Raw genomic sequence first — 115,343 nt, 5'->3', positions numbered from 1 at the left:
AAACGAAATAACTCTTCACGAACAGACTAACTATCCTTTTGAGGAAACGATCCGGTTTACGGTAAATACTCCGAAAGCAATAAGTTTCCCCTTCTATCTGAGAATTCCTTCATGGACAGAGGGTGCGACTATCTTTGTTAACGGCAAAAAGGTAGCGGCCAACCCCGAAGCCGGACAATATGCCTGCATCCATCGCGAATGGAAAGACAATGACCAAGTGGAAATTCAGCTGCCGATGCAACTTTCGATGCGTACATGGCAAGTGAACAAAAACAGTGTAAGCGTAGACTACGGTCCGTTGACAATGTCACTGAAAATTGACGAAGATTATGTGAAAAAGGACAGCCGCGCTACGGCTATCGGTGACTCTAAATGGCAGGAAGGCGCCGACGCCAGCCAATGGCCGACATACGAGATCTATGCAAAAACTCCTTGGAACTACGCATTGGTACTCGGCAAGGACAAACCTTTGAAAGACTTTAAAGTAGTACGCAAAGAATGGCCGGCAGATAACTTCCCGTTCACCGTAGCAAGTACACCGATTGAAGTAAAAGCCATCGGACGGAAAGTTCCTTCATGGATCATCGACCAATACGATTTGTGCAGCGAACTCCCTGAAATGGATGCACCGAAAGGAGAGAAAGAGGAAATTACACTGATACCGATGGGAGCAGCCAGGCTGCGTGTTTCCGCTTTCCCGAACACCAAAGAATAAAACTTTCTGTACCCAAACATTAATAGAAAAACACTCATGAAGAAAAAGAATACGTTTACATATCTGCTTATCGGACTGGGCCTCTGCTTCTCTTCTTTAGGAAGCGGGCTCCGGGCCGATACCCCCGAAAATTATACCAACAACCGCTATCCGTTGGTGCGCAAACCTTTTATGGAACTGCCATTGGGCAGTATCAAAGCTAAAGGATGGCTGCAGGAAATGCTGGTCAGGCAGAAAAACGGGGCTACCGGACAAATGGATAAACTGTATCCGTTAGTGATGGGCGAACGCAATGGTTGGCTCGGCGGCGACGGTGACCAATGGGAAAGAGGACCGTATTGGATTGACGGATTACTCCCACTGGCATACCTTCTGGACGACGCACAGCTGAAGGCCAAAGTACAACCCTGGATAGAATGGGCTTTAAATAGCCAGCGGGAAGACGGATTCTTTGGCCCGGCCAAAGACTATCCGGGAGAAGCCGGCATACAACGGGACAACTCACACGACTGGTGGCCACGCATGGTAATGTTAAAGATACTTCAACAATATTATTCCGCCACCAATGACCAGCGGGTTATCCGGTTCATGACCAACTATTTCCGCTACCAACTGAAAACTTTACCGGAAAAACCACTGGGCAACTGGACCTTTTGGGCAGAATTCCGTGCTTGTGATAATCTTCAGGCTGTGTATTGGCTTTATAATATCACCGGAGATTCGTTCCTCCTTGATCTTGGCAAACTGATCCATAAACAGAGTTTTAGTTTTGTAGACATGGTGAACCGGGGTGACCTGAGACGCATCAACACAATTCATTGCGTCAACCTGGCGCAAGGCATCAAAGAACCTGTCATCTATTATCAACAAGAACCGGACAAGGCATATCTCGATGCAGTGAAACGTGCTTTCAGTGATATTCGCCAGTTTCACGGTCAGCCCCAGGGAATGTATGGCGGTGACGAAGCTTTGCATGGCAATAATCCAACTCAGGGTTCCGAACTTTGTTCGGCAGTGGAACTGATGTATTCGCTGGAGAAAATGGTAGAGATCACAGGTGATATCGATTTCGCCGACCATCTGGAACGGATTGCATTCAATGCACTGCCTACCCAAATTTCTGACGATTTCATGACGAAACAATATTTCCAGCAAGCTAATCAGGTAATGGTGACACGCCACCGCCGCAATTTCGATCAGGATCATGGAGGAACGGACAACTGTTTCGGACTATTGACAGGATATCCTTGTTGCGCATCGAACATGCACCAAGGATGGCCCAAATTCACGCAGAGCCTTTGGTATGCCACACCGGATGGCGGACTGGCTGTTACAGCATATGCCCCATCGGAGGTGACGGCCAAGGTAGCAGAAGGCTGCATGGTGACTTTCTGTGAAGACACTTACTATCCGATGGATGATAAAATCAGTTTCACACTCCAATCTATGGACAAGAAACGGAAAGAAGTCAACTTTGCCCTTCAGTTACGCATCCCCAAATGGTGCAAACAAGCCGATATATCAGTCAACGGCCAGCTTCTTCAGCATGTGGAAGGTGGACGGATGGCTGTTGTAGACCGTATCTGGAGAAAAGGAGACCGCGTGGAACTACACCTGCCGATGGAAGTCACTGCCGATACCTGGTATGAAAATTCGGTAGCCATTGAACGTGGCCCATTGGTATTTGCCCTGAAGATGGAAGAGAAATGGGAAAAGAAAAAGTTTGAGGAACCTTGGTACGGCCCGTATTATTATGCAGTGACTCCAACAGAACCATGGAATTACGGTCTGGTGGACTTCAACCGCAGCAAAGCGAATGAACATGCCCGGGTAACGATTCATCCGGAAAAGCAATCTTCCATATTCCCCTGGAATAAAGAAAATGCTCCGATAGAGATACGGATGAAGGCAAGACTAATACCGTCATGGAAACTTTACAACGAAATGGCAGGGCCTCAACCCTATTCTTTCTGTAGTGGAGGTGAGGGACCGGAAACGGAGATCACATTGATTCCTTACGGATGCACTACCTTAAGAATAACGGAATTTCCGGTAGTAGGAGCTTCCCATTGATTTCCGCAACAAACAGTGATAACAAAAACAACTTAATATTCACACATAAGCCCTCTTTCCTCTTCTCCCTGTAGGGAGGGATAGGGGGGAAAGAGGCTTCAAACACACAATTACAATGAAAAAACTTTTAGCAGCAGCAATGCTATTCATGCTGAACAGTTGGTCTTGTTTCAGCGCAGATACTCCGCGAGCGGAGTATCCCCGTCCACAGTTCGAAAGAGAACAGTGGATCAACCTGAACGGTACCTGGACATTTGATTTTGATTTTGGAAAGTCGGGAAAAGACCGCCGCTTGCAATCGGCAGAGAAATTTGATAAAAACATTACGGTACCTTTCTGTCCGGAAAGCAAACTCTCGGGAGTGGGCTATACCGATTTCATCGAACAGATGTGGTACCAGCGCAACATCACCATTCCATCGGACTGGAACGGAAAGAAAATCTTCCTGAACTTCGGTGCCGTAGATTATTGCGCAGAGATTTTTATCGACGGTAAGTTCGTACAGCGTCACTTCGGCGGTTCATCTTCGTTCGCTGTAGACCTGACCCGTTATGTTACACCCGGAAAGACTCATAACCTGGTAGTATTTGTGCAGGACGACCTCCGCTCCGGACTCCAGACCGGAGGAAAACAATGTGGTAACTACTATTCGGGAGGTTGCTCATATACCCGTACTACCGGTATCTGGCAAACCGTATGGATGGAGGCCGTTTCAGCCAATGGACTGAAATCGGTATTCGTCCGTCCGGATATCGACCAGAAGCAGCTGGTCATCGAACCGGAGTTTTACAATGAATCAGCCAACACATTGGAAGTCACTCTAAAAGACGGAAACAAAACCGTGGCCAAAAAGAGCGTAAACTGCGCCAATAGTTCAGTGGTGGTTCTGCCGGTTAAGAACATGAAGCTGTGGTCGCCGGAATCTCCGTTCCTGTACGACCTCGTTTATCAGGTAAAGGATACCAAAGGCAACGTAGTGGATGAAGTAAAATCGTACGCCGGTATGCGTAAAGTACACACAGCCAACGGACGTTTTTACCTGAATAACCAGCCTTATTTCCAGCGTCTGGTACTCGATCAGGGATTCTATCCGGAAGGTATCTGGACAGCTCCAAGTGACGAAGCTTTGAAGAACGATATCGTACTGGGTAAAGAAGCCGGTTTCAACGGAGCACGCCTCCACCAGAAAGTCTTCGAAGAGAGATATTATTACTGGGCCGACAAGTTAGGCTACATCACTTGGGGAGAATCGGCAAGCTGGATGCTGGATGTAAACAAGGAACTGGCTGCCCGTAACTTCCTGGGCGAATGGAGTGAAGTCGTAGTCCGTGACCGGAATCACCCTTCGCTGGTGACCTGGACTCCTTTTAACGAAACCTGGGGTGGCGGTCCGGATGCTTATGTCCGCCTGATCCGCGACGTATACAACATCACGAAAGCCATCGACCCGACCCGTCCGGTAAATGATGCCAGTGGTGACAATCACGTGATAACAGATATCTGGAGTGTACACAACTACGAACAGGATCGTGTCAAACTGACGGAGCAGTTAAAGATGGAAGAGGGCAAAGAGCCTTATCGTAATGCACGCGACAAAGACTTTCTGGCTGTTTACGAAGGACAACCTTACATGGTTGACGAGTTCGGAGGTATCCCCTGGATGGCAGAGAAAGACCGGAAAAACTCATGGGGATACGGAGGCATGCCGGAAAATGCAGAAGCATTCTACAAACGTCTGGAAGGTCAGATCGATGCCTTTATCGACTCACCGCACGTGACGGGATTCTGCTATACACAGCTGACCGACGTGGAACAGGAGAAGAACGGTATCTACTATTACGACCGTACTCCCAAACTGGATATGAAACGGATCAAAGCTATCTTCGAGAAAATAAAGTAAAGAAGGGAGCCTCGCACCCGGGGATGTACCAAAACTCACCACAGAGGATACAGGGTAACACAGAGTGATTTCTAAGTCACGAATGGTTAACATGAATAACCTGTGTAACCTGTGGTGAAAAGGTCCTTGCACCCCGGGAAGCTCTCGACTGCAATCTACAATTTTACTGTTTATGCGAATCAGTAGTTGAGTTATTGTCAAGTCGCACAACCCGCTCACCGGATTAACGCCTATGAACACCGTGCCACCTGCCCGACCACCGATCGCCATTATTTGAATATAAGTATGAGAAAATCATTCATTGCCCTCACCTTCTTGCTGGTTCCTGCCTGTTTGTCGGCACAGTTGGGAGGTAAAGTCTACCTTCAAAGAGCCGATTCACTCCTCCAACGGGTACTGTCTCTCTATGAGGTAAAAAAGTATGGATTGCTGATGGAAACTTATCCACGAAATCCGAATCAACAAATTACGTATACAGCCAACACCGGCTCAGAGGTTACCCAACAAGAAGTATCCTTCTTGTGGCCTTATTCGGCAATGGTGTCAGGCTGTGTATCGCTCTATAAAACATCCGGCGACAAAAAGTACAAGAAACTGATGGACAAACAAATCAAGCCCGGACTCGACTTGTACTGGGATACTACCCGCCAACCGGAGTGTTATCAGTCTTATCCCGCCTTTGCCGGCCAGAACGACCGTTACTACGACGACAATGATTGGGTAGCGATTGACTTCTGCGACTATTACGCAGCCACAAAGAATAAGGAATACCTGAAGAAGGCCATTGCCTTGCACGCTTACATCTATTCCGGATGGTCGGACGACCTGGGAGGCGGTATCTACTGGTGCGAACAGAAAAAGGAATCAAAGAATACTTGTTCGAATGCTCCTGCAACAGTTCTCTGCATGAAGCTCTACAAGCTGACCAAAGAGAAAAAATACCTCGACCAAGCCAAGGCAACTTACCAGTGGACACGTGATAACCTCCGTGACCCGTCTGATTTTGTCTACTGGGACAATAAAAATCTGCAAGGAAAAATCGGTTATGCCAAATATACGTACAACAGCGGACAGATGATCCAAGCAGGCGTATTGCTCTATCAGGCTACCGGCGACGAACAGTACCTGAAAGACGCACAGCAGACGGCCAAAGGTGCCTGCCGGCATTTCCTGAAACCGCAGCCTACGGTAAAAGGGGAAATGAAGTTCTTTCCGTCAAGTCCGTGGTTTAACGTCATCCTCTTCCGTGGCTTGAAAGCTCTTTACGAGGTTGATAAAAATGATACATACGTGAAAGCCATGATAGACAATGCGGACTATGCCTGGCAGTATACCCGTGACGAAAACGGACTGCTGAACAATGACTGGTCGGGCAACCGTAAAGACAAGTTCAAAAGCTTGTTGGAAAACTCCTGCATGATTGAGTTGTATTCGGAAATCAGCGAGCTCTGACGCCATCGGCCTACCACAGAGTTCCACAAAGTTTTAATCTCTTGTTTAACTAAGAAATAGATTCCCTGTGGGACTCTGTGCCCTCCGCGTGGTTGACCGATTCACGTTAAAATAGCCTAAACTTGCCCCTCTCCGCCTTCAGCCCCCTCAAAAGGTATCTATATTTGTAACGTTGTTGTAAACCCCAAGCCTATGAAACTCATACATATCCCGTTGCTCTTGCTGGCACTCATCTGCTGTCCGGCTTGTCAAAACAAAAAAGCTCCCGTATCCAAGGAGGTCCCTTCCGGAGCCACCTATACCAACCCCCTACTGCCCGTGGGAGCAGAACCATGGGCTGTTTTTCATGAAGGCAAGTATTACTATACACAAGGAGCCGAGAATAAAATCATCCTTTGGGAAACGAATGATATCACCGATCTGGAGCATGCAACCCGGAAAGAGGTGTGGATACCGAAGGAGGTATCCAGCTCGTATCACCTTTGGGGACCGGAAATACACCGGATTGACGGAAAATGGTACGTATACTTCGCCGCGGACGACGGCAATATGGACAATCACCACATCTATGTGATCGAAAATGTCTCAGCCAACCCGCTGGAGGGTGAGTTCGTGATGAAAGGGCGGATCAAAACGGACAAAGACGATAACTGGGCAATCCATGCCAGTACGTTTGAGCACCGGGGTGAACGCTACCTCATCTGGTGCGGATGGCCCAAACGACGGATCGAGACCGAAACCCAATGCATTTACATAGCCAAGATGGAGAATCCATGGACACTCTCGTCGGATAGGGTGATGATTTCGGAACCGGAGTATGAATGGGAACGTCAATGGATTTCGCCCGACGGCAGTAAAACTGCCTATCCGATCCACGTCAACGAAGCCCCACAGTTCTTTGAGTCGAAAAACAAGGACAAAGTGCTGATATACTACTGTGCAAGTGGAAGTTGGACCCCTTATTACTGCATCGGACTGCTGACTGCCGATGCCGGCAGCGACCTGACAGACGCAGCATCGTGGAAGAAGCTGGACACGCCTGTCTTTGAACAACAACCCGAAGACAGTGTCTTCGGACCGGGCAGCCCTTCTTTCGTACCTTCGCCGGACGGAAAGGAGTGGTATATGCTTTATCATGCCCGAAGAATCCCGAATGACGCTCCGGGCGCAACAGACTCACGCAGTCCACGCCTGCAAAAAATAAGCTGGGATGCCGATGGAATGCCTCTCCTGGGAAAACCTCGCAAAGAAGGGATTAGTGAGAAGTGAAAAACACCTCTCCGCGCGATATTTAATTTATAAAAATTAAGAATCATCCCGACTTCTATCTATAAAAGCGGAACAGGGGGTACCGCTACTCCCCGCTCCGCTCCGATCACTCTTTCTCTCTCCAAAACGCCCCAAAGCAACCTTTCTGAAGGATTCGGATTTACGCATAGACAGAAATAAATCTGCGTATATGCGGAAACTTGCCTGCGCATATACGTAAATCCCCCCTTCTCCGGGAGGTCTCCGAAAGGCCGGACCAAGCCATCTTTCAGCAAATATTTTCGTAAAATATTATTCATCGCAGAAGATGATCAATGATAATCCTTGGGCAACACTCCAAACTGAATCTTAAAGCATTTGGCAAAATAAGACGAAGAACTGAAACCAATCTGCTCACACACGTCAGTAATGCGTACCCCGTTTTTCAATAATTCGGCAGCCTTGTTCAGGCGGATCGTCTTCAGATAGTCATTGGGCGGCATGCCGGCCAGTGCCTTTATCTTGCGATAGAAGTTGGAACGGCTCATATTGAGGGACTCCGCCAATGTGTCGACAGAGAAATGCTCATCAGAGAGCTGCGCCTCAACAGCTGCCCGCACTTTAGCCATCAGTTCGCAATCTTTCTGCGAAACGGAATATTCTACGAGACTGACGGGCGAAGCTCCACTGTTGCCGGACAATTCGGTCATCATTTTATGGAACGACTGGCGCAACTTCAGCAGGTTTTCAATCTGTTTGTGCAACTGGCGGATGGAGAACGGCTTTTCGATATACACGTCCGCTCCATACTCAAAACCTTCAACCTTAGCTTCCAACGTAGTTTTTGCCGTCAGCAGGATGACAGGAATATGGGAGTATTCAATATCTGTCTTGACTTTAGCCGTCAACTCCAAACCATTCATCTCAGGCATCATCACGTCGCTGACAATCACGTCTACCGTTTCATTGGCAAGCACTTCAAGCGCCTGCCGGCCGTTCTGGGCTTTCAGGACTTTAAACCAGGTGCTCAGTGACTCCCGCGTCAGATTCAACAGATCTACGTTATCTTCTACCAGCAGGATGGTAAACTTACTGCCCGGCGCCTCGGCAACCGATTCTTCGGCAACCGGATTCTGACTTTCCGGTATCAGCACTTCGGGCTCTTCAGAAGCCACCTCCTCACCCCAAGGCAAAGTGAGCACGAAAGAAGAACCGCCATACACGCTGTCCTCAAGACTTAACGTACCATGATGTGCTTCGGCCAACGACTTGGAGAAGGCCAGTCCGATGCCTGTACCCACCGCACCCGACTTACCGTCCTTCACCTGGTAGAAGGCCTCAAACACTTTCTGCTTCTCTCCATCCGGAATACCCGGACCGTCATCGCTCACCGAAACCCGGAAACCTTCACCGGAAGATGCCAATTTAATGTCGATACGGCTCTGGGCATATTTCACCGCATTACCTATCAGGTTGACAATAATCTTACAGACCTTTTCGCGATCCACCGAGGCAAAGATCTCACCTTCCGGGAGATCAAGCATCACCGAGATGCCTTTCAGTTCGGCAGGGCTTGTAAACTGCCCATAAACATCGCTTACCAGCTGATTGATATCGCACTTTTTCAGATTCAACTGTACTCCGCCGTTCTCCATCTTCTGAAAATCAAGCAGTTGATTGGTGACTCCCAAAAGGTAATTGACATTCCGGTCGATCACCGACAGGTACTTGGCATCCCGTCCTTCCCGTTTATCTTCCAGCAACCTTTCAAGAGGAAGACGGATCAGACTCAACGGGGTGCGGATTTCGTGCACCAGATTGATGAAGAAACTAATTTTTGATTTGTAGACTTCCTTCTCCTTCGCAGTCTGATACTCTTCCATCCGGTGTTTGTACTTCTTCTTCACATGCCGGTTCCATCGCCAGCCTGCATAATAGGCAAGTCCGATAAGAAGAAGCGTATAGATGCAGTATGCCCATGTAGTCAGCCACCATGGAGGCGTGATTACAATCAGGAGAGAGGTAGTCTGGTCATTCCACTTATGATCATTATTCGAGCCTCTTACTTCAAACACATATTTGCCAGGAGGCAAATTGGTATAAGAAGCCGTATTCAGTTCTGAATTGACCACCCACTCTTTGTCCACCCCTTTCAAGCGGTAGGAATAACGGTTCTTCAACGGATCTTCGTAACTCAAGGCAACGAAGCTAACTGAGAAAGTATTATATTCGTAAGGCAACGTAATGGTCTTGGCACGATAAAGAGGCTCTTCCAGATGAAGAATATCCTGTACCACCCGTTCATCTGTCGTATAGGGCAGACGTATTTCGGTGATATATACAGAAGGGATGTACTGGTTATCCATGAACTGGTCGGGAACAAAAGAATTGAACCCACTGATTCCGCCGAAATAGAGCTTGCCGCTTGCCGTCTTCAAAGATGACTGGGCAGTGAACTGGTTACCTTGCAGACCGTCATTGACCGTGAACTGGCGGAAATGCTGCTTGGTGATCGGGTTAATCGTTATCAGTCCCGCATTGCTTGATATCCAGAAATCGCCCGTCTTATCCTGCTCGATGGAGTAGATGACCCGATTGGGCAATATGGTATTGTCCGGATCAAAGTCAACGAATGTCTCCGTCTTCGGATCAAATGAACAAAGTCCTCCACCGTTCGTACCAACCCACATGGTACCTTTCAGGTCCTCAAACAGTGTAATCACGGAATTGTTGGTAATGGTAGTCGAATCATTCCTTTCGTGCTGGAAATGTTTCCAGTGTCCGTTCCGTGTGTTAAAGCGGAACACTCCACTGTTGGATGTGCCAATCCACAAATTGTCATACATGTCCTCCAGAATATCGACCACAGATACCATCGATCCTACCGTAGTGATGGTTGAAAAGTTATCTTCCTGAGGATTGTAACGGCACAGGCCCCAACTGGTCCCGACAAAAATATCTCCGCTGCGATCTTTGTAGACAGCCAGAACATCGTCACTGCAAATCGTGTTCGGGGTGTCCTGCAGATGATTGTACGACTTCACATGCCCGGTCCGGAGGTCGAGTACCTTCAACCCTTCGGCATAAGTGCCTATCCACAGACGGTCACCATCCAGCAACAAAGAGCGTATGTCATATTTCTTGTCTGCTTTCCCACCGATCGGATAAGCGGTCAACTGATGAGTGGACACGTCGAAGAAACATAAACCGTCGCGGGTACCCACCCAGATATTTCCTGCGGCATTCTCACAGAAAGGACCTACCACTTTCCCGGCAGTTACCCCCCCATCCCGGTAGACAGGAGGATAATAGTCGAATCTTTTGGTAGGTTTAGCCAGATAATTCACTCCTCCGAGATTGGTCAGTACCCAGATTCCACCTTCCGCATCACGCATCATCGCATTGATCGACTGGTCACTCAGGCTTCTGGGATCTGACGGGTTATCGATCCGCGAAAAAGTTTTATCACGCAAGTCAAAAAGGTAAAGCCCGTTGTCAGTGCCTACCAGAAGTTCTGTTTCCGAATAACTCAGCAGGCAGCGGATAACACCGAAATTCAGATGGGAGGCATTATAACTGTCCAGCTTTCCGGTGCGCTCGTTCAGGCAATACAGCAGATTGCTTCCGGCTCCGAACCAAATATCGCTGCGAATATCGAGCAAACAGTTAATGCGATAATTATCGGGATTATTCCCCGCGGATAAAAGAGGATAAGACTGTAGAAATTTGCCGCTCTCATCGAAGCAAAGCAAGCCCTCCTGTAAGGAAGAAGCATAAATGTGGCGGGAGTTACTTTCACAGACATCCCATACAAAAGAAGTCTGAAGGCTGTTTTGTGTCAGCACATCGGTCTTGGGATCATAGACAAACAATCCCTGCCCCAGAGTGGCAATCCAGATCAATCCGCTCTCGGTCTTTATGATTTTCTTAATCTCACTGCTGATAAAGACTCCATAGCGGGTTTTCTTGTCGAAATAGCTGAAACGGTCATGTTCCCGGTCATAAATATAAAGTCCCCAGTTGGTTCCCACCCATATATTCTGATTCTCTTCCTCAAAAAGCGCCTGCACAAAGTTATTCTCCAACGAGAACTTATCATTCAAGATATTCCTGTAAACCTTGTTGCCCCGCCCGTTATAACAATTTAAACCGTCGCTCGTGCCCAGCCAAATAAAGCCATAGCTGTCTTGCATGGCACACCAGACTGTGTTATGTGATAATCCGTCTTCTACCTGATACTTCTTAAAAGAGAAATAGGAGAATGCCTGCAACGGTGTTATCCCAAAAGCAAATAAAGTAATTAGTAGAGTGATGATTCGCATGTGTTGTATTCATTTAAGATTAAAAAAAACGACTTGTTGTTATGTATGTGCCTATTTGCCCAATGAAAGCGTCACCGGTTCAACCACGGTTCGGGGTTCAACTTATCCCTCTCTCTGCGCAGTTGGAAATGAAGGACAGTCCGCCCATTGTCACTGCCATCTGAGAAAATCGGACCGATAGCCTGCTTGGTGGTTACCGTATCACCGGATTTCACAGAAGCAGACGAGAGGTTACAATATACCGAAATGTAATCCCCGTGACGTATCAGTACATTAAAAAGCCCGTTCAACTGGAACACGGCTGCTACTTTACCATCGAAGATAGCACGTGCCTGTGCACCCGGCTTGCCTTGTATATCAATTCCTTTATTATCGAGTTTCACATTACGCAATCCTTCCACGGCATATTGTCCGTAATGGCTGGTAATGATGTAAGGACCTGTGATAGGCATCGGCAGTTTGCCCCGGTTGCTCACGAAATTACCCGAAAGTTCCCGGTCGGCCTTACTCATAGTGAAACGTTCCAGAGGCGCCGCCTTTTTCTTTGCCGGAGCAGTGCCGCTTCCCGTTGAGGAGGTCTTGTCCTCTTTGGCAGCCGCTTTCCGGCGGGCAGCTGCTTCCCGGCGAGCTTCTTCTTCGGCACGCTTGCGGGCACGCTCTATCTCTTCTGCAATCAGCTTGTCGATTTTTGCATTCAGCTGGTTAGCCTCACGCCGTTTTTTATTAATTTCGTTTTGCAGCCCCTTCTGTTTCTTCTGAAGGCTGGCCACCATCTCACGTTTCTCTTTCTCCTGTGCTTCCAGTTTAGCCTTTTCGCCCTCCCGTTCACGCAACAAGTTTTCTTTAGCGGCTTTCACCTGCTGAAGTTCTTTCTTCTTACGGTTCACCTGTTCCTGTTTCTTCAAGATCTCTTCTCCCTGCAGACGTTGATAAGTGGCATATTCTCTCACATAACGGAGGCGCCGGTAAGTCTGTCCAAGGCTTTTCGCAGAAAAAATAAACATCAGTTTCTCTTCAACCGATTTATTTTTATACAAGTACTGTACGGATGACTCATATTTCTTCTTTTTATCTTTCAGGTCACGCTGAAGCCCTCTGAGCTGACGCTCCAATCCGGAGATTTCTCTACCGACAGCCTCTACGTCATTGTTCATGGCAATGATATAGCGCTTTCTCTCCTCTATCTGCCCGGTAAGGGCGGCAAGCCCGTTCAACTGACTGCCTACATCTTTCTTCGTATTCTTCAGCAATGACTCAGTCTCCGCAATCTGTTGTTGCAAGGCACCACGCTTACTCTCCAGCTCCTTAATCAGTTTATTGGACTGAGCTGAAACAACAGTTGTCAAACAAAGACAGCTTACCAGAATCAAAAGAAAGCGGTTCATAGTTTCATCAGCATTTTTAGCAAGTCTTCTAATGCCACCTGAGTATACCTGGATGATACCTCGGTGGGGATTAATTCAAATTCGGCGGTCGAAAAATCAGACAGTCTCACTTTGGCTTTCTCCAAAGAAGGAATCCCCAGTTCACGTCCTGTAAGCTCTTTCTTCTCTCCCGGAAGGGAAGCTTTGAACAAAAGTTTCTCTAACCGGTCGAAATCGGCATTCTCAGGCAATAACTCTTTCAGTTCATCACGGGTTGCCCGTACATAACGTTTATTCATACGGTCTATCAGCAATACTTCATCCGGAGTGACCTCCATGCGCATTACTTCCGAACGGAACACCGGCATCAGGACAGACAGCTGAATCCGTTCGCCACTTTTCATTTTCATACTGCCACTTACAGTAATACTGCCGTTTTTGTTAGGCACTGTCAGCTGCAGCTTAGACGAAAGGTAAGCCGGTTCCACCGGTGCGGTCTTGACAACCTTCGATGTTTTACAACCCGCAAGCAGCATTACCAAAAGTAGTAAAGGCAGCAGGTATGACTGTCTGATAACAGATTTCTTAAACATACATCCTTTCATTCCGCAATGTATTTCTTCTTTTCTATTTTCTGTTTAAGTGTTTTCGATTCAGTACCCAGTTCGAGTGCTTTCTTCCAATATTTCAAGGCACCTTCTACGTCACCGGTCATAAAATAGATATCCCCGCAATGTTCAAACACCACGCTGCTCTCTTCTTCCGGTTTGGTATTCTTGATGGCATCGTCAATATAGATACGGGCCTCAGCATAGTTTCCTTTCTCAAAAAGAATCCAGGCATAAGTATCCAGATAGGTCGCATTACTCGGTTCGGCTTTTACGGTTTTATAACTCATCTCCTCCGCCTTATCGAGATCCCTGCGCTCTACCGATAAATAATAAGCATAATTATTTAGTGCACCGATATTGGACGGATTGTATACCAAAGCCGAATCATATGCTGCATACGCCTCCTTCATCAACTTTTTGGTATGATATACATCACCCGTAATTGTATAGAAATCGGAGACCATTTGCTTGTCACTCTCCGGAGTGACATGTTCCAGTGCTTTCAGGCTGACTTCCAGTACATCGTCCCAACGTTCGGCCTGATTATATGCAATAGCCAGATAAAAATAAAACTCCAAGGCATCCGGAGTTGCTTCAATCCCCGGCTCACAGATCTTAATCACCTGTTCATAATCATTCTTTCGGATGGCGGAACCTAATAAAGTCATGCGTGCAGCTTTATTGGTAGGATCTATCTGTACTACTTGCTCCAATACCGGAATAGACTGTGCCTCCATCCCTTTGGATAGTAGATACTGTGCATAAAGCATCGGAATTTGCGCGTCGTCCATATCCATTTGCATCATCCGGTCAAACAGTCCGATAACCTGTGTACTGTCTTTTCCCTCCTGTTCGCTCTGGACGATAAACTGCCTCATCACATTCACCTTTGTATCCGAAGGAACTTTCCGGTTCAGTAGCAAAGTATCCATCTGTTGTTCAAACAGTTCTTTCTGTCCGGTCTGCTCGTAATACGAAGCCAATGAAAACAATGCCATCGGATTGTCCGGTTCTGCGGCAAGTACTTTCTTATAAGTATCATAAGCTTCCTGCTTCTTGCCATTCTGCATATAGACATCGCCCAGAATCACCTGATAGCGGTAGTCCATCGGATACTCATTGACCAGGCTCTCTATTTCTTCAAAAGCCTTTTTGTCATCCTTCATTTGCAGATAGATACGAAACTTCTCCATTGTAATCTGCTCATTCTTCCCCATTTTTTCCTCTATACGGTTTAGGGTAGAAATAACTTTGCCATAGTCTTCCTTCTGATTATATAAATCGAGCAGGTTGAACAACGGATCTTGTTTAGCGGGAAAACGTGTCGCCATCTTTTCGAGTATTCCGATCGCTTTTTCTTTCTGATCCTGCTGTTGGTACAGACTGGCCAATGCCTGACTATACCAATAATTATCAGGAGCATAAGCAACTGCTTTCTCCAATGCTTCCTGCCCCTGCGCCACTTGTTTAAGAAAAAGATAATACTGGGAAATCTCGTATAGAGCTGCCGAACCGGTTGGATTAATAGCCAAACAATGTTGTAACAGGTCGAAGGCGGCCGTATACTCCTTTTTCACTTTCAGACGTGATGCTTCAAGAAAGAAATAGTCATATTTACGTTGCTGCTCCGGAGCGAGTTTTATCTCCTGAACGGTAGCTTGCCCTGACGGTTTCTCCACCTTACGGGATGAACCACAGGAGGCAAACAGAAGCAACAGCACTCCGAAAAGCAATTTATCTATCTTCATTTTACTACAATTATTGATTCAATCGAACTTCTATCCTCTTCCGGTATGCCCGAAGCCACCTGCACCCCGTTCCGTTTCGTCCAAGATCTCTACTTCTTGCCACATCGCCTGCTCATGACGTGCAATCACCATCTGTGCAATACGTTCCCCATCTTCAATGACAAACGTCTCAGCCGAAAGATTCACCAGGATAATACAAATCTCCCCACGATAATCGGCATCAATTGTTCCGGGAGAATTCAAGACAGTAATCCCTTTCTTCAAAGCCAGTCCGCTCCGAGGACGAATTTGCGCTTCAAATCCCTGTGGAAGAGCGATAAACAGTCCTGTAGGAACCAGACACCGTTGCATCGGCTCTAAAGAAATCGGTTCGGAAATATTAGCGCGGATGTCCATTCCTGCAGAAAGTTCGGTTGCATATGCCGGAAGCGGATGCTTCGATTTATTGATTACTTGTACGTTCATATTCAGTATGTTTACTATTTAACGGGCGAAAATACGCAATTTGAGCCTAAAATTCATACTTTTGCAGTTAAATAATGTGCAAATACCCAATTGTAAAGATCATGATGGACTGGAAAAGATTGATTTCAGCTAAACGTTTCGGCATGGAAGAGTTTCACGAGGAGCGTCAGGAAAACCGTTCGGAATTTCAGCGGGACTACGACCGCCTTGTTTTCTCTGCCCCTTTCAGAAGGTTACAGAACAAAACACAGGTTTTTCCGCTCCCGGGCAGTATATTTGTTCACAACCGATTGACGCATAGCCTTGAAGTATCTTGCGTGGGACGCTCTTTGGGCAATGATGTATCAAAAGCGATCCTCACACGGCAACCCCAATTACAAGACTCTTTTCTGCCGGAGATAGGCTCTATTGTTTCTGCCGCCTGCCTGGCACACGATTTGGGTAACCCTCCCTTTGGACACTCCGGCGAAAAAGCGATTTCCACTTTCTTCTCGGAAGGTAAAGGAACACGGCTGCAAGATCAGCTTTCACCGATGGAATGGGATGATTTGACACATTTTGAAGGAAATGCCAACGCTTTCCGCTTATTGACACACCAGTTTGAAGGACGCCGGAAAGGGGGATTCGTACTAACTTATTCTACCCTGGCTTCTATTGTCAAATATCCTTTTTCATCGAGCCTTGCAGGAAACAAGTCCAAGTTCGGTTTTTTCACGACCGAAGAAGAAGGATTCCGCCGCATCGCAACGGAACTGGGACTTATCCAGATTAGTGATCAGCCATTAAAATACGTACGCCATCCATTAGTTTACCTCGTAGAAGCAGCCGATGACATCTGTTACCAAATGATGGATATCGAGGATGCCCACAAGTTGAAAATCCTGACTACGGAAGAGACTAAGGAGCTGCTTCTGGCTTATTTCACAGAGGAACGCCAATCACGTATTCGTAAAACATTCAACATTGTCAACGACACAAACGAACAGATAGCCTACCTCCGTTCTTCTGTCATTGGCCTGCTGATCAAGGAATGTACCCGGGCATTCTTAGATAACGAAACCGAAATCCTTTCCGGCACATTTGAAGGACCTCTTATCAAGCACATCTCGGAGCGTCCGGAAAAAGCATACAAACATTGCTCGGAAGTATCGTTTAAGAAGATTTACCGTTCACGGGACGTACTGGACATTGAGTTAGCAGGTTTCCGGGTCATCAACACGCTCCTTGAATTAATGATAGATGCTGTCACTTCGCCGGAGAAAGCCTATTCACAGCTGCTTATTAACCGCGTATCAGGGCAATATAATATAAAAGCGCCTGCACTCTACGAAAGAGTACAGGCGGTGCTTGATTATATTTCGGGCATGACCGATGTCTTTGCCCTGGATCTTTATCGTAAAATTAACGGGAACAGTCTTCCTGCGGTGTAACCACTTTCGGAGTGAAAACTTTATTTACACCGGAAGTTATCTGGCAGTCTTCCGGATCGTTCTTAACAAACGATTCGATGTGACGCATGCGCTTTTCTTCAAGAATTTCGTCTACAGCAATCAGGATACCGGTTTCCTCCACATCTCCAAATCCATAATTAATAGCCGTGCCAAACATACGCATAGTCGGGCTCAGACTCATATAAGCATTTACCAGAGGGGGGATATTAAAGCCAAGCTTACGGATCTCACCGTTCAGTATCCGATAATCATCTTTAAATGAATCTTTGCAGAAGATTCTCGCCAGTTCCGCCTCTTCTGTTTCCATCTCAAGCGGTTTCATCGGGGTAATGAGTCCGTCTTTATCCCCAAAATGTTTCTTCAGGAAATACAGAATCATGTCTCTCCCCTGACGGTGATAACTGGGATACATGGTTACTTTACCAAAGAAATATTTCACATTCGGCATAACTACTGTCAATGCTCCCAATCCGTCCCACAAATTATCCAAGGCAAATAATCCCTTGCTTCCGGCACGGGTTGACTGATATTCCAACGTAACGAACGAACGTCCAAGTTCAATAGTCGTAGGCAGGAACTCCTTCACAAATTTATCCGAGAAATTAAACATGTGTGAAGTAGCGAGAACCGGCGCACCATGCTCGTCAAAACGTACGTCTGTCCCCAGAATGTACCGATAACCTCCCAGAATTTCTTCTGCTTCAGGATTCCAGACAATCAATTGTTTATACGGATTCTCCATGGTGTCATACTCATCGATATCCATCGATAATCCCGTACCGCCTCCTGCTGCCCGAAAAGCAATCTCACGCAAACGCCCGATCTCCCGCATAATATTGGGAGAATCCTGATAAGTAATAATGTATATCTGGTTATTACTCTTATTGGTCATACGTAGCCGCTTGTCTTCAGTCAACTCAGCTTTAATCAGCTCCTTGCTTACCGGTTCAATAACTTCTTCCATATACTTTGTTAGTAGTTGTTCCTTAATCTGTTACAGTTTATACACGATATCTTTCACATACTGTGCCCACTCTGCCGGAGTTTTCGATTTATCGAAAGTCTGCCATGGAATGGGTTTACCGAAAGTGACAGTAAATGTTTTATGACGATTTTTCAGCATCTCGTCTGCCAAATAAAGCATAGCAATATTGAATTTGATCCCCAGTGTCTTGCAGACATTAGCCAAATTATAAAAGAAATCAGAATTACGACCCTCAAAATGGACAGGAACCACATCACGCTGGAACTGGACACTTTTTACGATAAATGTTTTCTTCCAGTCAGGGTCCCGGATCACTCCATTCCGACGCCGGGAACAGAGTCCCGCAGGAAACATAATGAGTTGGTCATCCGACTTGAATCCGGCTTCTACCATCTTCGGAAAATCTTTGGCCTGCTTGCCCGTTTTATTAATAGGAATACACAAGGGTGCCAATCCGCGAAGATTCATCAACAAATCATTTACCAGATACTTCACCTTCCCGTCAAAACGGCGTCCCAAAATATACCCGAGAGAAACTCCGTCCTGTCCTCCCAACGGATGATTGGACACAAACGTATATAAACCATCTTTCGGAATATTTTCCAGTCCTTTCACATCCAGCTTTGCATCCAGAAACTCAAGACAAGCCTCCAGAAAATCCACTCCCACTTTATCTTTTGAGTCGCGCAGAAAAACGTTTAGTTCCTCCTGATGAACGATTCTCTTCAGATAGGAGACGACAAACTTTGGTATGTACTTGGAGTGCTTCGGAGCTTTCGTCTGAAGTATCTTATCAATATCTATTAAAAATAAAGAGTCGTCAGCCATTCTTTTTAGATGAAATGATTGCGCAAAATTAACTGTTCTTTTTTATTAATCGCAATAAATCGGTAGAAAATACAGATTTTGTCCTATCAAAAAAAGAAAAAGAAGGCGATTTATGAGAAAATGGAGAAGAAAAAAGAGAAGAAAGAGTGCTAATAATCAAGCGATAAAGAACAATACACAAAAGAGGGCCATGCCCGAAGACGGGAGTTTAAACTTCCCATCCGTCGGTATGGCCCTGTCCATATTCAGGTTCAGGTATTCCACTTAATCATGGTGATGCTCACTCTCTACACCGCCTGTCGTACTTAATACGATATTACGTGCTACGTAAGTTTCATTACCAGACCGGTCCAAACAGTATACCATCAGATGATAATTTCCCGGAGTGGCATCTGCCGGTATCTTAATGTCATGGTTATGTACACGCGCCTGTTTTTGGCCTGCCTTATCCGTATATGTTCTCTCAAAAGCAAAAGGTTTGGTTGTTCCTCCTTCTGAAGCCCTGGTATGCGAATGGCCGTCAAAATTATTATGAATATTAATCTTATAGGAAGCAATTGCTTCGTTATCAGCTATATCCATCTCAAAATGCACTCCGTTAGCATCTCCGATCTTCAACACTGCACCTTCTTCAGGTTCCAACAGATTAATAACGGGCTTTACCGTATCGCCTTCGTCATCTTTTGAACAGGACACAAACAAGAAAGAAAAAGCCATCAGGCCGATTATTGATAAATAAATTCTGGTTTTCATTTTAATAAACTTTTAAATGGTACTTTAATTAAAATCTGAAAGTTACGTCCCGGTTCCGGGATTTCAACTTTCCGGTAAAAACTAAGGTGATTAAGATATCCGGTATCGGATAAATTCCGACCCGATAAAGTAATTTCTGCTAATACACCTCCCATTCGGAGATTGGCGGATATCCCGGCATTCAGTAACTGTGCTCCGGGAGTAGGATCCTCATTCCGTGCTACCCGGTGTTGTGCGGCAATGTGCTGCACCTCACCATAAATACTGAAGTTTTTATACCTCCACGTCAGCGTATTGCGAAGGGAAGCCGGAGGGGAAAAACTCAGGGGAATATGTTCGTCACAATTATAAGTATAGACATATTCTCCACTGACACGATAGTTGAAATGACGTAAAAAGTCAATTCCCACTGTCGCCTCACCACCCGCAAACAACGCTTCCGCACCGGTATAACGGTAAATCTGTCCGGCATGGGGCAACACCGACCATTCTCCGGTAGGCCGAAGAAAGATGTAATTGCTGAACCAACTGATAAATGGCGAAAAATTGACCGATAACGGACCATTCTCATAGGTATACGAGACATCCAGTTGCCAACCACGCTCGGACGAAAGAGCCGCATCTCCCTGTTCATGACGGAAAGTGCCGTGATGAACACCGTTCGATGCCAGTTCATTGGCCCCCGGCAAGCGGAAACTATGCCCGATATTCACTTGAAGCATGTGTCCTCCGGAAGGGGTCCACACCACTCCCAGCGAACCGGAATAATCACCAAAATGGCGATGGACAGCATAGCTACGCCACTCATATTTCCGGATAAAATCATCATCATATCCCTGCTCCCGCAGATAAATCGCAAGATAAGGATCAGTATAAGCAGATGCATCTATCTTTCCGTAATCATAGCGAAAGCCCCCACTGACTGACAAAGCAGGACCCGGACGGTAAGTTGTCATCCAGAAAGCCCCTGTGGTGAATCTCCGGTAAGCAGGCAAAAGGAATGAATATCCGGAAATAGTATTCCTCTGATACTGTATATCCCAACCTGCTATATGTTGCCACGAAGCAGCTCCAAACAACTTCAACTTAACAGCCGAACTATAAGTATTCAATATAAAAGCCAACTCTTTGTCAGGATCCTTCTCCGGAACAGGCTGAGTATCATAATGGGTATGAAACCGGCTCCATTCCTCACGATGATTCTTCTGATAGCCGATATCCCATATCAATGCCGATCGATCCCACAAGAAGCTCTGCTGGGCAGATACCTTCAGATGGTTCACCTGACTGTAAGGTAGTTCTATATTGCGGCTGCTCCCGTCATCCTGCAAACGCGATATATCAGGAATACCGTGTGCTCCGGGAAAGAAACCGGTTTTCTGAAAAACATTACTTACTGAATAGGAAGACTTGTATCGTCCATACCTGAAACCGGCTGTCCAACTGACATCTCGCTCAAAACCTGCCGTATTTTTCAGTTTCCGGTGATAGACAGGCATCCGTTGGGTAAGATACACAATGGTATCTGCCGGAATACGATAATCGCCAAAATGCTGCTCCGAATATCTCGCCCAGGTATACCAGGCGTCTTTCTTTATTCCAAGCATCAGCGAGCCTCCCAACGTTCCGTTTACAGATTTTCCCAGCAAGTCCGCTTCACCAAACAACTGGTTACTGGTGGGTAATGGTAATGGAGCCAATTCAATAGCACCTCCCATAGCATCACTGCCATAGAGCAGTGAAGCAGGTCCTTTACGAATAGTCACCTGTCCTGCATTGAATGCATCCAGTTCCAGCCCATGATCGGCTCCCCACTGTTGTCCCTCTTGCTTGATTCCATTCTCTACAACCGAAATCCGGTTGAATCCCATTCCCCGGATCATCGGCTTAGAAAAGCCCGAACCGACATCCATCGAATGTATTCCCGGAATCGTTCCAAGAGTCTGTATCAAGTTGCCAGTGAAGTGTTCACGCAAAAACTCCTTTCCTACCACCTCCATATGCCATGTCGAATTCTTATTCTTCAGATGTCGGTAACTCTCCGTCACCACCACTTCGGATAAGGACACAGCTTTCAGTGAATCGGGCTCCTGGGCATGCAAGGTAGAGGTTAAACACAATCCACCCAGCATACCCGAAATAAATCCGATACGCATATTTAATCGTTTTAGTTAGATAAAACTGATAAACGGGCAAACAACAGATATCTGCCCGAGAAATTATACGATATGACGAAAATTGGAAGGAGGTCCGCGAAGATAATGCGGATAAAAAGCAGTAGCAAGCTTCTTATCCTGAAAAGTTCCGGTCTCCCATCTTATATAGAAAGGTATATAAGTCAAAAGAGCAGGAGACGTCTCGATGAATGGAGAAAGCATGAATTGGCAAATGGGACAGGTGTCACATGCGTGATGTGTTTTCCCGGGCTGCGTATTTGTGCAGGTTGCCGATGTTTCATCGCAATGATTATGAAAAACCTTCACGACGGACAAGGGCATGAATGTCATCAGCAACATCCATGCAAGCCAAATCCTATGTATAGTATTTCTCCTCATGCCCATTCATATTTAAACCGACGCAAAGATAGAAAACCTCTTGTCTCAAAAACACCCAAAAACTATCAAAATACACCTAAAAACTATCATTTGACAGTTTTCGCCCTGTTTTAAGCCTAAATTTCCCCCATCACAATTAAAAAAATGCCGTAAACTTGCATCATCGAAAAACAACGAATATTCACAATTTAAAAAGCAACGTTATGAAAAGTTTAAGCTTCAGAAAAGATTTAATTGGAGTTCAGGAAGAACTACTTCGCTTTGCATACAAACTAACAACCGACCGTGAAGAAGCAAACGATTTGTTGCAGGAAACCTCTCTTAAAGCGTTAGATAACGAAGATAAATATACTCCCGACACTAACTTTAAAGGATGGATGTACACTATCATGCGCAACATCTTCATTAACAACTACCGTAAAGTGGTACGCGATCAGACTTTTGTAGATCAGACCGATAACCTCTATCACCTGAGCCTTCCGCAAGAGTCCGGATTCGACAGCACCGAAAGCCGTTATGACTTGAAAGAAATGCACCGCATTGTCAATTCATTACCCAAAGAATATAAAGTACCTTTCTCCATGCATGTTTCCGGATTCAAATACCGAGAAATAGCCGAGAAACTGGACCTGCCGCTCGGAACAGTAAAAAGCCGCATCTTTTTCACTCGCCAGCGTCTACAGGAAGAACTGAAAGACTTTAGACAATAGGCCACATACATTGTCGATTTCAATAAATCATTTTAGTGCAGATTTTTAGTTGTGTATCAAGGAGCAGGAAGAGAGATTCTCTTTTCCTGCTCCTTTTCTTTCGCACCATTTGAAACATAAAACAAAGAAACGTCCCATATTTCCTTGCTAATATTCTCACTTTAGCATATCTTTGCTTAAAATTTATGATTAAAAACATCCGGATGTATTAATATAGAACATCCGGATGTTATTCTATAAAAGACCCGGATGTTTTATCCATAAACATCCGGATGTTTTTAATCATTAGATATAGATGTTATAGATTAACACAATAAGAGAAAGACAGAGAAAGTATACACATAAAAAAAACGAAGTACTAATGTCCATCAACTACGCAGTCACTAAGAAAGTAGACAAAAGTAAAGGTGTCGTCAAAGAACGTTATTATGCCACAACACGAGCTTTACAGAAAAAGCCTGTAAACAGTGTACAGATTGCTAATCAGCTCGCAGAAAGAAGTTCTCTTCAAAACGGAGACGTACTCTCTGCACTTACTCAACTATCGGACATTATTGCCGCCCACTTGAAGGAAGGCCGCACCGTTTCTATCGATGGATTGGGCAATTTTTATCCCAGCATCACCAGTGAAGCGGTGGATAAACCGGAAGAATGTACCGCCAACAAAGTATGGGTATCCCGCATTTGCTTCAAAGCCGCCCCGACTTTCCTGAACAACGTGAGGAAAACCGATTTTGTCAGTCTGCAACTAAAATACGGACGGAAGCCCACAAAGCCACAAAACGGCTCCGGGAAGGATACAACCGACTCTATCCCCCACCAGCAAAGCATCTCCGAACATAATTCATTATCAGACGAATAAGCAATTAACAATCGGTTGAAAACTTCTCCGAAAGTTTTTGGTGGAAAATTGTGGGGAATTGTGGGGAAATACCTACTTTTACGGTCGCTTATTATAATAAGGTGAAATGATACGTTTTTTAGGCAATATTGAAGCTAAGGCGGACGCGAAAGGAAGAGTTTTTATCCCCGCCCAATTCAGACGGCAGCTACAAGCCGGTTCTGAAGACAAGCTCATCATGCGCAAAGACGTATTTCAAGACTGCTTGGTACTCTATCCGGAAGAAGTCTGGAATGAAGAGCTGAATGAACTCCGGCAACGACTAAATAAATGGAACGCTAACCACCAACTTATCTTCCGCCAATTCGTCAGTGATGTAGAAATTATCACGATAGACGGAAACGGGCGGATATTAATACCCAAACGCTATCTGCAAATAGCCGGCATACAAAGCGACGTGCGCTTTATCGGTGTAGACAGCAAGATAGAAATATGGGCTAAGGAACGTACGGAAATGCCCTTTATGCCCCCCGATGCATTTGGTGCAGCCCTGGAGGAAATTATGAAAGAAGAACGGTGAACAACGAACAAAGAGGTAAAATGAAAGAAGAAGAAACAACATATCATGTACCGGTACTGCTGAAGGAAAGCGTAGATGCCATGAACATTACCCCGGACGGGACGTATGTAGACGTTACCTTCGGCGGGGGAGGACATTCCCGCGAAATACTTTCGCGTCTTGGAAACGGCGGACGCCTGTTGGGTTTCGATCAGGACGAGGATGCCGAACGTAACATTGTAAACGACCCGCACTTCACTTTTGTACGGAGCAATTTCCGTTATTTGCATAATTTTCTGCGCTACCACGATATTGAAGGAGTAGATTCCATATTGGCTGATCTGGGAGTATCTTCACATCACTTCGATGACAGTGAACGGGGATTCTCTTTCCGCTTTGACGGAAAACTGGATATGCGCATGAATAAGCGTGCAGGCATCACAGCGGCCGATGTGGTAAATACATACGAAGAAGAACGCCTGGCAGATATTTTTTACCTATATGGTGAACTGAAAAACAGCCGCAAACTGGCTTCCGTCATAGTCAAAGCACGCAGCGGACAGAAAATAGAAACGATCGGTGAATTTCTTGAAGTAGTGAAACCGCTTTTCGGACGCGAACGCGAAAAGAAAGAATTGGCAAAGGTATTTCAGGCACTCCGCATTGAAGTAAACCAGGAAATGGAAGCACTGAAGGAAATGCTGATGGCAGCAACAGAAGCATTGAAGCCAGGAGGACGGCTGGTGGTAATCACCTATCACTCTTTGGAAGATCGCATGGTGAAAAACATCATGAAAACCGGTAATGTAGAAGGTAAAACAACGCAGGACTTTTTCGGCAACCTGCAAACTCCCTTCCGCCTGGTAAACAACAAAGTAATTGTGCCCGATGAAGAAGAGATAGCACGCAATCCGCGTTCACGCAGTGCCAAACTGAGAATAGCCGAAAAGAAGTAAGAGAACAGAGTGAAATAAGAGAAGTGAAATGGAAGATAAAGAAGCAAAAAAGAAGAAAAGCAATTCCCTGAAAAGTATTCTGGGAGGTGATATTCTGGCAACGGATTTTTTTCGCCGCCAGACTAAATTGCTGGTACTGATTATGGTGCTTGTCATTTTCTACATTCATAATCGTTACGCAAGCCAGCAACAGCAAATCGAAATAGACAAGTTGAAAAAAGAGCTGATTGACATCAAATACGATGCACTGACCCGAAGTTCGGAACTGATGGAAAAAAGCCGCCAGTCACGAATAGAGGACTATATATCCACCAAAGAAAGTGATTTGCAGACATCGACCAATCCACCTTATTTAATCAGAACGAAATAAAAGATGGCTGTAAACAAGAAAAATATAATGACCCGTTACTTCTTCGTCATCCTGCTGATGGGATTGATTGGAGTAGCCATTGTTGTCAAAGCAGGCATCACGATGTTTGCCGAACGTCAATATTGGCAGGATGTGGCCGACCGTTTCGTCAAAGAGAATGTAACGGTAAAGCCCAACCGCGGAAACATCATCTCTTCCGACGGCAAACTAATGGCCAGTTCGCTGCCGGAATATCGCATTTATATGGATTTCAAAGCCGGTGGAGTAAAGAAGGACACCATGCTGATGAATCATCTGGACGAAATATGTGCAGGACTCCATAAGATATTCCCTGATAAAAGTGCTTCGGAATTTAAAGCGCACCTTAAAAAAGGACGGAAACAGGGAAGTCGCAACTATCTGATTTATCCAAAACGTATTTCATACATCCAATATAAAGAAGCCAAACGCCTGCCGGTATTCAACCTGAATAAATACAAAGGCGGTTTCCACGAGTTAGCTTATAACCAAAGAAAAAAACCTTTTGGTTCACTTGCAGCCCGCACACTGGGGGACTTATATGCTGACACCGCCCAAGGTGCCAAGAATGGCATAGAGTTAGCTTTTGACTCCATACTGAAGGGGCATGACGGGATTACCCACCGGCAAAAAGTGATGAATAAATACCTGAATATTGTAGATATTCCTCCGGTAGATGGTTGTGACCTTCTTTCTACGATTGATGTAGGCATGCAGGATATTTGTGAAAAGGCCCTGACCGATAAACTGAAAGAGCTGAATGCCAAAGTAGGAGTAGCCGTATTGATGGAAGTAGCGACCGGAGAGGTTAAAGCCATCGTAAACATGATGAAAGCCGGAGACGGCAACTATTATGAAATGAGAAACAATGCCATCAGTGATATGCTCGAGCCGGGTTCTACCTTTAAGACAGCTTCTATCATGGTGGCACTTGAAGACGGTAAAATCACACCGGAAGATGTAATAGACACAGGCAATGGTGTCAAGATGATGTACGGTCGTCCCATGAAAGATTGGAATTGGCGCAAAGGCGGATATGGTCCATTGACAGTTACACAAATACTGGAAGTATCTTCAAATGTGGGTACATCCAGCATTATTGATAAATATTATGGTAGTAACCCGCAAAAGTTTGTCGACGGACTGAAACGAATGAGTATCGATCAGCCTCTCCAATTGCAAATAGCCGGAGAAGGTAAGCCTAATATCAAAGGTCCGAAAGAGCGTTACTTTGCAAAAACTACTCTGCCGTGGATGAGCATCGGCTATGAGACCCAGGTACCACCGATGAATATCCTTACTTTCTACAATGCCATTGCCAATAACGGTGTTATGGTGCGTCCCAAATTTGTGAAAGCAGCCATAAAAAATGGTGAAATAGTGAAAGAATATCCGACAGAAATTATCAATCCGAGAATCTGTTCGGAACGGACCCTGAAACAAATACAGGAGATTCTTTATAAGGTTGTGCATGAAGGTCTGGCAGCCCCGGCAGGCTCCAAACAATTTGCCGTTTCGGGTAAGACGGGTACGGCGCAGATCTCACAAGGTGCTGCCGGATATACATCGGGAGGAGTGAACTATCTGGTCAGTTTCTGCGGATACTTTCCCTCAGAAGCTCCAAAGTATAGCTGTATCGTTTCCATACAAAAGCCAAATCCTCCTGCCTCCGGAGGCTTGATGGCCGGTAGCGTTTTCAGCAAAATTGCCGAAAGAGTGTATGCCAAAGACCTACGTTTGGACATTCGGAACGCAATCGATACCAATACGGTAGTGATTCCCGATGTTAAAGCAGGCGAAATGACAGAGGCCAGACAAGTATTGGAAGGATTGAATATTCAGACTCAGGCAGAGTTTAAAACTAAAAAGAATAAAGAAGTTTGGGGACATGCACAGGCAGCTCCCAAAGCAGTGATCCTGCAGGGAAAGGAACAATTACGGAACTTTGTACCCAGCGTTATCGGCATGGGAGCCAAAGATGCTGTTTACCTGCTGGAAAGCAAAGGATTGAAAGTGGCTCTGTCGGGAGTTGGCAAAGTGAGAAGCCAATCGTTGCCCCAGGGTACTACAATAAAGAAAGGACAAACCATCAGTATCCATCTGAATTGATTATTATAGATTAAGGTATGAAATTAAAAGAGATTCTAACATCTATCCATCCGGTAAAAATAACCGGAAATCAGGATATCGAAATAACCGGAGTTGACATCGACTCCAGACAGGTAGGGTCCGGCCATTTGTTTATGGCCATGCGCGGTACACAAACCGACGGACATGCCTATATCCCGGCAGCAATTGAGAAAGGGGCCATAGCCATTCTCTGCGAAGAGTTACCTGCAGAACTAAACGAAGAAATTACCTACATTCAGGTAACCGATAGTGAAGATGCTGTTGGTAAAGTAGCTACGGCTTTCTATGGAGACCCGACTTCGAAAATGGAACTGGTGGGTGTCACCGGTACAAATGGAAAGACGACGATTGCCACCTTATTATATAATACATTCCGGTATTTCGGTTACAAAGTGGGGCTTATCTCTACGGTATGCAATTATATAGACGATGAAGCCATCCCTACCGAACACACTACTCCTGACCCGATTACGCTGAACCGTCTTTTGGGACGTATGGCAGACGAAGGCTGCAAATATGCTTTCATGGAAGTAAGTTCGCACTCCATCGCGCAAAAAAGAATCAGCGGACTGAAGTTCGCCGGCGGCATCTTTACGAACCTGACACGCGATCATCTGGACTACCATAAAACAGTAGAGAATTATCTGAAAGCAAAAAAGAAATTCTTCGATGAACTGCCTAAAAGTTCTTTCAGCCTCACCAATCTGGACGACAAAAACGGACTCGTGATGACGCAGAATACGAAGTCGAAAGTATACACGTATTCTCTCCGCAGCCTGAGTGACTTCAAAGGGAAAGTACTGGAGTCACATTTTGAGGGAATGCTTCTTGACTTCAACAACCATGAGCTCGCAGTACAGTTTATAGGAAGATTCAATGCTTCGAATTTATTGGCCGTATTCGGCGCCGCCGTTTTACTGGGTAAGAAGGAAGAGGAGGTATTGGTTGCACTTAGTACGTTGCATCCTGTTGCCGGACGTTTCGATGCCATACGCTCTCCGCAAGGATATACAGCGATCGTAGACTATGCACACACACCGGATGCTTTGGTCAACGTCTTGAACGCCATACATGGAGTGCTTGAAGGAAAGGGCAAAGTGATTACTGTAGTCGGTGCCGGTGGCAACCGGGATAAAGGCAAACGTCCCATCATGGCAAAAGAAGCAGCCAAGGGAAGCGACCGGGTTATCATCACCTCAGACAATCCACGATTCGAAGAGCCACAGGACATCATCAACGACATGTTGGCCGGACTGGACAACGAAGACAAGAAAAAAACACTGAGCATTGCAGACCGTAAGGAAGCTATACGCACAGCTTGCATGCTTGCTGAAAAAGGAGATGTGATTCTGGTTGCCGGAAAAGGACACGAGAATTATCAGGAAATCAAAGGAGTGAAACATCACTTTGATGATAAAGAGGTTTTAAAAGAGATTTTTTCATTGACTATTTAACGGACAATGATTGAAGTAATTCCGATGCCAAATGCCTGATTCCTTCAATCGTAACCCATAAATCGTCTCATTGTAAATAAAGTTATGTTATACTACTTGTTTGAATGGCTACATAAACTCAACTTTCCGGGTGCCGGAATGTTTGGGTACACCTCGTTCCGGGCATTGATGGCTGTCATCCTGGCGCTACTCATTTCCAGTATATGGGGAGACAAATTCATCAATCTGCTGAAACGGAAACAAATCACCGAAACGCAGCGTGACGCTAAGATCGATCCGTTTGGAGTTAATAAAGTAGGCGTACCCAGTATGGGAGGTGTGATCATTATTGTAGCAATTCTGATTCCCTGTTTATTACTGGGAAAACTGCATAACATCTATATGATATTGATGTTGATAACTACTGTATGGCTGGGATCTTTGGGGTTTGCGGACGACTATATCAAGATATTCAAGAAAGATAAAGAAGGCCTCCATGGCAAATTTAAAATCATCGGACAAGTAGGACTCGGGCTGATTGTCGGACTGACTCTATATCTGAGCCCTAATGTAGTAATCCGCGAGAATATAGAGATTCAGAAATCAGAAAACGAAATCGAAGTGATACATGGCACCCACGACCTGAAATCAACCCAGACCACGATTCCATTTTTCAAAAGCAACAACCTGGACTATGCAGACCTTGTGGGCTTCATGGGAGAACATGCCCAAACGGCCGGATGGATTTTGTTTGTCATTATCACTATCTTCGTTGTAACAGCCGTATCCAACGGCGCCAATCTGAATGATGGTATGGATGGTATGGCAGCAGGCAATTCAGCCATCATCGGACTGACACTGGGTATACTGGCCTATGTATCGAGCCATATTGAATTCGCCGGTTACCTGAATATCATGTATATTCCGGGAAGTGAAGAATTGGTAATTTTTATATGTGCCTTTATCGGCGCATTAATCGGTTTCTTATGGTACAATGCTTATCCGGCACAGGTATTCATGGGTGATACAGGCAGCCTGACCATTGGAGGAATCATCGCAGTATTTGCTATTATTATCCACAAAGAATTGCTGATTCCGATTCTCTGTGGTATATTCCTGGTTGAGAACCTGTCAGTACTCCTGCAACGCTTCTATTATAAAGCAGGCAAAAGAAAGGGGGTAAAACAACGTCTTTTCAAACGGGCACCGATACATGACCATTTCCGTACTTCGATGAGCCTGGTGGAACCGGGATGCAGTGTGAAATTCACAAAACCGGATCAACTGTTTCACGAATCCAAGATTACAGTCCGCTTCTGGATTGTAACCATCGTGTTGGCAGCCATTACGATTATAACACTAAAGATAAGATAACCCAAAGTGACAGGTAACAGGCTACAAGCTACAAGTGCCTGCTGCCGATCACTGAGTATGAACCTCAAACTTGTAGCATAGAGACAAAGGATTTACCGACCGTACACAAAACTCCGGTTGATAAACCATAACTAAAAATCATGAAAAGAATTGTAGTATTAGGAGCCGGTGAAAGCGGTGCGGGAGCAGCCGTTCTGGCAAAAGTAAAAGGATTCGATACTTTCGTATCGGATATGTCTGCCATCAAGGATAAGTATAAAACTCTCCTTGACAGCCATGGCATTGCCTGGGAGGAAGGCCGGCACACAGAAGAACGGATTCTGAATGCAGATGAAGTGGTGAAGAGCCCCGGAATTCCTAATGACGCCCCCCTAATTCTGAAATTGAAAGAGCAGGGTACGCCCATTATCTCTGAAATAGAATTTGCCGGCAGATACACTGATGCAAAGATGATCTGTATCACCGGTTCGAACGGAAAAACAACTACGACCTCACTTATCTATCACATCTTTAAAAGTGCCGGATTAAATGTGGGACTTGCCGGCAACATTGGTAAGAGCCTGGCATTACAAGTAGCGGAAGAGGAGCATGACTATTATGTAATTGAACTGAGTTCATTCCAGCTGGATAATATGTATAAGTTCCGTGCGGATATTGCCGTGCTGATGAATATCACACCAGACCATCTGGACCGATACGATCACTGCATGCAGAACTATATCAACGCAAAATTCCGTATTACACAGAACCAGACATCAGAAGACGCTTTTATCTTCTGGAATGATGACCCTATCATCAAACGTGAACTGGATAAACACGGCATCTGTGCCCATCTGTATCCATTCTCGGCAATTAAAGAAGAAGGGTCTATCGCTTATGTAGAAGACCATGAAGTAGTGATTACCGCACCAATTGCCTTCAACATGGAGCAGGAACAATTGGCTTTGACGGGACAACATAACCTTTATAACTCTTTAGCTGCCGGGATTTCTGCAAATCTGGCCGGCATTACCAAAGAGAATATACGAAGGGCGCTCAGCGATTTTCAAGGGGTAGAGCACCGTTTGGAAAAAGTAGCACGTGTACGGGGGATTGATTTTATCAACGACTCCAAAGCAACCAACGTCAACTCTTGCTGGTACGCTCTGCAAAGTATGACCACCAAAACAGTGTTGATCCTCGGGGGTAAAGATAAAGGGAATGATTATACGGAAATAGAGGAGCTGGTTCGGGAAAAATGCTCGGCATTGGTTTACCTTGGATTGCACAACGAAAAACTCCATGAGTTCTTCGATCGCCTGGGACTTCCCGTAGCAGAAGTACAAACCGGTATGAAGGATGCTGTAGAAGCAGCCTACAAACTGGCAAAAAAAGGTGAAACGGTATTGTTAAGCCCGTGCTGTGCTTCATTCGACCTTTTTAAGAGTTATGAGGACCGTGGTGACCAATTTAAGAAGTATGTAAGAGAATTATGAAATAAGAGTCTCTGAGCTTTAAAAAGGCAGGACTCCTAAGAGCTAAAAACTAAAAGCCGTGGATTTATTAAAGAACATATTCAAAGGTGATAAGGTAATCTGGATCATTTTCCTTTGCCTCTGCCTCATCTCTATTATAGAGGTGTTTAGTGCTGCCAGTACACTGACTTATAAAAGTGGTGATCACTGGGGACCCATCACACAGCATTCCATCATCCTGATGATCGGCGCAATCGTGGTGGTTTTGATGCACAACATCCCTTATAAATGGTTTCAGGTGTTCCCGGTCTTCCTGTACCCCATTTCGGTAGTGCTGTTAGCTTTCGTCACATTGATGGGAGTCATCACAGGCGACCGTGTAAATGGGGCTGCCCGCTGGATGAGTTTTATGGGATTACAGTTTCAACCTTCGGAACTGGCCAAGATGGCAGTAATCATTGCGGTTTCCTTTATTCTTTCCAAAAAACAGGATGATGAAGGAGCCAATCCAAAAGCCTTTAAATATATAATGATACTGACCGGACTGGTGTGCATGCTCATTGCTCCGGAAAATCTTTCGACAGCTATGCTGCTGTTCGGGGTCGTAGTATTGATGATGTTCATCGGGCGTGTCGCCTTCAAAAAGTTAGCTATGTTATTAGGCGGACTGGCACTGGCTGGGTGTCTGGGAGTAATCTTTCTGCTGGCCATACCTAAAGACACCGACATTCCGTTCCTCCACCGCTTTGATACCTGGAAAAGCCGTATCACCAACTTCACTGAGAAAGAGGAAGTACCGGCTGCAAAGTTCGATATTGACAAAGATGCCCAGATAGCCCATGCACGTATAGCCATTGCTACCAGTAACGTGATAGGTAAAGCTCCGGGAAACTCGATTCAACGCGATTTCCTAAGTCAGGCATTCTCCGATTTCATTTTTGCCATTATCATTGAAGAGTTGGGGCTGGTAGGAGGAGCCTTTGTGGTTATTCTCTACATCTGGCTGTTGGTTCGAACAGGCCGAATCGCCCAGAAATGTGAACGTACATTTCCGGCATTCCTTGTCATGGGAATCGCCTTGATGCTGGTATCACAAGCCATATTGAACATGATGGTAGCTGTCGGTTTGTTTCCTGTCACAGGACAGCCCTTACCACTAATCAGTAAAGGAGGTACAAGTACCCTGATCAACTGCGCCTATATCGGAATGATATTGAGTGTCAGCCGTTATACCGCTTATCTGGAAGAGAAAAAAGATAATCCCGCTCCCCTCCTTACCGGAGAAGAAGGGAGTGAAACCGTTGCAAGCGAAGCCCAAACAGCAGCTGAGCCTACAGCGGAAGTCTTAAACAGTGATGCTAAATTTGAAGAGTGATATGAATAAGGAAAATAATAAAGAGGGACGGAATGACACTTTAAGGATCATCATCAGTGGCGGTGGTACCGGAGGACATATTTTTCCGGCTGTATCCATTGCAAACGCCATAAAAGAATTACGTCCCGATGCACAAATCCTGTTTGTAGGAGCCGAAGGAAGAATGGAGATGCAACGAGTACCGGATGCAGGCTATCAGATCATCGGATTACCCGTAGCAGGATTCGATCGCAAACATTTGTGGAAAAATGTTGCCGTATTACTGAAATTGGCACGCAGCCAATGGAAAGCGCGCAGCATTATCCGTCAGTTCCGTCCACAGGTAGCAGTAGGAGTAGGCGGATATGCAAGCGGTCCGACATTAAAAATGGCCGGAATGATGGGTGTACCCACCTTAATACAGGAGCAAAACTCATATGCCGGAGTAACCAACAAACTATTGGCAAAGAAAGCACGGAAAATCTGTGTAGCATATGATGGGATGGAAAAATTCTTTCCGGGCAGCAAAATCATTATGACAGGCAACCCGGTACGTCAGAATCTGTTAACGGAGAAGCCGGAACAAAAACAAGCTATTCGCTCTTTCGGACTGGATCCGGAGAAGAAAACCATTCTGATTCTGGGGGGAAGCCTGGGCGCCCGCACAATCAATAATACATTGATTGCCGGATTGCAGCTGATTCGTCAGACTAAAAATGTACAATTCATCTGGCAAACAGGAAAAATCTATCACCAACAAGTAACGGAAGCCGTAAAAGTTGCCGGAAACATTCCTAATCTGTATGTGACAGACTTCATTAAAGATATGGCTGCCGCTTATGCTGCTGCCGACTTGGTTATTTCGCGTGCAGGTGCCGGCTCCATTTCCGAATTCTGCCTGTTGAATAAAGCAGTTATCCTGGTTCCGTCTCCCAACGTAGCAGAAGATCACCAAACCAAAAATGCATTGGCATTGGTGAACAAACGAGCTGCCATCTACGTAAAGGACGCAGAAGCGGAAGAGAAATTATTATCCGTGGCATTAGAAACCATAGCAGATTCCGGAAAACTAAAAGAACTTAGTGAAAACATCGCTCACCTGGCCCTACCGGATTCTGCCATCGTGATAGCAAAAGAAGTTATAAAATTAGCACAACAGCCATGAACATAGAAACTATTCAATCTGTATATTTTGTCGGTGCAGGAGGTATCGGAATGAGTGCCCTCGTACGCTATTTCCTTTCTAAAGGGAAGGTAGTGGCAGGCTATGACCGTACCCCCAGTGAACTGACTCAACACCTTATAGAAGAAGGAGCACAGATTCATTACGAAGAAAATATCAATCTTATCCCGGATGCCTGTAAAGACCCGGCCACGACACTGGTCGTTTTAACTCCTGCCGTACCTCAGGAACATGCCGAATTGACCTACTTCCGTGACAACGGATTCGAAATACAAAAACGTGCACAAGTATTAGGCACCATCACCCATTCCAGTAAAGGGCTTTGTGTAGCCGGTACACATGGTAAAACCACTACATCAACGATAACGGCCCATCTGCTTCATCACTCGCATATAGGCTGCACTGCCTTTTTGGGAGGTATTTCCAAAAATTATGGAACGAATCTGTTACTCTCTCCAAGCAGTCCGTATACCGTAATCGAAGCTGACGAATTCGACCGTTCATTCCACTGGCTGTCTCCATATATGTCTGTCATTACCGCAACCGATCCGGATCATCTGGATATTTATGGAACCGAACAGGCTTATCTGGAAAGCTTTGAGCACTATACCACATTAATCCAGCCGGGAGGGGCACTGATCATCCGCGAAGGCATTTCTCTTCAGCCTAAAGTGCAAGAGGGTGTCAAGATTTACACCTATTCACGCGATAAAGGAGACTTCCATGCTGAAAACATTCGCATTGGAAACGGAGAAATCTTCATCGATTTTATAGGACCGGATATTCGCATCGACAACATTCAGCTGGGAGTGCCCGTAAGTATCAATATAGAGAATGGAGTCGCTGCCATGGCACTTGCCTATCTCAATGGAGTGACCGCCGAAGAAATCAAACAAGGAATGGCAAGTTTCCGAGGTGTGGACCGTCGATTCGACTTCAAGATCAAAAACGACCAGATCGTGTTCCTGAGTGACTACGCTCATCATCCCTCCGAAATCAAACAGAGTGTGATGTCCATGCGTGAACTCTACCGGGATAAAAAGATCACCGCTGTTTTTCAGCCACACCTCTATACCCGTACACGGGACTTCTATAAAGAATTTGCCGATAGCTTGTCGCTACTCGACGAAGTAATACTGGTAGATATCTATCCGGCGCGCGAACAGCCTATTCCAGGGGTAACCAGTCAACTGATATATGATAACCTACGTCCGGGTATTGAAAAAAGCATGTGTAAGAAAGAGGAAATACTCGATGTGCTGAAAACGAAGCATATTGAGGTGTTGATCACGTTGGGAGCAGGAGACATAGATAGCTATGTCCCGGATATTTGTGAACTATTGACCCGAAGGATAACTCCATCGGACAATTAATTTGTAAATCGTCAAAACAATAAATTTCCTCATGATAAAAAGAATCCTTCTGACCATCGTCATGTTACTTCTCATAGCCTATCTCGTAGCGGCTGTGACAGTATTCAACAGCAAACCTGCCCATCAGGTCTGCCGCGACATGGAATTAGTAATAAAGGATACGCTCAATGCCGGTTTCGTCACTAAAAACGAGGTAGCTGCCATCCTGCAAAAGAAAGGCATTTATCCCGTTGGAAAGAAAATGGACCGCATTCACACCAAAACGCTGGAAAAAGAGTTGAACAAGCATCCGCTGATCAATGAAGCACAATGCTATAAAACTCCAAGCGGCAAACTTTGCGTGGAAGTGACACAACGTGTACCGATTCTCCGCATCATGAGCAACAATGGTGAAAACTACTATCTGGATAACAAAGGTAAAGTGATGCCTCCCGATGCAAAATGCGTAGCACACCGGGCAATTGTCACCGGAAATGTAGAAAAGTCGTTTGCAATGAAGGATTTATATAAGTTTGGTGTATTTTTGCAAAACAATCCGTTCTGGGAAGCCCAGATTGTGCAAATAAACGTGCTCCCCGGGAAAGAGATCGAATTGATTCCCCGTGTAGGTAATCATATTATCTATCTGGGCAAGTTAGAACATTTTGAGGATAAACTGGGACGATTGAAGACCTTTTACGAAAAAGGGCTGAACCAGGTGGGATGGAACAAATATTCACGCATCAGCCTGGAATTCGGTAATCAGATTATCTGCACAAAAAAGAAACAATAATTCGTAAACAGCTAAACGTACCTTTGTGTTAAAGAGATGAGTCTATAATACAAAAGGGAATAAAATAGAATTTTATATGGCAACAACAGATTTTATCGCCGCTATTGAACTGGGTTCATCGAAAATAGCCGGTATAGCCGGAAAGAAGAATAGTGATGGAAGCATACAGGTATTAGCTTATGCCAGGGAGGATTCGTCTTCATTCATCCGGAAAGGAGTGATTTACAATCTGGATAAAACGGCACAGAGCCTGACCTCCATCATCAATAAGCTGGAGGGTGCTCTCAACAACTCAATTGCCAAGATCTATGTGGGTATCGGGGGGCAATCGCTCCGTACGGTACGCAATGTAGTTAGTCGCGATCTTGAGGAGGAGACCATTATCTCTCAGGAATTAGTCGACTCCATCTGTGATGAAAATCTTGAGATACCACTGATCGATATGGATATACTGGACGTTGCTCCGCAAGAATACAAAATTGGAAACAATCTCCAGGCAGATCCCGTCGGTGTGGCAGGAAGCCATATTGAAGGACGCTTTCTGAACATTGTGGCACGTGCTTCGCTCAAAAAAAACCTGGAACGCTGTTTCGAACAAGCTAAAATTGAAATAGCAGATTTATTGATCTCCCCGCTGGTTACTGCAGATGCAGTGCTGACGGAAAGTGAGAGACGTTCCGGCTGTGCACTGATTGATTTCGGAGCCGACACATCGACTATTTCCATCTATAAGAATAACATTCTCCGATTCCTTACCGTACTGCCATTAGGAGGAAACAGCATTACTCATGATCTCGTTTCCCTTCAGATAGAAGAGGAAGAAGGCGAACGCCTGAAAATCAGATATGGTAACGCCTTTTACGAAGAGGAAGAAGGCGAAGAACCTGCTACCTGCCAACTGGAAGAAGGAGGTAGAACCGTAGAACTCGGCAAACTGAATAATATCATCGAGGCGCGTACTGAAGAAATTATTGCAAACGTATGGAATCAGATTCAACTTTCAGGGTATGATGATAAACTGTTGGCCGGACTTATCATTACAGGAGGAGCCTCCAATCTGAAAAACCTGGACGAAGCTCTCCGTAAACGAAGTAAGATAGAAAAGGTGAGAAGCGCACGATTCGTACGCAACACCATTCATGCAGACGAAGATGTTGTGAAGAAAGACGGTACACAGAACACCTTATTCGGACTGCTTGCTGCCGGCAATGAAAACTGTTGCCTGCAAGAGACACCTGCTCCCCAGCCGCATGTACAACCTCAGCCTCAACCCGAACCGGTGAATATGTTTGAAGAAGATGAGAGTCTGAAAGAACAGGAAGCCGCTGCACGTGCTGCCAAAAAGAAAAAAGAGGAAGAGGAAAAAAGACGGAAAGAAGAAGAAAAGCAACGTAAACTGGAGGAGAAAAAAAGAAGAGAAGAAGAAAGAAGAAACAAACCGAATTGGTTTAAATCGACTTTCGACAAACTTTCTAATGAGATTTTCTCCGATGAAGATATGAAATAAAGTGATAATTCATAATACAATATAATATGGACGAGATAGTACAATTCGATTTCCCTACAGATTCGCCGAAAATCATTAAAGTGATTGGTGTAGGAGGTGGTGGAGGTAACGCCGTCAACCACATGTACCGGGAAGGCATACACGACGTGACATTCGTTCTCTGCAATACCGACAACCAGGCATTGGCTGAGTCTCCTGTACCGGTCAAACTGCAACTGGGACGTTCCATCACGCAAGGACTCGGTGCCGGAAACCGTCCGGAGCGTGCACGTGATGCTGCCGAAGAGAGCATCGAAGACATAAAAAACCTGCTGAATGATGGTACCAAGATGGTATTTATCACTGCCGGAATGGGCGGAGGTACCGGAACCGGAGCAGCCCCCGTCATCGCCCGTATCGCTAAAGAGATGGATATCCTGACTGTCGGAATCGTTACCATCCCTTTTATCTTTGAAGGCGAAAAGAAAATTATCCAGGCTCTGGATGGAGTAGAACGCATTGCCCAACATGTAGACGCTTTGTTGGTGATCAATAACGAACGCCTGCGTGAAATTTATTCCGACCTGACCTTTATGAACGCATTCGGCAAGGCAGATGACACACTGTCAATCGCAGCCAAAAGTATTGCCGAAATCATCACCATGCGGGGTACGGTAAACCTGGACTTCGCTGATGTGAAAACAATCCTCAAAGACGGTGGTGTAGCCATCATGAGTACCGGATTCGGTGAAGGAGAAAACCGCGTAACCAAAGCAATCGACGACGCACTCCATTCACCGTTACTCAATAACAATGACATCTTCAATGCGAAGAAAGTCATGCTGAATGTTTCGTTCTGTCCTGCTTCCGAACTGATGATGGAGGAGATGAATGAAGTGCACGAGTTTATGAGCAAATTCCGCGAAGGTGTAGAAGTGATCTGGGGTGTGGCTATGGATACCTCACTGGATACGAAAGTGAAGATCACTGTGCTTGCTACCGGTTTCGGTGTGGAAGACGTACCAGGTATGGACGACCTACACGAGAAACGCAGCCAGGAAGAAGAAGAACGTCAGTTGCAGCTGGAAGAAGAGAAGGAAAAGAACAAAGAGCGCATTCGTAAAGCATATGGTGAAAGTGCCAGTGGCATCGGAACGCGCAACCTGCGGAAACGCCGTCATATCTATCTCTTCAATCCGGAAGATCTGGACAATGATGATATCATCGCCATGGTAGAAGACTCTCCTACTTACCTTCGCGACAAAACGACTTTGGGTAAGATCAAAGCAAAAGCCGCATTGGAAGAAGAGATAGCTACTGAAGAAGCTATAGATGACAGTGGAGTTATCACATTTTAATAAATAGCTAAATATATCGATCATTAACCCGGATTTACCAATTATAAACCGTAAATCGTTAAATCATAATATAACATAACATCATGGATTTATTCGAAAGAGTCAGCGAAGACATTAAAAACGCAATGAAAGCGAAAGATAAAGTAGCCCTTGAAACCCTTAGAAATGTAAAGAAGTTCTTTCTGGAAGCTAAAACTGCTCCGGGAGCCAATGACATCCTTACAGACGCAGATGCACTGAAAATCGTGCAAAAACTGGTAAAACAAGGTAAAGATGCTGCAGAAATATATATAGGACAGGGTCGTCAGGACTTAGCCGATGCAGAATTGGCACAAGTACAAGTCATGGAAACCTATTTACCGAAACAAATGACTGCCGAAGAACTGGAAGCTGCACTGAAAGAGATTATTGCTGAAGTAGGTGCTACCAGTGGTAAAGATATGGGAAAGGTAATGGGAGTAGCCTCCAAGAAACTTGCCGGATTGGCCGAAGGACGCGCTATTTCAACTAAAGTAAAAGAGTTGTTGGGATAATCTCAACGTATAAATCCTGCTTATAAGAGAAGCTACACAATAGCTATACTCTCTTTTAAAAGAAATCTACCCCCGGATGTACACAGAGTTACATCCGGGGGTATCTTGTTTACAGACACGGATTACCAAAGCCAAATGAAGTACACAGAAATGGGCAAGAGATACTAATCAAATAATTCCTTCAATACATCCAATGATTTCAGTACAGGAAAATCAGGAAGATGTAACCGGTAATACTCATTAATAATAGCCAGGCATCGGGCCCTTTCCGTACGGTTCATTCCGAAAAGGTGCATTGTTTCATAGTTCATACGCATCAATTGCAGTAATCTCCCAGCTTCATCAGGCTGGATATAGCAAGAATGAAGTTGAGGACGAACCGAAGTAAAGTTAGCATTCAACATATCAAAATAGTCACCCGTATGATAATCATCCAGATTGGGGTACAATCCCAGAAAGCGGGAAAGACGCATCAGAAACACCAGATGAAAGTTGGCAAAGCTAATCTTACAAGCATCCAACCACAAGATAGAATGCTGTAAATAGGCAAACAATGGGCGGTTCTCCGCCTCTTCGCGAATGGCACGATAAAGAAATTCCGCAAGGAAAAGAGCTATAGCCGATTTAAAAGGATCATAAGGAATGGAGGCGAACGGACTAAAGGATTTAGCTTCCTTAATTCTGAAAAGCGAAGTATTCGGTCGATAATCTGCCTCAAACTCAATCAGCGCCAACGGCTGGAATAGTACTGATTTGACAGCAGCCTTCTTAGAGCGTGGCACAGCAACCAGAAAAGATGCACGTCCTGAAAGCTCAGTATACATCTCAACGATATTTGAAGTATCGTTATACTTTAGTATATGAAGAACGATTCCAACTGTTTTTTGCAGCATATCTCTAACTTTTCTTTCGGGTAACAAAGCTACGAAAAAAGTGTGAATAGACAATCAAAGACTCCTATCTCAAAAAAAAGTTCATATCCCAAACAAAACGTAAAAAGAACATATATCACTGATTATCAACAAATAAACAAAGAAAAATAATATATCTATCAAAAATAATTAGATTTTTTTCTGCAAATAGTTTGGTAGTTTCAAAAAAAGGTCTACCTTTGCACTCGCAATCGGGAAACAACGATACAGAACGAAAGCAAAGCGAAACAAAAAGAGCAGAAATGCTCAATACAGGATGGCCCGTTCGTCTATCGGTTAGGACGCAAGATTTTCATTCTTGAAAGGGGGGTTCGATTCCCCCACGGGCTACAATTAAAAAAATAAACGAATTAAAACAGATTAGTCGAGATGGCAAATCATAAATCATCAATCAAGAGAATCAGACAAGAAGAAAGCAGAAGACTTCGCAACAGATATTATGGTAAAACCATGAGAAATGCTGTTAGAAAACTTCGTTCAACTACTGACAAAGCAGAAGCAACTGCTATGTACCCAAGCATCACTAAGATGGTAGACAAGTTAGCTAAAACAAATGTTATTCATAAGAATAAAGCTAACAACTTGAAATCTAAGTTGGCTATTTACATCAATAAGCTTGCTTAAGAAATAAGACTTATAACAGACTCTATACAATATTGAGAGCCGAACTTTTTAGTTCGGCTTTTCATGTTTAAAACCATCCCATCCGGTTTACTTTAAATTCTTCTTTTTTCACTCTTCATTCTTCTCTAACTCAGATATTTTCACTATATTTGCTCTGTTATTATAATTAGGAATCAAATTATGAGCGAAGAACAGAATCCCACCAATAACGGGTCTTATTCAGCAGATAGTATCCAAGTATTGGAAGGACTTGAAGCAGTTAGAAAACGCCCTGCGATGTACATTGGTGACATCAGCGTAAAGGGACTTCATCACTTGGTATATGAAATTGTCGACAACTCTATCGACGAAGCATTGGCTGGTTATTGCGACCATATCGAAGTAACTATCAACGAAGATAACTCTATCACCGTACAGGACAATGGCCGTGGTATCCCCGTAGATTTCCACGAAAAAGAGCAGAAATCTGCCCTTGAAGTTGCCATGACTGTGCTACATGCCGGAGGTAAATTCGATAAAGGCTCGTATAAAGTATCCGGAGGTTTGCACGGTGTCGGTATGTCTTGTGTAAATGCATTGTCTACCCACATGACCACCCAGGTATTCCGTAACGGTAAAATCTACCAGCAGGAATACGAAATCGGCAAGCCCCTTTATGCAGTCAAAGAAGTAGGAACAGCCGACCATACAGGAACCAAACAACAATTCTGGCCTGACGACAGTATCTTTACCGAAACAGTCTATGACTACAAGATTCTGGCTTCACGCTTACGTGAGCTGGCTTACTTGAATGCGGGATTACGCATCTCACTGACAGACCGACGTGTAATAAACGAAGACGGTAGCTTCAAACACGAAACTTTCTACTCGGAAGAAGGTTTAAGAGAGTTCGTACGCTTCATAGAATCGTCACGCGAACACTTGATTAACGATGTGATCTATTTGAACACGGAGAAGCAGAACATCCCCATCGAGGTAGCTATCATGTATAATACCGGATTCTCTGAGAATATCCACTCGTATGTCAATAATATCAATACAATAGAAGGCGGTACGCATCTGGCAGGTTTCCGCCGTGCCCTGACCCGTACACTGAAAAAGTATGCAGAAGACAGCAAAATGCTGGAAAAGGTCAAAATAGAAATCTCCGGTGATGACTTCCGTGAAGGACTTACAGCCGTGATCTCTGTAAAAGTTGCTGAACCTCAATTTGAAGGACAGACTAAAACCAAGTTGGGAAACAACGAAGTGATGGGTGCTGTCGACCAGGCTGTAGGTGAAGTGCTGAACTATTATCTGGAAGAACATCCGAAAGAAGCAAAAGCCATTGTAGACAAGGTGATTCTGGCTGCCACTGCCCGCCACGCTGCACGTAAAGCACGTGAAATGGTTCAACGCAAATCCCCCATGTCAGGAGGCGGGCTACCGGGAAAACTGGCTGACTGTTCGGATAAAGACCCGCAAAAGTGCGAATTGTTCCTCGTCGAGGGAGATTCAGCAGGCGGTACAGCCAAACAAGGCCGTAACCGTGCATTCCAAGCCATCCTTCCACTACGCGGTAAGATTCTGAACGTAGAGAAAGCAATGTATCACAAAGCTCTTGAGAGTGAAGAAATACGCAATATCTACACCGCCTTAGGCGTTACCATCGGCACTGAAGAAGACAGTAAGGCTGCCAATATCGATAAGTTGCGCTATCACAAGATCATCATCATGACCGATGCCGACGTCGATGGTTCACACATCGACACACTGATCATGACCTTCTTCTTCCGGTATATGCCGCAAATCATACAGAATGGGTATCTCTATATCGCAACTCCCCCACTCTATCTCTGCAAAAAAGGTAAAGTAGAAGAGTATTGCTGGACAGATGCACAACGCCAGAAGTTTATCGACACTTACGGTGGCGGTTCGGAAAATGCAATTCATACACAACGTTACAAAGGTTTGGGTGAAATGAACGCCCAGCAGTTGTGGGAAACAACCATGGACCCTGAAAACCGTATGCTGAAACAAGTTAATATTGACAACGCAGCAGAAGCCGATTATATCTTTTCCATGTTAATGGGTGAAGATGTAGGACCACGCCGCGAATTCATAGAAGAGAATGCAACGTATGCAAATATCGATGCATAATTCGTAATATAAACACCAACCTCACATCTTACAACGAAGAAGCGCCGGTACTGAAGGAAAATCCTTCGGACCGGCGCTTTTCTTTGATTATCTTTTTATCTGGGCCTTCGTCCGGTAATTACTCTCCGGAAGCGGTTAACAATCTCGTTACCCATATTCACACGGGTACTGTCCACCCGATGCACTGCAGCGGGGGTAACCGCATCTTTATACTTAGCCTTGCCAATGCGGAATTTCATTTTATCCAGATTACCTGTAATATTTACTCCGGCTTTAAACGGCAATGGCGATTTAAGAATGGAAATATGATAATTAAAATTCATATCCAGTCCTTGTTCACCGCCGATAGCCGCTTTATAACGGTCTATCTCTACGAGGAACGGATAAACGGTCACATTACCGTCATGTACCGTCACATTGACAGAAATACTGTCGAATACATTTTCCTTCTTATTCTTAAACATCAACATCTTCGAAATCTCAGCAAAGGTTTCTCCATCCATCAGAACCAGACTGTCCCCTTTGATATGAATAGCCGAGCGCAAAGTCGGGATACGGATATTCATAGCCGAATCCAAGCGGGCATCGGCTGCCACATCAAACATAACACGCCCTTTAAAAGAACGGAGCATGGGCACTATCGTGTCGAGTGAAGGCACGAAATCAACCAGCTTTGCAATATTGATATTCCGGATTTTGAAATCGAAACCAGCATATCCACCACGCGGGCTACTGGCCTTATAAACCATTACCGCTTTCATATCCGCATCGAGAGCGCGCATCGAAAGGTCTTCCAGATGTATGGCCTGATTTTTAATATCCACCGCACCATGCACATTTTCAAAAAGCATTTTTTCAAAAACTACCTTTTTCAAATCTGTCTGCAGTTCAAAATCTATGTTTCGGGGAATCACGAATAACTTCATCTCCGAAGGCACACTGTCGGTAAGCACTTCCGTAGTGTCCTGAGGGAAAGACAATGAATTAATTAATTGATTGCAATCTATCAGATTGGAAGTAAGGGATAAATGCGCTGTCAGCTTCTCGCCTTTCGTCATAGCCCTGTAAACGCCCTCCATATCACCGGTAGCCGTCATGTCAGAACGTCCGATACGGACAGAAGCATTCTTCAGCCTGATTTTCGGCCCATCGACTGTTACCGCTGTCTTTGCCATACGGATGGGCAATCCGAACTCCGGTGTACGGAAACGCAAACGGTCGAAACCAACGATTCCCTTAGGCACCCACAAAGAGTCATTCAATTTCTCAGCTTTCATCTTGATGCCGGCCACATTCATAGCCATACGAGTCTCCGCCGCACTGAAGAAAAGCGAATCGGCACGAAGCGAGAAATCAACCGCCGGCTTTGTTACATCCGCTTCCTGAGGTTCCAAAGCCGCTTGGGCCTTAGCACGGGCACTGTATAACTTTATCGAATCTCCCATCGAAGCATGAAGTTTACTTACTTCCATATCGCACTGCAAAGAAACGATACAGGTAGTATCCTGCGGATTAGTAGAAGTTACGTTGGCAACCAACCGTTCAATATCAGAAGAAAGCAAACGACTTCTCAACACCAGTTTCCGGATATCCACCTGAGCCTGCAGAGTCTCGTTATCACGGAAACGGAAAGTCGCATTACCCAGGAAGTTGAAATCTTTAGCAGTATCTTTCAATTCGAAATCATTCAGTTCGAGCTTGCCTCCCAACTTCATACGTCCGATGTCCTGCTTCTTCAAAGTAGAAAGACGGCACTTCATTCCCATATCCGCATCCAGTTTACCCCGGATCGTCACACTTTCCTGTAACGGAAAGGTTTTGGCAAGTGCATCCAGGTCAACGGTCGACTTGGTATGAAAAGTGATCAACGGATCATTCAACAAGTCGTCTACTTTCGCATCGGCCAGTACTTCGGTATGCGCCCCCTTAAAGTGGAAGATTTTCAGATTCAGATAAGAAGGCTGATGACGCATCAGATCGACATACGCATCAAAATCCGCCGTCACCTCATCAATGCCATACGGCAAACCCTTGTATTGTGCCGAAGCCTCTTTAATACCGATCTTCAATGACACAGCCGGTAACTTTTTGTCACCATACACACCTCTCACCCTGCCACTGACAGTAACCTCCCCTTTGGCCGATACTTTACTGTCTTTCACATATGCTTTCGGAATCATTCGAAGTACTGTCTCCATAGATGGAGCATGCAAGCCATATTCCAGATCCATACCGATCGTTTTTGCCACAGTATCCCGACGGAATGCCCCGTTCACATCCAATTGAATCCCATTTACATTAAGCTCCGTATCTTTCAGTTTCCAGACAGCAGTCTGACGATCCACCGTAATATCGGTCCGAAGAGCAGTAGCTATCTTATTGACCAGCAATTCCCCCCGTTGCCAGAAAAGTATATTCTTATTGTCGAACTTCAGTCCCAGGGTAGAAACACCTTTTGTCAATGAAAGTCTCAACTTCAGATTAGCATCATCTATCCGCGAATAGATATCCGTATTCCGGTCATCGAAAATGAGATTGGCATGTTTAAGTTCGATATTCCGGATATCAATTTCGCTATTAAAGTCAGCAGACACAGTATCCTCCGGAATCGTATCTGCCGAAGCACGGGTCACTTCCCAGTTTGCCTGTCCGGCCTTGTCCCGGTAGGCATACACTGATACTTCGTCCAAAGAGAGATTATGAACGATAATACGATTCTCCGTCAAATATGCCACCGGGTTTACAGTCAGCACACACTCTTTGAAAGAAAGCAATGAATCGGTTTTACACCAATTACTATCATTCAAAGTTCTGGACACCAGAGAGCCGTTCTTAACTTTCAGTCCAAATTGTGGGAAAGTCGAAAAGAAAGTCAATTCTACGCTTTCCATATCCAAGTGTGCATTCAGAGTCTGATTGGCAGCATCCAACACGACCGGAGTCAGTTTCTTCGGAGTTACGATAAAATTAATCACGAAAGCAATGGCTACAAGCAGCACCAAGAGTACAGAGCCCAATGTGATGCCACTGATCTTGAGTATCTTCTTTACTTGTCTGTTCATATCATCCCTCTATCCTGTAACTCTTTTACCACAATTTCCAGTTCATCATACCACTCCTGACCAAACTTGCGAATCAACGGTTCTTTCAGGAAACGGTAGACAGGCACATTCTCTTTCCGGCCCAACAATACAGCAGCCTTACACACATCCCACCGATGGTAGTTTACCGCCTTATAAGGTCCATAATTACCTACCCGTATGGGATACAGATGGCAAGAGACCGGTTTATAGAAATTTACTTTTCCCTCCCGGTATGCTTTCTCGATGGCACAATAACAATATCCTTTCTCATCATAACAGGTAAACACACAGTCCTTTCCGTTCACAATGGAAGTCACCAGATCGCCATCCGGATCGGTATACACCACTCCCTGCTTGTCTATCACGGCACGCGCCTCGGGTGACAATTCGTCCCAAACGACCGGAAGCACTTCCTCCAGTTTCTCCACTTCCTCCAGTTCTACCGGAGCCCCGGCATCTCCTTCAATGCAACATTCACCTTTGCAGGCATCCAGGTTGCATATAAACTTTTCGCGAAGCACATCCAGGCTTACAACAACGTCATCTATCTGAATCATAATTCTATCCTATAAAAAAGGCGGAGTAGAACTCCGCCCTCCTATCTGTTTATCAGGCTTTTACTTAATTAAAACTTGACCGTTCATTTCAGCAGGAGCTTCCAATCCCATAATCTTCAGAATAGTAGGAGCCACATCTGCCAAACGTCCGTCTGCTACCTTTGCATCTTTGTTTTCTGTCACATATACACAGGGTACAGGATTCAAAGAGTGAGCCGTATTGGGAGTACCGTCTTCATTCAGAGCGTGGTCAGCATTACCGTGGTCAGCAATGATGATAGCCTCGTAACCCTGGGCTTTGGCAGCTTCAATGGTATCTTTCACGCAAGCATCTACCGCAACTACCGCTTTCTCAATGGCTTCGTAGATACCGGTATGGCCTACCATGTCACCATTTGCATAATTCACAACGATAAAATCGTATTTATTCTCGTTGATGGCAGCCACCAATTTATCTTTTACTTCATAGGCACTCATCTCCGGTTTCAAGTCGTAAGTAGCAACTTTCGGAGACGGAACCAAGATACGGTCCTCGTTATCGTACGGAGTTTCGCGACCACCGTTAAAGAAGAATGTTACGTGAGCATATTTCTCTGTTTCGGCAATGTGAAGCTGTTTCATTCCTTTAGCAGCCAGGTATTCTCCAAGTGTGTTAGCAACATTTTCCTTGTCGAAGAGAATGTGTACACCTTTGAACGAAGCGTCGTACGGAGTCATACAGTAATACTGCAACCCGGGAATAGTGTGCATACCCGCCTCCGGCATATCCTGTTGCGTCAAAACGACTGTCAGTTCCTTAGCACGGTCATTACGGTAATTGAAGAAAATAACGACATCGCCTTCCTTAATGGTACCGTCTACATTGGCATTCACAATCGGTTTGATGAACTCATCCGTTACACCTTCATCGTAAGACTCCTGCATAGCTTGCACCATGTCAGCAGCTTTCTTACCGATACCGTTTACCAACAGGTCGTATGCCTCTTTCACACGTTCCCAACGTTTATCACGGTCCATGGCATAGTAACGTCCGATAATAGAAGCTACTTTACCGGTAGACTTGGCACAGTGTGCTTCCAACTGTTCGATAAAGCCTTTACCGCTTTTCGGGTCTGTATCACGTCCGTCCATAAAGCAATGAACGAAAGTATTCTCAATATTATATTCTTTAGCAATATCACAAAGTTTGAACAGGTGATCCAGAGAACTGTGTACACCGCCATCTGAAGTCAATCCCATGAAATGGATATTCTTTCCATTTTCTTTTGCATAAGAGAAAGCTGAAACGATTTCCGGATTCTTCAGGATGCTGTTATCACGGCAAGAGAGGTTGATCTTTACCAAATCCTGATAAACTACACGTCCTGCACCGATATTGAGGTGACCCACTTCTGAGTTACCCATCTGTCCGTCGGGCAAACCTACGTTTTCACCGCTGGCCTGCAACTGAGAGTGAGGATAGGTCTCCATCAGATAATCCCAGTACGGAGTAGCAGTGTTGAAGATTACGTCATCTTTCCCGTGGTCGCCTAATCCCCAACCATCAAGAATCATTAAAAGGGCTTTCTTACTCATAATATTCTAAAATTTAATTGTCGTTCTGATTTTCGGGTGCAAAGGTACAAAAAAGTTAATTACGAACACGTTTAATCTATGTTAAGCTATCTCCCTATCAGACAAAAAGGAAGAAAAAATGCGGTGGATTTGAAATGATTTCCTTACTTTTGCGCCGCTTTAAAAATAAAAAACAGAATATGGACGATTCAAACCCGCGAACGTGCAACAGTATTAACTAACACGAACAGAGTCATTCTGCGGTAATGCCTCTGCTCGGACATCAACAAACGAAAGGAGGCAATAAGATGAGAACATATCTTTATTGTGAAGCCGGCTTTGTGGAAAAAGCACAATGGCTTCCGAACAGCTGGGTCAACGTAGTGTGCCCGGACAGCAGTGATTTTAAATTCCTGACCGAAACGCTGAAAGTCCCTGAATCTTTTTTAAACGATATAGCCGATACCGATGAACGCCCGCGAACGGAAACCGAAGGTAACTGGCTGCTGACCATTCTGCGCATACCGGTACAGAACACTCAAAGCAGCCTCCCCTACATCACCGTCCCCATCGGCATCATCACCAACAATGAAATCATTGTTTCGGTATGTTACCATCAGACGGATATGATTCCGGATTTCATCGAGCATACCCGCCGGAAAGGAATCGAAGTGCGCAACAAACTCGATCTGATTTTCCGCCTGATTTATTCCTCGGCAGTCTGGTTCCTGAAGTACCTGAAACAGATAAATATTGACATCACCGCTGCCGAAAAGGAATTGGAACGCAGCATCCGTAACGAAGATTTGCTACGCTTGATGAAGTTGCAGAAGACACTGGTCTACTTCAACACCTCCATCCGCGGCAACGAAGTGATGATCGGTAAACTGAAAACCATCTTTCAGGATACCGACTTTCTGGATGAAGAGTTGGTGGAAGACGTTATCATTGAACTGAAGCAGGCGTTCAATACGGTCAACATTTACAGCGATATTCTCACAGGGACGATGGATGCCTTTGCGTCTATCATTTCAAACAATGTGAACGCCATCATGAAACGCATGACAAGCCTTTCCATCACATTGATGATCCCCACGTTAATAGCCAGTTTTTATGGCATGAATGTGGATATACACCTGGAAGAGATGCCTCATGCCTTCATGCTGATTATTCTGATATCCGTACTCCTGTCGGCTCTTTCTTTTGTTATCTTCAGGAAAATAAAGTGGTTCTGATAAAGAATCGTCTATTTAGGAAACAACTCCAGCTGTGCATCGCCTAACAGGTTGAAGGTCATACGATGATAAGGAGTAACACCGTTTTCGGCAATAGCCGCACGGTGTTTTTTCGTCGGATACCCCTTGTTATGGTCCCAGCCGTAACATGGAAATTCCTGATGCAGCCCATTCATATAGTCGTCACGATACGTTTTTGCAAGAATAGAGGCGGCAGCTATCGAAAGATACTTGCCGTCTCCCTTTACGACGGTGGTGTGGGGAATATCGGGGTATTTCCTGAAACGGTTTCCATCGATCAGCAAATGCTGAGGACGGGTTTTTAGCCCATCTACTGCCCGGTGCATGGCAAGAAACGAAGCATTCAGGATGTTTATCTTATCAATCTCTTCGGGTGAAACAATGCCGACTGCCCAAGCGATGGCTTCCCGTTCAATCACTTCGCGCAAAGCATAACGTTGTTTCTCGGACAACTGCTTGGAGTCATTCAACAACTCGTTCTCAAAATCTTTGGGCAGGATCACAGCAGCGGCATAAACCGCACCCGCCAGACAACCACGTCCGGCTTCATCACAACCGGCTTCTATCAGTTCTTCGTTTAACCAGGGTAAGAGCATCGTTTCTTTTATTTAACATGGCAAATGTAATCAATTAAACGGAAATGAACAACAGAACAAACCGAATCTCATCTTACTATCCGGAATAGGAGCATCTACCTTTTCTGCAAAAAGATTAAGAAGAAAGCAAGCATCCGTCATAGCATCTATAACACATTAAGAATAAGAGAACAAGCATCTGTTACCGTAACCTTATCCCGGCCCGCATACCCGGGCTCATAAGCCCGGGTATGCGGGCCCATGGGCACAGGTATGCGGGCTCATCAGCCCGGGTACAAGGGCCGGGATAAACTTCAAACCATAATCGCTAAAGGTATGAAGGAAAGCAAAATGCTATTACTGACATTTATCCATAGAAAAGCTGTTTCATCTATCTAACTACCAGATATTTAACATTAAACCAACCTCCCTGAAAGAGGGTGGAAGATGGAAGATAGAGGTGGAAGATAAACGGCCTTAAAAACGCATCTTCCACCTTGTTAACACACAATGATACAAGCAATTGGTCATTAAAAGGTGGAAGATGGAAGATCGAAACACATTTTCTGTAGGAGAAGGATAAAACGATCTTTTTTAGAACTCAGAACAGGCTCCAGGCAACAGTCAATCCCGCCATGACGATAGCAACCATGCTCATCAGTTTAATCAGGATATTCAGGCTCGGACCGGACGTATCTTTAAACGGATCACCGACAGTATCACCCACCACTGTAGCTTTGTGTACCTCGCTGCCTTTACCGCCAAAGTTCCCTTCTTCCACATATTTCTTCGCATTATCCCATGCTCCGCCGGCATTGGCCATGAAAATGGCAAGTACAAACCCACTGCTCAATCCGCCAATCAGCAAGCCTAATACACCGGGGACACCAAATATCAGCCCGGTAAGAATCGGCGCAACGATGGCAATCAGAGAAGGAACCACCATTTCACGTTGTGCTCCTTTCGTAGAGATAGCCACGCAACGCTCGTAATCCGGTTCGGTCTCTCCGGTCAGGATACCTTTCATCTCGCGGAACTGACGTCGTACTTCATCTACCATGTGTCCGGCCGCACGACCGACTGCATTCATAGTCAGTCCACAAAACAGGAATGCCATCATCGAACCGAGGAACATACCGGAAAGTACTTTCGGATTCATCAGGTTTACTTCATAGTAATTCATGAAGTCTACAAAGGTGGCATTAGCCGTAGTAATGGTATCTCCATTCGGGAAGGTCAGTTCCAGATTACCCAAACGGGTCAGTCCGATACGGATCTCCTCGATATAAGATGCCAGCAATGCCAATCCTGTCAGAGCTGCCGAACCAATGGCAAACCCTTTTCCGGTAGCCGCCGTTGTATTTCCCAGCGAATCGAGCGCATCGGTACGTTTACGGACCTCTTTACCCAAAGCGGACATTTCTGCATTGCCACCGGCATTATCTGCTATCGGACCATAAGCATCCGTAGCAAGCGTGATACCCAATGTAGAAAGCATACCGACAGCAGCGATACCGATGCCATAAAGCCCCATTCCTACATTGTCGAAGTCGAAACCGGAAGCCAGCAAATAGGAGGCAATGATGCCGATCACCACCGCAACCACCGGAATAGCCGTAGATAACATACCAAGCCCGATACCTGAAATAATAACTGTGGCGGGACCGGTTTTACCGCTTTCACTCAACTTCTGAGTAGGACGATAGGATTGAGAAGTATAATATTCCGTCGAACGACCGATGACAATACCCACAACCAGCCCTACAACTACCGCACACGAAATCCACATCCAGTTGTCCAGTCGCAAGAGCCATAGGATGAAAAAAGTAGCCACTACAATCAAAGCCGAGCTCAGATTTGTTCCCCAAGCCAACGAACCAAGCAGATCCTTCATGGTGGCATTCTCCTTGGTGCGGACAGAGAAAATACCGATAATGGAAAGAATGATACCGATAGCAGCAATCAGCATCGGGGCAATCACAGCTTTAAACTGCATCACCGTATCACCCGTATGAATAAAGGCGGCAGCACCCAAAGCAGCCGTTGCCAGAATAGAACCACAATAAGATTCATACAAGTCGGCACCCATACCTGCCACATCGCCTACATTATCACCTACATTATCGGCAATGGTAGCAGGATTACGCGGGTCGTCTTCCGGAATGCCGGCCTCAACTTTACCTACAAGATCGGCTCCCACATCAGCGGCCTTTGTATAAATTCCCCCGCCTACACGGGCAAAGAGCGCCTGTGTACTGGCACCCATACCGAAAGTGAGCATCGTAGTGGTAATGATACAGAGTTTATGGGTAGGTGTCAGTGCATCAGCGGGAATCGCCCAGTTAAGCAACAAATACCAGAAAGAGATGTCGAGCAACCCCAACCCTACTACCACCAGTCCCATCACAGCCCCACTTCGGAAAGCAATCCTAAGTCCGGCATTCAGTGACGTACGCGCAGCGTTAGCAGTACGTGCCGAAGCATAAGTGGCAGTTTTCATTCCCAGAAAACCCGAAAGTCCGGAGAAAAAGCCCCCGGTCAGAAAGGCTATCGGTACCCAGGCATTCTGTACCTGAAAACCATAAGCCATTACAGAGAACAGAATCACGAGTCCCAGAAAGACCCAGCCAACAATCTTATACTGTTGCTTCAGATAAGACATAGCGCCCCGACGTACAGCAGCGGCAATCTTAATCATTTGCGGAGTACCTTCGCTCTCTTTCATCATTTGCTTATGAAAATAGAACGCAAAACAGAGAGCCAGAACAGAGGCAAGCGGAACAAGCCAGAAAAGGATGCTATCCATAGACGTACAATATTTAAAGGTTTAACGAAAGCCTAAAAGTATTGAATCTAAACGAGATAACCAAATATTTTTGCCTTTTGCTTCTGCCAGCCCCGAAAAATGGGAGCAGATACAAAACGCTTCATCTCTCCTGCTTCTTTAAATAAAACGCCGGACAACGACTGTTCAGAAAAACAATTTTCCCTTCGCGGAAAGTCAATTTGCCATACTGTTTGTAAAGCCACTTCCGGTGTTGCTCGTCGGAAACGCCTTGCCGCTCTATCAATGAATCAGACATTACAAATCCGCCACTGCTCAGCCGAATAGTATACCACGTACGAGGATTCTTATCTCGTGTTACCCGTCTTTTATTTACCCGATAAGTTTCCGTACCGCTCGTGACGCGTTTCGTGGAAATATGCACAGTATCCCGGTAATGGAAACGTAATCCATCATAATATATCTGCTCCGGCTTTCTTGAGGAGCTCTTTTTCTCCCACAACTTAATATCATATACCGAATCATTGACCGGATTAATCGCTAAACGATAGTCCTGGGTCATGAAGCCGTCAGCACGGTGAATCCTATGCTCTCCTATCATCTCATCGGGAATCGGTCGCCTGTAGAGATTGCAGGCGGTAATCAGAAAAAGAAGCACAAGCATAGCTCCCGGAATTAGTTTCAGACTTGTTTTCATCCTCCTTTATTTTTAGCTCTCCAAAATTACACAATTTTATGTTATGCAAAAACAAAGTAGCGGAACGATAATTCCCGCAATAAAGGAATCTGCCCTGAAAGTTGCACTACTTGCCGGAGAACCACTTAACAAACAGAAGTATGGATTCCCGTTTGTTTCCTTTCGTTTCATTTGTGAATATAGCGAAGTTTCCTTTACTTTGCATGCACAATGCATATTTTATAACATCAATAATAATACCATGAAAAAATTACTTGCAACACTATTGGTTCTTACAGCCTGCCTCCATGTAAGTGCACAAGAATCGAAGCAGATTCGCATCTCGACAGAACGGACAGACCTTATTTTAGAAGTCGCTCCGAACGGACGCCTATATCAGGCTTATCTGGGTGACAAACTATTAAACGACCGGGACCTGAGCCACCTTTCAGGGCGATCCCGCAGATGGGAAGTATATCCGGGATCCGGTGGGGAAGACTATTTCGAACCGGCTGTAGCCATTACAAACAACGACGGTAACCCCAGTACCATCCTGCGTTATGTGTCCTCGGAACAGAAAACAGTAGAAGGCGGGACAGAGACCATCATCCGGATGAAAGACGACCAGTATCCGGTAGATGTGACGTTGCACTATGTATCTTATCCTAAACAAAATGTAATCAAGACATGGAGTGAGATCACGCATCAACAGAAGAAACCGGTCACTCTATGGCGTTATGCTTCAACGATGCTTTATTTCGCAAACCAAAAATATTATCTCACCGAATTCAGCAGTGACTGGGCCAAAGAGGTACAGATGAGTACACAACAGCTGCAACCGGGCAAAAAAATTCTCGATACAAAATTAGGAAGCCGCGCAGCCATGCACATGCAACCTTTCTTCGAACTCGGACTGGAACAGCCTGCACAAGAACATCAGGGACAAGTAATATTGGGTACCATTGGCTGGACAGGCAACTTCCAGTTTACTTTTGAGGTAGACAACGAGGGGAACTTGCGGGTAATCCCTGCCATCAACCCGTATGCTTCGGATTATCAATTAAAAGCAAACGAAATATTCACTACCCCGGAATTTATCTTTACCCTGAGTAACAACGGTACGGGAGAAGCCAGCCGCAATTTACACAACTGGGCACGCAACTACCAACTGAAAGATGGCCAGGGAGACCGGATGACTCTCCTCAATAATTGGGAGAACACTTATTTCACTTTCGATGAAGAGTTATTGGGTAAATTGATGAAAGAAGCCAAACATCTGGGTGTAGATATGTTTCTGCTCGACGATGGCTGGTTTGGAAATAAACATCCACGCAACGACGATCATGCCGGCCTGGGCGATTGGGAAGCAATGAAAAGCAAACTTCCCGGAGGTATCCCTGCATTAGTAGAGAAAGCGAAAGAAGCCGGTGTCAAATTCGGTATCTGGATAGAACCGGAGATGGTGAATCCTCAAAGTGATCTGTTCGAAGCACATCCCGACTGGGCAATCCATTATCCGAACCGTGAAACTTATTATTACCGCAATCAATTGGTACTCGACCTGAGCAATCCCAAAGTACAGGATTTCGTATTCGGCGTAGTCGATAAGATTATGACGGAAAACCCTGATGTAGCTTTCTTTAAGTGGGATTGCAACAGCCCCATCACCAATATCTATTCTCCCTATCTGAAAGACAAACAAGGACAACTCTATATCGATCATGTACGCGGTATATATAATGTATTGAAACGGGTCAAAGAAAAATACCCCAATGTCCCGATGATGCTATGTTCCGGCGGTGGTGCACGTTGCGACTACGAAGCACTGAAATACTTCACAGAGTTTTGGTGTTCGGACAATACCGATCCGATAGAGCGTTTGTTCATCCAGTGGGGTTTTTCACAATTCTTCCCTTCCAAAGCCATGTGTGCCCATGTTACAAGTTGGAACAGCAGGACGAGTGTAAAGTTCCGTACCGATGTTGCCAGCATGTGTAAATTGGGATTCGACATCGGCCTGAAAGATATGAAAGCGGACGAACTGGCTTATTGCCAGGAAGCCGTGGCAAATTATAAGCGCCTGAAGCCTGTCATACTGGATGGTGATCAATACCGCCTCATCTCTCCATATGAAAGCAATCACATGGCGATTATGTATGCCGCACCGGATGCTTCGAAAGCTGTTCTCTTCGCGTATGATATCCATCCCCGCTTTGGCGAGAAACTGCTCCCGATTAAGCTCCAGGGACTTGATGCCGGAAAAATGTACCGGGTGAAAGAAATTAATCTAATGCCGGGTCGGAAATCGAATCTGCCGGGTAATGAAAAAATCTTCTCCGGTGACTATCTGATGAAAATAGGATTGAATGCATTTACTACTTCACAGACCCATAGCCGGGTAATAGAACTGGTGGCAGAATAAACTTATTACTATCAACCCACAAAATACAGATGCAAAAGGCGGGGCACTTTGACAGTATCCCGCCTTTCATTTATGGTTAACACAAAACATGCAAATAAAAGCAGGAAAAGTTAATCCAACCTTTAAATACCACATATTATTAAATTAAAGAACGAAAGAATGTAATAAATATTAAGAAAAGAAGTTTATATTTTATATTTTTGCAGCACACATATAGCAACCATTACTCTATATATGAACAACGACATCGAATATATCAGCAAGATAAAGAAAGGAGAAGAAGCTTCTTTCCGTCATTTTGTGAATAGCTACTCGAAAGACTTGTTCTACTATGCACAGTGTTTCGTACGAACCAAAGAAACTGCCGAAGAAGTAGTCAGCGATGTCTTTCTGGATGTATGGAGGCACCGGGAAGAAATAGAAGAAATCAAGAATATAAAAGCCTGGTTGCTTACTTTAACTCACAACAAAGCCATCTCGTATCTGCGAAAAGCGGAAAATTCAAATGAAATAACTTCCTGGGAAGAAATAGACAGCTTCCAGATAATCGGAAATCTGCAAACTCCCGACGAACAGATGATCAGCAAGGAAGAGATAGCCCAAATCAACAGCCTCATTCAAACACTTCCTCCCAAATGCAAGGTAGTCTTCGCTCTTGCCAAGATAGAACGCCTACCCTATAAAGAAATAGCCGATATGCTGAATATATCTGTAAAGACCATTAATGCACACGTTGCCAAAGCATTAGAGATCATCTCGAGCGGCCTGAAAAAATAAATCAGAAAATAATCTAAAAAAGATGGAATCCGGATAGGACATTCCCGGGTAAACTGCGTCTTTATTTATGTAACCCTATTAAAGTATGAGAAAGAATAAGTTTAAATCATTTGCCTCACGCCTGAATAAGGATGGCGACCATCCGGAAAAGATATCATTTAAGTCTCCGGAAGAGCAGGCCGAATATGATAAGCTCGACTTTCTCTGGAACCGATGTCACTCCGAAGAAATGAGTGAACCGGATATATGGGCAAAAGTGCGGGAAAAGATAAATGCCGGCAACACACCGGTCCGTCTTACCTCAAAGATTAATAAAACGACACGACTGTTCAGTATCCTGAGATATTCGGCAGTTGCGGCTTCTGTAGTCCTGTTGATAGGAATAAGCTGTTTTCTTCTGTTGAATGACGAAGAAAGGCATGACTTAAATAAGATCGCGCAAAGTCTGCAAACGGAAATTCCACACGACATTAAAGAAGTAACACTGGTCGTTTCAGATCAAAAAAAGATAGAATTGGATAACAATGCCCAAGTCGTCTATTCCGCGACGGGCCAAGTGCAGGTCAACTCTAATAAACTTGCAGAAGATGACAGTAAAGAGGAGTACAACCAAATTATCGTTCCGAAAGGCAAACGCTCGCAGATTGTCTTAGCCGATAACAGTAAAATATGGATCAACTCCGGAAGTAAAGTTATTTATCCCCGCACATTTGAAGGGAAATATAGAGAAATTTATGTGGAAGGAGAAGTGTATCTGAATGTGACACATGATACTTCGAAACCGTTTATTGTAAATACTTCCGGATTTGAAGTACGAGTTTTGGGTACATCTTTCAACATATCGGCCTACAAAAATCAAGAAAGAGCTACGGTCGTACTGGTCGATGGTTCGGTCAACGTAAAAGACCAGCAAAATCACCATATAAAAATGGTGCCTAACGAGAAAGTGGAACTTAACGAGAAAGGTATATCGGGAAAAGAGAAAGTAAATGCCTGCGACTATATCAGCTGGATTGACGGGATATGGACTTTGCAGGGAGAAAGCCTGAAACAAGTTTTGCAACATTTACGAGATTATTACGGTCAGGACATACGATGTGACGCTGCGGTAGAGGACGAGCAAATGTTTGGTAAACTCTACTTGAATGATGATCTAAATCAGGTAATGAAGTCGATTCTGTCTATTTTACCTACTGAATATACAATGAAAAACAATGTAATCTATATAGAATAATACAAGTTTTAAGTAACCAATGTTTAACCTTAAAAAACACACACCATTATGTAGAAAGAAAGCGGATAAAAAAAGAAAATCGGATAATACGCCCATATTATCCGACTCTAATGACTTTTTATTAAATCACAAACTTTAATGATTAACTAAAATCAATGTAAATGTATGAAAAAGAAAGCAATTCCTTGTCATAAGGCAGGGAGGATTACGTCCTTTTTTTTATTAATTAGTATTTTTTTACTTATACCGAGTATCACTACTCCGATTTATGCTGCAAAGACTTATGCCCAGCAAACTGTTTTCACGCTTCACACAAGTAATAAAACTGTAAAAGAAGTGTTGGAATACATTGAGAAAAACAGTGAATTTGTTGTTTTGTACTCAAAAGATCTCTTACCTGTACTACAGAAAAAAGTATCCATTTCGATAGATAAACAGGACGTGGAGTCGATTCTGAATATTTTATCTAAAGAAGCAGGATTGAAGTATAACATTAACGACCGTCAGATCACAGTCACCAAAGTTGCGGCAGAAGCACCGCAGCAAGAGAAAAAGGAAATAAAAGTTACTGGAAAAGTTCTTGACGAAAATGGTGAAGGAGTTCCTGGAGCTAATGTTGTGGTGAAAGGTGATAAGACCAAAGGCACAATGACGGATATAGAGGGTAACTTTACTCTCACAGTCCCAGCTAATACGGTCTTGGTAGCCAGTTTTATCGGATATACCCCTACGGAATTTCCTTTAAACGGCAAAACAAACGTCATTTTAAAAATAGCTCCAGATGCTAAGCAACTCGACGAAGTGGTCGTCGTCGGATTTGGCGCCCAAAAGAAAGCGAGTGTAGTAGGAGCTGTGCAAACGGTAAAAGCCAGTGAACTCCGTTCACCATCAAGTACACTAAGTAATTCATTTGCCGGACGTATCGCTGGTGTAGTAGCAGTGCAGCGTGGTGGCGAACCGGGTGCCGATGGAGCAAATTTCTGGATACGTGGTATTTCAACCTTCGCCAGCAACACATCTCCACTCGTTTTTATTGATAATGTAGAAGTATCTATCGGTGATCTGAATGCCCTTTCTCCAGAAGTAATTGAAGGATTCTCAATTCTAAAAGATGCAACAGCCACGGCATTATACGGTGCACGCGGTGCCAATGGAGTTATGTTGATTACAACCAGAAATGGTAAAGACATGGAAAAGGCACGAATCAACATCCGTGTGCAAAATTCTTTTACACAGCCTACCAAAACCGTAAAAGTAGCAGATGGTATAGACTATATGATTGCAAGAAACGATGCAGTACTAAACCGTACTCCGAATGCGCAACCTTATTATTCTGAGGAGGTTATTGAAGGGACACGTAAGCAACTAAATCCATACATTTATCCGAATGTAGATTGGGAGAATTATCTATTTAAAGATTTCACCACTACTCAATCTGCCAATGTAAATGTTACCGGTGGTGGTAAACGTGTCACTTATTTCCTTAGCGGTACACTAAACAATGATAACGGTATGCTAAAGAAAGACTCCAAAAACAACTTTGACAACAACATCAATCAGCTACGTTTATCTTTACAAGCAAATGTGGGTGTCAATTTGACATCAACCACTAAGGCTAATGTGCGACTAAACGCACAGGTACTGGATTACTCAGGTTCTGCCGCTGGAACTGACGCAATCTATCAGGGCATTTTCGAAGCCCCTCCCGTTATGTTTGCTCCGGTACTTCCCGCACAAAATGGCGAAGACTATATCCTGTTTGGTAATCGCAATGGTGGACCGGTTTCTGGTAGATACCGTAACCCATATGCTGAAATGGTTAGAGGCTATTCCGAAAAAAACGAATCCACTATGATCGCAAGCCTTGATCTTGAACAAGACCTCAAATTCATTGTTCCAGGATTAAAAGCCAAAGGATTGATATCTTTCAAAAACTGGGCTACAACCAACGTAGTACGTTCTTTCGACCCCTATTTTTACGGAATCAAAGACTACGAACAAGGAGCCAACGGTGAATACACCTATACTTACGAGGCTATCACAAAAGGTAGTAAAGCTCTTTCCACAAGCACATCTAATGGAGGCGACCGTTTACTTAACTATCAACTTTCATTGGACTACGCACAGACCTTTGCAGACAAACACAATGTTGGAGCAATGTTAGTCTATCTGCAAAGAGATTACAACCAGAATGCACCAGCAGACTTTTACGCCACTCTACCGGTACGTAACCAAGGTATCGCAGGGCGTGTTACTTATGGGTATGATGACAGATACATGATTGAAGCCAACTTTGGATATAACGGTAGTGAGAATTTTGGAGAAGGCAAGCGTTTCGGTTTCTTCCCCTCAGTAGCTATCGGATACAATATTTCTAACGAAAACTTTTTCACTCCGCTGAGAAAAGTCATTTCTAATCTGAAAATCAGAGGTTCTTATGGAAAAGTAGGTAACTCGTCAACCGATTCTCGTTTCCCTTATCTGACCTACGTAAATCTGTCCGGAGCCTCCTATACATTCGGCAACAACTGGCAGAACACAGGAACAGGTGCCATAATCACAAGATACGGTGCAGCTGGCGCACGCTGGGAAACCGGTATAAAAGCCGATATGGGAGTTGAGTTGAATTTATTCAATTCATTAAATATCACTTTTGACTGGTTTACAGAAACCCGTAAAGACATTTTTATGCGCAGAAACATCGTACCGGCAGAATCAGGCATTACGGGGGATTTACGCCCATACGCTAACTTAGGGAAAGTGAAAAATCAAGGTGTCGACCTAAATATTGAGTATAATAAAGCTTTCTCCAGAGATCTGATTGTATCATTAAAAGGTAGCTTTACATACGCAAAGAACACACTTCTTGAAGCAGACGAACCCAGCTATCCGGAAGAAGAAGCCTACCGTTCCGAAATCGGCAAACCGCTGAATCGTTATACCGGATTGATAGCAATGGGATTATTTAAAGATGAAGCAGATGTTGAGAATAGCCCGGAACAGACTTTCTCTCCGAACCTGAAACCAGGAGACATTAAATACAAAGATTTAAATGGAGACGGGAAAATCGACAGCAATGACATGACTGAAATAGGTGATCCAACGGTCCCTCAAATTGTATACGGTTTCGGAGGCTCTGTACAATACAAAAGCTTTGACTTCTCTGTCTTCTTTCAAGGAGTCGCCAAAACAAGCCTAATGATGCAAAACATTCATCCGTTTACATCCGACCAGACAACCTTGCTCGATTTTATAGCAAAAGATTATTGGACAGAAGAGAATCCTAATCCAAACGCAGAATATCCTCGTTTAATCAGCAATCTCGACTCACATAATAACTTTATGAATTCGACCTACTGGTTAAGAAGTGCCGCTTTCTTGCGTCTGAAAAATGTAGAAATAGGTTATACCTACAAAGTAGCGCGCCTCTTTATATCAGGCCAGAACTTGTTAACCTTCTCTCCATTCAAGCACTGGGATCCGGAACTTGGTGGAGGAAAAGGACTAACTTATCCAAACTTACGTGTTGCAACAATCGGTTTACAATTAACATTTTAAATGAGTCTATATGAAAAAGTTAATATTTATTCTTACACTCTTTACTGCAGTTCTCTTCCATAGCTGTGACTATTTGGATATAGTGCCAGATGATACCGCCACATTGGAAGACGCTTTTAAAAACGAAACAACAGCAGAGAATTTCATTTATTCTTGTTACTCTTTTATCCCTCAATATAACAACTGCCGCACTAATTTCGGTTGGCTGATGTCAAACGAAACAGTTTGTTCCAAACACTGGGGATTACAGTGGTTCTCTTTTTTGCAGATGCAGCAGCTACAATATAGTTCCAGTAATCCGGTTCTGGATATTTGGCAACAGTGTTATAAAGGCATCAAACAATGCTATATATTTCAAAGTAATATCGACAAGGTAGTTCCTATGACGATCTCGGCCGCTGAATACGAAGCTAAAAAGAAAGTATGGCTTGCAGAAACCAACTTCCTGATAGCCTATTTCCACTCGGTACTGCTACAAAACTACGGTCCGGTAGTGATTGTCGATTCAGACATTCCATTGGACGGAGAAGGAGAAACATTTTTCCGTCCCCGTAAACCATACGACGAATGTGTCACGACAATTGGAGGAATGTTTGATAAAGCAATTGCAGATTTACCTTTAACTGTTCCCAGTAGTGACCTTGGACGTGCTACCAAAGTTGTTGCCCAAGCATTAAAAGCAAGAATGTATCTATTTGCAGCTAGCCCATTATACAATGGCAATAGTGAATTCTACTCAGATTTTAAAGATCAAAACGGAACCCCATTTATCAATCAGACATATGACAAAGCTAAATGGAAGACTGCGATGGATGAGACTAAAAAAGCAATCACTTTAGCCGAGCAAGCTGGTAATGAATTATACCGATATGCAAGCAGTAGACCACTTAGCAAATTTGATCAGGCTGTAGCTAATCAACGCTATACAATGGTAGATCCATGGAATAAAGAACTTATCTGGGGATACAGTGGCGTAAAAGAAGATGCTACTAATCAGAACTTTTTTCAGGTGCTGGTTATCCCTAAAGGATTTTGTCCACGAGGTCAGGCTCCCATTGGCGGTATCGGTCCTTCTTTAGAGGCTGTGGAATTTTTCTATTCCGAAAACGGGATTCCATGTGACCAAGATCCGAGCTATAAATGGGAAGACCGCATGAAGATCATGCCTAATGACTCCACAATTTATCTGCACCGTAAACGTGAACCTCGTTTTTACGCCTTTGTAGGATACGACCGTGGTCCATACGAAATAAATAGTGATACCGTAACCTTGAAACTTCGCTTTGGAGAACAAAACGGTGTAGCGCAAGCCGACTTGAATGCTGACCACCTCTATGGCGGATACGCTTTAAAGAAAGGCGTCTGCCCTTCTGACCAAGCTTTAAATTCAGGAACATTCACTATTGACACATATCCTTTCCCTATTATCCGTTTAGGAGAATTATATCTCAACTATGCAGAAGCATGCGCTGAATATAACGGAACACTGGATGCTGACGCAACCCGTTACTTTAATGCCATTCGCGAAAAAGCAGGCTTACCGACACTTGCCGAGTCTTTTGGCAATCCAACCGGTGACGCATTAGTAAAAGTGGTACGCCGTGAAAGAATGAACGAATTAATCTTTGAAGGACATTGGTTATATGACCTGAAACGTTGGAAAGAAGCTGAGAGGTTCTTTGCGAAAGACGCTAATGGTATGAGAGGCTTGAATTCAGCCGGTGCAACAGCAGAAGAGTTCTATACAGCAAGAGTTTTGCCTGAACGACCGTTAATCTTTACCCAAAAGCAATATTTATATCCTATCAAACAGGATTACATTGACATCAATCCGAATCTGATTCAGAATCCAGGATGGTAAATAAAATGTTTTCGATAGAGTAATTATATAATAGAGGGTGAATGGGTTTAATATAAATTGATTCACCCTCTTTTTTTTAAAATTTTAAAAACAAAATAGTTTATGATGTCGTACATAAAAAGTAAAAACACAACGTTTTTTATACTATTTATATCCTGTCTCTGTACCACTATAATACACGCAAAAGAGAGTAACTTACAACGTCTTGCTAACAAAATGGTACCTAACCAAGCAAAAAACATCGTCTTTGAAAGAGTTGTAAACGAAACCGACTTCTTTGAGTTAGAGACCAAAGGCAAAAAGTTAATTATTCGAGGGAATAACGGCATTTCCATGGCCCGTGGACTAAACCATTATATGCGTTATTATCTGCACAGCACTACAAGTTGGACGGGACATAATCTATCATATACATCTTCTTTGCCCATAATAAAAGAAAAAATACATGTAAATGCTACGTTGCCATTAAGATATTATTTGAATTATTGCACATATAGTTACTCTATGGCTTTTTGGAACTGGACACAATGGGAAGATGAAATAGACCGTATGGCTATGCAAGGCATCAATATGCCATTAGTAGCAGTTATTGGACAGTATGCGGTCTGGCAAAACACACTTCGACGCTTAGGGTACTCAGAGAAAGAAATATTGGACTTTTTACCAGGAGCCGGTTACGAAGCATGGTGGTTAATGGGAAATCTTGAAAAATTTGGCGGTCCAGTTTCACAACAATTCATTGAGCGGCAAACCAAACTTCAAAAAAAGATGTTAGACCGAATGAGAGAATACGGTATGGAACCTGTGCTACAAGGTTTCTATGGCATGGTACCCAACAGTATGATCACAAAATTTCCAAATGCAGACATACGCGATGCAGGTAAATGGATCACCTACCAGCGTCCAGCATTCTTAGTTCCTTCAGATCCTCTATTTACCAAAGTTGCGCAAATATTCTATGAAGAACAAGAGAAACTATTTGGAAAGTCCCGCTACTACGGTGGAGACCCTTTTCATGAAGGAGGCAACTCAGAGGGGATTAATATAACAGAGGCAGCCTCTGATATATATAAAGCAATGAAAGCCAACAATCCAGATGCTATATGGGTGCTCCAAGGTTGGGGCGCAAATCCTTCGTATGCATTATTAAAGGGGCTTAAACATGGCGAAGCGTTAATACTCGACCTAATGTCATGCGCCCGTCCCCAATGGGGAGGTGAGCCTTCATCACAATCCCATAGAGAAGGCGGCTACCTGGATCATAACTGGATCTGGTGTGCTTTACCTAATTTTGGCGGACGCATTGGAATGTATGGAAAGCTCCATAGCTATGCTACAGGAGTTATAAAAGCCGAACATCATCCCAAAGGTAAATACGTATGTGGAGTAGGAACTACTCCAGAGGGTATCGGAACAAACCCGATTGATTATGATATGGTATACGATATGGCCTGGAGGACGGATAGTATAGACGTAAAAAATTGGATAGCCAATTATACAACCTATCGATATGGCTCTTCAAACAATAACTCAAAAGCAGCCATGCAGCAATTATCAACTTCTGTATACAATTGTCCATGGGCAGCAGATGGTCCACAAGAGTCCTATTTTTGTGCCCGTCCATCATTAAAAATAGATCGCACATCATCTTGGGGAACAGCCCATCTGTACTATCAACCTATAAACGTCCTCCAAGCACTGGAACATCTGTTAAAAGCAGAGAATGAGTTAAAAGAAATCGACACGTACCGTTATGACGTGGTAGATGTTACTCGCCAAGTGTTAGCTGATTATGGAAAATATATTCATAAATGCATAGCAGACGCTTACTATGAAAAAAATACAGAAAAGTTTGATTTTTACACCTCAAAATTTCTTCAAATGATTTCTGACCAAGATTTGCTATTAAGTACACGCAAAGAATTCCTATTAGGAGAATTCATAAGACAAGCAGATGCATGTGGTGCGGATCCGATGGAAAAAAGGATGTTTATAAATAATGCAAAACGTCAGATTACAACTTGGGCTTCTGTAAATTCAAGCCTACATGAATATGCTCACAAAGAATGGAACGGGATATTGAGTACTTTATATGCTCCACGCTGGAAAGCATACTTCAATTATCTTCGTGCTAAGTTAAAAGGAAAAAATCCAAAAGAAATTGACTTCTTCACGATGGAAACCGATTGGGTCGAAAGTCAGGAGGAGTTTCCTGCAGTACCTATCAAGAAAGAAATAGAGATAGCTAAAACGATTTATCACAATTATTCTAACGAAATAAAGCAAGCTTATTTAAAATAAACTAAGATCGAAACAGTTTGTATTTTATCATATGAGAGCTTCATCTCAACCTTATCGTTCAATAGAAAGATAAAAATATAAAACTATAATGAAAATAATGGCGAGCTTTTCAGAAAAGCTCGCCATTATCATAGACATATAATTATATTTTCATTCCAAAAATACAGCTGTCCCGCTGGCAGTTACCATCAACATACTACCACTTCCCCCAACTGTTTCGTAATCCAAATCAACTCCGATCACAGCATTAGCGCCCATTTGGCGAGCCTGTTCAGACATTTCTTTCAGAGCAGTATCTTTTGCCTCACGAAGCACTTCTTCGTATGAACCGGAGCGTCCGCCTACTATATCACGAATACTGGCAAAAAAGTCACGGAAGACATTGGCACCTATAATAGTTTCTCCAGACACAATGCCATAATAAGTGGTTATTCGTTTTCCTTCGATTATCGGAGTGGTTGCTAATAACATATTCTTTTCTGTTTATAAGGTTTATATTATTATTAGACGCAAAAAGAGGCGAAAAGTTACAAGGAACCGGCTATTTATTATTTGTATATTCTCAAAAGCTACATTCGGAAATGAAACTTTATCCACTTAACATCTAATGATATACTCGAAGACTCGCCTTTTATCAATATAATTTCAACACTCGGATATTATAAAAAAAGTGTCGTGAAAACCCATTACTTTCACGACACTTTAATATTTGTCAGAATACACACACTGGCTTAGAACATCTTACTAACCCGCTCGATGCCGGCTACAAGGTCATCAATTTCTTCTTTTGTATTGTACATAGCAAAAGATGCACGAACTGTACCTTCAATACCCAAACGGTGCATTAATGGTTCTGCACAATGATGACCGGTACGAACGGCAATACCCAGCCGATCGAGCAGAGTCCCCATATCCAGATGATGTATGTCACCTACCAAGAAAGAAACTACGCTACTTTTATGTGCTGCCTCACCAAAGATACGCATACCCGGGATCTCTTTCAATCGCTGCATAGCATAGATGGTAAGCTCATGTTCGTGGTCAGCTATATGATCTAAACCAATGCCTGTGACATAATCCAAAGCCTTGGCAAGTCCGGTAGTAGCAATATAATCGGGAGTTCCAGCCTCAAACTTAAAAGGCAATTCACCAAAAACGGTTTTCTCAAAAGAAACGGACTGAATCATCTCTCCCCCACCCTGATAAGGCGGAAGACGCTCAAGCCAATCTTCCTTTCCATACAGGACACCGATTCCGGTCGGTCCATATACCTTATGACCCGAAAAAACAAAAAAATCAGCATCCAGTTCCTGTACATCCACCTTCATATGAGGAATGGACTGGGCACCGTCTATCATGACAGGTACTCCATGGGCATGTGCTGTGGCAATCATCTCTTTTACCGGATTGATTGTTCCCAATACATTGGATACTTGAGTTACACTGACGATCTTAGTACGCTCAGAAAAAAGCTTTTCATATTCATCAAGTAACAGCTCACCTTTATCATTCATCGGAATGACTTTAATCGCAATCCCTTTACGGGCTGCCAGCAACTGCCAAGGTACGATGTTACTGTGGTGTTCCATCACTGAAATAATCACTTCATCCCCCTCTTGCATGAACTCTTCACCAAAACTGGAAACAATTAAATTAATGCTCTCTGTAGTGCCGCGAGTGAAAATGACTTCACGAGTACTACGTGCATTAATGAACTGACGCACAGTCTCACGTGAGGCCTCATGCAGTTCTGTTGCCTGTTGAGACAGGAAATGAACCCCACGGTGTACATTCGCATTGACCGAGTAATATTCATCTACAATCGAGTCAATCACCAAGCGCGGCTTCTGAGTAGTCGCTCCGTTATCTAAATAAACCAAAGGCTTGCCATATACCGTACGGCCGAGTATGGGAAAGTCTTCACGTATCTTCTGAATATTCATTTTATCACTGATTATTTGCAAATAGAACACCCCTGGCACTTATTCAGTTCACCACGGAAACGTTTTTCAACCAACAAATGCAGGCGATCTTTCAATGCCTCCAAACGAATGGTATCAATCACCTCGTTGACAAAAGCAAACATCAACAGCAAACGGGCTTCCTTCTCTGCAATACCACGAGCACGCATGTAGAAGAGAGCACTTTCGTCCAATTGACCTACTGTAGCTCCATGGGAGCATTTTACATCGTCGGCATATATCTCCAATTGTGGCTGAGTATACATACGGGCATCACGAGTGGCACAGAGGTTACGGTTTGTCTGCTGAGAACTGGTATGTTGTGCATCCGGACGTACAAGTACCAATCCGGCAAAGGCACCCACTGACTGATCATCAAGTACATACTTGAATAATTCATTACTGGTACAATTCGGCACAGCATGATCTATCGAAGTATTATTGTCCACATGTTGGTTCTTATCGGCAATGGCCATGCCACAAAGATTAATCTCGGCACCTTCACCGGCAAGGGTAACCTCTGTCGTATTACGGGTTGTCCCGTTGTGAAGTGTCATCCCATTGAGCAGTACATTGCTATTCGCTCCCTGCTTCACATACAGATTGCTGAAACGCACTGTGCTGGTATGGGTCTCTTCCAGTTCGTAAAGATCGAAAACAGAATTTTCTTCCGCAAACACTTCAATGACTTGCGTTGCCAGAAAGTTCACATTATCCATGGCATGATCACAAACCAGCAAACGAGCCTGAGCTCCCTCTTCAAGGATAATCAGCACACGTCGGTTTACCATGAAATTGACATCTGCACGAAGTATATTAACCAACTGGATGGGTTTATCAACAACCACATTCTTCGGGACATACATCAGTACTCCGTCTTGAGTAAAAGCTGTATTAAAGGCCGTTACTGCATCCTTCGAAGTATCTGCCAACTTACCATAATACTTTTTTACAAGTTCCGGATATTGTTCAGCCATTTCTCTCAGACCGCCGAAAATAACTCCCTCAGGTAATCCGGACTTAGGAAGTGCCTGATTGTAGAATGCATCGTTCACCACAAAAAATAATGAGGTACTCATATTCGGAACATCGCATTTAAACACCTCATAAGGATTCACCGGAATGGGTAGACGATTCAGGTTCAAGCCGTAATCCGGCTCGAAGAATTTACTGACATCCGTGTATTTATACTTTTCCTGCTTCCGCGTAGGAAATCCCTGACGCTCGAAATCAGCAAAAGCTGCCGCCCGGGGAGCATTCATGGGCTCGGCACTATGACGACAGATCATCGCTTCACACTGAGCAAAAAGATCTATGTATTGCTGTTCTACATTCATAATCACACTCATTCTCCTAATTCCTTCTTAATCCAATCGTATCCTTTTTCTTCCAGCTCAAGAGCGAGCTCCGGACCTGCTGTCTTCACAATACGTCCCTTATAGAGCACATGTACGATATCCGGCTTTATGTAATCCAACAAACGCTGGTAGTGAGTGATGACAATACAACTGGTATCGGGTGTCTTCAATTTGTTTACTCCTTCGGCTACAATACGAAGCGCATCGATATCGAGTCCGGAGTCCGTCTCGTCCAGAATGCTAAGACGGGGTTCGAGCATAGCCATCTGGAAAATCTCGTTACGTTTTTTCTCTCCACCCGAGAAGCCTTCATTTACCGAGCGGTTTGCCAATTTGTTATCCAACTCAACTACTGCACGCTTTTCACGCATCAGCTTCAGGAACTCACTGGCTGTCAGAGCAGGCAAACCTTTGTATTTACGCTGTTCATTGACAGCAGCACGCATAAAGTTAACCATGCTCACACCCGGAATCTCTACCGGATACTGAAAACTAAGGAAGATACCTTCGTGGCTACGGTCTTCAGGACTTAATTCCAAAAGGTTCTTACCGTAGAATGTAATACTCCCTTTCGTCACTTCAAAAGCAGGATTACCTACCAGAACAGAAGAAAGCGTACTCTTACCTGAACCATTGGGTCCCATAATGGCATGTACTTCGCCCGGATTCACCGTCAAGTTGATGCCTTTCAATATCTCTTTGCCGTTAATGCTGGCATGCAGGTCTTTTATCTCTAACATGATCTTATCAATTATTTCATTATCTATTCTTCTCCAAAAATAACTTCGTCCAACAATTGCAGTATGGAATTGCCGTCTGTCTGCGTAATAGTAAAAGGAAAATTCACTTTCACTCCTACGCTTAATGTCTGACGCATCCCGCTACTACGCACTATCCCGGTCCCCCGGGAATTAGTCTTCTCTACTTCTCCATTCATTCTTCCGGCAATGCCCATCCGGAAATTATACTCCAGGGTGAAAGCAAGACACGAAAGAAAATATATATCGGCCCCTATCACCGGAGAGATAGTGAATAGCGGTTCTTTTACCTGATATCGGCAATCGTAGTCTTTACGAAATTCCTGCCTTGAAGGATCGTAGTAACTGCCACTGGTTATGCCGTATTGTCGACGTGGAGACAGATTCCATGCTGTGGAGAGTCCCCCGTAAGGCTGAATCACAAAACGTTGTGGCAGGAAATAGTATCGCCCTCCCACTTCCAAATTGCTCAGTGAGGCAGAAATACCGGGATTCAGTTTTATCTCTTCACCTGTATAACCGCCCTTCAAAGAGAAACGGGTATAAGGGATATAATACTCCAGCAATAAAGTATGTATATGGCCTGTAGAAACAGCTTTTCCCGAAAGTGTGTTCTTTGTTACTATCGGCCAGTCTCCTCCCCAAGAGCCACTGATTGCCCATCTTCTCTCCTGATCATCCAGATTCTGTGCAAACGCTATACCTACATAAAGCAGGAATATCAATAACCAACCAATTCGTTTGCACCCCATTATCCTACACTACCTTCAAGAGAGATCGTAAGCAACTTCTGAGCTTCTACAGCAAATTCCATCGGAAGTTTATTAAGTACCTCCTTTGCATAGCCGTTTACAATCAGCCCAATGGCATCTTCAGTGGAAATGCCACGCTGATTACAATAGAATATCTGATCTTCACTAATCTTACTGGTAGTTGCTTCATGTTCAACAACTGCTGTTTCGTTATGGATATCCATGTAGGGGAAAGTATGTGCGCCACACTTATCACCCAGCAACAATGAATCACACTGGCTATAATTACGGGCATTATCCGCCTTTTCGGCTACACGAACCAGCCCACGGTAAGAGTTCTCACTTTTTCCGGCAGATATACCTTTACTGACAATCGTACTACGGGTATTCTTACCTAAATGAATCATTTTAGTTCCTGTATCTGCCTGTTGGTAATTGTTTGTCACTGCTACCGAATAAAATTCAGCGGTAGAATTATCACCTGAGAGAATGCAAGAAGGGTATTTCCAGGTAATGGCTGATCCCGTCTCAACCTGAGTCCACGAGAGTTTGCTATCTACTCCTTTACAATTACCACGTTTCGTCACAAAATTGTATACTCCACCTTTACCTTCGGCATCACCCGGATACCAATTCTGAACGGTACTGTATTTTACTTCTGCACGATCGTGTACCACAATCTCGACAATAGCGGCATGTAATTGATTCTCGTCCCGCATTGGTGCGGTACAACCTTCCAGATAGGAAACATAGCTATCGTCATCTGCTACGATTAATGTACGTTCGAACTGCCCGGTATTGGCTGCGTTGATACGGAAGTATGTGGAAAGTTCCATCGGACAACGTACCCCTTTAGGAATATAAACGAAAGAACCGTCTGAAAATACCGCGGAATTTAATGCTGCAAAAAAGTTATCCCGATAACCTACTACAGATCCAAGATACTTCTTCACCAGGTCGGGATGTTCACGCACTGCTTCACTGAACGAGCAAAAGATAATACCTTTCTCCATCAGTGTTTCCTTAAAGGTCGTTTTCACAGATACTGAATCCATCACTGCATCCACAGCCATACCGCTCAGTGCCATTTGCTCTTCCAAAGGAATACCCAGTTTATTGAATGTCTTTATTAGTTCCGGATCAACTTCATCCATACTCTTCGGACCTTCTTTCTTCTTTGTAGGGTCGGCATAATACGAAATGGCCTGATAGTCAATCTCAGGTATACGCAAGTGTGCCCAGGTAGGCATCTCCAGTGTCAGCCAATGACGATAGGCTTTCAGACGGAATTCCAACAACCAGTCCGGCTCGTTCTTTTTAGACGAGATAAGCCGCACTACGTCTTCATTGAGTCCCTTCTCTATGATATCTGTATGTACCTCCGTAGTGAAGCCATATTTGTACTTCTCCTGCGTGAGTTCTTTTACATATTTATTGGGTTCTTCTTGTTGCATCATTTTTATTTGAGTATATATTGTTGTGTAACCTCTTTTGCTGCGGGAAAGAACATTCCCGCAAACCTTTCCATAGGATAATATAACAAGGATTCCTCCTTCTTTGTTTGACTAATCAACTGGCTATCTGTATCTATGAATTGAATGACACAGACAACCAGACTCACCAGTAAAAGATATTTCAAGGCTCCAAGTCCGGCTCCAAGCAAACGATTCAGCCAGCCAAGCGAAACTGCCTCCATCGCCTTTGTCAACACTGAAGCCACTAACGTAAAGATTAATGGTACAGCTATCCAAATAATGACAAATGCTAATATCTGTGCCACAGTCATGGAATCTGTCACTGTAGGACATAGCTTTACAGCCAGTGAAGTATACAAAGCTTTTGCTGCCAGCAACCCCACAATCAATCCAAGTATGGAGGCAAGCTGCCGGATAAAGCCTTTCATAAATCCGATAATAACACCGGCTCCAAGGGCAATCAGTATGATAATATCTATGGTAGTCATTCTATGTAAAACGAAAACGGAGACACGGAGTTGTAATCACTCTGTGCCTCCGTATATTTTCAGTTTCGTGAGAATTATAAAGTTTGCTTCACTTCTACTTCTTCGTAAGTTTCAATCATATCCCCTACCTTCAAATCGTTGTAGTTGACAAGGCTGATACCACATTCAAAGTTTGTACCTACTTCCTTCACATCATCTTTAAAGCGCTTCAAGGCATTAATAGAACCTGAGAAGATTACGATACCATCACGGATCAGACGAGCCTTATCCGAACGTTTCACCTTGCCTTCTTTCACAACGGCACCGGCCACAGTACCCACCTTAGTAATGTGGAATACCTCACGCACTTCGATAGTAGCAGTCACCACCTCTTTCACTTCCGGAGCAAGCATACCTTCCATAGCAGCCTTCACCTCTTCGATAGCAGCGTAAATTACAGAATACAAACGTATATCTACTCCTTCCTGCTCGGCAAACTTGCGCGCTGAAGCTGACGGACGCACCTGGAATCCAATGATAATAGCATCTGAAGCAGCTGCCAATGTCACATCCGATTCTGAAATCTGACCTACAGCCTTGTGGATCACATTAACCTGAATCTGTTCGGTAGACAACTTGATCAACGAATCACTCAATGCTTCGATAGAGCCGTCCACATCACCTTTCACAATTACGTTCAGTTCCTGGAAGTTACCCAAAGCAATACGACGTCCCACTTCATCGAGAGTCAACAGCTTCTGAGTACGCAATCCCTGTTCACGCTGCAATTGTTCACGCTTATTGGCAATTTCACGGGCCTCTTGATCAGTCTCAATCACATGGAATGTATCACCTGCGGCAGGAGCCCCATTTAAACCGAGAATCAATACCGGTTCCGAAGGTCCAGCTTGTGTTACGCGTTGATTACGTTCATTGAACATAGCCTTTACACGGCCATAACTTGTTCCGGCAAGCACAATATCACCTACCTTCAGCGTACCATTGGAAACCAATACAGTAGCAACATATCCACGTCCCTTGTCCAGAGTTGATTCAATAATTGAACCCGTAGCATTGCGGTTCGGATTTGCCTTCAAATCGAGCATTTCTGCCTCCAAAAGGACTTTCTCCATCAGTTCGGGTACTCCAAGACCTTTCTTGGCCGAAATATCCTGCGACTGGTATTTACCCCCCCACTCTTCTACGAGATAATTCATCTGAGCCAGTGTCTCTTTAATTTTCTCCGGATTAGCATGGGGTTTATCAATCTTATTAATAGCAAATACTATAGGAACACCCGCAGCCGCAGCATGATTGATAGCTTCCTTAGTTTGAGGCATTACATCATCATCGGCAGCTACGATAATAATCGCGATATCCGTTACCTTCGCACCACGGGCACGCATTGCAGTAAACGCTTCGTGTCCCGGAGTATCAAGGAATGTAATCTTACGCCCGTCCTCCAATGTAACGTGATATGCACCGATATGCTGTGTGATACCTCCGGCTTCACCCGCAATTACATTTGCCTTACGGATATAGTCAAGCAATGAAGTTTTACCGTGGTCTACGTGACCCATTACTGTAACAATCGGAGCACGGTGTTCCAGATCTTCCGGAGCATCTTCCTCTTCAACAATGGCCTGAGCTACCTCCGCACTGACATATTCGGTCTTAAATCCGAATTCTTCAGCAACAAGATTGATTGTTTCCGCATCCAGACGCTGGTTGATAGAAACCATCATACCTATACTCATACAAGTTCCGATAACCTGATTAACAGATACATTCATCATACTGGCCAATTCATTGGCAGTCACGAATTCTGTCAATTTCAGTACCTTGCTTTCTGCCATCTCCTGATCTTCCAGTTCCTGCATACGGTTCGATACCAAATCACGTTTCTCCTTGCGATATTTGGCTCCTTTGTTCTTACCTTTACTTGTCAGACGAGCCAAAGTTTCTTTTACCTGCTTTGCTACATCTTCTTCGCTCACTTCCTGCTTCACTACAGGCTTCTTAAAGCGATCTTTATTATTGTTGTTACGGTTTCTGTTTTGTCCGCCACCACCTTGCTGATTTCCTCCACGGTTATTATTGGTACGCTCACTGTTTGGAGTGGGGTGCGCAAAGTTAGAAGCAACGTTGTTCACATCTACTTTTTCTTTATTGTTGTTGATGCGGTTACGTTTCTTCTTACCGTTGGGATCAAGATTTTCTTTACCGGCTACTTTAGCTTGTTTATTATCTTCTTTACGGATTTCCTTGATGATGGCTTCCTTCATCTGTTTCTTCTGATCCTGACGAAGTTTTTCCTTTTCTTCACGCTCTTTCCGTTTTTCTTCTTTCGATTTTTTCTTCGGACGAGTCGACTGATTCAATGCAGCCAGGTCAATCTGTCCGATAACATTAATCTTAGATACAAACTCAGTCGGACGAATCTTAAATACGCCCTCCTCTTCCTTCTCTACTGGAGTAGCCGGTGCTTCTGCTACCGGTTTCTCTTCTTTCTTCTCTGTTTTTTCTGGAGATACCACGACTTTGGGTTCTTCTTTCTTGACTTCCTCAACCACTTTCTTCTCTGTTTCTGCAGGCTTTTCAACCACCACCGGTTTCGGTTCTTCTTTCACCGGTTTCGATTCCGAAGCAACAGGAGCCGTAGCGACTTCTTCTTTTTTCACTTCGTTGACAACAGGCTTAACCTCTTCCGCCACCTTCTTTTCTTCAGTAGCTACTACAGGTTGTGGTTTCGGTTCTTCTTTCACCGGCTCTTTTTCAGTTCTCCGGTTCAGTTTATCTAAATCTATTTTTCCGACAGGTTTAAACTTCGGACGTACATCCTCCGGAATGACCGTCTTAATCACATCATCAGCAACAGTTTTCTCCGGCTCTTTTTTATCATAACCATCGATAGAAACAGATGCCTTGTTGCGATCTTTGTTTTGACGTTCCTGAATGAAACGTTCCGATTCAAGTCTAAGGTTCTTATCTGTGCTGAACTCTTTCACGAGCATTGCATACTGCTCCTCGGTAATTTTCGTATTCGGGTTTGCCTCAACGGTATACCCCTTCTTTTGCAAGAACTCAACTACCGTCGCGATTCCTACATTTAAATCTCTTGTAACTTTGTTTAACCTTATCGTCATACTTTAATTTAAAGAATAATGGAGAAAGAATAATTTGATAATCGTTCAATATGCCAATGTGCCAATTCCTATACGCCCTTTCTGTTTATTGGCATATCGGCACATCATCGCATTGATCTATTATTCATTATCTTCAAACTCCGATTTCAAAATGCGTAATACCTCGTCCACCGTCTCTTCTTCCAGATCCGTTTTTTCAATCAGCATTTCGCGAGGTGCAGTCAATACGGACTTAGCCGTATCAATGCCAATTGCTTTAATAGCATCAATCACCCATCCGTCGATTTCATCTCTGAATTCATCCAGATAAATGTCTTCATCCTGCGCGTTTTCATCCAACTCACGGAACACGTCGATAGTGTACTCAGTCAACATACTGGCCAGTTTGATATTCAAACCGCCTTTACCAATAGCCAACGATACCTCTTCCGGTTTCAGGAATACCTCAGCTTTACGTTCTTCTTCATTCAACCGAATAGAAGAGATTTTGGCCGGGCTTAAAGCACGCTGGATAAACAATGAAATATTTGATGTATAATTAATCACATCAATGTTTTCATTGCGAAGTTCACGTACGATGCCATGAATACGACTTCCCTTTACACCTACACAGGCTCCTACGGGATCAATTCTGTCATCATAAGATTCTACCGCAATCTTAGCACGTTCACCGGGAATACGGGCAATCTTTTTGATGGTAATCAAGCCATCGTTTATTTCAGGTACTTCCATCTCGAACAAGCGCTGCAGGAAAACCGGAGAAGTACGCGAGAGGATAATCTTCGGATTGTTGTTTTTGTTGTCCACGCGTGCCACCACTGCACGGGCAGTTTCTCCTTTACGATAAAAATCGCTTGGTATCTGCTCTGTTTTCGGCAACAATAACTCGTTTCCTTCATCGTCAAGCAGCAACATCTCTTTTTTCCAGATCTGGTATACTTCTGCGTTGATGATAGTACCTACTTTATCAATGTATTTATTATAAATACTGTCCTTTTCAAGCTCAAGAATTTTAGAAGCCAGGGTCTGACGAAGATTCAAAATAGCACGGCGACCGAACTTAGCGAAAATCACTTCATCGGTTACTTCTTCACCCACTTCGTAAGAAGCATCGATTTTTTGTGCTTCAGTCAACGAAATTTGCATATTCGGGTTAGTCAAATCCTCGTCTGCCACTACCTCACGGTTACGCCATATTTCAAAGTCACCCTTATCCGGGTTCACAATTACGTCGTAATTTTCATCAGTGCCAAACATTTTCGCGATCACACTACGGAACGACTCTTCAAGCACGCTTACCATCGTGGTTCTATCAATATTCTTCAGTTCCTTAAATTCCGAAAATGTATCAATCAAGCTGATTGTTTCTTCTTTCTTGGCCATAATTATTTAAAACTAATTAAGTATTTAGTATATTTTATATCATCATAGGTGAAGGTTTCATCCTCTTCTACCAACTGAGGACGTTTGGCTCCTTCGGGTTTTACTTTCTTTTGTACGGTCACAACAAACTTTTCTTCATCGGCATCTTTCAAGACCCCGCTCAGTTTGCGTCCGCCTTTAGTCAGTACTTCCACCTCCAGGCCGATGTGGTTATAGTACTGTTGCAATACTTTAAATGGCTGTCCGATTCCGGCAGAACCTACTTCCAGCTCATAATCTTCCTCTTCACGGTTCAGTTTCGACTCAATGAAGCGACTCAGCTCCACACAGTCTTCAATCCAAACCCCTTCTGCATGGTCAATTTCGACCACAATTTTGTCATCAGGGCTGACGGTCACTTCTACCAGAAAATAGTCTTTTCCCTCCAGCCACTCTTCAACAATCTGACAAACAGTTCTTTTTTCTATCATTGATTAACTATTAAGAACAAAAAAAGGAGCTTAATCGCCCCTCCACCTTTCATCCGTTTCGGGTGCAAAGATATAAATAATCTGTTCGACTACAAAATATTAGAGAAAAAAAAGAAATGATAAGAAAAAAACAGGAACTATCTACATTTCAATCGACCATAGAAAATATAATTGTTATCGTTTTCTTTAATACTCCCAAGCAGTTCGGTCAGCTTTCTTCGATCCGAATCCGAGATAATCTCACCTGAAGACAAACGCTCCTCAACCATTTGCTTCAATCGTGCAGGTTCAACATTCCAAACATAATATCCGTCATGAGATGAAAAGAACCAGTCAGCAGGAATGCCACCTAAGAAATCATTGTATATTTCAACAAAAGCGCCTCGTAAAGTATGTTTATCAACCATATAATATTCCGGAGGAGTGGTAGTTGACGAATGTGGACTTAGCCTTACAGGATATGATATTTCTCCCCAGAAGTGATTCGGCAACTCTCCGAAGCTGTGTGGGGTCAACTCATGTCCTCCATAATCAAGCGTAAAACGTGGAACGAGCCTAAACTCGTGGTTATTATAGTGATATAATGAATCGTTACGATATTGCCCTCCAAACCAGAAACCGATGTCCATCACCGTCCCATTATTCAGAGATTTGATTTCATTTCCATAATCATTCACGGCCAAATACCCTGCCGGAAGTTCTTTTATAATCTTGCCATCCAAACTTTGCGTCCAAATCATAGGCGAATGCCTATCACCTACAAAGTCACGATTAAAAGAAAGAGCACAAACATGCACTCGTCCTCGTTCCGTTTCTACATGAAATATCCCTTTAGGTGACCAATGCGCCAATCGAATCGGTTGAAGTATATTTCCCTGTAAATCGAATACCAAGATATGGTCGGCCTGCCAACATAACACATAAAGCCGGTTATTCTCCTCATCCATCTGTGCATCGTAAACTAAGCCATATTCACCCGCACCTTGACCAAAGGAACCGATATCCCTCAAATAGGTCCCGCTTTTAGTAAAAAGTTTGAAAGGGACATGCCCCATTTTATATACTAAAATATACTGTTTGCCAATAATTGTTTTGGAAGGAGAGACCAATGCAGCATCCCGATTATCAAGTATGACCATTTCCAGTTCCTCGACAAAATGACTAAGAGGTACAGTAACCGTATCCTTCAACATAGACAAGTGGCAGACCCAAACGCTATCAGAACCTGCCATTTCAACCGTAGCCACTTGCTTATGCCCCCAAACATCATTTATCTCCCCGGAAGCTAATGGCGAACAAGCCATTAACTTCCCAAGAAGACAAATAATCAATATCTTGCGGAACAGCTTCATCATTTATTGAAGTTCATAATTTGTAATACAGGGTTACCTTCTTCAGGTATAGAGTCCATTATTGCCCGGAAACGAGGGTCAAACTGCTCTTTTTCAGCTTGCATCGACTCTCCTTTCATAGTAGAAGGCCAATAATAACCAATGCCGATACCTGGAGTATTTGTTGTACGGGTTCTCTGTACATTGCAGACATCTTTTAAAACAGCCCATCCGGTTTCATTTTTCAAAGTATACATTTTCTGCTCCTTCTTATCGAAATAATAATAGTTCATTGGCATATCCGGAGTCAACCATTTCGTACCGAGCGTAGTATACAAAGTATAGTCTTTAGCATCGATCGCCGGATGTAGCTTAACGAACTCTGCATTTTCAAATTTATATTCTGTCACTTCATCAATAACCTGTTTTACTTCATATGTTTCAGCATCAATAAAATACACGCCTTTCAATGATAAATCTGAAAATAAAATCCCACCATAAGCAGGCTTCAATGGTTCATAGCCAATACGCCCCTCGCTATCCCACACAAAATTATCTATCGTAATAGGACACACATGCAACTTTTTGCCATCTTTTTTAGAAAGGATGCAAACTGCCTCTCCGTTATTACGCTTTGTAAAAGGACAATATACCAATACAGCCTTATCATTCAAGTTAGCAAACTTCCAAGAGCAACCGGGTGTCGGGAAGCTTCGTTTAAATTTCCCATTCAAATCATAAACTATAAACTTTTTAGCGCGGTCCAACACTATAATTTCTTTGTTAGGACTGTCCACATAGAAAGAGTTCAGAGATGCCCATTCCTGAGGGCCGCCTCCTTTATGACGCATTTGCAATAATGGATTTCCCTGACGGTCAAAAATAAATATAGCCTGCTGCTCTTCATCCTGAATATAAATCCGGTCTTCAGTGACCTGTATACAAGGATTTGTCGGTAACCTACCCAACAATGAATTTTCATTGTCTTTTAATGCCACATAATCACTAACTGCCAGATCGGACAGTTTCAACTCTTTTACCGGATACTCTTTTAATCCATCGTAAACAAAAGGAGTATTTGCCACCTCTACCTGTTTTCCGGAATTAGACGAACATGCTACTAAAACAAGTAGCCCTGCCGACATAATGAAATAGTTCAGTCGATTCAACATATCATGTACATTTTTAAAGTTTTGATATTGCAAAATTAACCATCGGGCACAGGAAAAACAAAAAGGGATATAGACAAAGCACTTCAAAAATGGATATGCTATCATACTACATATCAAGATATTACATAAACCACCTCTTAAAATAGCATGGACAAACAAGTTTCCGAGAACTAAAAACCACGCAAAAAGTCATCTAAAGAGTCCGAATCCTCTGCTCCAAGCTTCTCTCGCTTGATGCGAAATTTCTTTTTACTAACCGAGGTACGACTAATACAATAAATATCGGAAAGGTCCTTTATACTGACATTGATCTTCACCAGACAACAGAAATAAATATCTTTTAAGGTCAACAAAGGAAAGCGTGCAAGCAACCGTTGTGAAAACCCATCATAAGCATTATCCACCGTCTGACGAATTTCCTCCCACTCTCTTTCCGACAAAGCTATGCGATGTTCACCACTCTCCTGCTCTTCTTCATTGAGGGAGGGTATTTTACGCAAAACATCGACCTTACGGAACAAAGACTCTCGCAAAACCGCCTCTTTTTCTCTCAAAGCACTTAACTCTTCAGTTTGTTTCAGTATTTGGTTCTCTTGCTCCAACTTGGCTTTCTCTTCAAGAAGCAGACGCTCTTTTTCACGCTTTATCTTATTTTGCCGGTAGAAAATAAACAAAGCAATCAGTATAATCAGACAAAGGCTCAAAGTTAACATAGCAATTTCCCGATTCTGTTTGGCAATCTTCAATTGGTTTAACTCGTTTTTCAACCTCTCTTCCTGATATAGAGCTTCACTGTTATCACTCTGCACATGGCCTATCTCCACCCGGAAAAGCGCATCTGCCTTCTGCGTAGAATAGAACACTTGCTTCTCATTTCCTTCCATAAGTTCCAGTTCTGCAAGTTTCCTCCAAGCTTCGATAGCAATATGCGGATGAATGGAATGGGCTGCCATACTAAAATAACGACGGGCAGAATCATATTGATGGGTGGAATAATATACGTCCCCGCGTGCCAATATATAATAAGGACGTCCGTAATGTTCCACTTGGATACGAGCGGAATCCAGCCAAGATAAAGCTCCCTGATAATTATTCTCTGTCAGGCAACTGTCAGCCCGTTTCTGACAATACCACTCCCATTGACGAAGCCTCATAAATGCCGTATCCACCGGTATAGAAAACACTGCTTCTTCCGCTAATGGCACTTTCCCGCAAGAAACTAATGACACAAGCAGAAGAAAACAGTTACTCAGAAGAATCGTCAAACGCCGCATCCGATTCTCCATATTACTTTCGTGCTGCTTTTATCTTCTTCACACGTGCACAAGTACGATGTCCATAAATGATAATCACTACGAAACAGATAAAAGGAAGTATAAAAGACAAGTTTACAGCAGGCATACCCAACAATGTATGTTGGTCAATAATACAAGCCTGTAATGGTGGCAAGATAGAACCTCCCAGAATTGCCATAATCAAACCGGCAGCCCCAAACTTGGCATCATCACCCAAACCACGAAGAGCAATACCATAAATCGTGGGAAACATTAGTGACATACAAGCCGAAACAGCTACTAAACAATACAATCCCCATATGTTTTGCAAAAAAATCACACCTAACGTAAAAGCACCACCCGCAATCGCAAGAATCTTGAGAAGCATCCCCGGATTCAGGTAGCGAAGAATAAATGTACACACGAAACGGCTTATGCAAAAAATAATCATAGCAATTATATTATATTCCTGAGAAAGCACTTCAGCAGCCTTCTCCTCCATTCCCTGCGACATAAACAAGCGTGTTCCATATTGGATAACAAAAGTCCAACACATAATCTGTGCACCCACATAAAAGAATTGCGCTATGACTCCTTCTCTATAATGATGAACTTTAAAAATACGCTTTAGCGTTGGTATAAAATCAATATTATGATTCTTATCACCATTCTTAGGCATTTTAACGGCACGTATCAGAAAAAGCATGGCAAGAATCACTAATCCTATAATCAGGTAAGGGGCAATCAACACGGACAAATCCGACTCTTTCAATACCTCAAACTCAGACGGAGACAATTGGCTGCGTTCTACCGTATCCATGGGATTCAGACGCGCCTGAATGAAATTCATGGCTACATACATACCCAATAATGATCCCATTGGATTAAACGACTGCGCCAGATTCAATCGTCGCGTCGCTGTCTCTTCTGTACCCATCGATAATATATAAGGGTTAGCACTTGTTTCCAGAAACGAGAGTCCACACGTCAAAATAAAATAAGCGAGCAGGAAAGGGTAATAATCGCCTGTCATCTTTGCCGGGAAAAACAGCAAGGCACCCAAAGCATATAGCCCCAGTCCCAGCAGGATACCGGCTTTATAAGAGTATTTACGAATAAACATTGCAGCAGGGAAGGCCATTGCAAAATAGCCTCCGTAAAAAGCGACCTGTACCAATGCCCCGTCGGTGACACTCATACGAAATATTTTCGAGAAGGCCTTTACCATTGGATTGGTAATATCATTAGCGAACCCCCATAAGGCAAAACAAGAAGTCACTAAAATAAATGGCAGGATATAACTAACTCCATCTTTATGAAGAATGGAACGGTTGGTGTTTTTCATGGGTTGTCGGGTTATTCAGGATAATATACCTGAGGTTTTACACTGTTTATGATAATTTCTTTTAGCTCTTCCCAAGTATCTATTTCACCTTGAGCTTTCGCTTGTACTAAGATATTGCCGATAGCAGTCGCTTCCACCGGACCTGCATATACCGGAATGCCTAAAGCATTTGCAGTAAGTTGGTTTAGCAAACGATTCTGGCAGCCTCCTCCGATAATATGGAGCTGTTTAACCGGTACCGGCAGACAGCGATTCATCTGTTCAACTCCTAATTTATAACGGTGTGCCAATGATTCAATGACACAACGAACAAACTCTCCTTGAGAAACCGGCACTCTCAAATGATGCTTATGACAATACTCAGCAATCGACTCTTCCATACAGTCCGGATTGCAAAAAGAGGAATCATCTACATCGATTACCGAACGGATATCTGATAACGTTGCTTCGGCTATCACACGATCATAACTGGTTTCTTCGCCCCGTTCTTTCCACTCAGCCATCAAACGTTGTAAAATCCAAAGCCCGGTTATATTCTGCAAGAAGCGTATCTTGCCTTGTATGCCACCCTCATTCGTGAATCCTCCCAAACGTGCTTCCTCCGTCAAAATCGGTTGGTCAATCTCTGTTCCGAGCAAGGACCAGGTTCCCGAACTAAGATAAGCCCGATCCGGTTCATTGGAAGGAACAGCAAATACAGCACTGGCTGTGTCATGTGAACCGACAGCAACGACATCAATACAGCCTAAACCGGTTTCATCCGCAATTTCTTGTTTCAGTTTACCGCAAATAGTCCCAGGAAGCACAATGTCACCAAAAAGATGTCGGGGTAATCCTAATTCACTAATCAAGTTATCCGACCAGTTGCGCTGACAAGCATCAAGTAACTCAGAAGTAGAAGCAATACAATATTCATTATTCGCTGTTCCTGTAAGGAAATAGCTGAACAAATCAGGCATAAATAATAGTTTATCAGCTACCCGGAGTTGTACATCGTTGTTCTGCTTCATACTATATAGTTGAAACAGAGTATTGATAGGCATCACTTGGATACCTGTTTCTGCATAATGGGCAGCTTGATCAATCTGCTTAAACACCCGCTCAGGCATACCATTAGTACGAGAATCACGGTAACAAACCGGATTCCCCAACAGATTACCATCTTTGTCAATCAGCCCAAAATCGACTCCCCAAGTATCTATAGCGATACTTTTCACCAGATAGCCTTTTCGGGCAGCGACACGAAGTCCGTTTTTCATTTCTTCGAAGAGAGAAAGAAAATCCCAATAGACATGGTTTCCGAGTCTAATTTGCCGATTACCAAAACGATATACCTCTTCCAGTTTTAGCTTACCTTCAGTGAGGGTACCGGCCATAATACGGCCGCTACCTCCACCAAAGTCAGCTGCTAAGTAAGTACTCATAAGCTGGTCGTCATTATTTCTATTTTGTTTTCTTTCCTAACACATATATTTCCAGATCATCAATCTCTTCCGGAGTCAGGACCGAATAATCTCCTCCGGATTGAACGATAATCCGGCAAGCCATTTCAAAGAAAGTGGCCCGTTCGTACACCTGATCAAAATCTTTACCACACACCACCTGTCCATGATTGGTCAGCAATACAGAGTTATGCTCTTTCATCGCTTCCACAACAGCTTCAGCCAGTTCAGGCGAACCCGGACGATAGTAAGGAATGATAGGAATCTCTTTACCGACATGGCAAGGTACCTCAGCAGTTACATTGAAATTTGACGGTTTGTTTCTCATACAGGAAACAGCTGTAGCATATTCCGATTGAAAATGCAGAACTACATTTACATCCGGACGTTCACGAAGGATTCCCAAATGAAAAGTACTTTCCATAGAAGGTTTTACTCCATTCTGGGGTATACCCGTAGAAATATTGCAAACAGATACTTTTTCTTTCTGCAGGTTCGGTACCCAAGAACCCGTTCCGGAAACAAGTGCTTCTTCACCGATTCTCCATGAAAGGTTACCGCTGCTGCACAACATTAATTTAGCATCGCCATAGCGATGTGCCTGAGCAAGATACTGCTCGATATGTTCATTAGTTATCATAATGCTTTCTTATATAAATCAAGAATAATTTCTTTTGTTACTTCCCGTGGATTACCCGGCGTACAGACATCAGCAAACGCAGCTGTAGCAAGACGATCAAGATCCTTTTCCTGAATGCCCAAATCGGACAAGTGTTGTGGAATATTGACCTTCAAAGATAATGCTTTTACAGCATCTACGGCTGCTTTAGCTGCCTCTTCTTTAGCCATACCTGCAGAATACACGTTCATAGCCTTAGCTATCTCTACATATTTGTCAAGAGCAGCCGGAGCATTGAACTCCATAACAATAGGTAATAACAACGCATTGGCTACGCCATGAGGAATATCAAAAATAGCCCCCAACGGATGTGCCATACCATGAACGACTCCTAAACCGACATTCGAAAAAGCCATACCGGCAATATACTGGGCTACTGCCATACCATTACGTGCCTCCGCATTTGACGGTTCTTCAACGGCAGTCACCAGATAACGGTTGATCATTTCAATAGCTTTAATTTCGAACATATCGCTCATCTCCCATGCACCTTTGGTTATCAACCCTTCAATAGCGTGTGTCAGTGCATCAAGTCCCGTAGCTGCAGTCAGGCTTTTAGGAAGTGTATACATCAGCTCGGCATCTACTATCGCTATAGCCGGAATATCATTCGGATCCACACAAACCATCTTTTTTTGGTTCTGTTCGTCTGTAATCACATAGTTGATAGTTACTTCTGCTGCCGTTCCGGCAGTAGTAGGCAATGCAATAATAGGTACGGATTTCTTCTTGGTATCCGCCACGCCTTCCAATGAAACGACATCACTGAATTCCGGATTATTAGTAATAATCCCAATTGCCTTTGCCGTATCCATAGAAGAGCCACCGCCAATCGCCAGGATAAAGTCCGCACCGGATGCCGCAAATGCTTCCACACCGGCTTTTACATTCGATACTGTAGGATTCGGCTTAATTTCACTGAATATCACATAAGGAATCTTAGCAGCATCCAGCACCTTAAGCACTTTGTCCGCCACTCCGAATTTTATCAAATCTTTATCGGTTGCGACAAATGCTTTGTGTAGTCCCAAACGTGAGATTTCCTTAGGGAGCACTTCACGTGCTCCCGGACCGAAGTAAGAAACTTCGTTTAATATAAATCGATTGATCATATTGCGTTCTTCTAAAGGTTACTTATAAATAGGACCATAAGTAGTACAAGCTCTGTAGTCGGCTCCCTCTTTATCCATACCGAAGGCATTCCAGGCCGCCGGACGGAAAATCTGATCATCCTCCACATTGTGCATGCAAACCGGAATACGAAGCATGGAAGCCAGTGTAATCACATCCTGACCAATATGCCCGTAACTGATTGCACCATGGTTAGCTCCCCAGTTATTCATCACGGAGTATACATCTTTAAAGGCAGGTTTATCACATAAACGAGGAACAAACCAAGTAGTAGGCCATGTACGGTCCGTACGTTCATCAAGTAATTTATGAATTTCCGGATCAATCTCTACTGTCCAGCCTTCGGCTATCTGCAGCACTGGTCCAAGACCTTTAATCAGGTTCAGTCGCATCATAGTTACGGGCATACCTCCTTTCGAAAGGAAATTAGAAGAGAAACCTCCTCCACGGAAATAATCACGATTGGCGGGATACCAAGTAGTAGCTTCCAGACATTTCTCAACTTCTCCTTCCGTAACCTCCCAACAAGGTTTCATGGTAGGTTCTCCATTGACATCCGTTTGCTGCCCTGTTCCGTCAAGGGTTGTTGCTCCCGAATTAATCAAATGAATAATACCATTAGCAGCCATACCTGTCAGTTCCTTACCCGTAACACGTTTCACAGCCTCCGGACTCCAATAAGTACGTACATCCGAGAAAATCTGTGCACGATTCGTCAACAGATGACCGAACAGCATAGCTACACCATTACAAGCATCATTCTCAGTGGCCACTACATATGCTTCACGAATACCATTCCAGTCGAATGAAGTATTGAGCAATGCTTCCGAGAAATCACCATTCGGATAGAAATCCGTCCATTGACGCTGTCCTTGGAAACCCGCTGCAATGGCATTGTGTCCTAAAGCCTCTTCCTTAAATCCAAGTTCTTTTAGCTTCGGATTACCCTGCATCAAATCGCGCATGATGATAGTCATCTTGACAATGAACTCCCAGTCTTCATCTTTCTGTGCACGTGTCTTTGTTTTTTCAGGCACATTGAAATCATGCCCTTCATTCTTTTTGCAATATTTCTCAGTCCAAGCCATCGCTTTGGCATATTCTTCCTTATCATAAATGCCTTCGGCCATGCGGCGAATTATCTCTGTCAAATCGACCGACTCATTACGCATACCCAAATATTCCTGGAAGAAGTCCGGATTTACAATAGAACCGGCAATACCCATAGAAACACTACCCATAGAAAGGTAAGACTTCCCACGCATCGTAGCTACAGCCTGGGCAGCACGGGCAAAACGCAGAATTTTTTCTGCCACATCCGCAGGAATAGAGTTATCATTCAAGTCTTGTACATCGCGACCGTAAATACCAAATGCAGGCAATCCCTTCTGTGCATGCCCTGCCAGCACAGCAGCCAGATACACCGCTCCCGGACGCTCCGTCCCATTGAATCCCCAAACAGCTTTCGGATAATATGGATTCATATCCATTGTCTCAGCCCCATAACACCAGCATGAGGTGACAGTAATAGTAGCTCCTACCCCTTCACGTTCAAACTTTTCTGCACAAGCAGCACTTTCGGCAACACGTCCGATAGTTCCATCTGCAATCACACACTCCACAGGAGTTCCATCGCCATTTCTGAGATTAGAAGTAATCAACTCGGCAACAGCTTTTGCCAGATTCATTGTTTTTTCTTCAAGGCTTTCGCGAACACCACCCTGGCGTCCATCGATGGTGGGACGAATCCCGATTTTCGGATACTTTTTCATACTATATTATTAAATTCATTAGACAATTCTTCCATGCTGACCTGTGCTGACACACAATTCTGAAAAACTCTTTTATAAAGAAGCTCTCAGCCTGACTTCCGTAGGCAGGTAATCTTGTATGGCTTTTCCCTGCAGAACAAATTCGGCAGCCTTATCACCCATTTTCTCCCAATCTACACTTAATGCAGTTATTCCCTGATCTATCACTTCATAAGCAGGTGTGTCATTATACCCTATTAAGCCAAAATCAACTCCACATTGTAAACCCTCAATACGACTTTTCTTAATAATACTCACCACGTCTATTTGACGAATCGCTATATATACTTCTCCTTTGCGAACCTGAAGTCCTTCAATATCACTCACTACCTCACAACCAAGATGTTGATCGGCACAGAATTTCTCAAAAAAGTCACGGCTACTCCGGGGATGCATGCTATCATTCACTAACACGAAAACGAGTTTTTGATATTTCTTCAATCGATCTGCCAGTTGAAGTAGCGCATTATAGAATCCTTGATCAAAGTCCTGACAAACATAAGAGAACTCCTCTTTCTCAAATTTACCGAAATCAAGAAGAAGAAGTTTGGATGGATTTATCTTATAAAGATTAGGAGACAGCTTTTCGTTATCGAAGTTCATCACAATATATTTATTGTATCGTCCCAACGATTCACGAATGATGGTATTGAACAAACGTTCATTGTACTGATGAAACAATAGGTCGACTTTATAACGGATAGACAAACGCTTTACAAAACTATTATAAAGTGCATATTTAAAAGGTGAATATTCATCAAGTAAAAGAAGTACATTTTTCAATCTTCCAACCACATAATACCCTTTCCCGGGAGTAGAATCAATAATTCCTCTCTCTTTTAAATCAAGAAAAGCTTTAAATACAGTATCTCGGGAAACCTCATACGCATGGCTAAGTTGATTGATCGAAGGCAGTGAATCTCCCGATTTATATACTCCCATCGAGATATCAAAGCTAATCTTGTCAGCCAATTGCTTTACTTTGGTCGTTTGTTGTCCAAAAGTTATTTTCATACGTATCAATAAAGGTTTTTAATTATAGATAGCTATGCTGAACTATCACGATACAAAGAAAGATAATTTATTCTGCTCGAACAATGTAAACTGATATGTTATATAACACAAAAGCATTAGAATTCAGAGATCTCGTTATTTTTTTGTAACTTTTATACTTACACAAAAACAAATGAGATACAAAAAGATTTGCTATCTTTACCCCGAATATTAAAGAATATAGTATTATGGCACATCGTCTTAACACTAACAAGCAATTTATGGTAGGAAACGGCATTTTAGCATTTGCCGTCATATTTGTCGTAGTCATCTTTGTATATATGAGTCTGAGATTGCAACGGGAAAAAGAAGCTGTCCGTCACTTTAGTGAAACGTACTCCATTCAGCTGACAAAAGGCTTCGTAGGTGATTCGATCTCACTGTTTGTCAATGACAGCTTGATCATGAATAAACAGATTAAAGAAGAGCCTACTGCTATCGAAGTCGGACGCTTCGCAGAGCAAAGTGCACTGATGATTGTAAATAATCAGACTGAAACAGTAGCCGCATTTGATCTGAGTGAAAAAGGTGGTACTTACCGTTTTGAAAAGGATATTGACGGTATCAAACAGCTACCACAAAAATAGAAAGACGTTTTTTTCCTGACCGCATAGGGTATAAAAGACTGTAAAGGGAGATATCAAAAGACACTACAGAATTATTCCGATTCGCACAGATGAAAAAGCCCAAAACCGATTATCAATGCCGGCAATCAATCTGTAACAATCAGTGTAATCTTTGGTGGAAAGGATTCTTGCAACATCTGTTTTGTGATTGCAATGTCAAATCTCAGTCTTATATTTTTTCAACTCTTCGCGCAGCTCTAAAGCTTTCCCATCGGTAAGCCCATTTAGCAAGTCCCAAAAGCGATCTCCATGATTCATCTCACAAGTATGGCAAAGTTCGTGCAAAAGAACATAATCTATCAAATGCTTTGGCAATAATACAAGAAAATAAGAGAGATTTATCTTTTTGTGAGAAGAGCAGCTTCCCCATCGTCCACGACTTGAATTTATCTGAACACTTTTGTAAGGCAACCCATACCGCTCCGAAAGCATATACAACCGGGGAGGCAAGATAATCTTTGCATTCCGTCGCAAAGCTTCTTCAATCACTTTTCGAAGCCAGTCCTGTAAATTAGAATCTGTAAAATCGGCCGTCGGGGGACAAATAATCCGCATTTCTCCCAATTCGGAATGAGCCAAGAATTTCTCCCTCTTACCACTAACCAATGATAACTTGAAGTATTCTGTCTCGATCCGATAGTTCAGGTCAATCAGAGGACGTATCAACTTCTGCCTGGAATCCAACAATCTGGAACGTAATTTCTCTATCGCCTCCTTTACCTCCTTCATCGTAACTCCCGGAGGTATACTAACATAGATCGCATCAGCTTTTGTACGAAAAACGAGTCTCTTGGCACGCACATTATCACGTACGATCAGACGTCCTAACTCCTTATCTTCAATAATCTTATCCAATGTTGTTCTTAATTATAAATACAAATAAACGGATTATTTTGCAGAAAAAAGAAAGATAGATGCAACTTTTCCTACTCAACCTACGTCTAAACTAATAGAAACCTCTAAAAACGAAATAAAATGAAAACAATCTTTAAAATGTTGTCAACATTACTGTTAACAGCAGGGTTATTGAGCAGTTGCGTATATATGGGTGAAGGTATTCAACCCAGTAAGAAACTCATCACGAGAGATTATAAAGTGAAGGAGTTCAACAAAATTGACGCGGGGACCGTAGGTGACATCTATTACACACAATCCGCAGATGGAAAAACAGACGTACAAATCTATGGGCCGGATAACATTGTGGCGTTAATACAGGTAGCTGTAAAAGATAGTACCTTATTGTTAAGCATCGATAAATCGAAAAAGGTACGCAACTTCAAAAAGATGAAGATAACAATTACATCTCCAACTTTAAACAGTATTTCCTTCAAAGGAGTAGGTGATGTACATATTGATAACGGTTTGACTACCGACAACCTCTATGTGGAAAGCAAAGGAGTAGGTGATATAAAAATTAAATCACTAATCTGCAGTAGCTTAAATGTGCAATCAATGGGTGTAGGAAATGTAAAACTTGAAGGAACAGTTCAGGCAGCTACTCTTCACTCTAAAGGGGTAGGCAATATAGAAGCCGGAAACCTGCAGGCCAATATAGTAGAAGCCAGTTCACAGGGTGTAGGAGATATTACCTGCAACGCAGTAGAATCTATCAATGCAGCTGTACGAGGAGTGGGAAGCATTAAGTATAAAGGTAATCCTACCATAAAATCACTCAATAAAAAAGGAGTGGGAACTATTAAGAATATCTGATACAATAATCACAAGACCATGAAAAAACAATTATTATCATGCCTTACAATTTCCATGCTGTTATTAATCATTGGGGCCTGTTCACAGACAAAGCAGGTAAGTGGAAGTTCAAACTATATCACTAAAGACATAAGAGTCGGTTCTTTCAGCAAAATTAAATCAATGAGCAGTTCGGATATTGTTTATACACAAAAGCAAGGAACTCCCACTGTACAGATTTATGGTCCCGACAACATCGTCCAGTTATTGGAAACCACTGTTGAAGGAAAAACACTGGTGGTTAAATTTAAAAAGAATAGCTCCATCCGCAATAGCGGAAAACTGGAAATCAGAGTATCTTCTCCATCATTAAACCATTTATCCATATATGGCTCAGGAAACACGACCTTTACAAATGGAATGGAGAGCAACGACGATTTAGAAATATGCATTTACGGATCGGGGAACATCAATGGAACCAATTTCTCTTGTACAAAACTGTCAACGCATATTTACGGTTCAGGAAACATCAATTTGAAAAAAATCGATGTACCATGCACAGAAGCAAATATTTCAGGTTCGGGAAATGTATTGCTGAACGGCAAATCGGGCAAAGCCGAGTATCGTATTGCAGGTTCGGGAGATATTAATGCCATAGATTTAAAGACAGAAGATGTCAATGCACATATCAGTGGTTCGGGCAGCATAAAATGTCATGCTACTGAAAACCTGACAGGAGGTGTCAGTGGAAGTGGAAGTGTGGCATACAAAGGTAATCCGCAAATAAACTTTTCAAAAAGAGGATTACGAAAACTTTAAATATAGAAACTCTCTCTTAGTTTAACTTCGCTCTATGAAGACGACGTAGCATAAACATAAAAGGGCTACTGCATCACGCGGTAGCCCATTTATTTAGTTAGTTTTTTATTGAAATTGAGAGAATTGAAACTTCACAGCCTCAAATCAAAAAGTTGTTTTAATTAAGCACACTAACTATATTATATGTTTAAAGCAAATGAAAATGTCTCTTTATCTGTGCAATAAACTCCGGACTCATATTTCCGGTAAAGTTTATTACAGCAAAATGATTCTTTTCGTGCATTAGCATCACCAGTTCAACAATTGTATCCTTCTTTTTACGAACCATAATCTGACAATTCTCAGATTTATCCTTAAAAGAAAGAAACGATTCAAACCTTCCGGTATTCTTCTCAACCACCTTCAAAGCTGCATCAAAATACTTTTTTCCTTCCACATCGGAAGTAAGCACCTGCATACTCTTGAGATTAGAGATCATATCCAGCACCTCTTTATCTTTCTCAGCATCGCTCTTCATTATCTCCTCCATCATTTTCGGACTGATCGTAACACAAGTCAGATTAGAATCCGCCTTATGTTCAGCCATAAAACGTGAAGCAAAGTCCTGGGCCGAAACAGCCACAGACAGCAATGCCATCCAGCACATTAAAAGAACGCTCTTCATTATTTTATTCCTTCATCACTCGAATCGATTCAACCTTCACACTATCTCCGGCGATTTGATCCTGTGATTTATTTATACCTTCAGACACCATCATCAAAGCAGAAGAAACTTGTTTGTAAGCCACTTCGGGATCATCGTATGTGTCCTTATAAGCATCATAATTATAATCCAAAGCCTCATCGGCAAAGAATGTATGTTGCGCTACATTGCCCAATGACAAAATCAACGCAATCACGGCGGCAGCCTTAAACAAAGGCATAAACCTTCCAACCATCGTCAGACGTTTTGCTTTTACTACAGGTGCCTCTACCTGAGCCAGAATACGTTCATCAAAGTCTTCTCCCAGCCCTGCTTCCTGTTGAACTGCCTGATAAACAAACAAGTCCTTGTAACGGAGCAAATGAGCGGGTACCTCTTCCTCCGAAAAGAAAGACCGCAATTCCGATTCCTCTTCCAAAGAAGTCTCACATTGCCAGTATCGCTCTAAAAGCTGTTCTATATACTTATAATCCATATTCATCAATCTCTAAATACCTTTGTTTTACCTTTTGTCTTGCTCTGAAAAGATTCACTTTTACCTGTTCCTCTGTCAGATTCAAGATTTTCGCTATTTCTTTATAGCTTTCCCCTTCTATATCTCTCAACTGCATAATAAGCCGTTGCTTCTCAGGAAGTTCGTTAATCAGACGATGGATGATTGACATTCGTTCCTTATTAATCAACTGATCATAAGGACCGGATGCTTCGGATTCTTCCTCCATTTCCGGTGTGAGTTCCACATTTTGAGCTTCTTTCTTTTGGCTTCGGTCTATGGCCAGATTCTTCGCCACAGTCAGGCAATAAGCCTCAATAGATCCGAACTGTGTCCACTCTTCACGTTTATTCCACACTCTAATCATCGTATCCTGAACAACATCCTCTGCTTCGGCCCTGTCGAAGGTGATTCGGAGTGCCAAACGAAAGAGTTTATCTTTCAATGGCAATATGTCGTCTCGGAAGCTGATTTCTTGCATCTCTATTAAGTTGACGGGTGAGTTGGTGAAAAGTTACAGATGTATTCCTCTTTTTTTTGAATTATTTTTTTATCCGGGTTCCTCCACCTTTGTGAATGGCTGACGCTAAGGTTATTATCACCTCAGACACACCTGCATTTATTGCTTCAAAAGAATTCTCAAGTTTCGGTATCATGCCTCCCTGAATAACCCCCTCGGCAATGTAGCGTTGAAACTCAGCATGATTAATTTGGGGGATGACACTCTCATCATCATTTTCATCACGAAGCACGCCTTTCTTTTCGAAACAATAAACCAAAGTCACATCAAAAATAGCAGAAAGAGCCTTCGCCGTTTCTCCGGCAATGGTATCTGCATTCGTATTCAGCATATTCCCCTGTCCGTCATGCGTCAACGGTGCCATCACCGGAACCACTCCTTTATGAATCAAATCAGAAAGCAATGTGGCATCTACCTGCTCTACATCCCCGACAAATCCATAATCGACCTCTTTTACGGGGCGCTTCATCGAACGGATTACATTCATATCCGCTCCGGTCAGCCCCAGGGCATTGACCCCACGGGCTTGCAATCCGGCTACAATATTCTTGTTTACCAACCCACCATAGACCATTGTCACAACCTTCAGTGTCTCCGCATCGGTTATACGGCGTCCATTGACCATTTTACTGTCAATCCCCAGTAAAGCAGCTATCTTTGTAGCCGAACGTCCCCCTCCATGAACAAGTACCTTATGCCCTTCAATGGCAGCAAAATCATCCAGTAACTGCTTCAATGTAGCTTCTTCTTCTACGATTTTGCCACCAACTTTAATGACTGTCAGTTTTTCCTTCATATTCTTTCTATTTACAAATTACGATTTATACTCCATCAGGTTACAAGCCACGAGCTACAAGAAACGAGACTGATATCATGTGCAGTATTCGTAACTTGTAGCTCGTCATTTATAAAATGATAGTTCTTTTTATTTATTCAAGGTATGTGTATCCGTACAAGCCCGAACGATAATTGGAAAGGAACTCTTTTCCTTCTTCTACAGAAATCTTCCCTTCTTTTACAGATTTTGTTACCCATGTTTCAAGAGTACGAACCAGCTTTTTCGGGTTATATTGCACGTAATCGAGCACTTCTGCGACCGTTTCTCCGTCAATAATCTGTTCGATATTATACCCCTTCTCATTGACAGAAACATGCACCGCATTCGTGTCTCCAAACAGATTATGCATATCTCCCAGGATTTCCTGATAAGCCCCTACCAAAAAGACCGCTACATAGTAAGGCTCTTTCTGCTTCAGGCTATGTACCGGCATATAATGTGCTACATTCCGGGTAGAGATAAAATTGGCTATCTTTCCATCGGAATCACAGGTAATGTCCTGCAAGGTAGCCGAGCGGTCCGGTTTTTCATCCAAACGCTGAATGGGCATAATCGGAAATATCTGGTCGATCGCCCAAGAATCCGGAAGCGACTGAAAAAGTGAGAAGTTACAGAAATATTTATCAGCCAACAATTTAGACAATCCGCGGAATTCATCGGGAGCATGTTTCAGTCCACCGGCAATTTGATTGATTTCACGAGTAATAGACCAGTAAAGACGTTCTATCTGAGCACGTGTCTTCAGGTCTACGATACCATGGCTGAACAGATCGAGTGCCTCTTCACGTATCTGCTGGGCATCATGCCATGCTTCAAGCATCTTGTTCTGATTCAATGTATCCCAAATGCCATAAAGTTCCTGTACCAGTTCATGCGCATCCGGAGCAATCTCCTCTTCATCATCCCATTCCGGCAAAGTAGCCGTCTCAAGTACCTCAAAAATCAAGACAGAGTGGTGTGCAGTCAGAGCCCTGCCACTCTCAGTGATAATATTGGGATGGGGAATACCGTTTTTGTCACTGGCATCCACTAACGTGGAAATAGAGTCGTTGACATACTCCTGAATAGAGTAATTGACACTACTCTCACTACTTGACGAACGGGTGCCGTCATAATCAACTCCAAGACCACCGCCAATATCAACAAATTCCACTTTGAAACCCATCGCATGGAGCTGCACATAGAACTGAGAAGCTTCACGCAATGCTGTCTTGATACGGCGTATCTTTGTCACCTGACTTCCGATATGGAAGTGTATCAGTTTCAGACAATCCTTCATGCCTTTACTTTCCAGAAAGTCAAGTGCCTCAAGCAACTCACTGGAAGTCAGTCCGAACTTACTGGCATCTCCTCCTGACTCTTCCCACTTTCCGCTTCCTGAAGAAGCCAATTTGATACGGATACCAATATTAGGCTGTACATTCAGCTGCTTTGCCATGCGGGCAATCAGCTTCAACTCATTCATCTTTTCAACTACCAGAAAGATACGTTTACCCATCTTCTGTGCCAGCAAAGCAAGCTCAATATAGCTTTCGTCTTTATAGCCGTTGCAGATAATAAGAGAGTCAGAATCCGTATTGACAGCAATCACTGCATGCAGTTCGGGCTTGGAACCGGCTTCAAGGCCCAAATTAAATTTCTTGCCATGGCTGATAATTTCTTCAACAACCGGGCGCATCTGATTCACTTTAATCGGATAGATGATAAAATTCTGGGCTTTGTATCCATACTCTTCGGATGCCTGTTTAAAACAATAGGCAGTCTTTTCAATACGGTTGTCCAGAATATCCGGAAAACGCACCAGCATAGGAGCCGCCACATCACGCAACTGCAACTCGTCGACCAATTCTTTCAAATCGACGGCTACGCCATCTTTTCGCGGTGTAACAACAACATGACCTTTGTCATTAATACCAAAGTATGAAGTCCCCCAACCTGTGATGTTGTAAAGTTCTTCAGAATCTTCAATACGCCACTTTCTCATTTTTCTGTTATTCAGTTGTTTTTAATAAATAATTGGACGGCAAAAATACGTATTAATCTACAGGTTGCCAATTAAATTGATATTAAATAATCGTTCCTGATATCCGCTATTTCCGTTACGCGCATCATACAAGCCTGCCAATTCATCCGCTTGTCTATAAAAATAATTACGTAGCGCAGCCACAGAATATACTCCGTCAACCCGGTAAAGTGGAAAATCCTCCGGTAAAGCCAGACTGACCTCTTCACGCTGCTCGTAGTTTAGAGCCTCCACCATATCACACGAGAAACGGTATCTTTTCTGCATATTAGTATTCAGACTCCATGGGATACAACGTTCTACATACTCCCAGCCTCTGTCCGGATCAGTCATAAAATAATAAGCAATGAATAGCCCAAGATAAAGAAGCAGATATTCATCTTTTTCTCTTCCCGCCAAAGCTTCTTCGGCCCGTGCACGCATATCCGCCGCTATCTCCGGCTTCCCGGCTTTATAAGCATAATATGCCAATTTCAGATAAGCTCTCAGATTGGCTTCGTAACAAGAAATTTGCTTGGAAATTAAAGGTTGCGCACGATTATAGGCCTCTTCAAACTGTCCAGTTTCAAGATAATAATCCAACATGAAGTTCAGCTCACAAGCTTCACAAGTCAGGTCATCCATCTTTTCCGCCAGCATCTTATCTATGTAATCTTTGGCTTTCGTATATTCCCTCATTTTAGTGTATTCCACAGACAACCGGTGATAATATGTACGCAATGAATAACCATTGCGCAAAATACGGGTTTTATAATCTTCACCTACCGCTTCCACCTGCTCCATCGGTATACTGGGAAGATCAAAGGTACAAGACCATATCCATTTGTATTTCCATAAGATATCATCCTCATTAATCAAATCCTTATGGTTTTCATAGTTGTCCAGGATTTTAGAGAACACCGCGATCTCTTCAGCATCTGCCGAGAGGAGATTCAATTCATAGATAAGGTCCAGCCTCATCTCTACAGCCCATTGTATATCTTCATTCTCATCTGCAATGCGAACAGCCTCTTTCAGTAGATTGGCTTTCTCACGGGGATGCAGGTTATCATTTTGTGCCTGCAACAGTAGCTTTTGTATCTCAAGTGTGTATTTCATACTTTTGTTTAATTGAGGAAGTTTATAAAATCATTCATTTTAGTAGTCATCAGTTCAGAAAGAGAGTGATTGAAAAGTTCCATTTCCTCACTGTTTACAGGATATTTGCCTTGTAACAGCGATTGTACATAAAGAATGCACACTACATGCTGAAACAGTTTATTGTCTCCTTGAATTTGCAGTAATGTCTGTACCATCTCGTTATCGGCATTGAAAGTCAATGTAGGCGGTAAGCGTTTTTTAGCATTTACCGAACCCAGTACTGCTGCCAACGGATTATTGGCGACTTTGCTGTTCTCTTCTTTCTCTTCGGCCACAAATATAACCGGAGTATCCACCGGTGTAAAATGTTTCAAGCGGCAGATACAGCCAAAACGTTTCAACAGCTCACTGGCTTTTGCCTCAAAGGCCCGGTGTTCTTTGTTACCTTCCACTTCAGCAAACTGCTCCAACAGACGAGCGGGTGAGATCTCCTCCAAAGTCAGTTCCTGATTAAGACGGGCATACTTCTTTAACAGCGTTTCATCAAATGTATAGGCAGCATTGATCACCAACCGGCCTTGTGCACCGGCTATTCTCCGTACTTGCCTGAAGTCTTCCAGATTACGTGTATAGCCAATGGTATTCCCCGCCGAACGGATGCTCCCGAAACTTCGTATTCCCCTGTTCGTTTCAAAGGGCAGGTAATCCATAAACAAACGTAGCAGTTCATTATCTTCCGAAGCTATGGCTTTAATATGGAAATGATGGACATCCAGTATTTTGTCAAACACCGATCGATTGTTCTGCACCAATCCTCGAAGATACTCCTTAATAGTAACCCCGATCTCTTTGCGGGCATCTTTCAATAAATCATTGCTGACAAACGACTCGCGCGACGCAGTAGAAAGAAGCCCGTCGGCATTTACCAAACATCGAATGAAGAATGCCCATGAGGGCAAAAGGTTACAATCATCTTCACTCAACAACATCCGCTTCAAATACACCTTATGCGAGTTACGTACAGAAAATTGTGTACGATAAGGCAATACGTAGAGTACGCCTTCTACCCGCCCGCTCTCTGTACGGATACGAAAGACATCAAGAGCAGACGACTGAAAAACCTTCGTCCCATAGTCCAATAACTCTTTTCGGGTAGCCTTCGGACTCAGCCAGACCGGTGACGGGGTATTAACCAGTTCTTCTTCCTCTCCACGATGCAGATAAATCGGGTAAGGCAACACCTCTCCATAACTGATCAGTATTTTCTTGAACACTTCATACTCAAACAAATGAGTCCACTCACTTTTGGGGCACAACACGACCCTTGAACCTATCGCCCACTCTTCTTCGGGAAAAGTGGTCTGATAAGTGCCATCCACCTTTCCACACCAGCAGACGGGGCTTCCTCCCATTGCCGACCGGCTCTCTACCCTAATTTCATTGGTCACCACGAAACAAGACAGCAAGCCTATGCCGAACCGACCGATAAAATCGTCTGCATCGGGGGTATCTCTCTTCGAGCTTTCACCAATAACCGTAAGAAAACGATGGACTTCCTCTTCTTTCAAGCCGATCCCATTGTCCTGAAAGACCACCGAACCGTCCTCTTTCAGAAAAACATCAATACGCCCGGCATAACTTTCGTCGATATTATGAAGTGCGGTAATAGCATCTACACAATTCTGCAACAACTCCCTGACAAAGGTATTCGGGTTACTATAAATATGTTCTGATAACAGGGCAATCATCCCTTTTAGATTGACCTGAAACAGATTATTACCTTCTTTTTCCATTTTACTTTAGCGTTGTCTTCTTCCTGTAATCTTCAAGGCTTTCTCATTTCCATTCTCAGCAGCCTTCTCAAACCACTCCATGGCAATCTCATCATTTTCCTCTACTCCGTTTCCCATCAGATAAGCATTACCCAATTCGAACTGTGCTTTATCACTGTTATGCTCTGCAGCCTTCATCAGCCATTGAATACCTGTTTCCGCATCGGGCACACAACCTTCACCGTACATCAGCATTTTGCCTAAATAATAGTAAGAAGCCACATTCTCATTTCCGGCAGCATCATTAAACCAACGGTAGGCTTCTGCATAATTCTGTTTTACACCGACTCCATTGTAATAACACAATCCGGTGCGGTACATACTCATGACATTTCCACTGTCCGCAGCTAACGTGTAATATTTAAACGCCTCGGTTTCATTGTCCTCCACCCCGATTCCCATCTCGTAGCAGATTCCCAGCCCTTCGTTATAACATTCTGACTCAGCAGCTTTTTTAAAGTAGTTGAAAGCCTTCTCCGATTCATTCAGTTTGTCATAGTCATAGAGATAGTACTCACCCATGCGCAGCATAGCTAAGGGAATATCATTGGCGACCGCCTTCTCATACCACTCCACAGCCTGTTTATTATCTTCCGGACAAGCGCCATAACCAAAGAAATAGTAATCTCCCATCTTAAACTGAGCGTAGCCATAATCTTGTTCGGCCGCTTTGGTCATATATTCAACTGCCTGATGCGGGTTCTCTTCTACCCCACTGCCATATTCATAAGCCAGTCCTAACTCCGTAAGGCAACGCGGTTCGTTGTTCTCCGCCCCTTTAGCAAACCATTCGAGAGCCTTATCCGGATTCTCTTCCGTACCAATCCCATTCTTATAGCAACGTCCGAGAGCAAAGATTGCATCTCCGTCTCCCCTTCCGGCCGCCTTTTCATACCAAGCGAATGCCTCTACGGGTTGTGGTTCACCGATGATTCCTCTGTCCAAATAAAGACCTACACGATACATCGCATAAGGGTACTCCTCCTCAGCGGCTTTCTGAAACAATTCGAAAGCTTTCCCATAATTCTGTTCTACCACATCTCCATTTTCATATAAGAATCCTAACTCTACCAATGCAAAGCATGAACCTAACCCCGCAGCCTTTTCATAATAGGCTTTTGACTTCTCAGCATCCGTAACACCGGCGTATCCGTTAGCCAGATAAAGAGCCGCCCGGGAGTATCCGTCAGCATTATTCATAGATGCCGCCTTCTCATAATACTCCATGGCTTTCAGGTAATCCGGATCTTCGGAAAGTAATCCGCGTTCATACATCCAACCGATACGGTAGGCCGCATTACCGGACCCCAATTCAATAGCTTTCTCCAGCAACTGCCGTGCACGTTGGATATCTTCTTCCACCAATTCACCGTTAAAGTAAATATTAGCAAGAGTCTCAAAAGCCTCTACATAATTATCGTCAATGCAACGCTGCAGGCACATCAAACCACGTTCTACATTTTTATACTCATCATTATAAAGGTAAATCAAAGCTAATTCATAGGCGCAATACGATTCGCAGTAAAGCATTCCCTTCTCCAACCATTCAATGGCTTTAGGCATGTCAAGCCACTCTTCTTCCTGATAATTATACCCCAGGAAATTGGCTGCAGACCATACACCGGCATGCCAGGCTTTCTCCCATAACTCAAACGCCAACTCTTTCTTTTTACCAAGTTCCGGATAACGGAAATAGAGCGTAGCCAGATTCTTGAGAGAATATAAATTAGGAACAAGTTCAAGAGACTTCTCATAGCATGCTGCCTCTTCGGCCACATTTCCTTCTTCTACGTCCAGTGCATCGCCCATAGCGGCATAAACATGAGCACGCAGACGGTGTCCTTCAGGGAGTTCACCAAGCAGTTCTTTCCGCATAAGCAAAGCTTTCTCTTTACTACCGGTGTGTTGTTCGGCATAGGCCCGGTAGTATTTTCCCCATAACACAGCCTCGGGTGAAGACAGAGCCTCAAAGCGGCGCTCTCCTTCCGCTTTATCCTGTTCACAATAGAAGCCCATATAACGCCAATAGGCAACGGTTGCCTCAGCTTCCGGGCTTCCCATAGCTGCCGCCTTCTCATAATAAGGAAATAAGAGACTGAGATCACGTGTCCCATAACGGGCTTCTGAATATTGCGCACCTTTCTGCGACCAACCGGCACCGTTAAATACAGCTACACGATCGCATATACTTATCACCTTCTCCCACCAATAAGCATACTCTTCTTCATTAAGATCCACCTCTACATTACAATCGTATGCACTGAATATCAGCTCAAAAAAGTCAGCTGTAAGCGTTTCATCTTCCTGTGTATCCAATGCGTACTCACATACAGCAAGTGCTTCCCACCAGTTTTCGGCATTCAGCAATGTAGCAGGTGTAAACTGAGGGAACCATGCGGCGGCAGATTTCCCGGATGCCCGGACTTGACGGGATAAGGCTTCGAATTTCTCTTTTAAAGTTTCCATAATTGTCTGATCGTTTTATTTGGGTTGTAAGATACCGGAAGGCACAAAACCTCACAGCGACTGCAAGATAGTAATATTGGTCGACTGAACAAAAAATAGAGAAGAAAAAGAATGATTGCCGAATCAGAAAATAAGTTTTCTTAGAGTTTAGCTTACTATGTGCAAATCCAGAAGTTTGCGCAATTGTTCCACGGAAGTTTCAATCTGCTTGCGATCCTCCAATTCGTCAGCACAGAAAATATATTTAGCCTGACGATAAAAAGATGAACGTTTTTCAAGCGCCTGTATTATAAAATCAAACAGTTCGTCATCTTCCTTTCCTTGCAGTATGGGGCGCTGCTGCTTGGCAACCCGTAACCGGCGAAACAGCACTTTGGGGTCTACATCCAAAAAAACAGTAGTACCAACCCGGTTCATATACTCCATGTTGTCGAAAAAGCAAGGCGCTCCTCCCCCTGTAGAGATTACCACATCTTCAAATTCACCAACCTCATGTAACATGCTCTTTTCAAGTTCCCTAAAGCCGGACTCTCCCCGCTCGGTAAATAATTCTCCGACCGCCTTGTGAAAACGTTCTTCAATATACCAATCCAGATCGATAAATGGGACATGTAGTTCTCGTGCGAGAGCTTTTCCTAACGTAGTTTTCCCGGCCCCCATATAGCCGGTCAGAAATATACGAATCATAAGCAAACGGCATTTTGGTGCAAAGATAGATATTTATTAATAGAACAACCAATAACCCGGATGGTAACTTTTCGCATGCAAGCATGAAAATAAAAACAATCCTATACGTACCCCTCATACAAAAAATGCATTTCGATCTTCCATCTTCCACCTTTCGGAACATTAGCAGATGGTTATCAATAAATTAAAGAGGTGGAAGATCGCATTTTCAAGGCATTTATCTTCCACCTCTATCTTCCATCTTCCACCCTCTTTTTTTAAGTAAAACTCGAAATACACCACTGATTCCCAATAGCATACCATTAGTTCCTTATCTATATTCGCCTATTATACCATTTTATTTTCCTTAATACCTTTTCTGTTTATGCTTCTTTCTTTATCCCAGCCCGGGTACGCAGGCCCATGAGCCCGCATACCTGTGCCCATGAGCCCGGGTATGCGGGCCCATGGGCACAGCTACCCGGGCCGGAATAAGGGCACTGTTCTTCTTCATAACAAACTTAATCATAACACATTGCAGACAAAGCCATGTAACGCTACTCAGTAAGTTCTTACCAAAGATAAAACGATATTAATCCTTCCGGTTAAATGAATATACCTTATTTAAAGACCTTCACTCTGGAATCCAGATCTTTAAAATCCTTATCACCCGGTCCTTGCACAGGAAGTCCAAACGGCATTTCGGCAATCAAGTGCCACTCTTCCGGTAGGTGCCAGGTATGACGCACTTCTTCGTCAATTAGTGGATTATAATGTTGCAGGGAAGCTCCGAAACCGGCATCTTCCAACATTGTCCAAACCGCCAACTGATGCATCGCAGACGTTTGCAACGACCACCCCGGAAAATTATCTTTATAACTACTGAAAGCATTCTGGAGTCCCTTCACAACCGACTGGTCTTCAAAGAATAAAACAGTTCCATAACCACTGGCAAAAGAATTATCAATTTTAGCTTCAGTCGTTTTAAAAACTTCCGGTGGAACAATCTTTCGCAATGTTTCTTTTACAATATGCCATAGTTTCTTGTGATTCTCACCCAACAACAGCACTACACGAGTGGACTGAGAGTTAAATGCAGAGGGCACATGGGTTACAGCAAGATTGACAATCCGCTCTATCTCCTCATCAGAAACCGGAGACTGATTTGTTATCGAATAATAGGTCCTTCTATGCTTGAGGGCCTCTTCGAAGGATTTTTTCATAAAAATACTCCTTTCTTTTTTACATTGGTTCTTTGAAATTAAAACAACCTATAAACGAAAGTTGTTCGGTAATAGAATATATTCGTACCTTTACTGCCCAATAAGCTGAAAACACCAAGTATGGCCAAACAAAAATATTACGTTGTATGGGATGGAGTAACTCCCGGCATTTATAAATCCTGGACCGAATGTCAGCTGCAGGTGAAAGGATATGATAGTGCCAAATATAAATCTTTCGATAACCGGGAGGAAGCAGAACGTGCTTTTGCTTCATCACCTTATGCTTATATCGGCAAGAATGCTAAGAAGAAAACAGCTGATTCCCCTACCCTCCCAGACACACTCCCGGCAGCGGTCATTGAAAACAGCCTTGCAGTAGACGCAGCATGCAGTGGTAATCCGGGACCTATGGAGTACCGTGGCGTTCACGTCGCAAGCCGACAAGAGATTTTTCATTTCGGCCCGATGAAGGGAACTAACAATATTGGCGAATTTCTGGCATTGGTACATGGACTCGCTTTACTGAAACAGAAAGGATTCGACATGCCTATCTATAGCGATAGCGCAAATGCAATCAGCTGGGTAAAACAAAAAAAATGCAAGACAAAACTTCCCCGGACCGCTGAAACAGAAAAATTGTTCGGATTGATAGAACGTGCAGAAAAATGGCTTAAAGAAAATAAATATTCCACCCCAATATTGAAGTGGGAAACCAAGCAATGGGGAGAAATCCCGGCAGACTTCGGAAGGAAATAAGGATTGTATCGTATCACCCCCAATAACAAATAAATCCCGAAAGGAATACTACCGAAAAAAATTTCTTTCAAACATGATAACGTTCAACTGCCTCAAAGATTCTTTCTTCTGATATCGAATTAGCCTATAACCCCAGTAGGGCAAATCCACCTTGCCCTACCTGCCTTAGCAAAAAAGTTATTATTAAAAAGTGAGGGAGTTCACTATCTCTCTGCCATGCCTACAGCGACTGCATGTCATTCAGTCGTTTATAATAACCGTTTTTAGCCAATAATTCTTCGTGTTTTCCACGTTCTACTATTTCTCCTTCATATAGTACACATATTTCATCTGCGTTCTTGATGGTAGAGAGACGGTGGGCAATAGCAATGGTGGTACGTGTTTTCATTAAACGCTCCAATGCCTCCTGTACCAACCGTTCCGACTCAGTGTCTAAAGCAGAAGTAGCCTCGTCAAGAATCAAAATCGGAGGATTCTTCAAGATAGCCCGTGCTATACTGATACGCTGACGCTGGCCTCCGGAAAGTTTACTGCCTCGGTCACCTATATTCGTATGATAGCCGTCTTCTTTCTCCATGATAAAATCGTGAGCATTGGCAATCTTGGCAGCCTCAATCACTTGCTCCATCGTAGCATTTTCTACACCAAAAGCTATATTATTAAAGAAAGTATCGTTAAACAAGATGGCTTCCTGATTGACATTCCCGATCAGGCTGCGCAAGTCGGAGATGCGAACGTCTTTAATGCTGACTCCGTCAATAGTAATCGCTCCTTCCTGTACATCGTGATAACGGGGCAACAAATCTACCAATGTAGATTTCCCTGAACCGGACTGTCCAACCAAAGCAACGGTCTTACCTTTAGGTACAGTGAGGTTAATATGTTGAAGCACTTCTTTCTTTCCATCATAGCTGAAAGAAATATCCCTAAATTCTACTTTCTCTTTTAACCCATTCAGCGGCTTCGGTTCAGGAATCTCCACAATCTTATTTTCCGCTTTCAGAATCTTATCCACACGCTCCATCGAAGCCAAACCTTTAGGAATATTATACCCGGCTTTTGAAAATTCCTTCAAAGGATTGATTACGCTATAAAGGATGGTCAGATATACCATAAAAGTAGAAGCATCAATAGAAGAATGACTGCTCAAAATCAGTGAACCGCCAAACCAAAGCACAATTACAATCATGGTCGTACCTAAAAACTCACTCATCGGATGGGCTAATGCCTGACGGGTCGCCACTTTATTGGTTGCCTCCCGAAACTCGTTACTGCATTTCAGGAAACGATTCATCATCTTATTTTCAGCAATGAAAGCCTTAATGATACGAAGTCCTCCTAATGTTTCTTCCAGTTGCGACATCGTATCGCTCCACTTTGCCTGAGCTTCAAGGGATTGACGTTTCAGTTTTTTGCCTACCGTACCCATCACCCATCCCATCAATGGTACAACCAATAAAGTGAAAAGGGTTAGTTGCCAACTGATTACAAGCAGTGTAGTAAAATAAGCGATTATCAAGATCGGATTCTTTACCAACATATCCAATGAACTGGTAACCGAGTTCTCTATTTCTCCCACGTCCCCGCTCATACGGGCTATGATATCTCCTTTTCGCTCCTCCGAGAAGAATCCAAGTGGCAAACGAATCACTTTATCATAGACCATCACTCGAATATCCCGTACCACACCGGTACGCAAAGGAATCATCACGGCTGACGAAGCGAAATAGCAGAATGTTTTAAAGAAAGTCATTACCACTAAAAAGAGTCCTAACAACATCAGAGTAAAAGAAGCGCCGTTGATCTGGATCATATCTGAAACATAATAATAGAAATTATTTATCAGAAGGTCCTTTGTACTAATTGAAGCAGTATCCCATGGGATAAACTCATATACATCTTTATCAACCTTAAATAATATCTGTAGAATGGGGGCTATCAAAGAAAAAGAAAATATATTCAGAATGGCCGAGAATAAATTCAGTATCAACGCCCATATTACATACTTCTTGTAAGGCGGTACAAAACGCCGCATAAGTTGAAAAAATTCCTTCATTACTTACTATTAAATGATTAAGTTGCAAAGATAACAGAAAATATTCAGCAAGTTACTATTCAGAGAGTAGAAAGTCAGTGGCGAATTAAGCAGATGCTCTCTTTTTATACTGCAAAAACAACCACGCATCCCATAAAGCTATCAAATATATATTCAGAAAAACAAAAACAATATGTTATCTTTGCAACGTACAAAGACAATAGCATATTACTAAACCTAAATAAAAATGGAAAAATCGGGAACACTCCCCCTTATCAGCATTATTGTGCCTGTATACAATGTAGAGGCATATTTACATCAATGCCTGCAATCAATTTTGGATCAGACATATACTAACCTGGAGATTATTGTTGTAGATGATGGTTCCACAGACCATTCACCTGCTATTTGTGACCATTTTGCAGCCTTAGACGCTCGTGTGAAAGTGATACACAAAAAAAATGGTGGGTTAAGTGACGCCCGAAATATCGGTTTAGACACAGCATCCGGAGAATATATCGGTTTTGTGGATAGTGATGATTGGATTGATAACGATATGTATGAGACACTTTATAATCTAATCAGTCAATACGGAGCAGATATATCTGCCTGCACACATTATCTGGAATATGAGGATGGCAGACCAACTGTCTACAGATCGCAAGAGGAAATAATGACTTTCAACCATGCAGATGTTATGAAAACATTGTTTGAAGATAAGATTATAAAAAATTATGTCGTAGAAAAATTATATAAACGTGACCTATTTACCGGATTATATTTCCCTATTGGACAAGTTTTTGAGGACATATCCCTAAGTTATAAGATATTTGATAGATCCAACAAAACTGTATTAAAATACAAACCTAAATATCACTACAGAATTCGTTGGGGAAGCACTACTAATTCTTCGTTCAGCCCTCTCAAAGGAATACAATATGTGCAAGCCATACACGAACAATATCAATTCATGAAAAAACGTCAACTAATCAATGATAAACCTGTAATGATTATAAAGAAAAGCATCCACTTAATCAATCACACGATTATACTACCCTCCTCAACACTCAACAATGAGGTCATTGACAAAACATTAGAGATTATGCACCAATATGATTATCTAAAACCACAAGATATCGGAGTGTCAAGAACCATCAAACGATATTTCATTTATCATCATTTCAGAATATATAAAATAGGAATGACACTTTATCGCAAACTGATTCCCAAGAAGAGAAAAGTTTAAACTTATATTCTCCTAAAAAGGTATTCATACAAAAGAGATTATAACAATGATTCGAACAAACCGAGCCATTTTTGTCCGACAATTTCAGGAGAGTACTCTTTTGACTTCAAAATCACGTTATTCCGCATCTTTTGTAACTTTTCCGAATCCATCAACAGAGACAATAACATCTCAGCATATTTATGTAAACTAAAAGAAGGTACAAGGCACCCATTAACTCCTGAAGGCGACAAAATCTGGCGTATCCCGGCTACACAATCAAAAGCTACAGGTACGACACCATTCGCCTGAGCCTCCGTCAAACATAGTGGCCATCCCTCAAAAGCTGAAGTCAAACATAATACGGAAGCATCACGATAGAAATCATCGACATGATCGCTATGTCCCGCAAAACGTATTCGTTGAAGTTTCATCTTTTGACTTTTAGCTTGAAGTAGAGGAAGTTCTTTTCCACCTCCTACTAAAATCAATTCCCAATCCGGTACTTTTTTATATATCATTCCCCAAATATCCAACAAACGGTCAACCCGCTTATCATAATAACTCATACGCCCAACAAAGAGAATCTGCTTTTTCTTATTCAAATTAACATTCGGACATTGTCTCTCAGAATTATATATAACATGTACTTTCTGCTCATCAAGTGATACTCCCATTTTATTAAGCAGTATTTGTTTATATTCCTCACACAAAACAGTAAAAGCATCAACTTGATCATAAACAAACTTATATTGATTAATAAAAAAAGAGTCATATTTCTTTAACCATACTATCTTTGGATAAGTTAATAACCCCCATTCCAACATTTTAAAGAAAGAACCACGCGCTCTACCCCTTCTCCTATGTAGACGGGCTGTTATTTCCCAGAAAGGAGTGCTGTGACAAGCAAAGATCAATTTACTATCAACTTTACTTTTAATAAAATCCAATCTGCTTAAAAGACAAATAGGCAGAATGAAGATATCAATTTTCAACGAGTTGAGAGTATGTATGATAAAGTCAGCATTCTCCTGACTGTCAACATCGCCTCCACCTTGAAACTCAATAACCTTAATATTGGAATAACTTCCACTGTTAATCTGATGTGTAATAACATATGTTTCATAGCCATATTGAGCTACAAAATCGGCAATATCCATTGTAACTCTTTCAGCTCCTCCAGCAGGAAACTCACCATGAAAAAATAAAATTCTTCTCTTTATCATATACAAAAGTATGTATAGCCAAGACAACAAACGGATTGTATTTACATTTTTTAGGTTAAAAGAGCACATATATACTACTATTATACTATATTTGCATCCATATATGTAAAAATGATCCTAGACTTAACTAAATAAACTACTTAATGATGAAAAAAATCGATGAGTCTCCATTAATAAGTATTATTATTCCGGTATATAATGTAGCCCCCTTTTTAAGCCAATGCATTCAATCGGTTTTAGACCAGACATATACCCACTTAGAAGTGATCATCGTTGATGACGGCTCGACAGATGAATCCCCTGCTATTTGTGATAAATTTGCTAAATTGGATACAAGAATCAAAGTCATACACAAAAAAAACGGAGGACAAAGCGATGCTCGTAATGCAGGCCTTGATATTGCATCCGGTGATTTAATAGGTTTCGTGGATAGTGATGATTGGATTGAAAATGATATGTACGAAACACTTTATAATCTTCTAAGTAAGTACCAAGCAGACATATCTGCCTGTGCGCACTATATAGAATATGGAACAAAGATCAAAGCTGCATTTGAGTCTAAAGAGATAATTACATTTAATCACAAAGATGCCATGATGGCTCTTATTAAGGATAAGATTATACGAAACTATGTTTGGGAAAAGTTATATAAACGGGAATTATTCAACAATCTCCGCTTTCCCATGGGAAAATTTTTCGAAGATGCAGCCCTCAGTTACAAGATATTTCATAGAGCTAACAAAACGGTATTGATACAAGCGCCTAAGTATCACTATAGAATTCGCACCGACAGCCTCACAAACACAACTTTCAACCCAATTGAAGAATTCCAGTTAGTTAAGATCCTGCATGATCAATACCAATTTGTCAAACAGGAACAAACTGTATCGGAAAAGCCATTAAAACTACTAAAAAAAGCATTCCACTTAATCAATCATATTGTCATCATGAGGCCTTCCCCCCTTAATGACCAAATAATTGCGGCTACAATGGAGATTTGTCACCATTATGACTATCTCAGTCTGAAAGACATCGGATTATCAAAAGCGATCAGACGATACTGCATATATAATCATTTCAAACTATATACAATTGGAATGATTATATACCGGAAAATTGTACAAAAAAGACGCAACAGATAGCAAATGCTTTGATCAATGTATTTACAGCTTCATATACTTGGGCTTACGGAACCGCATTGCATAAGGAAGCAACTTCAACCACCAGGACAAACGAGCTTTAAAAGTAGATAAAGGTCGTTTGCCTTTCCAGGGAGTCATATCCAGATACTTAAAGTATTCTCCTTTCAAAGGATGCATGCTATCATAATTCCAGGGTTTTTTATTAGTATAATGCAGGATAACAGGATGGAGCAATTGTTGATGCAATTGCTTCTTATCTTTCACTCCTTTATCCGCCCCATAACGGTAGAAACCATCCTGCATATTCCATTTTAAGGGAACAAAAAGTTTAGATTCATGCAGAACAGCATTCAAAAGATCCTGGTCATTAAAGCGGATACGCTCGGGATATCGTAAAAAATACTGTTCACATTGTTCATCTATTTTATGCTCACGCCAATAGCGCAAATTGATAAGTAGTACTCCCGCATTAAAATAAGAGAATGACTTATCATATTTCAAGATATCATAACGTTCATCTTCATTACTGCCGATATCTTCGACACAAGCAACCGAATAATTACTCATATCTGTATTCCAATACTCTGATATATCTCCAAGAATAACAATATCACAATCCAGATAAAGCACTTTATCCACCTCTTCCGGTAAAATGGCTGAGAACATACAACGGTAATAAGTAGCCATAGAAATGCGCTTACCAAACTTCTTGATAGAAAAATTATGCAACAAGTCTTCCGGAGGAAAGTAAAAGCGTACTTCATTACCATAACGACCTGCTATTGTTTTTAGTACTTCCTTATCTTCAGAAGGCAGTGTAGAGGCCACAATATGGATACAAAACTCAGATTCACGGTTATTTTCGAACAGTGAAACCAAAGTTACTGCACAGTGTACCGTAAAATTAGAGTCAATATTACATGCTATATGTATCATAGGAGAATAGAGTTTTATCAATCTTCAATATTTTGACCTGTCATCCGAAAATATTTATCCAGAACCAACAGCGATATTAACTTTTCACGACGAGGATTTCTGAACTGAGCCACATATTCATGAGCATGCTCTATGATTTGTTGAGCCTCTTCCGGATGTTCGATGTAATACTTCAACCGTTCCTCCAAATCCGTAAAATCGGGTTTAATCTCAATATAATGATAGTTAGGAATCAATTTCCCTTCCATAAACCAAGTTTCGCAAGTGGGACGCGGCATCACTGCTATCGAGTTAGAAGACATTACCCATTTCAGATTTGATGCAACATCATTCCCCTCCAATGCCATTATGAACTTATAATCCAAATGCTGACGAATCGTTTTTTTAGGAGTCATCCATGCGTCCGGTACTCCCTCATCCTTACCAACGACTCCACAGTCACACATCGGATGGTCCATATACATCTCTAAAAATAATTTACGGGTACGGCTTCGTCGTATTTTCCCTCTGAAGATAACCATATCCTTTTTAGAAGAAAAAGGCATTGTATCATTTACAAACATAAAATGCCTGAACTTATCCAGTTTCATAACAACAGAGTTATCATTGGAATCGGTCAGTAAACGGCTTTTCACAATAGACGGGAATTCCGGAGTGAAATATACATCGCCCGGGCAATATCCCCACCGAAGAGATTGTTTAAACCAACGGGTATATTCCCTGGTATCAAAAAAATATGCGGTATGAAAAAGAGATTTTTTATTGTCCGCAAGAGTCCCTAAAAAGATCAAATACCGAAATTCATTCTTTATAAAAGACTTCTCCGGCAAAGAAGAAGGAGAAGACAGCTTATTATAATAATTCACTCTCTCTTCGATATAGTCTTTATCCGAACGATACTGTAATTGAGCCAATGTACTTTTCAACTTATACCGATAAAAAGCATTCGGAATAAGCATCTTCAAAGTATTACTTATAAAATAAATAAACTTAGGAGGCTTGCCACTGGAAAGTTTATATAAAAGACTATCATTCATATCATTAAGCAGTTAAGCTAAACGTCTTTCAGCTTCATTTTTGTTTCATTAAACGTACGTTTAATGAAACAAAAATAAGACTTATTTTCTACTTGAAAAAACTAATTACAGTTTTTTATTAAGAAAACCGGAGATAAAGATTAAACAAACCTTTAATAAGCCTTTTACACCTCATACAATATAATCCATATTTCACAACATATAAAAATAAATGGCAGGTTAAAATATGATGTTTTTTAAACGTACGTTTAAAAAAACATATCAAAATCAAAGAATGATGAAATTAGTACGAATGACAGGCGGATTAGGGAATCAAATGTTCATTTACGCCTTCTATATACAAATGAAAACAATATTTCCGGAGCTTCGGATAGATATGTCTGAAATGAAGAAATATAAATTACATAACGGATATGAATTGGAAGATGTATTTTCGATCCGTCCCCAAACAATATCTGCCCATAAATGGCTTAGAAGAGTAATTGTGTATGCATTCTTTTCGATTATACGAGAAAAATCCGAAGAAGAATTATCCATTCATAAATACACACAACACAAGAGATGGCCATTAGTATATTACAAAGGATTCTTTCAATCTGAACTCTTCTTCAAAGAATCTTCAGATACCATAAGAGATATTTTTTCTTTCAACACAGAAAATGCCAATTTCAGAACAAAAGAATGGGCAAAGATAATTAAAGAACAACGTTCGAGCGTATCAATTCATATCCGAAGAGGAGATTATACATCAGCCAAAAACAAAATAAAATATGGAAATATATGTACAGAAGAATACTATCAAAAGGCAATCTCAATCATACTAAAAAAAGAACCGAAAGCATTCTTCCATATCTTTTCTGATGATGTGGAATGGACGAAAGCACATTTGAAGGTACATCATTTACCCCATCAATATATATCTTGGAATAGGGGCCCTGACAGTTGGCAGGACATGATGTTGATGAGCCTGTGTCGTCATAATATAATAGCCAACAGCAGTTTCAGTTGGTGGGGAGCATGGCTAAATGCCTATAAGGATAAAACTGTTATCGCACCTTTACGCTGGTCAAACGTCAAGAAGACACCCCACATACTTCCGGAAAGCTGGATTTCGATAGATATATAACCCCAATAATAATTTAATAAACCCCATACCACTATGAAAGTATCAATTATCATCCTGAATTATAATACCTCCCGATTAACCCTAAACTGCATTAACAGTATACACAAATACCTGCCTAATGGCACTTACGAAATAATAGTTGTCGACAATGCCAGCCAGGAAACAGACTATCAATACCTTACTGAAAATCTTTCCGGTCAGGAAATTACTATTATACGCAACAAAATAAACAGTGGTTTCGGGGCAGGGAATATGGTTGGCGCAAACATAGCCCAAGGGAAATACCTCTGTTTTCTAAACAATGACACTGAGCTATTAGAGGACTGCATTAGCCCATTATGCAGTTACTTGAAAGAAAATCCTCAAACAGGATGCATTACACCACAGCAATACAACAAACACCTGAAGGCAGTACCCTCATTCAATCATCCAATCGGTATTCTATATGAGATTTTAGGAAACGACATCCCGGAAAGATTATGTCCCGCCCGCTACCCCAAACGAAAAAAGAAAGTATACCAGTTTCCTATACATGCTTCATGGATCAACGGAGCATTTATGATGTTTCCTTCAGAAGTCTTCTTCAAAATCAAAGGCTTTGATACTAATATATTCCTCTATTATGAAGAGTATGATATCTGTACAAGGTTATCTTATCACAACTATCAGTCAACGGTTCTGCCAACCTATAGTTTTTTACACCTCCAAGGTGAATCTACAAAAGTTTATGCGTTGGCTTACAAAGAAAGGTTTATTTCAAAATTATATGTATATAAAAAGCATTCCAATTTTTTATTCTATATCATATATAAATGGATCATTATAATCAAATTATGTTTCCACTTCAGACGTTGGTATATACTGCCCACCATAATCTTAGGCAAAGGGTTGTCTCAATCAATGCGTCATAAATGACTCTTCTCAATCAGTTCCAGACATCTATCGGCATCGAATCCCCTCACTTTGGCATATTCATCTGCCAAGATAACAAACATCTCGTGTGTTCCGGGCAAGCGCTCAAAGTTCTTACAACCGGTTTCTATGTCGACTTTACCAAAACGCATGCGGTTTAAATCAATGATTTCCACTTCAATGCCTTTATCCGTTTCCCTAAAAAGAATGTTCCCTCCCGAGTAATCTTTATGTAGAAAACCGTTTTCGTGTAA

At 43.0% G+C, this 115,343-nt stretch carries 90 protein-coding genes and 1 tRNA gene (2 of these 91 only partly in view); 40 read left to right on the top strand and 51 right to left on the bottom strand.

Going from position 1 to position 115,343, the window contains the following annotated elements; genetic code table 11:
* From R3O62_RS05995 to R3O62_RS05975, 5 genes are all read left to right on the top strand, one after another.
* Window positions 1-715: the end of a beta-L-arabinofuranosidase domain-containing protein gene (locus tag R3O62_RS05995; protein WP_317472445.1), read on the top strand. Its footprint begins 1,349 nt before the window's first position; the window shows 715 of its 2,064 coding nt (coding positions 1,350-2,064); its start codon lies off the left edge, out of view; the stop codon is at window positions 713-715.
* A gap of 36 nt (window positions 716-751) precedes the next feature.
* Window positions 752-2,788, top strand: a complete 2,037-nt coding sequence (locus R3O62_RS05990) for a beta-L-arabinofuranosidase domain-containing protein (RefSeq protein ID WP_317472446.1) — start codon at window positions 752-754, stop codon at window positions 2,786-2,788.
* A gap of 115 nt (window positions 2,789-2,903) precedes the next feature.
* Window positions 2,904-4,688, top strand: coding sequence for a glycoside hydrolase family 2 protein (locus R3O62_RS05985; RefSeq protein WP_122130139.1), 1,785 nt, complete (start codon window positions 2,904-2,906; stop codon window positions 4,686-4,688).
* A gap of 285 nt (window positions 4,689-4,973) precedes the next feature.
* Window positions 4,974-6,140 carry a glycoside hydrolase family 76 protein gene (locus R3O62_RS05980; RefSeq protein ID WP_250705022.1) on the top strand — a complete coding sequence of 389 codons (1,167 nt, stop codon included), beginning with the start codon at window positions 4,974-4,976 and terminating at the stop codon, window positions 6,138-6,140.
* Between the two features lie 192 nt (window positions 6,141-6,332).
* Window positions 6,333-7,409, top strand: coding sequence for a glycoside hydrolase family 43 protein (locus tag R3O62_RS05975; protein ID WP_317472447.1), 1,077 nt, complete (start codon window positions 6,333-6,335; stop codon window positions 7,407-7,409).
* A gap of 311 nt (window positions 7,410-7,720) precedes the next feature.
* Here the strand turns inward: R3O62_RS05975 and R3O62_RS05970 are convergent, their stop codons facing one another.
* The 5 genes from R3O62_RS05970 to dut form a co-directional block, all read right to left on the bottom strand.
* Window positions 7,721-11,710, bottom strand: coding sequence for a hybrid sensor histidine kinase/response regulator transcription factor (locus R3O62_RS05970; RefSeq protein ID WP_269095341.1), 3,990 nt, complete (start codon window positions 11,708-11,710; stop codon window positions 7,721-7,723).
* 71 nt (window positions 11,711-11,781) lie between these two features.
* Window positions 11,782-13,095 carry a murein hydrolase activator EnvC family protein gene (locus R3O62_RS05965; RefSeq protein ID WP_005812111.1) on the bottom strand — a complete coding sequence of 438 codons (1,314 nt, stop codon included), beginning with the start codon at window positions 13,093-13,095 and terminating at the stop codon, window positions 11,782-11,784.
* A complete protein-coding gene (locus R3O62_RS05960) occupies window positions 13,092-13,679 on the bottom strand; it encodes a DUF4292 domain-containing protein (RefSeq protein ID WP_005812113.1) in 588 nt (195 codons plus the stop codon). The genes R3O62_RS05965 and R3O62_RS05960 overlap by 4 nt, the downstream gene beginning before the upstream one ends.
* Window positions 13,676-15,433 carry a tetratricopeptide repeat protein gene (locus R3O62_RS05955; protein ID WP_269095343.1) on the bottom strand — a complete coding sequence of 586 codons (1,758 nt, stop codon included), beginning with the start codon at window positions 15,431-15,433 and terminating at the stop codon, window positions 13,676-13,678. The genes R3O62_RS05960 and R3O62_RS05955 overlap by 4 nt, the downstream gene beginning before the upstream one ends.
* A 30-nt stretch (window positions 15,434-15,463) precedes the next feature.
* Window positions 15,464-15,898 (bottom strand): dUTP diphosphatase, encoded by a 435-nt coding sequence (dut, locus tag R3O62_RS05950; RefSeq protein ID WP_005812117.1) that lies wholly within the window; start codon window positions 15,896-15,898, stop codon window positions 15,464-15,466.
* 101 nt (window positions 15,899-15,999) lie between these two features.
* On the opposite strand from dut, the gene R3O62_RS05945 reads away from it, so the two are divergent.
* Window positions 16,000-17,328: a deoxyguanosinetriphosphate triphosphohydrolase gene (locus tag R3O62_RS05945; RefSeq protein ID WP_032531048.1), complete on the top strand. Its 1,329-nt coding sequence runs from the start codon at window positions 16,000-16,002 to the stop codon at window positions 17,326-17,328.
* On the opposite strand, the gene R3O62_RS05940 is transcribed toward R3O62_RS05945, so the two are convergent.
* From R3O62_RS05940 to R3O62_RS05925, 4 genes are all read right to left on the bottom strand, one after another.
* Window positions 17,300-18,313 (bottom strand): GNAT family N-acetyltransferase, encoded by a 1,014-nt coding sequence (locus tag R3O62_RS05940; RefSeq protein WP_005822786.1) that lies wholly within the window; start codon window positions 18,311-18,313, stop codon window positions 17,300-17,302. The genes R3O62_RS05945 and R3O62_RS05940 overlap by 29 nt on opposite strands.
* A 30-nt stretch (window positions 18,314-18,343) precedes the next feature.
* Window positions 18,344-19,162: a 1-acyl-sn-glycerol-3-phosphate acyltransferase gene (locus tag R3O62_RS05935; protein WP_005812123.1), complete on the bottom strand. Its 819-nt coding sequence runs from the start codon at window positions 19,160-19,162 to the stop codon at window positions 18,344-18,346.
* A 264-nt stretch (window positions 19,163-19,426) separates the two neighbouring features.
* Window positions 19,427-19,915 (bottom strand): DUF4625 domain-containing protein, encoded by a 489-nt coding sequence (locus tag R3O62_RS05930; RefSeq protein WP_005812125.1) that lies wholly within the window; start codon window positions 19,913-19,915, stop codon window positions 19,427-19,429.
* The gene (locus tag R3O62_RS05925; protein ID WP_269095345.1) at window positions 19,912-22,071 is read right to left on the bottom strand and encodes a TonB-dependent receptor; all 2,160 of its coding nucleotides are present in this window, start codon (window positions 22,069-22,071) and stop codon (window positions 19,912-19,914) included. Before R3O62_RS05925 ends, R3O62_RS05930 begins: the two co-directional genes overlap by 4 nt.
* A 602-nt stretch (window positions 22,072-22,673) precedes the next feature.
* Between R3O62_RS05925 and R3O62_RS05920 the strand changes: the two genes are divergently transcribed.
* The 16 genes from R3O62_RS05920 (at window position 22,674) to R3O62_RS05845 (ending at window position 40,374) form a co-directional block, all read left to right on the top strand.
* Window positions 22,674-23,180, top strand: coding sequence for an RNA polymerase sigma factor (locus R3O62_RS05920; RefSeq protein WP_005779258.1), 507 nt, complete (start codon window positions 22,674-22,676; stop codon window positions 23,178-23,180).
* Between the two features lie 361 nt (window positions 23,181-23,541).
* Window positions 23,542-24,042: an HU family DNA-binding protein gene (locus tag R3O62_RS05915; protein ID WP_005812140.1), complete on the top strand. Its 501-nt coding sequence runs from the start codon at window positions 23,542-23,544 to the stop codon at window positions 24,040-24,042.
* 106 nt (window positions 24,043-24,148) lie between these two features.
* Complete coding sequence (gene mraZ, locus R3O62_RS05910) at window positions 24,149-24,601, top strand: division/cell wall cluster transcriptional repressor MraZ (protein WP_005812142.1); 453 nt, start codon at window positions 24,149-24,151, stop codon at window positions 24,599-24,601.
* A gap of 20 nt (window positions 24,602-24,621) precedes the next feature.
* The gene (rsmH, locus tag R3O62_RS05905; RefSeq protein ID WP_005812144.1) at window positions 24,622-25,536 is read left to right on the top strand and encodes a 16S rRNA (cytosine(1402)-N(4))-methyltransferase RsmH; all 915 of its coding nucleotides are present in this window, start codon (window positions 24,622-24,624) and stop codon (window positions 25,534-25,536) included.
* Between the two features lie 28 nt (window positions 25,537-25,564).
* Window positions 25,565-25,906, top strand: coding sequence for an FtsL-like putative cell division protein (locus R3O62_RS05900; protein WP_005779267.1), 342 nt, complete (start codon window positions 25,565-25,567; stop codon window positions 25,904-25,906).
* Between the two features lie 27 nt (window positions 25,907-25,933).
* Window positions 25,934-28,033, top strand: coding sequence for a penicillin-binding protein (locus R3O62_RS05895; RefSeq protein WP_032531123.1), 2,100 nt, complete (start codon window positions 25,934-25,936; stop codon window positions 28,031-28,033).
* A 17-nt stretch (window positions 28,034-28,050) separates the two neighbouring features.
* Window positions 28,051-29,508: a UDP-N-acetylmuramoyl-L-alanyl-D-glutamate--2,6-diaminopimelate ligase gene (locus R3O62_RS05890; protein WP_022012504.1), complete on the top strand. Its 1,458-nt coding sequence runs from the start codon at window positions 28,051-28,053 to the stop codon at window positions 29,506-29,508.
* 84 nt (window positions 29,509-29,592) lie between these two features.
* Complete coding sequence (gene mraY / locus R3O62_RS05885) at window positions 29,593-30,861, top strand: phospho-N-acetylmuramoyl-pentapeptide-transferase (protein ID WP_005779275.1); 1,269 nt, start codon at window positions 29,593-29,595, stop codon at window positions 30,859-30,861.
* A 140-nt stretch (window positions 30,862-31,001) separates the two neighbouring features.
* Window positions 31,002-32,336 carry a UDP-N-acetylmuramoyl-L-alanine--D-glutamate ligase gene (gene murD, locus R3O62_RS05880; RefSeq protein ID WP_005812148.1) on the top strand — a complete coding sequence of 445 codons (1,335 nt, stop codon included), beginning with the start codon at window positions 31,002-31,004 and terminating at the stop codon, window positions 32,334-32,336.
* Window positions 32,337-32,394: 58 nt separating this feature from the next.
* A complete protein-coding gene (locus R3O62_RS05875; RefSeq protein WP_005779278.1) occupies window positions 32,395-33,690 on the top strand; it encodes an FtsW/RodA/SpoVE family cell cycle protein in 1,296 nt (431 codons plus the stop codon).
* Window position 33,691: 1 nt separating this feature from the next.
* Window positions 33,692-34,834 carry an undecaprenyldiphospho-muramoylpentapeptide beta-N-acetylglucosaminyltransferase gene (gene murG, locus R3O62_RS05870; RefSeq protein WP_217736930.1) on the top strand — a complete coding sequence of 381 codons (1,143 nt, stop codon included), beginning with the start codon at window positions 33,692-33,694 and terminating at the stop codon, window positions 34,832-34,834.
* A complete protein-coding gene (locus R3O62_RS05865; protein WP_269095347.1) occupies window positions 34,831-36,225 on the top strand; it encodes a UDP-N-acetylmuramate--L-alanine ligase in 1,395 nt (464 codons plus the stop codon). Before murG ends, R3O62_RS05865 begins: the two co-directional genes overlap by 4 nt.
* A gap of 31 nt (window positions 36,226-36,256) precedes the next feature.
* Window positions 36,257-36,997: a cell division protein FtsQ/DivIB gene (locus R3O62_RS05860; protein WP_005779283.1), complete on the top strand. Its 741-nt coding sequence runs from the start codon at window positions 36,257-36,259 to the stop codon at window positions 36,995-36,997.
* A gap of 76 nt (window positions 36,998-37,073) precedes the next feature.
* Window positions 37,074-38,504, top strand: a complete 1,431-nt coding sequence (ftsA, locus tag R3O62_RS05855) for a cell division protein FtsA (protein WP_005822778.1) — start codon at window positions 37,074-37,076, stop codon at window positions 38,502-38,504.
* Between the two features lie 26 nt (window positions 38,505-38,530).
* Window positions 38,531-39,841 (top strand): cell division protein FtsZ, encoded by a 1,311-nt coding sequence (gene ftsZ / locus R3O62_RS05850; RefSeq protein ID WP_005779287.1) that lies wholly within the window; start codon window positions 38,531-38,533, stop codon window positions 39,839-39,841.
* Between the two features lie 83 nt (window positions 39,842-39,924).
* Window positions 39,925-40,374: a GatB/YqeY domain-containing protein gene (locus R3O62_RS05845; RefSeq protein WP_005822777.1), complete on the top strand. Its 450-nt coding sequence runs from the start codon at window positions 39,925-39,927 to the stop codon at window positions 40,372-40,374.
* Window positions 40,375-40,538: 164 nt separating this feature from the next.
* Here the strand turns inward: R3O62_RS05845 and recO are convergent, their stop codons facing one another.
* Window positions 40,539-41,267 carry a DNA repair protein RecO gene (recO, locus tag R3O62_RS05840; protein WP_005779289.1) on the bottom strand — a complete coding sequence of 243 codons (729 nt, stop codon included), beginning with the start codon at window positions 41,265-41,267 and terminating at the stop codon, window positions 40,539-40,541.
* Window positions 41,268-41,564: 297 nt separating this feature from the next.
* Between recO and R3O62_RS05835 the strand changes: the two genes are divergently transcribed.
* From R3O62_RS05835 to gyrB, 3 genes are all read left to right on the top strand, one after another.
* Window positions 41,565-41,636 (top strand) — tRNA-Glu (locus R3O62_RS05835).
* A 39-nt stretch (window positions 41,637-41,675) separates the two neighbouring features.
* Window positions 41,676-41,930, top strand: coding sequence for a 30S ribosomal protein S20 (rpsT, locus tag R3O62_RS05830; protein ID WP_005779290.1), 255 nt, complete (start codon window positions 41,676-41,678; stop codon window positions 41,928-41,930).
* A 180-nt stretch (window positions 41,931-42,110) separates the two neighbouring features.
* Window positions 42,111-44,069, top strand: a complete 1,959-nt coding sequence (gyrB, locus tag R3O62_RS05825) for a DNA topoisomerase (ATP-hydrolyzing) subunit B (RefSeq protein ID WP_005779291.1) — start codon at window positions 42,111-42,113, stop codon at window positions 44,067-44,069.
* Between the two features lie 95 nt (window positions 44,070-44,164).
* Here gyrB and R3O62_RS05820 read toward each other — a convergent pair whose 3' ends face one another.
* Genes R3O62_RS05820 through gpmI form a run of 3 tightly spaced genes read right to left on the bottom strand, consistent with a single transcriptional unit; the run spans window position 44,165 to window position 49,284 of the window.
* Window positions 44,165-47,131 (bottom strand): AsmA family protein, encoded by a 2,967-nt coding sequence (locus R3O62_RS05820; RefSeq protein ID WP_250710037.1) that lies wholly within the window; start codon window positions 47,129-47,131, stop codon window positions 44,165-44,167.
* Complete coding sequence (locus R3O62_RS05815) at window positions 47,128-47,709, bottom strand: DUF3109 family protein (protein WP_005779295.1); 582 nt, start codon at window positions 47,707-47,709, stop codon at window positions 47,128-47,130. Before R3O62_RS05815 ends, R3O62_RS05820 begins: the two co-directional genes overlap by 4 nt.
* Before the next feature lie 60 nt (window positions 47,710-47,769).
* On the bottom strand, window positions 47,770-49,284 hold the full coding sequence (gpmI, locus tag R3O62_RS05810; RefSeq protein WP_005779296.1) for a 2,3-bisphosphoglycerate-independent phosphoglycerate mutase: 1,515 nt from the start codon (window positions 49,282-49,284) through the stop codon (window positions 47,770-47,772).
* Between the two features lie 287 nt (window positions 49,285-49,571).
* Here gpmI and R3O62_RS05805 point away from each other — a divergent pair, with 287 nt between their 5' ends.
* Window positions 49,572-50,498 carry a magnesium transporter CorA family protein gene (locus R3O62_RS05805; protein ID WP_005779298.1) on the top strand — a complete coding sequence of 309 codons (927 nt, stop codon included), beginning with the start codon at window positions 49,572-49,574 and terminating at the stop codon, window positions 50,496-50,498.
* Window positions 50,499-50,509: 11 nt separating this feature from the next.
* Here the strand turns inward: R3O62_RS05805 and R3O62_RS05800 are convergent, their stop codons facing one another.
* From R3O62_RS05800 to R3O62_RS05790, 3 genes are all read right to left on the bottom strand, one after another.
* On the bottom strand, window positions 50,510-51,115 hold the full coding sequence (locus R3O62_RS05800) for a ribonuclease HII (RefSeq protein ID WP_005822775.1): 606 nt from the start codon (window positions 51,113-51,115) through the stop codon (window positions 50,510-50,512).
* 580 nt (window positions 51,116-51,695) lie between these two features.
* On the bottom strand, window positions 51,696-53,900 hold the full coding sequence (locus tag R3O62_RS05795; protein WP_122200263.1) for a sodium-translocating pyrophosphatase: 2,205 nt from the start codon (window positions 53,898-53,900) through the stop codon (window positions 51,696-51,698).
* A 121-nt stretch (window positions 53,901-54,021) separates the two neighbouring features.
* Window positions 54,022-54,576 carry a hypothetical protein gene (locus R3O62_RS05790; RefSeq protein WP_005779307.1) on the bottom strand — a complete coding sequence of 185 codons (555 nt, stop codon included), beginning with the start codon at window positions 54,574-54,576 and terminating at the stop codon, window positions 54,022-54,024.
* Window positions 54,577-54,817: 241 nt separating this feature from the next.
* Between R3O62_RS05790 and R3O62_RS05785 the strand changes: the two genes are divergently transcribed.
* From R3O62_RS05785 to R3O62_RS05760, 6 genes are all read left to right on the top strand, one after another.
* Window positions 54,818-56,977, top strand: a complete 2,160-nt coding sequence (locus tag R3O62_RS05785; RefSeq protein ID WP_250710036.1) for an alpha-galactosidase — start codon at window positions 54,818-54,820, stop codon at window positions 56,975-56,977.
* A gap of 234 nt (window positions 56,978-57,211) precedes the next feature.
* Complete coding sequence (locus R3O62_RS05780) at window positions 57,212-57,754, top strand: RNA polymerase sigma-70 factor (RefSeq protein WP_005779311.1); 543 nt, start codon at window positions 57,212-57,214, stop codon at window positions 57,752-57,754.
* 85 nt (window positions 57,755-57,839) lie between these two features.
* Window positions 57,840-58,988 carry a FecR family protein gene (locus tag R3O62_RS05775; RefSeq protein WP_005822769.1) on the top strand — a complete coding sequence of 383 codons (1,149 nt, stop codon included), beginning with the start codon at window positions 57,840-57,842 and terminating at the stop codon, window positions 58,986-58,988.
* 165 nt (window positions 58,989-59,153) lie between these two features.
* Window positions 59,154-62,546, top strand: coding sequence for a SusC/RagA family TonB-linked outer membrane protein (locus tag R3O62_RS05770; protein WP_032531036.1), 3,393 nt, complete (start codon window positions 59,154-59,156; stop codon window positions 62,544-62,546).
* A gap of 73 nt (window positions 62,547-62,619) precedes the next feature.
* Window positions 62,620-64,407 (top strand): RagB/SusD family nutrient uptake outer membrane protein, encoded by a 1,788-nt coding sequence (locus R3O62_RS05765; protein ID WP_413958303.1) that lies wholly within the window; start codon window positions 62,620-62,622, stop codon window positions 64,405-64,407.
* 102 nt (window positions 64,408-64,509) lie between these two features.
* Window positions 64,510-66,708 (top strand): alpha-N-acetylglucosaminidase, encoded by a 2,199-nt coding sequence (locus tag R3O62_RS05760; RefSeq protein WP_032531034.1) that lies wholly within the window; start codon window positions 64,510-64,512, stop codon window positions 66,706-66,708.
* A gap of 150 nt (window positions 66,709-66,858) precedes the next feature.
* Here R3O62_RS05760 and R3O62_RS05755 read toward each other — a convergent pair whose 3' ends face one another.
* The 19 genes from R3O62_RS05755 to R3O62_RS05665 all read right to left on the bottom strand — a co-directional run bounded on the left by R3O62_RS05755 (window position 66,859) and on the right by R3O62_RS05665 (window position 89,677).
* Entirely contained in the window at window positions 66,859-67,179 is a 321-nt protein-coding gene (locus tag R3O62_RS05755) for a heavy metal-binding domain-containing protein (RefSeq protein ID WP_005779329.1), read from the bottom strand.
* A gap of 260 nt (window positions 67,180-67,439) precedes the next feature.
* Window positions 67,440-68,651, bottom strand: a complete 1,212-nt coding sequence (locus tag R3O62_RS05750) for a cysteine desulfurase (protein WP_005779330.1) — start codon at window positions 68,649-68,651, stop codon at window positions 67,440-67,442.
* An 11-nt stretch (window positions 68,652-68,662) separates the two neighbouring features.
* Window positions 68,663-70,006 (bottom strand): Fe-S cluster assembly protein SufD, encoded by a 1,344-nt coding sequence (gene sufD, locus R3O62_RS05745; RefSeq protein WP_032531120.1) that lies wholly within the window; start codon window positions 70,004-70,006, stop codon window positions 68,663-68,665.
* 8 nt (window positions 70,007-70,014) lie between these two features.
* Window positions 70,015-70,767 carry a Fe-S cluster assembly ATPase SufC gene (gene sufC / locus R3O62_RS05740; protein WP_005779335.1) on the bottom strand — a complete coding sequence of 251 codons (753 nt, stop codon included), beginning with the start codon at window positions 70,765-70,767 and terminating at the stop codon, window positions 70,015-70,017.
* A gap of 23 nt (window positions 70,768-70,790) precedes the next feature.
* A complete protein-coding gene (locus tag R3O62_RS05735; RefSeq protein WP_005812177.1) occupies window positions 70,791-71,537 on the bottom strand; it encodes a hypothetical protein in 747 nt (248 codons plus the stop codon).
* Entirely contained in the window at window positions 71,537-72,991 is a 1,455-nt protein-coding gene (gene sufB / locus R3O62_RS05730) for a Fe-S cluster assembly protein SufB (RefSeq protein WP_005779339.1), read from the bottom strand. Before sufB ends, R3O62_RS05735 begins: the two co-directional genes overlap by 1 nt.
* 5 nt (window positions 72,992-72,996) lie before the next feature.
* Window positions 72,997-73,500 (bottom strand): CvpA family protein, encoded by a 504-nt coding sequence (locus tag R3O62_RS05725; RefSeq protein WP_005812179.1) that lies wholly within the window; start codon window positions 73,498-73,500, stop codon window positions 72,997-72,999.
* A gap of 74 nt (window positions 73,501-73,574) precedes the next feature.
* A complete protein-coding gene (infB, locus tag R3O62_RS05720; RefSeq protein WP_005779343.1) occupies window positions 73,575-76,625 on the bottom strand; it encodes a translation initiation factor IF-2 in 3,051 nt (1,016 codons plus the stop codon).
* Window positions 76,626-76,745: 120 nt separating this feature from the next.
* Window positions 76,746-78,008 (bottom strand): transcription termination factor NusA, encoded by a 1,263-nt coding sequence (gene nusA / locus R3O62_RS05715; protein ID WP_005812181.1) that lies wholly within the window; start codon window positions 78,006-78,008, stop codon window positions 76,746-76,748.
* 2 nt (window positions 78,009-78,010) lie between these two features.
* Complete coding sequence (rimP, locus tag R3O62_RS05710) at window positions 78,011-78,478, bottom strand: ribosome assembly cofactor RimP (protein ID WP_005779347.1); 468 nt, start codon at window positions 78,476-78,478, stop codon at window positions 78,011-78,013.
* Between the two features lie 137 nt (window positions 78,479-78,615).
* On the bottom strand, window positions 78,616-79,830 hold the full coding sequence (locus R3O62_RS05705; protein ID WP_032531119.1) for a 6-bladed beta-propeller: 1,215 nt from the start codon (window positions 79,828-79,830) through the stop codon (window positions 78,616-78,618).
* Window positions 79,830-80,981: a 6-bladed beta-propeller gene (locus tag R3O62_RS05700; RefSeq protein WP_005812186.1), complete on the bottom strand. Its 1,152-nt coding sequence runs from the start codon at window positions 80,979-80,981 to the stop codon at window positions 79,830-79,832. Before R3O62_RS05700 ends, R3O62_RS05705 begins: the two co-directional genes overlap by 1 nt.
* Before the next feature lie 170 nt (window positions 80,982-81,151).
* Window positions 81,152-82,267, bottom strand: coding sequence for a hypothetical protein (locus R3O62_RS05695; RefSeq protein WP_229080799.1), 1,116 nt, complete (start codon window positions 82,265-82,267; stop codon window positions 81,152-81,154).
* 1 nt (window position 82,268) lies between these two features.
* Window positions 82,269-83,600 carry an L-fucose:H+ symporter permease gene (fucP, locus tag R3O62_RS05690; protein WP_005812191.1) on the bottom strand — a complete coding sequence of 444 codons (1,332 nt, stop codon included), beginning with the start codon at window positions 83,598-83,600 and terminating at the stop codon, window positions 82,269-82,271.
* Between the two features lie 11 nt (window positions 83,601-83,611).
* Window positions 83,612-85,024 (bottom strand): rhamnulokinase, encoded by a 1,413-nt coding sequence (locus tag R3O62_RS05685; RefSeq protein ID WP_032540412.1) that lies wholly within the window; start codon window positions 85,022-85,024, stop codon window positions 83,612-83,614.
* A gap of 19 nt (window positions 85,025-85,043) precedes the next feature.
* Window positions 85,044-85,682 carry a class II aldolase/adducin family protein gene (locus R3O62_RS05680; protein ID WP_005812195.1) on the bottom strand — a complete coding sequence of 213 codons (639 nt, stop codon included), beginning with the start codon at window positions 85,680-85,682 and terminating at the stop codon, window positions 85,044-85,046.
* Entirely contained in the window at window positions 85,679-86,833 is a 1,155-nt protein-coding gene (gene fucO, locus R3O62_RS05675; protein WP_032540414.1) for a lactaldehyde reductase, read from the bottom strand. The genes R3O62_RS05680 and fucO overlap by 4 nt, the downstream gene beginning before the upstream one ends.
* A gap of 18 nt (window positions 86,834-86,851) precedes the next feature.
* Window positions 86,852-88,624 carry an L-fucose isomerase gene (gene fucI / locus R3O62_RS05670; RefSeq protein WP_005822718.1) on the bottom strand — a complete coding sequence of 591 codons (1,773 nt, stop codon included), beginning with the start codon at window positions 88,622-88,624 and terminating at the stop codon, window positions 86,852-86,854.
* 72 nt (window positions 88,625-88,696) lie between these two features.
* On the bottom strand, window positions 88,697-89,677 hold the full coding sequence (locus R3O62_RS05665) for a GntR family transcriptional regulator (protein ID WP_022011220.1): 981 nt from the start codon (window positions 89,675-89,677) through the stop codon (window positions 88,697-88,699).
* Window positions 89,678-89,904: 227 nt separating this feature from the next.
* Here R3O62_RS05665 and R3O62_RS05660 point away from each other — a divergent pair, with 227 nt between their 5' ends.
* A complete protein-coding gene (locus tag R3O62_RS05660) occupies window positions 89,905-90,303 on the top strand; it encodes a hypothetical protein (RefSeq protein WP_005779366.1) in 399 nt (132 codons plus the stop codon).
* A gap of 195 nt (window positions 90,304-90,498) precedes the next feature.
* Here the strand turns inward: R3O62_RS05660 and R3O62_RS05655 are convergent, their stop codons facing one another.
* Window positions 90,499-91,197, bottom strand: a complete 699-nt coding sequence (locus tag R3O62_RS05655) for a SprT family zinc-dependent metalloprotease (RefSeq protein ID WP_005812209.1) — start codon at window positions 91,195-91,197, stop codon at window positions 90,499-90,501.
* A gap of 120 nt (window positions 91,198-91,317) precedes the next feature.
* Between R3O62_RS05655 and R3O62_RS05650 the strand changes: the two genes are divergently transcribed.
* Both R3O62_RS05650 and R3O62_RS05645 read left to right on the top strand, forming a co-directional pair.
* Window positions 91,318-92,052 carry a head GIN domain-containing protein gene (locus R3O62_RS05650; RefSeq protein ID WP_005812213.1) on the top strand — a complete coding sequence of 245 codons (735 nt, stop codon included), beginning with the start codon at window positions 91,318-91,320 and terminating at the stop codon, window positions 92,050-92,052.
* Window positions 92,053-92,070: 18 nt separating this feature from the next.
* Entirely contained in the window at window positions 92,071-92,850 is a 780-nt protein-coding gene (locus R3O62_RS05645; RefSeq protein ID WP_005812215.1) for a head GIN domain-containing protein, read from the top strand.
* Window positions 92,851-93,037: 187 nt separating this feature from the next.
* Here the strand turns inward: R3O62_RS05645 and R3O62_RS05640 are convergent, their stop codons facing one another.
* The 10 genes from R3O62_RS05640 to R3O62_RS05595 all read right to left on the bottom strand — a co-directional run bounded on the left by R3O62_RS05640 (window position 93,038) and on the right by R3O62_RS05595 (window position 104,694).
* The gene (locus R3O62_RS05640; RefSeq protein ID WP_005779373.1) at window positions 93,038-93,514 is read right to left on the bottom strand and encodes a DUF4252 domain-containing protein; all 477 of its coding nucleotides are present in this window, start codon (window positions 93,512-93,514) and stop codon (window positions 93,038-93,040) included.
* A gap of 4 nt (window positions 93,515-93,518) precedes the next feature.
* Entirely contained in the window at window positions 93,519-94,028 is a 510-nt protein-coding gene (locus R3O62_RS05635; protein WP_005779375.1) for a hypothetical protein, read from the bottom strand.
* The gene (locus R3O62_RS05630; protein ID WP_005779377.1) at window positions 94,018-94,527 is read right to left on the bottom strand and encodes an RNA polymerase sigma factor; all 510 of its coding nucleotides are present in this window, start codon (window positions 94,525-94,527) and stop codon (window positions 94,018-94,020) included. The genes R3O62_RS05635 and R3O62_RS05630 overlap by 11 nt, the downstream gene beginning before the upstream one ends.
* Before the next feature lie 61 nt (window positions 94,528-94,588).
* Window positions 94,589-95,362, bottom strand: a complete 774-nt coding sequence (argB, locus tag R3O62_RS05625) for an acetylglutamate kinase (protein ID WP_032531031.1) — start codon at window positions 95,360-95,362, stop codon at window positions 94,589-94,591.
* A 133-nt stretch (window positions 95,363-95,495) separates the two neighbouring features.
* On the bottom strand, window positions 95,496-97,388 hold the full coding sequence (gene speA, locus R3O62_RS05620) for a biosynthetic arginine decarboxylase (RefSeq protein ID WP_005779381.1): 1,893 nt from the start codon (window positions 97,386-97,388) through the stop codon (window positions 95,496-95,498).
* Window positions 97,389-97,445: 57 nt separating this feature from the next.
* Window positions 97,446-98,525, bottom strand: a complete 1,080-nt coding sequence (locus R3O62_RS05615) for a hypothetical protein (protein ID WP_005812223.1) — start codon at window positions 98,523-98,525, stop codon at window positions 97,446-97,448.
* 8 nt (window positions 98,526-98,533) lie between these two features.
* Window positions 98,534-100,300, bottom strand: coding sequence for an HSP90 family protein (locus R3O62_RS05610; RefSeq protein ID WP_250705015.1), 1,767 nt, complete (start codon window positions 100,298-100,300; stop codon window positions 98,534-98,536).
* A 6-nt stretch (window positions 100,301-100,306) separates the two neighbouring features.
* Window positions 100,307-102,805, bottom strand: a complete 2,499-nt coding sequence (locus R3O62_RS05605; protein WP_250705013.1) for a tetratricopeptide repeat protein — start codon at window positions 102,803-102,805, stop codon at window positions 100,307-100,309.
* Window positions 102,806-102,952: 147 nt separating this feature from the next.
* Entirely contained in the window at window positions 102,953-103,492 is a 540-nt protein-coding gene (locus tag R3O62_RS05600; RefSeq protein ID WP_005812227.1) for a shikimate kinase, read from the bottom strand.
* Window positions 103,493-104,091: 599 nt separating this feature from the next.
* A complete protein-coding gene (locus R3O62_RS05595) occupies window positions 104,092-104,694 on the bottom strand; it encodes a nitroreductase family protein (protein ID WP_005779392.1) in 603 nt (200 codons plus the stop codon).
* A 120-nt stretch (window positions 104,695-104,814) separates the two neighbouring features.
* On the opposite strand from R3O62_RS05595, the gene R3O62_RS05590 reads away from it, so the two are divergent.
* Window positions 104,815-105,450, top strand: a complete 636-nt coding sequence (locus R3O62_RS05590; protein WP_250705012.1) for a viroplasmin family protein — start codon at window positions 104,815-104,817, stop codon at window positions 105,448-105,450.
* A gap of 220 nt (window positions 105,451-105,670) precedes the next feature.
* On the opposite strand, the gene R3O62_RS05585 is transcribed toward R3O62_RS05590, so the two are convergent.
* Complete coding sequence (locus tag R3O62_RS05585; protein ID WP_005779396.1) at window positions 105,671-107,506, bottom strand: ABC transporter ATP-binding protein; 1,836 nt, start codon at window positions 107,504-107,506, stop codon at window positions 105,671-105,673.
* A 226-nt stretch (window positions 107,507-107,732) separates the two neighbouring features.
* Between R3O62_RS05585 and R3O62_RS05580 the strand changes: the two genes are divergently transcribed.
* Entirely contained in the window at window positions 107,733-108,731 is a 999-nt protein-coding gene (locus R3O62_RS05580) for a glycosyltransferase family 2 protein (RefSeq protein WP_005779398.1), read from the top strand.
* 38 nt (window positions 108,732-108,769) lie between these two features.
* Here the strand turns inward: R3O62_RS05580 and R3O62_RS05575 are convergent, their stop codons facing one another.
* Window positions 108,770-109,936: a glycosyltransferase gene (locus R3O62_RS05575; protein WP_032536481.1), complete on the bottom strand. Its 1,167-nt coding sequence runs from the start codon at window positions 109,934-109,936 to the stop codon at window positions 108,770-108,772.
* Between the two features lie 143 nt (window positions 109,937-110,079).
* Here R3O62_RS05575 and R3O62_RS05570 point away from each other — a divergent pair, with 143 nt between their 5' ends.
* Window positions 110,080-111,078 (top strand): glycosyltransferase family 2 protein, encoded by a 999-nt coding sequence (locus tag R3O62_RS05570; RefSeq protein ID WP_085960014.1) that lies wholly within the window; start codon window positions 110,080-110,082, stop codon window positions 111,076-111,078.
* A 21-nt stretch (window positions 111,079-111,099) separates the two neighbouring features.
* On the opposite strand, the gene R3O62_RS05565 is transcribed toward R3O62_RS05570, so the two are convergent.
* Window positions 111,100-112,014 carry a glycosyltransferase family 8 protein gene (locus R3O62_RS05565; protein ID WP_005822680.1) on the bottom strand — a complete coding sequence of 305 codons (915 nt, stop codon included), beginning with the start codon at window positions 112,012-112,014 and terminating at the stop codon, window positions 111,100-111,102.
* Between the two features lie 17 nt (window positions 112,015-112,031).
* On the bottom strand, window positions 112,032-113,051 hold the full coding sequence (locus R3O62_RS05560; protein ID WP_005812245.1) for a glycosyl transferase family 90: 1,020 nt from the start codon (window positions 113,049-113,051) through the stop codon (window positions 112,032-112,034).
* Window positions 113,052-113,277: 226 nt separating this feature from the next.
* On the opposite strand from R3O62_RS05560, the gene R3O62_RS05555 reads away from it, so the two are divergent.
* Together R3O62_RS05555 and R3O62_RS05550 are read left to right on the top strand one after the other, a co-directional pair.
* The gene (locus R3O62_RS05555) at window positions 113,278-114,177 is read left to right on the top strand and encodes an alpha-1,2-fucosyltransferase (RefSeq protein WP_413958302.1); all 900 of its coding nucleotides are present in this window, start codon (window positions 113,278-113,280) and stop codon (window positions 114,175-114,177) included.
* Between the two features lie 33 nt (window positions 114,178-114,210).
* Entirely contained in the window at window positions 114,211-115,092 is an 882-nt protein-coding gene (locus tag R3O62_RS05550; protein ID WP_317472450.1) for a glycosyltransferase family 2 protein, read from the top strand.
* Here the strand turns inward: R3O62_RS05550 and R3O62_RS05545 are convergent.
* Window positions 115,083-115,343 carry the end of a glycosyltransferase gene (locus R3O62_RS05545; RefSeq protein ID WP_080714248.1) on the bottom strand. The gene runs 1,194 nt beyond the window's last position, so 261 of the gene's 1,455 nt are visible here — the last part of the coding sequence; its start codon lies beyond the right edge, outside the window — the gene reads right to left on this strand; its stop codon occupies window positions 115,083-115,085. The two genes, R3O62_RS05550 and R3O62_RS05545, sit on opposite strands and share 10 nt — an antisense overlap.

The organism is Bacteroides hominis, from assembly GCF_033042785.2.
Taxonomy (GTDB): Bacteria; Bacteroidota; Bacteroidia; order Bacteroidales; family Bacteroidaceae; genus Bacteroides; species Bacteroides hominis.
Note: the sequence above shows the minus strand (reverse complement) of the source record. Positions and strands in the feature narration are given on the sequence as shown.

Coding starts and splice junctions, on each gene's coding strand:
- R3O62_RS05990 (WP_317472446.1), top strand. CDS start 752: ATGAAGAAAAAGAATACGTTTACATATCTGCTTATCGGACTGGGCCTC.
- R3O62_RS05985 (WP_122130139.1), top strand. CDS start 2,904: ATGAAAAAACTTTTAGCAGCAGCAATGCTATTCATGCTGAACAGTTGG.
- R3O62_RS05980 (WP_250705022.1), top strand. CDS start 4,974: ATGAGAAAATCATTCATTGCCCTCACCTTCTTGCTGGTTCCTGCCTGT.
- R3O62_RS05975 (WP_317472447.1), top strand. CDS start 6,333: ATGAAACTCATACATATCCCGTTGCTCTTGCTGGCACTCATCTGCTGT.
- R3O62_RS05970 (WP_269095341.1), bottom strand. CDS start 11,710: ATGCGAATCATCACTCTACTAATTACTTTATTTGCTTTTGGGATAACA.
- R3O62_RS05965 (WP_005812111.1), bottom strand. CDS start 13,095: ATGAACCGCTTTCTTTTGATTCTGGTAAGCTGTCTTTGTTTGACAACT.
- R3O62_RS05960 (WP_005812113.1), bottom strand. CDS start 13,679: ATGAAAGGATGTATGTTTAAGAAATCTGTTATCAGACAGTCATACCTG.
- R3O62_RS05955 (WP_269095343.1), bottom strand. CDS start 15,433: ATGAAGATAGATAAATTGCTTTTCGGAGTGCTGTTGCTTCTGTTTGCC.
- dut (WP_005812117.1), bottom strand. CDS start 15,898: ATGAACGTACAAGTAATCAATAAATCGAAGCATCCGCTTCCGGCATAT.
- R3O62_RS05945 (WP_032531048.1), top strand. CDS start 16,000: ATGATGGACTGGAAAAGATTGATTTCAGCTAAACGTTTCGGCATGGAA.
- R3O62_RS05940 (WP_005822786.1), bottom strand. CDS start 18,313: ATGGAAGAAGTTATTGAACCGGTAAGCAAGGAGCTGATTAAAGCTGAG.
- R3O62_RS05935 (WP_005812123.1), bottom strand. CDS start 19,162: ATGGCTGACGACTCTTTATTTTTAATAGATATTGATAAGATACTTCAG.
- R3O62_RS05930 (WP_005812125.1), bottom strand. CDS start 19,915: ATGAAAACCAGAATTTATTTATCAATAATCGGCCTGATGGCTTTTTCT.
- R3O62_RS05925 (WP_269095345.1), bottom strand. CDS start 22,071: ATGCGTATCGGATTTATTTCGGGTATGCTGGGTGGATTGTGTTTAACC.
- R3O62_RS05920 (WP_005779258.1), top strand. CDS start 22,674: ATGAAAAGTTTAAGCTTCAGAAAAGATTTAATTGGAGTTCAGGAAGAA.
- R3O62_RS05915 (WP_005812140.1), top strand. CDS start 23,542: ATGTCCATCAACTACGCAGTCACTAAGAAAGTAGACAAAAGTAAAGGT.
- mraZ (WP_005812142.1), top strand. CDS start 24,149: ATGATACGTTTTTTAGGCAATATTGAAGCTAAGGCGGACGCGAAAGGA.
- rsmH (WP_005812144.1), top strand. CDS start 24,622: ATGAAAGAAGAAGAAACAACATATCATGTACCGGTACTGCTGAAGGAA.
- R3O62_RS05900 (WP_005779267.1), top strand. CDS start 25,565: ATGGAAGATAAAGAAGCAAAAAAGAAGAAAAGCAATTCCCTGAAAAGT.
- R3O62_RS05895 (WP_032531123.1), top strand. CDS start 25,934: ATGACCCGTTACTTCTTCGTCATCCTGCTGATGGGATTGATTGGAGTA.
- R3O62_RS05890 (WP_022012504.1), top strand. CDS start 28,051: ATGAAATTAAAAGAGATTCTAACATCTATCCATCCGGTAAAAATAACC.
- mraY (WP_005779275.1), top strand. CDS start 29,593: ATGTTATACTACTTGTTTGAATGGCTACATAAACTCAACTTTCCGGGT.
- murD (WP_005812148.1), top strand. CDS start 31,002: ATGAAAAGAATTGTAGTATTAGGAGCCGGTGAAAGCGGTGCGGGAGCA.
- murG (WP_217736930.1), top strand. CDS start 33,692: ATGAATAAGGAAAATAATAAAGAGGGACGGAATGACACTTTAAGGATC.
- R3O62_RS05865 (WP_269095347.1), top strand. CDS start 34,831: ATGAACATAGAAACTATTCAATCTGTATATTTTGTCGGTGCAGGAGGT.
- R3O62_RS05860 (WP_005779283.1), top strand. CDS start 36,257: ATGATAAAAAGAATCCTTCTGACCATCGTCATGTTACTTCTCATAGCC.
- ftsA (WP_005822778.1), top strand. CDS start 37,074: ATGGCAACAACAGATTTTATCGCCGCTATTGAACTGGGTTCATCGAAA.
- ftsZ (WP_005779287.1), top strand. CDS start 38,531: ATGGACGAGATAGTACAATTCGATTTCCCTACAGATTCGCCGAAAATC.
- R3O62_RS05845 (WP_005822777.1), top strand. CDS start 39,925: ATGGATTTATTCGAAAGAGTCAGCGAAGACATTAAAAACGCAATGAAA.
- recO (WP_005779289.1), bottom strand. CDS start 41,267: ATGCTGCAAAAAACAGTTGGAATCGTTCTTCATATACTAAAGTATAAC.
- rpsT (WP_005779290.1), top strand. CDS start 41,676: ATGGCAAATCATAAATCATCAATCAAGAGAATCAGACAAGAAGAAAGC.
- gyrB (WP_005779291.1), top strand. CDS start 42,111: ATGAGCGAAGAACAGAATCCCACCAATAACGGGTCTTATTCAGCAGAT.
- R3O62_RS05820 (WP_250710037.1), bottom strand. CDS start 47,131: ATGAACAGACAAGTAAAGAAGATACTCAAGATCAGTGGCATCACATTG.
- R3O62_RS05815 (WP_005779295.1), bottom strand. CDS start 47,709: ATGATTCAGATAGATGACGTTGTTGTAAGCCTGGATGTGCTTCGCGAA.
- gpmI (WP_005779296.1), bottom strand. CDS start 49,284: ATGAGTAAGAAAGCCCTTTTAATGATTCTTGATGGTTGGGGATTAGGC.
- R3O62_RS05805 (WP_005779298.1), top strand. CDS start 49,572: ATGAGAACATATCTTTATTGTGAAGCCGGCTTTGTGGAAAAAGCACAA.
- R3O62_RS05800 (WP_005822775.1), bottom strand. CDS start 51,115: ATGCTCTTACCCTGGTTAAACGAAGAACTGATAGAAGCCGGTTGTGAT.
- R3O62_RS05795 (WP_122200263.1), bottom strand. CDS start 53,900: ATGGATAGCATCCTTTTCTGGCTTGTTCCGCTTGCCTCTGTTCTGGCT.
- R3O62_RS05790 (WP_005779307.1), bottom strand. CDS start 54,576: ATGAAAACAAGTCTGAAACTAATTCCGGGAGCTATGCTTGTGCTTCTT.
- R3O62_RS05785 (WP_250710036.1), top strand. CDS start 54,818: ATGAAAAAATTACTTGCAACACTATTGGTTCTTACAGCCTGCCTCCAT.
- R3O62_RS05780 (WP_005779311.1), top strand. CDS start 57,212: ATGAACAACGACATCGAATATATCAGCAAGATAAAGAAAGGAGAAGAA.
- R3O62_RS05775 (WP_005822769.1), top strand. CDS start 57,840: ATGAGAAAGAATAAGTTTAAATCATTTGCCTCACGCCTGAATAAGGAT.
- R3O62_RS05770 (WP_032531036.1), top strand. CDS start 59,154: ATGAAAAAGAAAGCAATTCCTTGTCATAAGGCAGGGAGGATTACGTCC.
- R3O62_RS05760 (WP_032531034.1), top strand. CDS start 64,510: ATGATGTCGTACATAAAAAGTAAAAACACAACGTTTTTTATACTATTT.
- R3O62_RS05755 (WP_005779329.1), bottom strand. CDS start 67,179: ATGTTATTAGCAACCACTCCGATAATCGAAGGAAAACGAATAACCACT.
- R3O62_RS05750 (WP_005779330.1), bottom strand. CDS start 68,651: ATGAATATTCAGAAGATACGTGAAGACTTTCCCATACTCGGCCGTACG.
- sufD (WP_032531120.1), bottom strand. CDS start 70,006: ATGAATGTAGAACAGCAATACATAGATCTTTTTGCTCAGTGTGAAGCG.
- sufC (WP_005779335.1), bottom strand. CDS start 70,767: ATGTTAGAGATAAAAGACCTGCATGCCAGCATTAACGGCAAAGAGATA.
- R3O62_RS05735 (WP_005812177.1), bottom strand. CDS start 71,537: ATGGGGTGCAAACGAATTGGTTGGTTATTGATATTCCTGCTTTATGTA.
- sufB (WP_005779339.1), bottom strand. CDS start 72,991: ATGCAACAAGAAGAACCCAATAAATATGTAAAAGAACTCACGCAGGAG.
- R3O62_RS05725 (WP_005812179.1), bottom strand. CDS start 73,500: ATGACTACCATAGATATTATCATACTGATTGCCCTTGGAGCCGGTGTT.
- infB (WP_005779343.1), bottom strand. CDS start 76,625: ATGACGATAAGGTTAAACAAAGTTACAAGAGATTTAAATGTAGGAATC.
- nusA (WP_005812181.1), bottom strand. CDS start 78,008: ATGGCCAAGAAAGAAGAAACAATCAGCTTGATTGATACATTTTCGGAA.
- rimP (WP_005779347.1), bottom strand. CDS start 78,478: ATGATAGAAAAAAGAACTGTTTGTCAGATTGTTGAAGAGTGGCTGGAG.
- R3O62_RS05705 (WP_032531119.1), bottom strand. CDS start 79,830: ATGAAGCTGTTCCGCAAGATATTGATTATTTGTCTTCTTGGGAAGTTA.
- R3O62_RS05700 (WP_005812186.1), bottom strand. CDS start 80,981: ATGTTGAATCGACTGAACTATTTCATTATGTCGGCAGGGCTACTTGTT.
- R3O62_RS05695 (WP_229080799.1), bottom strand. CDS start 82,267: ATGGAGAATCGGATGCGGCGTTTGACGATTCTTCTGAGTAACTGTTTT.
- fucP (WP_005812191.1), bottom strand. CDS start 83,600: ATGAAAAACACCAACCGTTCCATTCTTCATAAAGATGGAGTTAGTTAT.
- R3O62_RS05685 (WP_032540412.1), bottom strand. CDS start 85,024: ATGAGTACTTACTTAGCAGCTGACTTTGGTGGAGGTAGCGGCCGTATT.
- R3O62_RS05680 (WP_005812195.1), bottom strand. CDS start 85,682: ATGATAACTAATGAACATATCGAGCAGTATCTTGCTCAGGCACATCGC.
- fucO (WP_032540414.1), bottom strand. CDS start 86,833: ATGATCAATCGATTTATATTAAACGAAGTTTCTTACTTCGGTCCGGGA.
- fucI (WP_005822718.1), bottom strand. CDS start 88,624: ATGAAAAAGTATCCGAAAATCGGGATTCGTCCCACCATCGATGGACGC.
- R3O62_RS05665 (WP_022011220.1), bottom strand. CDS start 89,677: ATGAAAATAACTTTTGGACAACAAACGACCAAAGTAAAGCAATTGGCT.
- R3O62_RS05660 (WP_005779366.1), top strand. CDS start 89,905: ATGGCACATCGTCTTAACACTAACAAGCAATTTATGGTAGGAAACGGC.
- R3O62_RS05650 (WP_005812213.1), top strand. CDS start 91,318: ATGAAAACAATCTTTAAAATGTTGTCAACATTACTGTTAACAGCAGGG.
- R3O62_RS05645 (WP_005812215.1), top strand. CDS start 92,071: ATGAAAAAACAATTATTATCATGCCTTACAATTTCCATGCTGTTATTA.
- R3O62_RS05640 (WP_005779373.1), bottom strand. CDS start 93,514: ATGAAGAGCGTTCTTTTAATGTGCTGGATGGCATTGCTGTCTGTGGCT.
- R3O62_RS05635 (WP_005779375.1), bottom strand. CDS start 94,028: ATGGATTATAAGTATATAGAACAGCTTTTAGAGCGATACTGGCAATGT.
- R3O62_RS05630 (WP_005779377.1), bottom strand. CDS start 94,527: ATGCAAGAAATCAGCTTCCGAGACGACATATTGCCATTGAAAGATAAA.
- argB (WP_032531031.1), bottom strand. CDS start 95,362: ATGAAGGAAAAACTGACAGTCATTAAAGTTGGTGGCAAAATCGTAGAA.
- speA (WP_005779381.1), bottom strand. CDS start 97,388: ATGAGAAAGTGGCGTATTGAAGATTCTGAAGAACTTTACAACATCACA.
- R3O62_RS05615 (WP_005812223.1), bottom strand. CDS start 98,525: ATGAAATACACACTTGAGATACAAAAGCTACTGTTGCAGGCACAAAAT.
- R3O62_RS05610 (WP_250705015.1), bottom strand. CDS start 100,300: ATGGAAAAAGAAGGTAATAATCTGTTTCAGGTCAATCTAAAAGGGATG.
- R3O62_RS05605 (WP_250705013.1), bottom strand. CDS start 102,805: ATGGAAACTTTAAAAGAGAAATTCGAAGCCTTATCCCGTCAAGTCCGG.
- R3O62_RS05600 (WP_005812227.1), bottom strand. CDS start 103,492: ATGATTCGTATATTTCTGACCGGCTATATGGGGGCCGGGAAAACTACG.
- R3O62_RS05595 (WP_005779392.1), bottom strand. CDS start 104,694: ATGAAAAAATCCTTCGAAGAGGCCCTCAAGCATAGAAGGACCTATTAT.
- R3O62_RS05590 (WP_250705012.1), top strand. CDS start 104,815: ATGGCCAAACAAAAATATTACGTTGTATGGGATGGAGTAACTCCCGGC.
- R3O62_RS05585 (WP_005779396.1), bottom strand. CDS start 107,506: ATGAAGGAATTTTTTCAACTTATGCGGCGTTTTGTACCGCCTTACAAG.
- R3O62_RS05580 (WP_005779398.1), top strand. CDS start 107,733: ATGGAAAAATCGGGAACACTCCCCCTTATCAGCATTATTGTGCCTGTA.
- R3O62_RS05575 (WP_032536481.1), bottom strand. CDS start 109,936: ATGATAAAGAGAAGAATTTTATTTTTTCATGGTGAGTTTCCTGCTGGA.
- R3O62_RS05570 (WP_085960014.1), top strand. CDS start 110,080: ATGATGAAAAAAATCGATGAGTCTCCATTAATAAGTATTATTATTCCG.
- R3O62_RS05565 (WP_005822680.1), bottom strand. CDS start 112,014: ATGATACATATAGCATGTAATATTGACTCTAATTTTACGGTACACTGT.
- R3O62_RS05560 (WP_005812245.1), bottom strand. CDS start 113,051: ATGAATGATAGTCTTTTATATAAACTTTCCAGTGGCAAGCCTCCTAAG.
- R3O62_RS05555 (WP_413958302.1), top strand. CDS start 113,278: ATGATGTTTTTTAAACGTACGTTTAAAAAAACATATCAAAATCAAAGA.
- R3O62_RS05550 (WP_317472450.1), top strand. CDS start 114,211: ATGAAAGTATCAATTATCATCCTGAATTATAATACCTCCCGATTAACC.